We start from the raw sequence: 115,343 nt of genomic DNA on the forward strand, positions 1-115,343 counted from the left end.
CCCCCGGTACGTACCGGGGGAGGGCACCGCTCGTCGACGGCGTCGGCGATCAGGCGTGGGCCTTCTCGTAGGCGTCGCGGATGTTGCCCGGCACACGACCGCGCTCACTCACGTCGTAGCCGTTCTCCTTGGCCCAGGCGCGAATCTTGGCGGTGTCGCCCGAGGCGGCACCGCCCTTGACCACCTGGCGAACACCGCGACGGGCGGCGACCCGGCCACCGGTCTTGCGGCCGGCGTCGACGTAGGCCGTCAGCGCCGCGCGAAGCTGCTCTGCGTGCGTGGCGCTCAGGTCGATCTCGTAGGAGACACCGTCGAGCGCGAACGTCACCGTCTCATCGGCCTTGCCGCCGTCGAGGTCGTCAACGAGAAGAATCTGGACCTTCTGTGCCACCAGGATTCCCTTTCATCGGGAGGGTTCACAACGAGCTCAAGAAAAGGAAACCGCTTTCTGCGGGAAAATACAAACCCACGGGCGCGGAACCCCGTCGAGTCGGCAATACGTTACCGGGTTTGTGGTCACGACTTCACCGCACACCACACCGCCGCGGGCAAGAAGCGTCAAGGGGTTCGCCGACACCGGTCGCGCGATCTCCGCCACACTCGTCCGGTCTACGCGGATCGAGATCACTGCCAGAGATGGAGCAGCATCCGCGTGTTGCCAAGGGTGTTGGGTTTGACGCGTTCCAGATCCAGAAACTCGGCCACGCCCTCGTCGTACGAACGCATCAGTTCACTGTAGACATCGCCGTCGATCGGTGTCTCCTCGATCTCGACGAAGCCGTGCTTCGCGAAGAAGTCGACCTCGAAGGTCAAGCAGAATATCCGTCGAACACCCAGCCAACGCGCGGTCTCCAGAAGTTTGCTGAGCAAGAGGTGGCCCACACCGTGTCCGGTACACGCCGGATCCACCGCGAGAGTGCGCACCTCGGCGAGGTCTTCCCACATCACGTGCAGGGCCCCGCAGGCGACCACCTCGCTGTCGTCGTCCCTCTCGGCGACCCAAAACTCCTGCACGTCTTCGAAGAGGGTGACCGTGGGTTTGTCGAGAAGGATGCGTAGCCCCACGTACCCATCCACAAGACGCCGAATGGCCCGCACATCGGACGTTCTGGCACGTCGGATCGTCACTTCCATGGGCTGACGCTATCGCGATCACGATAGGCGTCGCCGCTCCGCCCGGTTTACCACCGATCCGCCCCGGTGCCGGCGGAAACACCCGGATGGACACGCGAAGGCCCGGGCGAGGTTTCCCACCGCCCGGGCCACACGTTCTTCATACATGCGGTGCCGAGATCCGGTGCCCGGATCCGGCGCCGACAACATCCGACGCGACATCCGGAGCCGATAGCCCCGGCTTCCGAACCGTGCCCTTGTGGAGTGATCAGGCCGGATATGGACGGATTTCCCCGGCCATTACCGTGTCCGGGAATCGGCCACGCGCGTGCTCGCACAGGACGCCTCGGCGTCGTCGGTACAGGCGTTGCGGATCACCGGCTTGGCACCGGGCGCGCTGACGAAACTCGATCTCGCGATCATCTCGGATCCGGCCGCGCCTTCCGACACGGTGAGCACGAGAATCAGCGAGACCTCGGTACCGGGCTTGATCCGGCCGGTCTTCCACACTCCGGTGGCGCTGTCGAATTCACCCTGCGAGGGCTTGGATTCGACCGGTTTCGCGCCCGCCGGCAACGCGTTGCGCACGATCGCCGACTTCGCCTCGGCGCCGCCGCCGTTTCGCACGGTCACCGTGTGGGTGAGCCGGTCGCCGGGCTTGGCCTGTGCCGGGTCGGCCACGCGGCGCAGTTCCAGCTTCGGCGGCGCGGGGGTGGCGGCGGCCGTACCGACCGTGGCCGGGTCCGCGCCCACCACGACGGCCGCCCCGACCGCGACCGCCACGAGGGCACGTCCCGCTCGGGTTTTCGCTCGCATCATGTCGGCCCACTTTCCGTTCCACCGCGCGGAGGTCCGCTTTTCTTACGTAGATCATTAATACGATTACGCAGAGTTGCGCCCCGAAGACGCTGCGGATTGCGCCGAACGAATTAACAAGGCCTCCGATCAGCCCAGGGAAGTGCCGAAGATCGCGCGAATCGGCTCACGGCAGCGCGACTCGCAGCGCGTCGCGCAACACCTCGATCTGTTCGGGCGTCATGCCCTCGACGAAGTGCACCAGGGCGCCGGCTCGACCACCGCCGAAGATCCAGTCGTCGCGCATCAACTCGGCGGTATGGGCGTCGCGCGAGTACACCGCTTCGTAGAGATAGGCCCGACCGACCAACTCGCGGCGCAGCAGTCCCTTGCGGAACAGTTTGTCGAGCACGGTCATCACCGTCGTATAGGCGGGCTCACGATCGGGCAGCAGCGCCTCCTGCACCTCGCGTACCGACGCGGGGCTGTTGCGCCGCCAGATCCGGAGCATCACCTGGGCTTCGAGTTCGCCTAGTCGATTCATGTCCCGCCCTTCGGGAAACCTCGTCGGGCCGTGAACTGCGTCACGCCTGCCGCGATGTCTCCTATGCGGCGTCGTAGGGGGAACCTCGTCCGAGTTCGCCCGATTTCAAACCGGGGCCTTCGGTCCGGCGGATCGGAGCCGGGCGCGGGTGCGGGTTTTGCTACTACGCGGTGACGTAGTGTCCACTCCGTTACGACTTGGTGGATATGCGGGGGATTGTTACCACTGGTGTCGGCCCCGTCGTCGACACCCCGAGGTATTCGTGCCGCACTCCCCCGCCACCCCGCCCACCGAAGTCCCCGCCACGCCTGTCGACCGCCGCACCCGGTTGCGCGGCGCGCGTCCGGGTCGGGCGGTCGTCGTGGTCTCCGGCCTCGCGCTACTGGCCGTGGCGGTCACCGCCGGCGTCCAGGGCACGGGGGCGGACTCGACCGGGAAGCGGGCGGCCGACGCGGCGAGCGCGGATCCGGAGACGGCGCGACGGCTCGCCGATCGTGGCGCGGACGTCGCGGCCCGCTCCGAGGAGCGCTCGACGCTCGGCGCGGCCGGGTCGGCGGAGGCGGCCCGCCAGGCCCGCGAGACGCGCGAGGCGGAGCAGGCGGCCGCCGAGGCCGAGCAGGCCCGGGAAGTCGAGCGCGCGACACAGGCGGCGCAGGCCGAGCGAGAGGCGCAGGCCGAGCGGGATGCCGCGGCGCGGGCGGACGCGGAGCGGGCCGCCTCGGGGTGGGTCCTGCCGACCTCGGACTACACGCTGACCGGCCGCTTCGGCAACAGCGGCGCACGCTGGGCGCACACGCACACCGGCCTGGACTTCGCCGCCTCCTCGGGCACCCCGATCCGCGCCGCCGCGGCCGGGACCATAACCTCCGCCGGCCCGGCCGGCGCCTTCGGCAACCGCATCGTGCTCACCCACCCCGACGGCACCCGGACCTGGTATTGCCACCAGTCGCGGTTCGCCAAGACCTCCGGCTCGGTGGCCGCGGGCGAGGTGATCGGCTACGTGGGCACGACCGGCAACTCGACCGGCCCGCACCTGCACTTCGAGGTGCACCCCGACGGCGGCGCGGCCGTGGACCCGAACACGTGGCTGACCGGCCGGGGCGTCAAGCCCTGACCGGACGACGGGCGCGGCGGGTCGGCCGCCGCGCTCAGCGCCCCGGGGCCAGCGAGTCCAACCAGTCCCACCAGCCGCCGTCGGCGATCAGCGCGGCGAGTTTGGCGTAGCCCACCGCGTCGCAGTGCGCGCCGTCGCCGTACGCCTCGATGCCGGCCCACCACTGCGGGTCCTCGCGCAGCGCGCGCTGTATCGGCACGAACGGGATGCCCCGCGCGGCGCAGGTCTTGGCGTAGGCGTCCTCCAGCGCGAGCGCGGCCTCGCCGTGGTCCCGCTCGCCGGGCACGGGCGGCGCGCCGACCACCAGGCAGGTCCAGCGGGCGCCGGTCGCGGTGTCCAGTATCGCGTCGAGGTTGGCGACGCTGTCGGCGTGGGCGACCCGGCGGCGGCCGTTCTCGATCCGCACGTCGTTGACGCCGAACGCGAAGACCATGCCGGTGCCGTCGGCGTGCCGCATCCTCGGTACGGCCTCGCCGTACCAGCGCTCGGCGACGTCGGCCGAGGTCTCGTACCGCACGCCCAGGTTGTACGCGGTCACCTGCCGGCCCCGGCGACGGGACTCGGCCGCGAGGCGGCCGACCCATCCGCCGCCGGAGAGGTCGCCGACACCTTGTACGAACGAGTCACCGGCGACGCAGATCCGGAGATCGGGGGCTGCTGCTTCCATGCGGCCGACCCTATGCGTACGAACGGGTGACGCGCCCGGAAATGCGACAGGAGCCCCCTCGGGGGCGACGGACCGTCACCGCCGAGGGCGCTCGCACCGAGTCGATCAGTCGGTGGTCGGCTTCACCAGCGGGAACAGGATCGTCTCGCGGATGCCGCGACCGGTGAAGGCCATGATCATCCGGTCGATGCCCATGCCCACGCCGCCGCTCGGCGGCATCGCGAACTCCAGCGCGCGCAGGAAGTCCTCGTCGATCCGCATGGCCTCGACATCGCCGCCCGCGGCGAGCAGCGACTGCTCGGTGAGCCGCCGGCGCTGCTCGACCGGGTCGACCAACTCGGAGTAGCCGGTACCCAGTTCCATGCCGAAGCCGATCAGGTCCCACTTCTCCGCGACGCCGGCGACACTGCGGTGCTGGCGAGTCAGCGGCGATGTCTCGATCGGGTAGTCGCGAACGAAGGTCGGCTCGATCAGGGTGTGCTCGACCAGCGCCTCGAAGATCTCCTGGACGAGCTTGCCCTGGCCCCAGGACTTGTCGTATTCGATCTCGCGGGCGTCGGCGAGCTTGCGCACGGCCTCGATCGGCGTCTCGGGGGTGACCTCCTCGCCGAGCGCCTCGGAGACCGAGCCGTAGACGGTGATCTCGCGCCAGTCGCCGGAGATGTCCACCTCGCGGTCGCCGTAGCGGAAGATCTGCGAGCCGAACACGTCCTGCGCGACGTGCTGGTAGACCTCGCGGGTGAGGGTGGCCACCGTGTTGTAGTCGCCGTACGCCTCGTACGCCTCGAGCATGGTGAACTCGGGGTTGTGCGTCGAGTCCGCGCCCTCGTTGCGGAAGTTGCGGTTGATCTCGAAGACCTTCTCGGCGCCGCCGACGACCAGGCGCTTGAGGTACAACTCCGGCGCGATGCGCAGGTACAGGTCCATGTCGTACGCGTTGATGTGGGTCACGAACGGGCGCGCGGTGGCGCCGCCGTGCACCGGCTGCAACATCGGCGTCTCGACTTCCAGGAAGTCCCTGGCGTCGAACCACTCGCGAATGGCGCGCACGATCCGGCTGCGGGTGCGCAGGATCGCCCGCGACTCGTCGTTGACGATCAGGTCGACGTAGCGCTGGCGGACCCGGGCCTCGGGGTCGGTCAGGCCCTTGTGCTTGTCCGGCAGCGGACGCAGGCACTTGGACGTGATCGCCCAGGAGTCGACCATGATCGACAACTCGCCGCGCCGGGAGGTGATCACCTGGCCCTCGACGCCGACGTGGTCGCCCAGGTCGACGTCGCTCTTCCAGGCGGCCAGCGACTCGGCGCCGACGCCGTCCAGCGAGACCATCACCTGGATGTCGCCATCGCCGTCGCGCAGCGTGGCGAAGCACAGCTTGCCGCCGGTGCGGTACAGCACGACCCGGCCGGTGACGCCGACCCGACGCCCGGTCTCCACATCGGCTTCGAGACCGTCGAACTCCGCACGCAGCGCGCCCACCGTGGTGGTGCGGGGGAAGCCGACCGGGTACGGGTCGGTCCCCTCCGCCCGAAGCCGGTCGAGCTTGTCGCGGCGAACCCGCATCTGCTCGGGAAGGTCGTCGATCTGCGGCTGCGCTGCGCTCTGCTCGGTCACGGGACAAGGCTACCGACCAGCCGTCCGACCCTCGAACCGGTTCTCCCCGGTCAGGGCGAGCCGCCCCCGGCGCCCCGACCGAAGGCCCGGCCGTCACTCGGCGGGTGGGCTGGGCGATCCGGCGGCGCCGGCGCGGGACGCCCGGTGGCGCCGGTATCCGACGAAGCCGATGGCCGCGACCGCGAGAGCGGCCACGGCCCAGCGGGCGGCCAGTGCCGCGGTCGACAGGCCGCCGGAGGTGGAGGTGGCGCCGGTTTCGGGGATTGTCGGCGGCGGGTCGGCCTCGTCACTCCGCATCGGCTCGGGTGTCCCGAGGGTCGGGGGAGTCCCGGGGGCCGCGGGGAAGGCGATGTGCACGAAGTGGCCCGGCGTCGTCCCCGTCCCCGTGATGCTCACCTGCACGCTGCCGCCCGAGCCGGGTTGCGCCATTGCCTGCATGCGGTAATCGACACTCTCGCCCGCGGCCAGATCCGCGATCACCCGACATGTGTAGGCACGCGGGCCCGGGCTCTGCGGTTGGCAGAGCTTGCTGCCCGCCGCCCCGATGTTCGGAGGCAGGTTCACGCTCACGTCGAGGAGGTGCCCGTACGCCGGACCCGGGCTCACATTCCGCACCCGGACGGAAAAGTCGACGTAGGTCGCCGAAGAGCCCATGCCGACGGGGTGGGTGTCCACGACGACGCCGTCGGACAGCGCGAAGTCGGCCCGGACGGAGCGAATGTCCATCCGCTCGTTCCACTTGGGGTCGTAGAGGTCGCCGAAGGGGCGGTAGAGAGCGCCGTCGAGCCTGTCGACCTCGGTGAAGACGAGCGCGGGTCCGTCGCCACGACGGGCTCGACCGTGCCGAGCCAGCCAATCGTCGAGGTTTCGCCGCTCGAAGTTCCGCACCTCGACGGTGAAGTGCGAGGCGACGACGTCTTGCTCGACGCCGAGGCCGACGCGACTCGTCGGCCGATATGTGGTCTGGGCGCTGAAGGGTCCGGTGGCCACACACAGGGCCTCGGGTGGTTCCCCGCCGTCGGCGGACGAGTAGTAGCAGTTGCCGAACCGCTCGCGAAAGTCGACGCCCGGTCCCGTTCGCATGTGCACGACGAGGTCCCCGACGGCCTGGTCGTCCTTGTTGCGGAACATGGGTGCGGCATCGACCGTTCCGTCGGCCTGCACCGGCACGGGATTCTTCAGCCCGTAGACGTTGGGCGGTGCGGTGTCCTTCGACACCGTGAACTCGGTTTTCGCTACGAGGACTCGCCCGTCGCCGGCCACGACCGTCAGGCCGAATCGCTCCTCGGGAGCCCGCGGCCCGTTGCGGGTACCGACGCGCATCGGCGGCAGTTCGCGGTAGCCGTCGACCGTGCCGACGGGGCAGTCGAGGAGGCCCTCCTCTTCCCTGCCGCATGCCGGCAGGCCCACGCGGTAGTCGGTCATGCGTGTGGTGTCGATCAGGATCCGCACGTCCTCGACGGCGCCGCCGGAGGAGGTCAGCCACAGGTCGAACCCGGAGGTCGGCGCCGCCTCGTTCACCACGACATCGTTGATCGTGATGTGGGAGGACACGAAACCGAGGGTCAGGGTCGGTCCGGCGGCGCGCGCCGGGGGCACCGCGGCACCGGCACCGAGCAGCACGAACGCGGCGACGATCACCACGAGGGCTCGCGCACGGGACAGGCAGGTGTGGAGCACGACGATCCCCCAGGCTCGACCGGACGAGGTGAGCGTACGACCCCACGATCGACGAGGTCCTGTGGCCGGTCGCGACCCGCACCACCGTACGCCCCACCCGAAGTCCTTCCGGCCCGACGGCCGTTGGCACTCGAAGGGCGGGGCCGCAGCCGGCGACCCCGCCCTCGCTCGGTGTTCGCTCAGGCCGCGAGGCCCGCGTTACGACGCCGCCGGACGACGAGGAACGCGCCGCCGCCGAGCGCGAACAGCGCGACGGCGCCGCCGATGATCAGCGTCGTGGACGACGAGTCGGAGCCGGTGTTCGCAAGCTCCGTGCCATTGCCGCCGCCGGTCGCGGCCGAACCACCGGAGGTGGCGCCCTCCTTGGCGGTGAAGACCATGTCCACGAGCGGAACCGCGCCCGCGACGGTGTGGATGCCGCCCTTCGCGTCGGTCAGGCCCTTGGCGAGCTTGACCTTGAAGGTGAACTCGCGGGTCGTGCCGACCTTCCACGGCTCGCCCTCGGGGAGTTCGCAGCCGTAGATGTCCGCGCCGGCCGCCTTCAGGGGAGCCAGTGAGTCGTCGATCGCGGCCAACGAGCCGTGCGAGCACTCCTTGGGCACGCCCGAGACCTGGACGCCCTTGGGGAACGCGATACCGGCGGCCCTACCGGGACCGCCGGTGCGGAACGAGTTGAGCACGGCCGGTCCGTCGTTCTTCACCACGACCCGGACCGGGACCTCCAGGTCGGGGTCGGCCACGACGGAGATCGGTGGCGTGCTGGTCGTACTCTGCGGCTGGTTCTCCTCCGGCATCACGTCGAACGAACCCGAAGCGTCGCGCTTGTTCGGTGCCTTCGTCGGCGTCGCGGTGAGCTTCAGCGGGCTGCCCGTACCCGGCGACCATCGGATCTCGGGGTCGTTCAGCTGCTTCTCGACCTCGGTGGTCCGGGCGAATTCGTAGTACGCCTGGGCGCCGTAGATGGGGAAGTCCGGTGTCACCCGGTACGGGTATGCCTCCGCCAAGCGGAACGACTCACCGGCCTTGATCGGCCCCTTGAAGTCACAGACGACCACGCTGACGGTGCCGCGCTGCACGCCGTAGCGGCAGTTCTCGTACTTCTTCGCGGGCTCCAGCCCGTACTGGGTACGAGCGATCAGCGAAACGTCGGTGAGCGTGCGATCCCGCACGTTCTCGAACCCCATGGGCACCGAGAACGTGGCGCCGGGCTTTCGCGTACTGGGCGCGTCCTTGTCCAGCACGGCGAAGTCCACGGCATCCCGGTGGACCACGTCGATCTGTTTGCGGTCCGTGACGTCGCTGTAGCGGTCCCTCGCCGCGACTTCGAACATTTCGTGCGAGACCCGCGGATCCGTGACGATCGACGTCACCTTCACCGCGATTTTGGTCTGTCCCACGGGCAGGCTGTCCCACCGGCACATGAACGAATCCCGCGGCCCGGGTTGGCACGGTGCGGGCAACTCGAACTTCAGCGACTTCACGGTCGTCGCGTGGGAGGCGAACTCGGCCCAGACATCGGACAGATGCGTCACGTTCGGCTGGTTCGACTTCAGGTCGAGAGTCACCGTGATGACGGTCGAGGCACCGAGTTCCAGGTCGACCGAATCGGGAGCCGAGATGGTGACCCCCTTGAAGCGGGTGTCCGCAACGGCGGGAGCGGTCACCGATGCCCCGACCAAGGCCACGGCTGCGGCAGCGAACATCGCGGCTTTTCGGGCAGGCGAAACCTGTACCGACAGCAAAAGGATCCCCCCAAGGATCAGCAAAAGGTTGCGTCAGCCTACGGGTCGGTTGGTCGATTGGGCAGGTGATCGAAGATCACGAAACGATCTCGCCACGTTTGAATTCAGCCGGTGCCGGTCTGGAGGATTTCCGGGGTGGGGAGTTGTCCGAGGATGCGGCCCTGGCGGCGATGGGGGATCACCTGGGAGAGGGTTTCCGTCGGCCGGACGTCGACGGCCGGCGGCGTTGTCGGTGCGTCTTCGAGAGTGGATTCCGGTGTGGGTGCTTCGTGTTCGAGAGTCGAGGCTTCGGACCCGTGGGCTCCGGGTTCCCGGACCTCGGGGGCCCGAGTCTCGGGCTCGTGCGCCTCGGGGCCCACGGCTTTCGGCTCGGAGTGCTCCGATCGGGTGGCCTCCGAGGCAGTGGGCTCGGTTGCCTCGGGCTCGACGACTTCCGGCTCCGGCACCGCGGGGTCGGCGGGCCGGGTTGCCTCGGGCTCGACGGCGGCCGGCTCGGGCGGGGCAGGTGCGTGCGCTTCGGTCTCGCGCGTCGTGGGTTGCGCCGGCGCGGGGGGCGGGGTGGGTCGAGCGGTGCCGGCCGTCGAACGCGACGGCGGCGGAGCGGCTGTCGCGCGGCCCGGGATGAGGATGTCCAGCGGGTCCGGGCGGGTGGCGCGGTCGGCTTCGGCGGCGGCTCGGCGGTGGGCGCGGGCGGTGAGGCGTTGTTCGAGGGCGGCCTCGGCCAGACGCGTACACCGGCGCAACAGGGCCGCGCGGCTCGCCCGTTCGCGGGGGCCGCAGGGGAGGTCGACGATCGTGCGCAGCGCGGCCAGGTCCTCGGCCGACGGCACGTGCGCGACCTCCTCCACCGCGTTGCGCAGGCAGGACAGGAACGTGGCCGCGCTCCCCGGCAACGCGGCGCGATAGCGGCGCAGTTCGGCCGTCATGAAGGCGCGCAGCCGCTCCCGCTCGTCGTGCGCCTCGCCGATCGCCCGGCCCAGCAACCAGAAGTCGACCGAGTCGCGCCCGCCGCGCAGCGCGACGGTCAGCGCCCGACGCAGCACCCGCACCTCGTGCGCGCTGAAGGCCATCCCCTGGTCACCATGTGGCGTCGGCATACCACGCACTGTATGCGGCGAGCCGGACAATCCTGCTTATTTCATGCTTGTGTTTTTCCGACTTGGACGGCGAATCCGGGCCCGGGCCGCGCTCAGACCGCCGCGTTGCGCTCGTACACCATCCGCAGCCCGATCAGGGTCAGCCACGGCTCGTGCACGTCGATCACCGACGCCTCGCCCAGGACCAGCGTGGCGAGCCCGCCGGTGGCCACCACCGTGACCGCGTCCGGGTCGTCCGGGGACAACTCGGCCGCCATGCGCTTGACCACGCCGTCCACCTGGCCGGCGAAGCCGTACAGGATGCCGGCCTGCATGGCCTCGACCGTGCTCTTGCCGATCACGCTGCGCGGGCGCATCAGTTCGATCTTGCGCAACTGCGCGCCGCGCGCGCCCAGCGCGTCCACCGAGATCTCGATGCCGGGAGCGATCGCGCCGCCGACGTACTCGCCCTTGGTGCTGACCGCGTCGAACGTGGTCGCGGTGCCGAAGTCGACCACCACGCACGGGCCGCCGTACAACTTGACCGCCGCGAGCGCGTTGATGATCCGGTCGGTACCGACCTCCTTGGGGTTGTCCATCAGGACCGGCACGCCGGTCTTGACCCCGGGTTCGACCACGACCGTGGGAATGTCGCCGTAGTAGCGCCGCACCATGTCCCGCATCTCGTGCAGCACGGACGGCACGGTGGAGCAGATCGCGATGCCGTCGATGCCCTCGGCACCGATCAGCGGATGCTGGCCGAGCAGGCCCGCGAGGACGACCGCGAGTTCGTCGGCGGTCCGCCGGGCCTCGGTCGAGATGCGCCAGTGCTCGACGATCTCGTCACCGTCGAACAGGCCGAGCACGGTATGCGAGTTACCGACGTCGATGGTGAGCAACATCGTGGGCGTCCTTGGTGTTCTGGCTCGGGCCGTGGGGGACGGAGCGCGGCTTCGGAAGGATGGGGAGCGGGGACGGCTGATCCGGTGAACGGTACCGGTCGCTCAGGCGCGCAGATCCACACCGATGTCCAGGATCGGGGCGGAGTGGGTCAGCGCGCCGATCGAGAGGTAGTCCACACCGGTCTCGGCGACCTCGCGGGCGGTCTCCAGGGTGAGCCCGCCACTGGCCTCGAGTCGGGCCCGGCCCGCGACCAGGGCCACCGCCTCGCGCATCTGTCGGGTGCTCATGTTGTCCAGGAGGATCAGGTCGGCACCCGCGTCCAGGACCGGCGGGATCTGCTCGAGGTGGTCCACCTCGACCTCGACGGGAAGGTCCGGGAACGCCGCCCGCACGGCCTTGAACGCCTCCCCGACCCCGCCCGCGGCGACGACGTGGTTGTCCTTGACCATCGCCGCGTCGGACAGCGACATGCGGTGGTTGACCCCGCCGCCGCAGCGCACCGCGTACTTCTCCAACGCGCGCAGACCAGGCGTGGTCTTGCGGGTGTCCCGGATCGCGGCGCCGGTGCCGTCGACCGCGTCCACCCACGCGCGGGTGACGGTGGCCACCCCGGACAGCCGGGAGAGCAGGTTCAGCGCCACCCGCTCCGCGGTGAGCAGCGCGCGGGTGCCCGTCTCGGCGCCGAACAGCACCGTGCCGGGCGCCACCGCGGCGCCGTCGCGGACGTGCCGGGTGACCACGAGGTCGGCGCCGCAGACGAGTTCGAGGACCGCCTCGGCGACCGGCAGGCCCGCGACCACACCCGCGGCGCGGGCGGTGAAGTCGGCGTGCCCGCGCGCGGTTTCCGCGATGGTGGCCACCGAGGTGACATCCACGCCGCCGTTCAGGTCCTCCGCGACGGCGGCGGCCACGAGCGCGGCGACGGCGAGCGGGTCGAGCCCGGCCTCGGCCAGGCGCGCGGTGAGGTCGGCGGACAGCTGGTCGGTGCTCACTCGGTGGACTCCTTCGGTTCGTGGGCCTGATAGGCGACCCGCAGCTCGCCGTCGCGCAGTGTCGTGACCAGATTGCCGCGCCATGCCGTGTCGTCGGGGTCGGGGTGGTCCTCGCGCCAGTGGCAGCCGCGCGTCTCCTCGCGTAGCCGCGCGGCACGAGTGAGCGCGCTCGCGACCAGGTGCAGGTTGGTGGTCTCCCACGTCGACGTGCACGGATCGTCGCTGGTACGCGCCGCGAGGCCGGTCAGCGCGGCCTCGGTCGCGGCCAGCCCGGCCGCGTTGCGCAACACCCCGGCGCCCGAGGTCATCGCGCGTTGCAGCGGCAGGCTCACCGCCTCGCCCAGCAGCCCCGCGGGTGCGCTCGGGGCGACCGGATCGGCGAACGGCGGCAGCTCCCGGGCCAGGTCGGCGGCGATGCGCTCGGCGAAGACCAGGCCCTCCAGGAGCGAGTTGGAGGCGAGCCGGTTGGCGCCGTGCACGCCGGTGCAGGCCACCTCCCCGCAGGCGTACAACCCCGGCACGCTCGTACGGCCGTGCAGGTCGGTGCGGACCCCTCCACTCGCGTGGTGCGCGGCGGGAGCGACCGGGATCGGCTCGGTCACCGGGTCGATCCCGTGCGCCAGGCACGCGGCCAGGATGGTCGGGAAGCGGTGCTTCCACATCTGCGCGCCGAAGTGCCGGCCGTCCAGGTACATGTGCTCGGCGCCGGTCTCGGCCATCCGACGCATGATGCCCTTGGCCACGACGTCGCGCGGGGCGAGTTCGCCGAGCGGATGGCGATCGGTCATGAACCGTACGCCCGCCGCGTCCACGAGGTGCGCGCCCTCGCCGCGGACCGCTTCGGAGACCAGCGGCTGCTGTCCCTCGGCGTCCGGGCCCAACCACAACACGGTGGGGTGGAACTGCACGAACTCCAGGTCGGTGACCTCGGCCCCGGCGCGCAGCGCGAGCGCGACCCCGTCACCGGTGGACACCGAGGGGTTGGTGGTGGACGAGAACACCTGGCCCATGCCGCCGGTGGCGAGCACGACGGCCCGACCCACCGCGGCGCCGACCCCGTCGCGCGCGCCCTCGTCCATCACGTGCAGCGTGACCCCGGCGGCCCGCCCGCTCTCGTCCTTCAACAGGTCGAGCACGAGCGCGTTCTCGATCACCTCGATGTCGGGCAGGGCGTGCACCGCGGCGACCAGCGCGCGCGATATCTCCGCCCCTGTCGCGTCGCCGCCCGCGTGCACGATGCGGTTGCGCAGGTGGCCGCCCTCGCGGGTGAGCAGCACGTCGCCGTCGGGGCCCCGGTCGAACTCGGCGCCGGTGTCGATCAGTCGGCGCACCGCGTCGGGGCCCTCGGTGACCAGTACCCGGACCGCGTCCTCCAGGCACAACCCGGCGCCGGCCACGAGCGTGTCGCGCAGGTGCTGTTCGGGGCTGTCGCCCTCGTCGAGCGCGGCCGCGATCCCGCCCTGCGCCCAGCGGGTGGAGCCCTCGTCGAGCCGGCCCTTGGTCACCAACAACACCCGGCCGGCCCGCCGGGCCCGCAGCGCGACGGTCAGGCCGGCCACGCCGGAGCCGACCACGATGACGTCGGCCCGTACGGTCCAGCCGGGATCGGGCGCGGCCAGGCGCATGGGTTGTGCGGGCGCGTTCACGACGCGGTCCGGGCGGGGGCCACGCGGTCGCCGCGCACGGTCTCCCCGCCGGGCAGCGCCTCGGCCGGGTCGTGCCCGGTGCCGGTGATCGTGTTGGCCGCGTCGACGAACACCACGCGCGGCTTCATCGCCCGCGCCTCGGCGTCGGTGACCTGCGCGTACGCGATGATGATCACCAGGTCGCCGGTGTGCACCAGCCGTGCCGCGGCGCCGTTGATGCCGATCACGCCGGTGCCGCGCGGGCCCGCGATCGTGTACGTCTCCAGGCGGGCGCCGTTGTCGATGTCGACCACGTGCACCAGTTCGCCGGGCAGGATGTCGGCGGCTTCGAGCAGATCCTCGTCGATGGTGATGGATCCGACGTAGTGGAGGTCCGCCTGCGTGATCGTCGCGCGGTGGATCTTGGACTTGAACATCGTGCGCATCATGACCGGGGGACTCCCGTGATCGTCAGGCGGGCGTTGTCGATAAGGCGGGTGGTGCCGACGCGGGCCGCCAGCGCCAGGATCGCCGGGCCGGCGTGGTCCGCGGCCACCGGGGTGAAGTCGTCGGGATCGACCAACTCCACGTAGTCGGGCTCGAGTACGGCCCGCAACACCCCCTCGGCCGCGGCCCGCACCGCCGCCGCGCCGTCGGCGGCGCGCCCGGCGCCCGCGTCGAGCGCACGCCCGAGGGAGAGCGCGATCTCCCGCTCGGACGCGGAGAGATAGCGGTTGCGGCTGGACCGGGCCAGCCCGTCGGGTTCGCGGACGGTGGGCACGCCCACGATCTCGACGGGGAAGTTCAGATCGCGCACCATACGCCGGATCAGCGCCAGTTGCTGGGCGTCCTTCTCGCCGAAGAAGGCGACCTTCGGGTCGGTCAGGTGCAGCAGCTTGGCCACCACGGTGAGCATGCCGTCGAAGTGGCCGGGGCGGGAGGCGCCTTCGAGGACTGAGCCGGTGGGTCCGGCGGTGATCCGCACCTGCGGCTCGCCGCCCGGGTACACCTCGTCCACCGAGGGCGCGAACACCACGTCGGCGCCCGCCCGCGCGCTCACCGCCAGGTCGACGTCCAGGGTGCGCGGGTAGCGGTCCAGGTCCTCCCCCGCGCCGAACTGGAGCGGGTTGACGAACACGGTGACCACCACGTGTCCGGCCGGGCCGACGAACGCGCGCGCGGCGTGGATCAGCGCGGCGTGCCCCTCGTGCAGCGCGCCCATCGTCATCACCACCGCGCGCAGCCCGTGCGGGCGGGTGTCCTCGGCGAGTTCGGCCGCGGTCCGGGCCAGTCGCACATCGGTCACGGTCGGCCTCCCTCGGCCAGTACACCGAGCAGCGCCTCGGCCGCCTCGGCCTTGAGCAGCCCGGCGTTGAGCGCGCGGTCCGCGGTCAGTCGGGCCATCGCCACGTAGGCGGCCAGCGCCTCGGGCGAGACCCGACGCAGCTCGGCCACGTGCGCGGCCACCGTGCCCGCGTCGCCGCGCGCGACCGGACCGGTCAGCGCGTGGTCACCGGCGCGCAGCGCGTTGTCCAGGGCGGCGCCGAGCAGCGGCCCGAGCATCCGGCCCGGGGCCCGCACGCCGGCCGCGCCGAGCAGTTCGATCGACTGCGCGACCAGGGTGACCAGGTGGTTCGCGCCGTTGGCCAGGGCCACGTGGTAGAGCGCGCGGTCCTGCTCCTCGATCCACTCGGGCTCGCCGCCCATCTCCACCACCAGCGCCTCGGCGACCGGTCGCAGCACCTCGGGCGAGGTGACCCCGAAGGAGCAGCCGGCCAGCCGTTCCAGGTCGACGGTGCTGCCGGTGAAGGTCATCACGGGGTGCAGCGCGAGCGGCAGCGCGCCGGCGCGGGTGGCCGGCTCCAGGACCGCGACGCCGTAGCGCCCGGAGGCGTGCACCAAGAGTTGGCCTGCCTTGATCGCCCCGGTCTCGGCCAGACCGTGCACCAGGGCTTCCAGCGCGTCGTCGGGCACGGTCAGCAGGGTCAGGTCGGAGGCCGCGATGACCTCCTGCGGGGTGACCAGCGGGACACCCGGGAGCAGTTCCTCGGCGCGGCGCCGGGACGCCTCGGAGACGCCGGAGGCCGCCACCACCGAGTGCCCGGCGAGGGCCAGGGCGGCGGCGAGGGTCGGGCCGACGCGGCCGGTGCCCACCACGCCCACGCGCAGCCGCGCGGGGCGGTCGGCGGGGTCGGGCGAGCGGCCGTGCGGATACGGGCGTGCGGTGATGTCGTTGTTCACGCGAGCGAGCCTTCCGTTCCAGTCCGCGGCGGGTACCGGACGAGTACTGGCCCGATCAGGGTACTCACGCGCCGGGCGGGCCGGTCCCCGGGATGGTCGGCGGGTGGGCCGGCCGCGGACTCGGCGCCGACCACCGGTAGCGGGAGGCGCCGGCCACGTAGGAGGCCCGCAGGGCGACCTTGCGGCGGATCAGCTCCGGTCCGCGCATGCCGATCGCGCCGATCGCGGTGAGCACGAGGCCGGTCAGCAACATCGTGCCGGTGACCACTCGGGCGACCCGCACGCTGCGCGGACCGCCCTGGGTCTGCAGCGAGTAGGCGGACGGGCTCGCTCCGTCGCCTTTGGGCGCGGATTCCACCGGCGCGACGGCGCTACTGCGCTCGGGTGACGGGGCGGGAGTCGGGCCGGCGTCCAGGGCCCCGGCCGCCGCGACGATCCCGACCGCGGCGACCGCGAGCGCACAGCGGCGTCCCGCGCGTATGACCAGTTGACGGCTGCCCATGGGAAGCCTCCCGGAGACCGGTGCCGATGAAACCGAGTACGAGCCAGTGCGGGCCGGGTACGAGGATTCGGCCCTCTTCGCCTTCCCCGAGTCGATCGTCTATGTGTCCCCTTTCGACCGGTGTCGCATGCCTGTCACGCTCCGGGAAACCGGAAAAAGCGCATGCGGAGGCCCCGGGCGGGCCCGGCCGCCCGGGGTCACCCGCGGTCGTGGTTCGCTACCCCAGCCGCACCGGCAGCCGGGTGAGCGCGTTGTTGAGGTTGGAGCACAACCGCTCGGGCTCGCCGGTCCGCTCGATCACGGGATGCGCCGCGAGCAGCTCCTCGAAGAACACCCGGCCCTCCAGTCGGGCGATGTGCACGCCCAGGCAGAAGTGCTCGGCGAAACCGAAGGACAGGTGCGGATTGGGCCTGCGGGTGATGTCGAAGCGCTGCGGGTCGGCGAAGACCTCCTCGTCGCGGTTGGCCGAGGTGTAGTACATCGCCACCTTCTCGCCCGCCCGGATCCGTACACCGCGCAGTTCGGTGTCCCGGGTGGCGGTGCGGCGGAAGTAGTGCAGCGGGTTGGCCCAGCGCAGGATCTCCTCCACCGCGCCCGGCACCAGCGCCCGATCCGCGCGCAGCGCGGCGAGCTGGTCGGGGTGGGCGAGCAGCGCGTCCAGCCCGGCGGAGAGCATCGTCTTGGTGGTGTCGTTGCCCGCGGTCACCAACTGCACGAAGAACCGGCCGAAGTCGAGGTCGGTCATCATCCGGCCGCCGAACTCGGACTCCAGGATCAGCGACGTGATGTCCGCGCGCGGCTCCTCGATCCGGCGCCGCGCCGCGAAGCCCATCGCGTAGCGGGCCATCTCGATCGCCGCCGTGCCGCCCTCGCCCGCCGTGTTGCGTTCGGCGAGCGCGTGGATGTGGTCCCAGTCCGCGGCCGGCAGGCCCATCAGCTCGCCGATCACCTGGGTCGGCAGCCCGGAGGTGACGTCGTGCACGAACTCGACCTCGCCGCCGCCCACCCGGGTCAGGATCTCCCGGCAGATGGCCCGGATCCGGCCCTCCATGCCGCCGACGACCCGCGCGGTGAAGGACTTGACCAGCGGCTTGCGGTAGGCCCGGTGCCGCGGCGGATCCATCGAGAGCAGTGTGCCGCGCAGCGCCTCCAGGCGGTCCGGTTCGAGGTCCTCGACGAGGATCCCGCCGGCCTCGGCGGAGAAGATCTCGGGGTGCTGCGAGACGTACTCGACGTCGGCGTGCCGCAGCACCGCCCAGTAGCCCGGCTGCCCCGGGATGTCCTGCCAGTACACCGGCCGGGTCCGGCGCAACTCGGCGAACAGCGTGTGCGGCGGGCCGTCCACGTACCGCTCGGGGCGGTACAGGTCCGGTTCGGCCCGCTCGGCGGTGGCGGTCATCGTGCCCCCTCGCAACCTCGACTCGCGGACATCCTCAACCCACCAGCACGTTCGGCCGGCCGAAACCCTGCGCCTCGCACAGCGCGCGGTAGGCCCGCAGGGTGCCGGGACCGTCGGTCACCGAGGTGACGTTCCCGTCCGCGTCCACATTGAGATTGGCGCCGTACATCTGAAACCAGACCCGGGTGTCCGGCTCCACGCAGGTGAGCGTGTGCACCGAACCGGCGGGCTCGTACAGGAACGAGCCGGCCCGGTTGACGTAGTCGTACTCGGCGTACTTCCACGCCCCCGAGGTGGTGTAGCCGTACACGGGTCCGGTGTGCCGGTGCGTCTCGACCGCGAAGCCGGGCTGGAAGACGTTCTCCACGATCCACAGGCCCTCCTCCTCCTTGACGCACAACACCTTGAGCTTGTTGCCGCCGCCGATGTCGACGAACGGCAGGTCGTCGGCACCGAGGTGGACGGCGGGGCGGCCGGGTGCGCTGGTGGTCATGCGATCTCCTTGGTCATGGCGGGTCCCCCGGGACGGGCGCCGCGTCCGCGGCGGCGCGACAGCATGTCTGTAACGGTGTAACAGCATGCCTCGAACGGCGCCGAGTTTCGAGGGCCGCGCAGGATGGGCAACACCATCGATCGCACGCGTACGCGCGGGGACACGTGCGGCGACGGGCGCAGGGGACGGGTACAGGGGATGGGGAGCGCAGATGGGACAGCTCGACGGACGAGTCGCCGTGGTCACCGGCGGCGCCGACGGGATCGGCCGCGCGTGTTGTGAGCGCTTCGCCGAGGAGGGCGCCGACATCGTGGTCGCGGACGTGCGCGACGAGGCCGCGATGGACACCATCGAGGCGGTCGAGAAACGCGGCCGGCGGGCCACCTACATGCACACCGACCCGAGCAGTCCGACCGACACCGGGACGGTGATGCAGCACGCGATCGACACGTTCGGCGCGATCGACGTGCTGGTCACCGCGGCGGGCATCACCACGGCCGACCACGTCGGCGGCCGGCGCCGGCGGGCCGCCCCGGTCGAGTCGGACCCGATCAGGCGGTTCACCGACAGTCCGCTCGCCGAGTGGCAGCGGGTACTGGACGTGAACCTGACCGGCACGCTCCTCGCGGTCCAGGCAGCCGCCCGCTGGATGGTCGCCCAGGGCCGGCGCGGCTCGATCATCACCGTCGCCTCGATCGCCGCGCGCCACCCCGAGACCGGCGGGCCGGGCTACGCGGTGTCCAAGGCGGGCGTGTGGATGCTGACCAAGCAGGCCGCCCTCGCGCTCGGCCCGGCCGGGATCCGGGTCAACGCGATCGGCCCGGGTTTCATCGAGACCAACATGACCGCGGTCCTGCGCGGCGTGCCGGAGCTGGAGCAGCGGCTGCTCGGCAGCGTGCCGCTGGGCCGAATGGGCACCGCGCGCGAGGTGGCCAACGCGGCGCTGTTCCTGGCGAGCGACCAGTCGTCCTACTTCACCGGCGAGATGTTGCACCCGGACGGCGGCTTCTACACCGACTGACCCGGCCGAGCCGGCCGAGGCGACCGGGCGCGCGGGCCGGGCGGTCGGCCCGGGACGCTACCGGCCGCGGGCCTTGACCAGGCCGGTCTCGTACGCCAGCACCACGACCTGGACCCGGTCGCGCAGCCCGAGCTTCATCAGGATCCGACCGACGTGCGTCTTGATGGTGGCCTCGGACAGGAACAGCCGCTGCGCGATCTCCGCGTTGGACAGGCCCTGGGCGACCAGCATCATCACCTCCAGCTCGCGCTCGGTCAGCGCGTCCACCACGTCCGGGCGGGGCTCGTGGTCGCTGGGCAGGATCGGCGCGAACCGGTCGAGCAGGCGCTTGGTCGTGCTCGGCGCCACCACCGCGTCGCCCGAGGCCACCGCCCGGATGCCGGACAGCAGCTCCGGCGGCGGCACGTCCTTGAGCAGGAAGCCGCTCGCCCCGGCCTTGAGCGCGGCGAACGCGTACTCGTCGAGGTCGAAGGTGGTCAGCATGAGCACCTTGGGCCGCACCCGGCCCTCGGGCAGCACCAGGGCGTTCTCCCCGCCGTCCGCGCAGATCCGTCGACACGCCTCGACGCCGTCCATGCGCGGCATCCGCACGTCCATCAGGACCACGTCGACGTCCACGTGCCGCAGCTTGTCGAGCGCCTCGACACCGTCGCCGGCCTCGGCCACCACACTCATGTCCGGCTGCGCCTGCAACACCATGGTGAAGCCGGTCCGCAACAATTCCTGGTCGTCTACCAGCATCACCTTGATGCTCACTGGGCTCCTTGAAGAGTCGTTCGGGACGGGCCTGTGGCGGCGGACGCGGAATCGGGCCGGCCGGCGTAGGGCAGCATCGCACTGACCGACCACCCGCCGCCGACGGTGGGGCCGGTCCGCAACCGGCCGCCCAGCATCGCGACCCGCTCGCGCATGCCGACCAGGCCGTGCCCCATCCCGTCGCCCGGCGCCGCCGCGCCCCGCCCGTCGTCGCTGATCTCCATCTCCAGGCCGGCCTCCCCGTAGCCGACACCGACCTTCGCGGTGACGTCGGGGCCGCCGTGCTTGCGGCTGTTGGTCAGCGCCTCCTGGACGATCCGGTACGCGGTCAGCGCCACGCTCTGCGGCAATTCGACCGGCACGCCCGCGACCGTGAGCTCCACGTTCAGGCCGGTGGTGCGCACCTGCTCGACCAGTTCGTCGAGTTGTTCGACGCCGGGCTGCGGCACGTACGCCTCGGTCTCGCTCTGCGAGCGCAGCACGCCCAGGAGGCGGCGCATCTCGGCCAGCGCCTCGCGTCCGGTCGCCGCGATCGTGCCCAGCGCCTCGCGGGCCCGATCCGGCGCCGCGTCGATCGCGTACGCCGCGCCGTCGGCCTGCACCACCATCACCGACACGTTGTGCGCCACCACGTCGTGCAACTCGCGGGCGATCCGGGCCCGCTCGGCCGCGGCGGCGATCTGCGCCTGCTGGTCGCGCTCGAACTCGAGCCGGGTGGCCCGCTCCTCCAACTCGGCGTAGAACGCCCGACGGGTGCGCATCGAATCGCCCAGCACCCACGCGATGGCGAGCAGGACCACGGTGAACGTCAGGCCGAAGAGGTTGGCCTTGAACGAGGATTCGGCCGAGGAGGGGAACCGGGCGAGCAGTACGGCCGGCCCGATCAGGGTCATCGCCAGGCCGGCCCGGGAGAGCCAGCGCGGGCCCGATTTGGCGGCGGTGTACAACGACACGAGCATCGCGTAGTTGGCGGCGGTGATCGTGTTGTCCCAGACCAGCTGCATCAACCCGCCGACCACGACCAGCGCGGTGGCGGTGAACGGGCGCACCCGGTGCAGCATCATGCCCAGGCTGAGCAGCGTGGTCAGGAGCAACCACCACCATGTGGGGGCGTCCGAGCCCGACCCGTCGGAGAAGACCTGAAGCACACCGAGGCCGAAGACCGGAATCGTGCACACCGAGTCGACCCACAGGGGGTGTGCTCGCAGCCACGCGTAGATTCGTTGCACACTTCGACGCTACGTGGGCCCCGCCCGACGCGCGTCCACCGGCTTACCGAATCACGCCTCCGCCACAAGTCGCACCCCGCGCCGGGCGCGTCTCGCTCCGGATGCCGGCCGGATCGGCTCAGACACCGTCCGCGGGTCGTACCGGCAGCAGCGCGCGCACCTGCCAACCGCCGCCGGGCGCGGGCCCGGTCTCCAGTCGGCCGCCGAACATCGCGACCCGCTCGCCCATTCCGACCAGGCCGTGCCCCATCCCGTCGCCCGGCGCCGCAGCGCCGCGCCCGTCGTCGCCGACGTCCAACTCGACGTCATCGCCCAGGTAGCGCAGCCGCACCAGCGCCTTGACGTTCGGGCCGCCGTGTTTGCGGGTGTTGGTCAGCGCCTCCTGGACGATCCGGTACACGGTCAGCGCCACGCCCTGGGACAGCTCGACCGGCACCCCCTGCACGGTCAGGTCGACCGGGAGGCCGGCGCTGCGGACCCGGTCGAGGAGGTCCTCCAGCTGTTCGACGCCCGGTTGCGGGACGTAGGTGTCGGTCTCGGCCTGCGAGCGCAGCACGCCGAGCAGGCGACGCATTTCGGCCAGCGCCTCGCGCCCGGTCGAGGAGATCGTGCCCAGCGCCTCGCGGGTCAGCTCGGGCGCGTTGTCGAGCGCGTATGCGGCGCCGTCGGCCTGGACGACCATCACCGACACGTTGTGCGCCACCACGTCGTGCAGTTCGCGCGCGATCCGGGCCCGCTCGCCGGCCGCCGCGATCTGCGCCTGCTGGTCCCGCTCGCGCTCCAGCCGATCGGCCCGGTCCTCCAGCTCGACGTAGTAGGCCCGCCGGGTGCGCATCGAGTCGCCCAGCACCCAGCCGATCACGAACGGGCCCATCAGCAGCAGCGTGAAGAAGACCACCCCGGTGGCCCCGACATCCGGGTTGTCCCACCAGCGCAGCACCGCCGCGATCGGCGCGAGCACGGCGGCGACCAGCGCCGTGCGCGAGACCCAGCGCGGGCTGTACGCGGCCGCGCTGTAGGCGATCGCGGGCATCGCCAGTGCCTCCAGGCCCGGCGCCACGTCGTCGAAGAGCTGGAAGATCCCGATCACGAGGGTCGCCACCAGCGCGAGGGTGGGATTGCGCCGGCGGATCAGCAACACCAGCGACATCGCGGCGAGCGCGACCAGGTGCGGCACGTCGGGCGGACCGGGTTGATCGATGATCACCTCGAACGCGCCGAACATGAGCAGCAGCAGCGCCCACGCCCCGTCGACGAGCAGGGGGCGGCCGCGGAGCCAGGCGTACAGGTGATGCACACAGGCAGGGTAGACGGGCACACACGTTCGCCCACACACCGGACGGATCGCCACGGACCCGACCTCGATCACACGGCAGCGTCGGCGGGCCGGTACCGTCGGGTGCGATGGAACGATGGCTGACCTGGCAGGAAGCCACCCGTCGGGCGCTGTACGGAGCAGAGGGCTTCTACCGCCGGGCCGAGGGGCCGGCCGGGCATTTCCGCACCTCGGTACACGCCTCCCCGCTGTTCGCCCGGGCGCTGGCGGACCTCGCGGCGGCCTCGGGCCTGGACACCGTGGTGGACGTGGGCGCGGGGCGCGGCGAGTTGTTGATCGCGCTGTGCCGGATCGCGCCGCATCTGGAGTCGGTCGGCGTCGACGTCGCCGACCGCCCCGAGGTGTTGCCGCCGTCGATCGGGTGGGGGCCGGAGATCCCGGGCGGCCGGAATGTGCTGCTGGTCGCCAACGAGTGGTTGGACAACATCCCCGTCGACGTGGTCGAGGTGGACGCGCGCGGGGTGGTGCGGGTGGTCGAGGTGGACGTGCGCACCGGTCACGAGCGGCTCGGCGCGCCGGTCGGCGGCGAGGACGCGCGCTGGCTGGAGCGGTGGTGGCCGCTGGGGGACGCGCGGCCGGGGCGGCGGGCGGAGATCGGCGCGCCCCGGGACGCGGCGTGGGCGCGGGCGGTCGGGCGGCTGGAGCGGGGGGTCGCGGTCGCGATCGACTACGGGCACGTGGGCGGGGGGCGACCGCCGTACGGGTCGCTCGCGGGGTATCGGCAGGGCCGCCAGGTGCCGCCGGTGCCGGACGGCACGTGCGACGTGACGTGCCATGTGGCGATGGACGCGGTGGCGGCGGCGGGCGAGGCCGCGGGGGCGGGCGGCACGGTCCTGACCACCCAGCGACACGCGCTGCGCGCACTGGGCGTAACCGGGCAACGCCCACCCTACGCACTCGCCCGCACCGACCCGACCGCGTACCTGTCCGCCCTCCGCGACGCGGGCGAAGCCGGCGAACTCACCGCCCGAGGCGGCCTCGGCGACTTCCACTGGCTGACCCAGACAGCACAATTCAGCCCGGCCAGCGTTTGAGGCCGCCCCAACCCAACCGACGCATGAGCCGGGACCGACCGCACAAGCCCACCCCGGCCCGGCCGGCGCTTGAGGCCCGCGTATGGGCGCACCCCATCCAGCCCGGCCGGCGTTTGAGGCCGCCCCAACCCAACCGACGCATGAGCCGGGACCGACCGCACAAGCCCACCCCCACCCGGCCTCGCCCGAGGCCGCGCGGCGTGTGGGCCGGGTGTGGGGCCGGCCCCACGCCGTGGGGGTCAGCTCGCGCCGAGTGCGCCCGCTGCGCGGAGTTCGGCGATCTTGGCCTCGTCGTACCCGAGCAGGTCCGCGAGGACGGCCGCGCTGTGCTCGCCCACCGTCGGCGCCCGCTCCGGCACGGGAAGCGTCTCGCCGACGAACTTGATCGGCGACGGCAACTGCTCGCAGCCGAGCCGATCCTGGCCGATCCACGGGAACCGGTGCCGGAACTGCGGGTCCTCGGCGATCGTCTGCGGCGTGTTCACCGGCGCGATCGGCGTGTTCGCCTCGTTGCCGAACTCGATCCACTCGCGCGCGGTCCGCGTGGCGAAGATGTCCCGCAGAATGCCCCGCAGTTCGACGTTGCCGACCGCGTGGTCCGCGTACTTCGATCCGGGCCAGCGCTCGAACAGGTCGGCCCGGTCCACCGCCTCGCAGAAGTTCTTCCACAACGACTGCTCGGACGCCATGAACAGCACGTGCCGGTCGTCCTTCGTCGCGTAGATCTGGTACCGGACGCCCTTCTCCATGCCACCGGTGCCGGGCGCCCGCCGGGCGTAGCCGTCCGACTTGTTCCCCGTCACCTCGGACTCGGGCCGCTCGTACGCCTTCCAGGTCTCGCTGCGCAGCCAGTCCATCGACGCGGCGGCGTCCGACTGGGCGATGTCGATCATGCCGCCCTCACCGGTGGCCCGGGCCCGGATGATGCCCGCGAGCACGCCGAGCGCGCCGAACATCGGACCGGCGTGGATGCCGATCGAGGCGTGCTCGGGCAGGTACGGGAAGCCGTCCTCGTCGATCGCGGGCTTGACCACCCCCGCCCAGGTGTCGTAGGCCACACCGTGGCTGGGCATGTCCCGGTACGGACCGGTGGCGCCGTAGCCGGAGATCGTGCAGAAGACGATCCTCGGGTTGATCTTCCGTAGGTCCTCGAAGCCGATCCCGCGGCGCGCCAGCCCGCCCGGCCGCATCGCCTCGATCACCGCGTCGGCGTCCTTGACCAGGGCCTTGAAGGTCTCGATCGCCTCCGGCTTGCGCAGGTCCAGCACCAGCGACTTCTTGCCGCGGTTGACGTGGAGGTGCATCAGCGAGGTGCCCTCCACGATCGGCCACGTCATGTCGCGGATGTAGTCCCCCTGCGGCGGTTCGATCTTGATCACCTCGGCGCCGAGGTCCACCAGCGACGAGGTGATCGCGGCCGGTCCCAGCATCGAACATTCGATGATGCGAACCCCCGCGAGCGGGGCCCCACCCTTCGACTCGACCTGACTCATCGCTGCCTCCCTGCGAATATGACGATGCGTCAGATATTAACCGGCGCCCTCGCCGAGGGAAGAGGCGGAACCTGACGAGCTGTCAGATGCCCCCTGGATCCAGCGTTCCGTGCCCGCTCCACGACGCCCGGTACGCGAGCGTTCGGCCTGTTCCGCGACGATCGTGTCCGCCTCCACCGCGTCCCGTCGGGCCACCCGCACGTGTACCGGGCCCGGGGTCGAGTCGAGGTGCACCGTGGCCAGGCCCAACCGGCGCTCCCACGGCCCCTGGGTGCGTCGTACGCTCTGCACCTTCGCGTGCGGGATCACGTCGAGGATCCGGTGGAAGCGCCCGCTGCGCGCGACGAACACCTCGGCGTCCGCGCCGTAGGCGTAGGCCGACCAGCCCACCGGGTCGTGCCAGCGGGCCCGGCGCGGAGCCGGGATCAGCTCGATCGCATCGATGTCCACACCCGGCAGGATCTGTCCGAGCAGCCCGTGGGCGACCGCGCGCGGCGCCACCGGCAGCAGGATCGTCTCCTTGGCGTCCGTGTCCCTGCCGCCGTAGCCGGCCACGTTGATCTCGACCCGGACCCAGCCGGGCAACCGCCACAACCACGGCTGCACGATCCGCACCGCCTGGACCCGACCGGGCGGCACGGTCTGATGCCGCTGTTCCAGCAGCCCGTGCCGCAACCGCAACCCGTCCGGCGAGCGCGCCACGGTGAAGTCGAAGTTGCGGATCACCCGGCCCGCGGTGAACTGCCACGCGGCCAGGAACAACGGCAACGTCCCGAACACGAAGGCGAGTTCGTGCAGCACGAAGGCCAACACCAGGATCGCCACGCTCGGCGCCAACGCGGCCCACGTGCCCACCGACAGCAGTACCGAGCCGACCACCGCCGACAGCGGCACCGCCACCAGCGGCTGCTCGGGCGCCTCCCCCACGTCCGGCCGCACCCCGGCGGCACGCGCGAGCAGTTCGGCCCGCAACCGCTGCGCGTCGGCCTCGCCCAGGTAGGACAGACTCGCCTCGGCCTTGTCCCCGCCCGCCACCTGCAACTGCAACTCCGCCAGCCCGAACAGCCGGGCCACCAGCGGACGCACCACGTCGACCGCCTGGAGCCGGGACAGGCGCACGTGCCGGGTCCGGCGGAACACCATCCCGGAATCGATCCGCAGGTCGTCGCCCTCGATCCGGAACGTGGTGAACCACCACGACAGATAGCCGTAGGCGAACGCGAGCGGCACCAGCACGCCGAGCCCGATGATCAGCCGACCCGGGGTCGCCCAACCGGAGTTGACGTTGTGCACCACCACGCCGAGGCAGGCCGCGATGACCACCCAGCCGCGCGCGGGCGGGGTCAGCGGGTGCAGCCGACGCGGCTCGACCGTCGGCGCGCCCGACCCATCGCCCGGCTGCTCGACCGGCTGCTCGACCGACGGCTCCACCGGTCGCTCGTCGCCGGTCACAGCCCCGCCGATCGGGCCTCGCCCAGCGCCGCGAGCCGGTCACGCAAGCGCGCGGCCTCGGCGGGCGGCAGGCCCCGCACCCGTGCGTCGGAGGAGGCCGACGCGGTGTGCAGGGTCACCGTGGCGATCCCGAAGTGCCGCTCCAGCGGACCCGCCGCGACGTCCACGAACTGCATCCGCCCGTACGGCACCACCACCAGCCTGCGCAGCAGCACACCGTGTTCGATCAGGAGGTCGTCGGCCCGCTCCGCGTAGCGCCACGAACGCTGGTTGCGCCGGATCAGCGGGAGCGCCCAGGCCCCGAAGCCGGCCACCCCCACCACGAACACCGCGCCCGCCCACCACACGACCAGCCACCCGAGCAGGCCGCCGCCGAGTATCGCGAACAGGATGCACACGCCGAACAGCAGCGCCCGGCGCATCCGGTACAGCTGTTCCGAAACGGAACGCCAGTCGAGGTCGGGGGGCGCCAGGGCGTCGTCGGCCGGTTTCATAGGGGCAACCTTCCCAGCTGGGCACACAAGGGTGCGAAGGAGGCCGTGACTACTGGCAGACTCAGGGTCCATGACCGCCAGGACCGTGGGCGTGGGTATCGGCGCCGACCAGCTCGACACGACCGACATGGTGCTCAACATCGGGCCCCAGCACCCCTCCACGCACGGCGTGCTGAGGTTGCGACTCGTGCTCGACGGCGAGCGGATCGTCTCCGCCGAGCCGATCGTCGGCTACATGCACCGGGGCGCGGAGAAGTTGTTCGAGGTCCGCGACTACCGGCAGATCGTGATGCTCGCCAACCGGCACGACTGGTTGAGCGCGTTCGCGAACGAGCTGGGCGTGGTGCTGGCGGTGGAGCGCATGCTCGGCATGGAGGTGCCGCAGCGCGCGGTGTGGGCGCGGACCCTGCTCGCCGAGCTGAACCGGGTGCTCAACCACCTGATGTTCCTCGGCTCGTATCCGCTGGAGCTGGGCGCGATCACCCCGATCTTCCACGCGTTCCGCGAGCGCGAGGAGATCCAGGCGGTGATGGAGGAGATCTCCGGCGGTCGTATGCACTTCATGTTCAACCGGGTCGGCGGCCTCAAGGAGGACCTGCCGGCGGGCTGGACCGGGCGGGTGCGGCACGCGGTGGCGACGGTGCGCACCCGGCTGGCCCGGCTCGACGACCTGGTCTCCGACAACGAGATCTTCCGCGCCCGCACCCGGGGCGTGGGCGTACTGACGCCTGCCGTGGTGGCGGCGTACGGGGTCAGCGGGCCGATCGCGCGCGCCTCGGGGGTCGACTTCGACCTGCGCCGGGACGAGCCGTACCTGGCCTATGGCGAGCTGAGCGACGTACTGCGCGTGGTCACCCGCGAAGAGGGCGACTGCCTGGCCCGCTTCGAATGCCTGCTGGAGCAGGTACACGTGAGCCTGGACCTCGCCGACGCGTGTTGCGACCGGCTCGACGGCCTCCCGCAGGGGCCGGTGAACCTGCGGCTGCCGAAGGTGCTCAAGGCGCCCGAGGGCCATACGTACGCGTGGACCGAGAACCCGCTCGGCCTGAACGGCTACTACCTGGTGTCCCGGGGCGAGAAGACCCCGTGGCGGCTCAAGCTGCGCTCGGCGTCGTACAACAACGTGCAGGTGCTCGGCGAGGTGCTGCCGGGCTGCCTGATCGCGGACATGGTGGCGATCCTGGGCTCGCTGTTCTTCGTCGTCGGCGACATCGACAAGTAGGCGGACCCGCCGGGGTCCGCCCACAGCCGTCTAGGCGTGCTTGCGGATGTCGATGCGGGGGATTTCCTCGGTGTCGTCGTGCGCGGTGAGGTCCACCGGGAGCGGCTTGCGCCGCGCGGCGCCGGTGGGGGTCCGGCCGGGCTCGGCGGGGGCGAAGCGCACACCCTGGCCGCGGTGTACCGGCGCGGGCTGTGCTGCCGGGGCCTCGGCCTCGGCGTGCACCGGGTCGGCGATCCGGTCGGCCTCGATGTCGTCGGTCTCGGGCGCGACGTCGGCCGGCTCGACCGGGTCCACAGGCGGGCGGCCGGCGATGAGCGCGTCGTAGCGCGCGTCGGAGCCGAACAGTTCGTCGGTGAGGAAGCCGGTGGCCTCCGGCTCGGCCAGGGGCGCACGCGGCGCGAAGAAGTCGAACCGACCGGACGCACCGGCGCCGGCCACCCGACGGGTCACCTCGAGCACCTTGTCCCGCACCATCCGGGTCACCTCGGCGGTCTCGGCGGCGAGGGGCACGCTCGTGGGGCTTTCGACGCCTGGTGCGTCCGCGGCTTCGGTCGCGGCGGGTACATCCGCGGGGCTCCCGGTGGCCGGGACGTCGGCCGGCGCCTCGGCGGCCCGCTCTTCCGCGACGGGCGCAGCCGCCTCGGGCGTGGTCCCGGCGCCGGCGGGCTGCTCGGCGACGCGAACGGCCTCGGTGTACCGGGTCAGTTCGGTGGGCGGCGCGATCGGCGCCGCAGGCCGCACGGCCGCAACGGCCGGCACGGTCTCGGCTCCAGGCACGGTCGCGGCCACGGGCGTCGGCGCGGCCGCAGGCCCGGATTCGGCATCAACCGTCGCCGCGGGCACGGGAGTCGCGTTGGTCACGGCCGCGATCGCAGGCTCGGGCACACCCGCCTTCCCGGACCCGGGCGCCGACGCCGCCGTGGGCGCGGCCGTCGACCCGGTCGCGGGCGCGGACTCGGACACGGCGCCCGCCCGAGGCCCGGCACCCGCCTCCGGCATCGCCCGCGCGCCCGCCACAGGCGCGACGCGCCGCTCGTCGCCCCGCACCGCCTCGTTCGCGGCCGCCGCGACCGCGGCCGCCGGCGCGACCGGAGGCCGTACGCCCGGCCGCGCACCCGGGCCGAACATCGAGGCGGCGTAGGCCCGCACCAGGTCCGGCGAGGACACCGGAGGCCGCCGCACGGACGGCACGATGGACGGCGCCGTGGGCCGGGCCCCACCACCGCGGCGGTCCAGCAGATCGAGCACGGCCGAGGCCCGCGCGAACAGATCGGGGGTCAACTGCTGCGGACGCGAGGTCAGATGCTCGGCGGCCACGTCCAGAACCAGCCCGTGTTCCTCGGCCCGCTCGACGGCCAGCCGCAGTTCCTCGGCCATGCGCTCGCGCTCGCGACGCCGCGCGATGCTCTCCTCGGCCAGGCGCCGCTGGTGCGCGGTGCTCCCGCGAACCACCCAAGCGACCGCGCCGACGGCGGACGACACACCGAGCAGCACGGCGATTCGAAGGGTGTTCGCACCCCCCGCGACAACCGCCAGCACAACGGCGACCAGCGCCGGTGCGCATATGGCGGCAAGCAGGGATATGCGTGTGGCGGTCGAGACCGAGCGATGGCGTCCACGGGGCATATGGAGACGTTAGCGCGCACACGGTGTTCGGCTCGGTGCGGGGGCTGTCGTCCGCGCGTGTCGTTTTCCGCCTTCGCTACCCGCAACTGCGCTCGAAACGGCCCGGAACGCCGGCCGGCCATATGCAACTCCGGCCGGCGTCGGGGTATTTGCCGGTGACGAGGTTTTACCGAAAAATCAGATCAGGTTCTTCGACTTCAGGTATGCCTTCGCCACATCGGCCGGCTTCTTGCGGTCCTCGTCGACCTGCTTGTTCAGCGCGGTCAGGTCCTCGGTGGTGAGCACCGGGGCGAGCTTGTTCACCAGCGGCAGAATCTTGTCCGCCTTGCCCGAGTTGACCACCGGAAGCACGTTGTCGGCGTTTTGCAGCTTCTTGTCGTCGGTGAGCACGACGAGGCCGAACTGGTCCAGGGTGGCGTCGGTGGACGTGGTCAGGACCAGCTGGTCGCTGCCGTTCTTGACCGCCTGCTTGGCGGCGGTGGTACCGACGCCGAGCGGGTCCACACCCGAGACCTTGATGCCGTACGTCTTCTCCAGGCCCGGTGCGCAGAACGGCCGCGTCTTGCACTCCTCGCCCGCCGCGATCTTCACGTCGACACCGGCCTTGCCGAGGTCCGACAGCGTCTTGAGGTTGTACTTCGCGGCGAAGTCCTTGGTCACCGCGAACGCGTTCTGGTCCACCGCCTGCGAGGGTTCGCCACTCTTGAGTCCGGCCGGACCCGCGAGCGTGTTCAACGCGGCGACGGTGGCCGTCACATCGGGCGAGGCGACCGGAGCCGCGTCGGGGCCGTTCTTCTTGCGGTTCAGGAATTCCGCCATGGTCGCCGCGTATTCCGGCACGACCGCGATCTTGCCCTTCTCCAGCTCGGGTTCGTAGAGCTCACGGTTCTTCACCGTCTTGATGCTCGCCTTCACCCCGCCCTTGTCGAGCAGCTGTTTGTACATCTGCGCCAGGATCTCGGACTCGGTGAAGCCGGCCGAACCGACCGTCGTCTTGTCGTCGTCCGAGGACGAACACCCCGTCGCGCCCACCAGGAAGACCAGCGAGAGTCCCGCCGCCACACCGACCGTCATACCCGTTCCACCACGCCGCTTCGGCATGCGATGCACCGCCCTTTCCGTTCTCACGAGGTCACACCGCCACGCGGTGTCCGGGCCGTGAACCGCTGCACGAGCGCGAACAGGCCCTCCACCACCAAAGCCAACGCGGCCACGAGGAAGGCCCCCGCGACTACTTGACCGTTGTCCTGCAGGTCGAAACCGGCCGTGACGATGCGCCCGAGACCGCCCCCCGCGACCAGTGCCGCGAGTGTTGCCGTGGCAACAACCTGAACGGCACACGTACGAATTCCCGTCATGATCAACGGAAGCGCGAGCGGGAGCTCGACGCGCAGCAACATCTGACCGCCGGTCATACCCATGCCGCGCGAGGCCTCGACCACGTCCCGGTCCACTCCGCGCATGCCGACGTAGGCGTTGGTGAGCACCGGCGGGATCGCGAACAGCACCAGCGCGATGATCGTCGCGGTGTCGCCCATGCCGATCGGACTGAGCCCGAGCAGCACCAGCACCGCGAACGTGGGGATGGCCCGGCCGATATTGGAGATGTTGATCGCGAGCGCGCCGCCCCGGCCCAGATGACCCAGCCACAGCGCGATCGGCAACGCGATGGCGACCGAGATGAGCACGCACACCACGGTCAGCAGGACGTGTTCGGTGAGCCGGTTCCACACCCCGCTCTCGCCGCTCCAGTTCGCGCCGTCGGCCAACCAGTCCCAGGCGTCTCCCAGTACGGTCACGCCGCCGCCCCCGCTCGTGTGTCGACCTCGGCGGCCGGCGCGGACACGAGCGGCAACCGCCGCTTGCGGCCGTTCGCCCGCTCCCACGGCGTCAACAACCGCTGTACGCCCAGCAACAGCAGGTCCGCCACGATCGCCAGCGCCACGCACAACACCGACGCGGTGAGCACCTGCGCCCTGAACAACGTGTCGATGCCCGAGTAGATGAGATTGCCGAGGCCGCCCGAGCCGACGATCGCGCCGACCGTGGTGAGCGCGACCGTGGACACCGTGGCGACCCGCACGCCCGCCATGATCGCGGGCAGCGCGAGCGGCAGTTCGACCTGGAAGAGCAGTCGTCCCGGCCCGTAGCCCATCCCCTTCGCCGCCTCGACCACATCGGGCGGCACCGCCCGCAGGCCGGCCAGCATGTTCCGGACCAGGATGGTCAGCGAGTACAGCACCAGACCGATGATCACGGTGGTCTCGGTCAACCCGGTGAACGGCTGCAGGATCGCGAACATCGCCAGCGAGGGGATCGTGTACAGGATCGTGGTGGAGCCGAGCAGCACGCTGCCCGCCGGGCGCCACCGCCGGGCCGCGAGCGCCATCGGGAACGCGATGAGCACGCCGATCGCCACCGAGACGACGGTCAGATAGATGTGTTCGCGCAACGCCGCGGTGATTTCCCCGGAGTACTCGTCGAAGTACTTCCCGCAGATCCACGAGTTGCGCTTCAGGCAGTCACCGGAGGCCACAATCACGGGCGAACAGTACCCAGGGGGTCGGACACGCATGCCCGTGACGGCGGACACACCCGGTGTGCGGGCAGGGGCACCCGGGTACGTTGCCTCCCCTGGGGGGTCGGGAAACACTCGGGTCTCCGGACACCTGCCACGACCGCCTGCCATGCCCCGGAGGGCCCCCATGATCCGGCTGGACCGCGTCACCAAGCGGTACCCCGACGGCACCGACGCGGTGGCGGACCTGTCCCTGGACGTCGCCACGGGCGAGCTGGTCACCCTGGTCGGCCCGTCCGGCTGCGGCAAGACCACCACGATGAAGATGGTCAACCGGCTGATCGAGCCCACGTCCGGGCGGATCTTCCTGGACGACGAGGACATCACCCGGGCCGACCCGGTCAAGCTGCGCCGACGGATGGGCTATGTGATCCAGTCCGGCGGCCTGTTCCCGCACCGCACCGTGCTGGAGAACACCGTCACCGTGCCGAGCCTGCTGGGCTGGGACCGCAAGAAGGCCAAGGCGCGCGGCGTCGAACTCCTGGAGCTGGTCGGCCTGGACCCGGCGAAACTCGGCGACCGCTACCCGCACCAGCTCTCCGGCGGTCAGCGCCAGCGGGTCGGCGTGGCCCGCGCACTCGCGGCCGACCCGCCGGTGTTGCTGATGGACGAGCCGTTCGGCGCGGTGGACCCGGTGGTGCGCGAGCACCTGCAGACCGAGTTCCTGCGCCTGCAACAGGAGTTGCGCAAAACGATCCTGTTCGTCACCCACGACATCGAGGAGGCGGTGCGGCTCGGCGATCGTATGGCGGTGTTCTCGATGGGCGGTCGCATCGAGCAGTTCGACACGCCCTCCAGCGTGCTCGGCGCACCCGCCAACGACTACGTCGCCGATTTCGTCGGCGCCGACCGCGGGCTCAAGCGGCTGTCGGTGACCGAGATCACCCCCGACGACCTCGAACTGCCGCCCATCGTGCGCCTGGACGACCCGATGCCCGAGGCGCTGGCGAAGCTGCGCGCGGCCGGCTCGCGCTGGGCGGTGGTGCTCGACGACGCGGGCGATCTGCACGGCTGGGTGGACGACCGGGTGGCCACCGGCACGGTGCGCGACCGGGCCCGGCGGATGGAGGCGTGGGTGCCCGTGAACGCCTCGCTCAAGCAGGCGTTCGGCGAGATGTTGCAGCACGACGCCGGCTGGATCGCCGTGGTGGACGGCGACCGGTTCGTGGGGGTGCTGACCCCGGCGCGGCTGCACGAGGCGCTGCGGCGGTCGATCGGCGCGGAGGAGCGGGACATCCCGCCGGCCGAGGTCGTCCTGGACACCATCGAGGGGTGAGCGGGGCGGGCCGCCCGTACCGCCTACCGGATGGTGGGTACCGGCCCCCGATTCACTTGTCCTCGGGATCCTCGGGCACGCGCAGTATGCGCTCCAGGAACAGGCACCCGCCGACCAGGAGCACGCCCGCGCCCACCGCGAACGCGCACCGCTGGGCCTGTGCGGAGCGCTCGGAGACCTCCAGGAAGTGCGAGAGGTAGAGCGCGTAGCCGCCGTACAGACCGACCACCAGGGCGCCGACGAGCGAGCCCGCCTTGGCGAAGACCACCGCGCGCGCGGCGACCAGCGGGTCCACCGCGCGCGCGTTCGGGCGCCGCTCGCGCTGCGCCCGCAGCCGCGAGCGCAGGGACAACGCCGTGGCCAGCGCGACCGCGGCCAGGCACAGCAGCACGATGGGCGCCAGGATCGGGACCACGGGCGGTGTCCCGCGCGAGTCCCACAGGTCGATTCCGGCATACGCGATGCCGCCCGCCCCCAGCGCGAGGGCGAGCAGGACGAGCGGGCGCGTGGGTTTCATCGGTCTGCGGTCAGCTCCAGATCGTCACGGCGGTGCACGCCGGCCGGGCCCACCCGCGCGAGCAGGTCGGCGATCGGACCGTGGCCCGGCAGCTCCGCCTCGGGGTCGATGTCGTGCCAGGGCGCGAGCACGAACGAACGCTCGTGCGCGCGCGGATGCGGCAGGGTCAGCCGCGGGTCGTCCCGCGTCACGTGCTCGAACCAGATCACGTCCACGTCGAGCGTGCGCGGTCCCCAGCGCTCGACCCGGACCCGCTGGAACGCCTCCTCGATCGAGTTGGCGCGCTCCAGGATCAGATCCGGGGTGAGCAGCGTGCGCACCTCGACCACGGCGTTGAAGTAGGTGCCCTGCTCGGGGCCGCCCACCGGGTCGGTCTCGTAGACCGGGGACACCCGCAGCAGGGTCACCCCGGGGGTGTCGGCGATCTCGTCGACCGCGCCCTGCAGGGTTTCGAGCCGGTTGCCCAGGTTGCTGCCGAGCGCGAGCACGACCCGGCTCCAGGACAGCTGCGCGCGCTGCGCGGTGGTCTCGGCGGGGCGCTCGGGGGCCGGCTCGCGCGGGGTCCGGGCGGCGGAGGGGTCGGTCATCGGTCGCGCCCCCGCACGATGGTCACGGTCACGTCGTCGAACGGGACGGTGATCGGGGCGTCGGGCTTGTGCACGGTCACTTCCACCTCCTGCACCAGCGGCCGGGCCAGGCACACGTCGGCGATCCGCTGGGCCAGCGTCTCGATCAGGTCCACCGCGTCGCCCTGGACCACGCCGACCACGTCCTCGGCGACCTCGCCGTAGTGGACCGTGAGGGTGAGGTCGTCGGCCCGCGCGGCCGGCCGGGTGTCCAGCCCCAGCACGACGTCGACCACGAACGTCTGGCCCTCTTCGCGTTCCTTCGCGAACACTCCATGATTGCCGCGGGCCTTCAGCCCCCGCAGCGAGACGCGGTCCAGCATCAGTCGCCTCCTCGGCGCGTATCCCATCACTGCGCACCCCGAACGGTCGGTCGCCCTTCCGGTCGAGGGGCGGTCGCGCCGACGGCCGGACCACCTCTGTGCGGTACGAATGTACCCAGCGGTCCCGACAGGTTCCGTCGTCCGGGTGCCTCGAACGCACCCGAACGACACCTCGAAGCGGTCGGGATCGGTCAGATCTCCTCTTCGGCGTCGACCTCCGCCATCACCGGGGACGCGTGGTGCAGCCACAACCGCCAGCCCGCGGGGGTGCGCCGGAAGACGTTGGTGACCACCGCGCGGCCCCCGGCGAAACCCGTCTCGTCGCCGCCGTCCTCCTCGGCCATCCCGGTCAGCATGTTGGCCGTGCAGGACAACACCGCGACCTCGCCGGCCAGCTTGACCTCGACGTCGGTCAGGAAGAACTGCACGTAGGCGGTATTGGCCATGATCAGCGCGTAGGAGCGCAGGATCTCCGCGCGTCCGTGCAGCGCGGGCCAGCCCGGATGCACACAGGTCACGCTCGGCGCGTCGGCGCCGTCGGCCCAGATCGCGCCGAGGGCGTCGATGTCGCCCTCCTCGACGGCCGTCCACAGCGCGAGGTTGACCTCGCGTACCGCGTCCGCCTCGGGCGACGTCTGGTCGTCGATCGGGTTCATCGGGCCTCCTGCCAGGCAGCCGCCACCTTGACCGCGTCGAGCGAAGCGGGCACCTCGTGCACACGGACGGCCCACGCGCCCGCGGCGGCGGCCAGCGCGGAGACCGCGGCCGTCGCGTCGTCGCGCCCGCGGGGCGGGCGCAGTGTGCCGTCCTCGGCGGCGAGCAGCCGGCCCAGGAAGGTCTTGCGGGACGCGGCCACCAACAGCGGACGACCGAGGTCGTGCAGCGCGTCCAGGTGGGCGAGCAGTGGCCAGTTGTGTTCGGCCGTCTTGGCGAAGCCCAGGCCGGGGTCGAGCACGATCGCGTCGGGGTGGACCCCGGCCGAGACCACCTTGTCCATACGCTCCGCGAGTTCGGCGCGCACCTCGGCGACCACGTCGGAGTAGTCCGCCCGCTCCTGCATCCCGCGCGAGTGGCCGCGCCAGTGCATGACCACGACGGGCACTTCGCTCTCGGCCACGTAGGCGGCCATCGCCGGATCCGCGAGCCCGCCGCTGACGTCGTTGACCAGCCGGGCGCCGGCCGCCACCGCCGCGCTCGCCACCTCGACCCGGGTGGTGTCCACGCTGACCACCGCGCCGGCCGCGGCCAACTCGCGCACCACCGGCACGACCCGCCGCAGTTCCTCGTCGGCGTCCACCCGACCGGCCCCCGGGCGGGTCGACTCGCCGCCCACGTCGATCAGGTCGGCCCCCTGCTCGATCAGCGTGAGCCCGCGCGTGATCGCGGCCTTCGCGTCGAACCAGAGACCGCCGTCGGAGAACGAATCGGGGGTCACATTGACCACACCCATGACCGCGCACCGGCCGAACTCGGGCAGGCCGCGCACCCTCGGCGGGCGGTCGGGAGCCCGATGGCGCGGGCCGGTCGTCGCTGTCATGGGGAACAGAGTAGGGGGGGGGGGGGGGCGGGCCCCGCCGACCCCCCCCCCACCGGGCCCCGCGGGGGTTAGGACGCCCCCCGCGCGCCCCCCGGGGGGGGGGGGGGGGTGGGTTTGTTCGCTTTCATGCGGTGGGGGGGGCCGGGCCCCCCCCCCCCCCCCCCCCCGACTACTGCGTCGCGACTTGTTATCGGCACCTCGTCGGCTCGCGACCGGGTGTCCTCGGATCGCTACCGGCTCAGGATCAGGCTCATCGCCTCGGCGCGGGTGGCCGCGTTCAACAACTGGCCGCGTACGGCCGAGGTGAGCGTGCGCGCACCCGGCTTGCGTATGCCGCGCATGGTCATGCACAGGTGCTCGCACTCGACCACCACGATCACCCCGCGCGGGCGCAGGATGTTCACCAGCGCGTCGGCGATCTGCGTGGTCAGCCGCTCCTGCACCTGCGGCCGCTTGGCGTAGACGTCGACCAGGCGGGCCAGCTTGGACAGGCCGGTGATCTGGCCGTCCTCCGACGGGATGTAGCCCACGTGGGCGACGCCGTGGAAGGTGACCAGGTGGTGCTCGCAGGTGCTGTAGACCTCGATGTCCTTGACCAGGACCAGCTCGTCGTGGCCGAGGTCGAAGGTCGTGGTGAGCACGTCCTCCGGCTCCTGCCGGAGTCCCGCAAAGATCTCCCGGTACGACCTGGCCACCCGCGCCGGGGTGTCCTTGAGGCCCTCGCGGTCGGGGTTCTCCCCGACCGCGAGCAGCAGCTCCCGAACCGCGCGCTCGGCGCGATCCTGGTCGAACTCACCCACGGCGGGACGGCCGTCGAAGGTGACCGGGTCGATCGTCACGTTCAGTTCTCCGGAGAATCGGACGGCGGCTCGGGGTGCGCTACCGCCCCACCGGACCCCGTCGTGGTGCCCGTCGCAGAGGTCGCGCCGCCGTTGAGAATCCCATTGTCGCTGCCGCCGCCGGAGAGCGTGAGCTCGCGGGGCGTCATCACGGGGGGCCGGCTGGACGGCTGACGCCGACTGGAGCCGGTCCACGCCGGGCGGGCCGGACGCTTGGTGACCGGTGCGAAGATCTCGGCGACCTGGGCCTTGTCCAGGGTCTCCTTCTCCAACAGCTCCAGCACCAGGTTGTCCAGCACGTCGCGGTTCTCGACGAGGATCTCCCACGCTTCATTGTGGGCGGTCTCGATGAACCGCTTGACCTCTTCGTCGACGATAGCCGCGACCTCTTCGGAGTAGTCGCGCTGGTGACCCATTTCACGACCCAGGAAGGGCTCGGCACCGTCGTTGCCGAACTTGATCGCGCCCAGCCGCTCGGTCATGCCGTACTGGGTCACCATCGAGCGGGCCAGGCCGGTGGCCTTCTCGATGTCGTCCGAGGCGCCGGTGGTCGGGTCGTGGAAGACCAACTCCTCCGCCGCGCGCCCGCCCAGCATGTAGGCGAGCTGGTCGAGCATCTCGTTGCGGGTGGTGGAGTACTTGTCCTCTTCCGGCAGGACCATGGTGTAGCCGAGCGCCCGGCCCCGGGACAGGATGGTGATCTTGTGCACCGGGTCGGTGTTCGGCAGCGCGTGGGCCACCAGGGCGTGGCCGCCCTCGTGGTACGCGGTGATCTTCTTTTCCTTGTCGCTCATGATCCGGGTGCGCTTCTGCGGCCCGGCCACGACCCGGTCGATCGCCTCGTCCATCGCCAACGCGTCGATCAGCTTGGCGTCGGAGCGGGCGGTGAGCAGCGCCGCCTCGTTGAGCACGTTGGCCAGGTCGGCACCCGTGAAGCCGGGGGTGCGCCGGGCGACGGCCTTGAGGTCGATGTCGTCGGTGACCGGCTTGCCCTTGGCGTGCACCTTGAGGATGTCCCAGCGGCCCTGCATGTCGGGGCGGTCGACCGCGATCTGCCGGTCGAAGCGGCCCGGGCGCAGCAGCGCGGGGTCCAGGATGTCGGGCCGGTTGGTCGCGGCGATCAGGATCACGCCGCCCTTGACGTCGAAGCCGTCCATCTCGACGAGCAGCTGGTTGAGCGTCTGCTCGCGTTCGTCGTGGCCGCCGCCCATGCCCGCGCCGCGGTGTCGGCCGACCGCGTCGATCTCGTCGACGAAGACGATCGCCGGCGCGTTGGCCTTGGCCTGCTCGAAGAGGTCGCGCACCCGGGAGGCACCGACACCGACGAACATCTCGACGAAGTCGGAACCGGAGATCGAGTAGAAGGGCACGCCCGCCTCACCCGCGACCGCGCGGGCGAGCAGGGTCTTGCCGGTTCCGGGCGGGCCGTAGAGCAGCACGCCCTTGGGGATCTTCGCGCCGACCGCCTGGAACTTGGCGGGCTCCTGAAGGAACTCCTTGATCTCGTGCAGTTCCTCGACCGCCTCGTCGGCACCCGCCACGTCGGCGAAGGTCGTCTTCGGCGTGTCCTTGGAGATCAGCTTGGCCTTGGACTTCCCGAAGTTCATCACTCGGGAGCCGCCGCCCTGCATCTGATTCATCAGGAACAGGAAGACCACGACGATGAGCACGAACGGCAGCAGGGAGAACAGGATGCTGACGATCGTGCTCTGCTTGCTGAGCTTGACCGTGTACGAGTCCTGGATCTTGCCCTGCTCGTACTTCGACTGGAGCAGGCGCTGGATCTCCACGCCCTGCTCGTCGATGTAGGAGGTCTTGATCTTGTTGTGCTTGTCGATCTTCACCCCGGGGATCAGGGTGAGCTCGAGTGACTGATCGTTGCCGCCGATGAGCTTGGCTGACTTGACCTGGTCGTTCTGGATCGCCTGGATCGCCTTGCCGGTGTCGACACCCTTGAAGCCGCTCGAAGAGGAGACGAGCTGCATCAGGAGGATCACAGCAATGACGGCCAGCGCGATCCACATGACCGGCCCGCGGAAATAGCGCTTGACGTCCATCGATGCGGGGCAGCAGACGCCCCGTCCCTCCTGCCGACTTTTGACCCGGGCGCCTCATGGCCCCCGGGTACGTTGCCTGTCCGGTATCGCCCGGCACGGTCGCCCGTGCTGATCGGATGTCGTTGCGTTAGACGGTACACCGGGCGTCCGCACGCCAACGCGCCGCGCGTTCACTCGCGATGCGCGCCTTCGTGGATCGACCCCCGACGCACCCTCCAACGAGGGGAAACGTTCCCCTTGTTCCCGGATGCTGCAACCGGATGTCGATCGCGCAAACCCGAAGTCGTGATCCGAGTGCCCGAGCGGGTCAGGTCGGCTTCGAACCGCCGTATACGTGCTCGGCCAGTGTGCCCACGAACGGCAGATTGCGGTAGCGCTCGGCGTAGTCGAGGCCGTAGCCGACCACGAACTCGTTGGGGATGTCGAAGCCCACGTACTTGACCGGGATGTCGACCTTGGCCGCCTCCGGCTTGCGGAAGAACGCGCACACCTCCAGCGAGGCGGGGCCACGCGAGGTGAGGTTGGCGAGCATCCACGACAGGGTCAGACCCGAGTCGATGATGTCCTCGACGACCAGGACGTGCCGACCGGCGATGTCCGCGTCGAGGTCCTTGAGGATGCGCACGACGCCGGAGGACTTGGTGCCGGAGCCGTAGGAGGACACCGCCATCCAGTCCATCTTGACCGGCGAGTGCACCGCCCGGGCGAGGTCGGCCATCACCATGACGGCGCCCTTGAGCACGCCCACGAGGAGCAGGTCCTGGCCCCGGTAGTCCTCGTCGATCCGTTCGGCGAGCTCGACGAGCTTCGCCTCGATCTCCTCCTGCGTGACGAGGACCCTTTCGAGGTCGGCGCCCATGTCCTTCTCGTCCACCACATGCCTTACTACGAAGTTGTCGACAGAGCCCCGCGAGCACCGGTCAGGATTGAGCCGGCCGGTGAAAGAGAAGCCTGCCACACCGTCTGCGTATCTCGACGCCCCCGGGCAGGTGGATGGGGCCCTGGCCGTGCCACGAGATGACCAGCTTCTCCACCGCCTCCACGTGGCGCGCGAACAACGCGCCGGACGGGCTGCCCGCGACGACCGCGGTGCGGCGCAACACGCGGCGGCGCACCGCGGCGGGCAGTTCGGCCAGGCCGGCCACCTCCAGTTCGCCGTCGTCGTGGGTGACGTCGGCCTGGGCCCGGTCCGCCCACTGGTCCAGCGCCTCCGCGTCGTCGCGGAACAGCCGCGCGGTGCGGGCCAGCGCCTCGGACACGCCGGGGCCGAGCGCCTTCTCCAGGACCGGCAACACCTCGTGCCGCACCCGCGCCCGGGTGTAGGCGGGGTCGGCGTTGTGCGGGTCCTCCCAGGGCAGCAGGTCCTGTGCGACGCAGGCCTGCCGGGTGATGTCGCGGCCCAGGTCCAGGAACGGGCGCTGGTAGTGGCCGGTCAGCGGCGGCATGCCCGCGAGGGAGCGGGCGCCGGAGCCCCGGGCCAGCCCGAGCAGGACGGTCTCGGCCTGGTCCTCCAGGGTGTGTCCGAGCAGGACGAGGGCGGCGCCGTGGGTGCGGGCGGCGGTGTCCAGGGCGGTGTATCGGGCCAGGCGCGCGGCGCCCTCGGGGCCACCCCGGGTGCCGACCGTGACGCCGAGCGCCTCGACCGGTGTCAGGCCCAGCTCGCCCAGCCGGGCGACCAGGTCCACGGCGCGACGGGTCGAGCCCGCCTGCAGGCCGTGGTCGACGGTGATGGCACCGGCCCGCAGCCCCGCGCGCGGGGCCTCGAACGCGGTGGCCGCTGCGAGCGCCAACGAGTCCGCGCCACCGCTGCACGCGACCAGGACGAGAGCGTCCGGTTTCAGGTCGCGCAGGGTATTGCGGACGGCCAGCCTGGTGGCGGCCACGGCGGGATGGGGTCCCACGGCTCGACGACACCTCCTTGCACGTCCGGTTCGGCCGGTCAGCGGAGGTCGCGACCTCCGCGAGATGTGCCGAAGAGAATTGGTTTGCCCACGCTACGTCACCCGAAGCGGCTCGGGCCGCAGACACCGCCGGATGTCGCCCGGATGAGGACACGGGCGGGCCGGCAATCGGCCGGACGGCACCCGGCGGGCCGCCCGGAGGCGGTCCCGGCCGGCCGCCGGGACCGTCCGGTCGGGCGCCCGGATCACTCCGCGTCGGCCGGTCCCTCGGCTCCGGCCTCGTCGACCGTGCCCGCCCGGCCGTGCACCCGGTCCACCCAGGAGCCCGGGTCGGCCACCTCGGCCTTGGTGGGCAGGGTGTTCGGCGACGTCCACACGCGGTTGAAGCCCTCCATGCCGACCCGGCCGACGACCTCGCGCACGAACCGCTCGCCGTCGCGGTACTGGCGCAGCTTCGCGTCCATCCCGAGCAGCTTGCGCAGTGCCAGGTCGAACCGCCCGGTGCCCTGCGCGCGGCGCTCGGCGAACTTCTCCCGGATCTCCGTGACGGTGGGGATGACCTGCGGTCCGACCCCGTCCATCACGAAGTCGGCGTGCCCCTCCAGGAGCGACATCACCGCGGTGATCCGGCCCAGGATCTCGCGCTGCTCGGGCGTCTGGACCAGTTCGACCAGCGAGGCGCCCTCGCCCTCGCTTTCGCCGGTGCCCCCGCCGCGGCGCGCGCCGGCGAACGTGGAGACCGCCTCGCGCAACCGGCCGAGCACGGCGGACGGATCCACCTCGGTCTGTCCGAGGAAGCCGTGGATCTCCTGTTCCAGGTGGTCGCGCAGCCACGGTACGGCGGTGAACTGGGTGCGGTGGGTCTCCTCGTGCAGGCACACCCACAACCGGAAGTCGTGCGGATCCACGCCCAGTTCGCGCTCGACCTGGACGATGTTCGGGGCGACCAGGAGCAGTCGGCCGGGGCCGCGTCCGGTCGCGCCAGGGCTCTGCGGGGCGAATGTCTCGTACTGGCCGAGCACGCGCGAGGCCAGGAACGCGAGCAGGGTGCCCAGTTCCAGGCCGGTCACCTTGCCGCCGACCGCCCCCAGGGCGGCGCCGCCGGGCATCGTCTCGCGGCGCTCCTCCACCTTGTCCAGGAGCGGGCGCAGCACGTGCCGGAAGCCCTGCACGTTGGCGCGGGCCCAGCCGGGTCGGTCCACCACCAGGACCGGGGTGTCGTTGTCGCCGGCGTCGAGTCCGGTGAAGGCCCGTACGTGCTCCTCGGACGTCTTGGCGTGTGCGCGCAATTCCGCGACCACGGCCCGTGCCTCGTCCCGCCCGACGTCGGGGCCCGGCCGCACGAGCCGGTTCGCCGTCGCCACGGCCAGGTCCCAATCGATCATGTCCGCACCGTTGCCGCTCGTCATACGGCCACGTTACGTGCTCGAAGCGGCCCCGAAAGGGGATCAGGGGTCCGCGTTCGGATCGGGTTCCGGTTTTGCCGGCCGATGGACCGGCGCGCCGGCGGGACGAACGCGGGTCAGCCGGCGGTGCCGCAACCGCAGTCGGCCAGCGCGGCGGCCATCCGGTCGATCGCGGCGCGGGCCGGATCGGGGTCGCCGGTGAAGCGGTCGGCCAGTATCGCGAAGGCGAGGAGTCGGCCGTCCCGGTCGCGTACCAGGCCGGACAGCGTACTGACCCCGGTCAGCGAGCCGGTCTTGGCCCGGACCACGCCGGCCGCGTCGGCGGCGCCGCTGTTCGGCCCGTACCGGTCGGTCAGCGTGCCGGTGAAGCCCGCGATCGGCAGGCCGGTCAGCGCCCGGCGCAATTCGGGGTGGGCGGCGGACGCGGCGGTCGAGAGGGTCTGCACGAGGGTCTGCGGGGTGAGCCGGTTCTCCTTGTCCAGGCCGCTGCCGTCCTTGAGGTTGGAGGCGCCGTAGGTCACCCCCAGGCCCTCCAGGACCTGCCGGGCCGCGGCGGTGCCGCCCTGGAAGCTCGCGGGCTGCCCCTTGGCGATCGCGACCTGCCGCAGCAGCGCCTCGGCCAGGTCGTTGTCGCTGACGGTGAGCATCTGCTCGACGATCACGGACAGCGGCGGGGACTGTACGGAGGCGAGTTCGGGCGCGCCGCCGCCGGGCGCGGTGCCGGGGGTCGGCGCGCCGTCGACCGTGACGCCCGCGGTCTTGAGCATCGTGGCGAACTTCTTCGCCGCGTCGATGCCCGGGGAGGGCACCCGGTTGCTCTCCTTGCCGACCACGGTCGGGTCCACCCGGCCCTCGTCGACCATCAGCGACACCACGGGGGCGATGTTCTCGTTGACGCCGATCGCGTGCAGCGCGGGGCCGGTGTAGAGCGAGGTGTCGTATTGGAGCTTGACCTGCGTGGTCCCGCTCGCCTTGAGCGCCGCCGCGGTCGCCGCCGCCAGGTCGGAGAGGCGGGCGGGCTGGTAGCCGTTGTACTGCCGACCGTCGAGCGCGGTCAGCGTGGGATCGCCGCCGCCGACCAGGACGATCGTGCCGGGCGTGGGACCGGGCACCACGCGGGTGGCGATCCGGTGGTCGGGGCCGGGCGCGGTGAGCGCGGCCACCGCCGTAGTGATCTTGGTGGTGGACGCGGGCGTCGCCGCGCGATCCTGGTTGGCGCCGTACAGCGGGCGTCCGGTCAGCGCGTCGACGACGGCGACCGCGGGCGGCGCGCCGAGCGCGCTCGTGCGGCCCAGCGGTTCGAGCACGGCCCGGATGCCGGCCTCGGTCGGGGTCGCTCCGGCCGGGTCCCCGGACACCGGCACGAGCACGGGCGGCGCGGCCGTCGCGGCGACCCGACGGGTGCCGTCGTCGGCCCGGGCGCTCAGGCGCTCGCCCTTCCACGATCCGTGGACGAGGGTCACGAGCACGGCCAGCAGCACGGCCGCCAACGCCGCGGCGATCGCTTTGCTCCTCATGCCGGGCACGCGAGACCATCCCCTTCCGCCGGACCACCGGCCATGCGAGACACTGAGTGCAGATCAGGTTCTGTCCGGGACCTGTGCCGGGTTCGGCCTCGCGGACAGAACGACCCTAACGGTCCCGGCAACGGTCCCGGCGCAGCACATGGAGGAGCCTTGGAGTTCGACGTCACCATCGAGATCCCCCGGGGATCGCGCAACAAGTACGAGGTGGACCACGAAACCGGTCGCATCCGGCTCGACCGCATGTTGTTCACCTCGACGCGCTACCCGGCGGACTACGGCTTCATCGAGGACACCCTCGGTGAGGACGGTGACCCGCTGGACGCGCTGGTGCTGCTGGACGAGCCGACCTTCCCGGGCGTCCAGGTGCGCTGCCGCGCCATCGGCATGTTCCGGATGACGGACGAGGCCGGCGGCGACGACAAGGTCCTGTGCGTTCCGGCCACGGACCCGCGCGTGGAGCACCTGCGTGACATCCACCACGTCTCGGAGTTCGACCGCCTGGAGATCCAGCACTTCTTCGAGGTCTACAAGGACCTGGAGCCGGGCAAGTCGGTCGAGGGCGCGAACTGGGTCGGCCGCGACGACGCCGAGGCCGAGGTCGAGGCCTCGCGCAAGCGGCTCACCGAGCAGGGTCACCACTGACCCGGTAGCGCGATCCGGACGAACGCCGATCGGCGGCAGCCACCCCTGGGGGTGCTGCCGCCGATCGGCGTCCGTGCTTTTCGCGCCCGTGTTTCGCGGAGGGATCCGCGCGTGGGTGGTCAGGACGGGCGGGCGTAGTAGTCCGGGGTGCCCATGTAGAACAGGTTGCTGATCTTGACCACGTCGCCGGTGCGCGGCGCGTGGATCATCTTGCCGCCGCCCAGGTACATCGCGACGTGATGGATGTCGGAGGCGCTCTTGGTCTCGGTCCAGAAGACCAGGTCCCCCGGGCGCAGGTTCTTGTACGACACGGGCGTGCTCTCGAAGTACTGGGTGGCGGCGAAGTGGGCCATCCTCACGCCCGCCCGGCGCCAGGCCTGCATGACCAGGCCGGAGCAGTCGAAGCCGCTCGGGCCCTCGCCGCCCCAGACGTAGGGCTTGCCGAGTTGGGCCTTCGCGTAGGCGATCGCGGCGGTCGCGCCGGCGGGGTCGGGCGCGGCCTTGTCACCGGAGCGGTCGGGCTTGCTCGCGGCCACGGGGTCGACCCGTTCGACGGACTTGTCGGCGGGCTCCGCGGGCTTGGCGGCGGTGCTCGGCTTCGCGGGTCGGGCCGCCTCCTGCTCGCGGGTCGCCTCCTGCTCGGGGGCAGCCTCCTGCCCGCGCGCCACTTCCTGCTCGGGGGCCGCGTCGGCCGGGCGCGCCTGTTCCGCGCGTTGGTCGGCCTCCTCCTTCTCCTGGCGCGCCTGTTCGCGGGCCGCGTCGGCCTCGGCCCGGGCCCGGGCCTCCTCCTCGGCGCGTCGTTGCGCCTCGGCGGCCCGGCCGTCGCGGCGCTGCGTCTCCAGGTCGATCGAGGTCTGCTTCAGCGTGGCCAACTCGGCCAGCAGCGCGGTGTGTCGGGCGGTGATCTCGTGGACTCGGCTCTGCCGAGCGGCGAGTTCGGCCTCGACGCGGTCCTTGGCCGCGCGTACCGCCTCGGCCGCCCGGCCGGCCGCCTCCGCGCCGTGTTCGGCGTCGGTCTTGGCGACCGCGGCGTCGTGCACGGCGGCGGTGCCGCGCCGGAGTGTGTCGTCGCTGTCCTGGGAGATCCGCCGCAGGCTCTCCATCCGGGAGACCAGGTCGCCGGGCGAATCGGCGCCGAGCATCGCCTGGAAGACCCCGAGCCCCGCGCCGCCGCCCATCCGGTAGGTCTGCGCAGCCAGTCGGCCGAGTTCGTCCCGGGCCCGGGTCAGGCGGGCGTCGGCGGTACGCAGGTACACGTCGGCGGCGGCGGCCCGGTCCTGGGCCTGCTGCCGCAGCACCACGGCGCCGTTGTACTCCTCGACCGCGGCGTCGGCGCGGATGTCGAGCCGGGCCAGGTCGCCCGCCTCGCGATCGAGTTCGGCCTCGATCCGGCCGACGTCGTCGACCTTGCCGGCGACCGCGTCGTGGGCCCGGCGCACCTGTTCGGCATCGGGGTAGCCGGCGCCGCCGGGGTCGTCGGCGAGCGCTCCGGGCGTGAGCGTGAGGACGAGGACGGCGGCGAGTCCGGCGGGGATTGCGGTGCGGATGAACGAGCGCCGAGGCATGCGGTCTCCCTCCAAGCGGCGGGCACCGAGGGGAACCGGGGGTTCCGATTCCGGACAGGTCTCCTCACGCTAGCCATCCGTGGTCACAGTCGCACCATAAGCTACGTATTTCCCGCTAATGGGCTTATCGCCCAGGAGTCGACTCGAACACCGGTACGCACTCGCGTCACATCCGTGGCCGATCGGGCGCCCGATCGGCCACGGATGTCGAGTCAGCCGACCGTCTCCAGCGTCCACGCGCAGACCGTCCCCGACTCCGCGTCGGCGGTCAGCCAGATGCCGTCGGAGCGCACCACGAGCCATTCGCGCGGCGCGTCCTCGGGATACTCGATCTCCGCGACGGCACGCAGGTCCGGCACCGAGAACAGCACGTGCCGCTCCCCCGAGGAGGCCGCGAGCACGAGGTCGCGGCGCAGGAAGCCGGCGTAGATGTCGAAGACCTCGTCCGGGTCGGGGAAGACCTGCTCGCTCGGTCGGGCCGCTATCACCGCGCCGTCCGGGAAGCGCACCAGCGACAGCGGACCGGCCTCGATCGGCGTGGTCAGCATCATCAGCCCCGACGCGTGGATGTCGGTGAGCACGCGGCTCTCCCCCGGCGGCACCTCGGCGACCTCCTCCGCATCGGCCGAGGCGAGGACGAAGATCCGGTACGCCTCGTCCGCGTGCGACGCGGCCAGGCCCAGATGTACGCCGTCCGGGTGCGGGATCAACTCGGAGCCGACGGTGGCGGGAGCCACCGGCCGGATCACGCGCGGCGCGCCGTCCGCGGCGTCGAGCAGCACGCACCGGTCGCCCTCGGCGGTGCGGACCACCGCCCAGATCCCGGCCGCGGTGACCGCGCTCGACCCGGCCTCCTCGGCCTGCCAGGGCACGTGCGGGTGGGACCACACCTCGGTGCCGTCGGTGTCGAGCACCACCACTCGATCGGGTGTCGAGGCGACGAAGCGGGCCAGGTCGGGGGTGACCGAGTGGCCCCCCTTCCAGTCCCCGGGCAGCCGGATCTCGCGGACCACCGCCAACGAGTCGTCGAGCACGACGAGGGAACCGTCCACGCCGTGGGCGAGCCAGGCCGCCGCCCCCGGGATGCGGTCGAGACTCCACAGGGACGGCAGGGTCGCCCGGGCCAGAAGTTGAGCACGCATGGCGTGCACTCTATTGGCGCCCGACACCCGTATGGCTCAGTGGCGACAACCGTCCTACGCGTCCCGCCGGTCGTCGCCCGCCCGGTGCCGGCCCCGGCCCGCGGCCGGCTCCACCGGCGCGGCCGTCGCGGTCGGCTCGGCCGCGGCCCGCGTGCGCGACGTCGAGCGGGCGCGCAGGAGTTCGATCGCCACCGGGATCACCGAGATCAGCACGATGGCGATCAGGATCAGCTCGATGTGCTCGCGAACGAAGTCGACCTGGCCCAGCGAGTAGCCGAGCACGGTGACCCCGCACGCCCACAGGAAGCCGCCGACGACGTTGTAGACGACGAAGGTGCGGTACTTCATCCGGGCCACACCCGCGACGATCGGGGTGAAGGTGCGCACGATCGGGACGAACCGGGCCAGCACGATCGAGCGCGGGCCGTACCTGTCGAAGAACTCGTGCGCCTTCTCCACGTTCTCCCGCTTGAAGAAGCGCGAGTTCGGCCGATTGAACAGCGACGGCCCCACCTTGCGGCCGAACAGGAACCCGACCTGGTCGCCGACCACCGCCGCGGTCCAAAGGAGCAGGCACACCAGCCACAGCGGCTGCGAGAACTTGCCGTCGGAGACCAGCAGGCCGGTGGTGAACAGCAGCGAATCGCCCGGGAGGAAGAAGCCGATGAGCAGGCCCGACTCGGCGAAGACGATCACCAGGATGCCGATCAGGCCGAACGTGGAGATCAGCTTGTCGGGGTCCAGGAACGAGGGACCCAGGGCGATGGTTTGCACGGCACGTGCCTCCCGGAGCGGGCGATGGCGGACAGCGGAAGCCCCCCGACCAGGTCATGGTTGGGCAAAGAGATTTCCTTCCGAAGGTAACGTCCGCACCGGGGGGCCGGTTCCCGGGGACCCGCGTCGAACCGCGACTCAGATCCGCTCGGGCCGGGTCAGCGCGACCAGCGCACCGTCCTCCTCCAGGGTCAACTCGACCGCCAGCGAGCGCAGTTCGCCGAGTCGGGCCAGGTGCGAGCCGCCGCACGGGACGTGCGCGTCACCGTCGGGCAGCCCGCAGTGCCACACCCGACGCGCGGTCAGCGCCGGGGCGGGCACCTCGATCCGGACCCCGGCGTCGGTCTTCAGCCACTCGCCGAGCAGCGCCTCCACCTCGTCGCGGATCCCGGGCAGGTCCTCGGCCAGCGTGTCCGCGGTGAAGCCCTTCTTCCGCAGCGACTTGCCGATCCGGTAGTCGTCCCGACTGCCGGCCTCGGTCAACCGGGACCGGGTGATCGCGAGGTTGTCGAAGTCCGGACGGCCGAGGCTGTCGGTGCGCACCTCCTTGCGCCAGCGCGGCGCGAGCACCGCGTTCAGCGCGAACGCCAGCAGGTGGCACGCGGTGTGCGCGGCGCTCAGCGCGGCCCGGCGCTCGGCGTCGACCACGAGTTCGGCCGCGGCGCCGACCAGGTCGGCCGGGTCGCCCGGGGCCGGGTCCACCACGTGCAGCGCCAGCCAGGCCCAGTCCTCGTCGCCGCGCCGCACCGGGATCGCCTCGCCGACCGCGAACGTCCCATCCGGGCCGACCCCACCGGTCAGGCAGTCCACCACCGGAAGTTCCGCGCCCGCCACCCGGATCACCCCCGTGTCCGCGGGCTGGTCCGGCCAGGTGTGGTCGAGCGGATGGAACGGCGTACGCCCGACCACCAGGGCCGTGCGACCGTCCGGCAGCACGGGCGCCGCCAGGATCGGCGCCTCGCCGGTGGTGGCACCGGCCGGGAAGGTCACCTCGGTGGAAGTCGTGGGGAGGGCCATGCGCGTCCTAACCTCGATTCGATCCGGTCGCCATCGTGCGGGAGCGGCGATGGCGCCGTGCGGTCCATTCGATCATGGACAATCCTCCTCACACGGAAATCACGAGCAGGGACGGGCTGTGCAGCACCAGGGCTGGATCTCGACCACCGCTCGGCTGGCGGGCGACGCCGAGGCCGGGCCCCACGGCGTCGGCTGGATGCTCGTCGCGTTCATCTTCACCTTCGCGGTGACCAGGCTGATCACCCGGCTGATCCGGGCGGGCAAGGGCCCGTTCCGGAACATGGTGGTGGGCAAGGTGCACGTGCACCACCAGGTCTACGGGATTTTCCTGATGCTGATCGCGGGCGCGCTCGAGTTCTCCTACGAACCGGGCGGCGCGCTGCGGCAGGTGCTCGCCGGGTTGTTCGGGATGGGCGCCGCACTGACCCTGGACGAGTTCGCGCTGCTCGTACACCTGGACGACGTGTACTGGGCCGCGGACGGGCGCAAGTCGGTGGACGCCGTACTGATCACCGCCGCGATGGGCGTGCTGCTGTTCGTCGGGGCCAACCCGCTCGGCCTGGGCGACGGGGACAGCAAGCCGGTGGCCGCGGTGATCGTGGTGTTCAACCTGGCCTTCGCGTTGTGCGCGCTGGCCAAGGGGAAGGTGGCCACCGGGCTGATCGGCGTGTTCGTCCCGTTCGTGGCGATGGTGTCGGCGATCCGGATCGCCAAGCCCGAGTCGCCGTGGGCGCGTTGGCGCTACAAGGAGGGCCCGGGGCGGACCTCGTCGCACGCGGACACCAAGCTGGCCCGCTCGCTGCGCCGGTTCCCGCCCGACCGGCGCACGTGGTGGGACCACACGAAGGACTTCGTGGCGGGCGCGCCGCACCGATGACCGACGGCGATCGGCGGGTGGCGGGCGGCCCGGGGTGGGCCGCGCCGCCGACCGGCGCCCGCTACAGGTTCGGCAGCACCTCGTTCTCGAACAGGCGCAGGCTCTCCCAGGCCAACTCCGGCGGGATGCCGCCCATCATCGGGTGCAGGATCGCGAACGCCGCGTCGCCCTGGGCCTTCAGCTCGGCCACCAGGGTCTGCGGGGTGATCACCCGGTACTGCCCGCCCGCCCGCAGCGCGTCGGCGTCGGTGACGCTCGCGTAGCCGCCCACCCCGGCGGTGCCCGCCCTGGCCATCGTCTCGCCGTAGGCGTTGACCTCGTGCAGCGCGTGCGGCGCGATCCGGTCCCAGTCCCGGTCGGGGTCGTTCGAGAGGTGGAAGAAGCCGGTGTCGCCGCCGAAGTACGGGCCCGGGTCCTCCTCGCCGAGCGTGACCTTCTCGTCCCGGTAGAACTCCCAGATGTCCGGGTTGGACGGCATGAACCCGTCGGCGATCCGCGCGGCCCGGCGGGCGGCGGCCTCGACACTGCCGCCGAGGATGATCGGCGGACCGCCCTTTTGGAACGGCGCGGGGGTCACCCGCACGGTCCGGCCGCGGAACTCGAACTCCTCCCCCGTCCACGCCTTGCGCAACGTCTCGACGGTCTCCACGGTGCGCTTGACCCGCTCGCGCATCGGCACGTCGTACATCGCGAACTCGGTGTCCACGTAGCCGTTGGTGAGCACCACGTTCACCCGACCCTGGCTGAGCAGGTCGAGCACCGCCAGTTCCTCGGCCAGGTGCAGCGGGTCGTGCAGCGGCGCGGGGATCGCGGCGATGGTGACGCCCATGTTCCGGCTGCGCGCGGTGATCGCGGCGGCGAACTGGAGTGGGGCGGGCAGGTATCCGTCGGCGAAGCCGTGGTGCTCGGACAGCGTGACCATGAAGAATCCGCGCTCGTCGGCCCACTCGACCATGTCGAGTGCCGCTGCGTAGCGCTCTCCCATGGTCGTCCCGGCGAAGGCCGGATTCCGGAAGTCGAAACGCAGCGCGAACACAGCCATGCCGTACTCCTGTCCCCGGCGCCACCGGGGGTGGGCGACACCGCACTGTCTGATGGCGCGTCAGATTAGTGGCCGGGGTCGAGGAGAACCAGGGTCGGCGACCGGTCATCGCTCAGTCGTCGCTCAGTCGTCGCTCAGGGCCCGGTCGAGCAGGACCCGAAGGGTCCTTCGGTCGGCGTCCGGCAGCCCGGACAGCGGCGGGTCCACGGCGAGGCCGGCGAACAGGCGGGCACGCAGTTCGGCGCCTTCCGGGGTGAGCGCGATCAGCTTCGCCCGGCGGTCGTTCGGGTGCGGCCGGCGCTCGACCAGGCCGCGCTCGACCAGCCGGTCCACCACGAAGGTCACGTTCGGTGGCTCGCAGCACATCCGGCGGCCCAGCTCGCGCATGCCCAGCGGCTCGGCGAGTTCGTGCACCGCGTTGGCCTGGGACGCGGTCAGCCCGATCGCTCCCGCACAGGCCGCGAAGTGCGCGTCGAGGCGGGCGGTGGCCGCGTAGAGCAGCGCGGTCAGTCCGGGCGGCTCGCCCTCCGGCGTGGTCATGGCCACACTCTAGCCGAACTTCGTTACAACTCGAATGATTCGAGGTGTAACGTCTGCCGCGAGCTGACAGATCGTCAGCCCCTTGGTCGCCCTTGGAGGAGCCCGCCCATGCCCGCGATTCTGGCCGGTCGGATGGCCCTGGTCACCGGTGGCAGCGGCGGCATCGGCGCCGCCTGTGCGGCTCGTCTGCTGGCGGACGGCTGCTCGGTGACGCTCGCCGCCCGCCGGGCCGACGCGCTCGCCGCCACCGCCGAACGGCTGCGCGCGGGGGCGCCGGCCGGTACCGAGGTGCGGCACGTCGCGGTCGACGCCTGCACCACCGACGGCGTCCGCGAGGCGGTCCGCGCGGCGGGTCCCGCGCTCGCCGTCTGCGTGGCCACGGTGGGCGGCGGGAGCACCGCGCCGATCCTGGCCATGGACGACGACGCGTTCCTGGCCGACCTGCACCGCAACACGCACAGCGCGTTCCTGGCGATCAAGTACGCGGCGCCGGTGATCGCCGCGCGCGGTGGTGGCGCGATCGTCTGCGTGTCCTCCACCGCGGCTCGGCTGACCATGCCGTTCCTGAGCGGCTACGCGGCCGGGAAGGCGGGCCTGGAGGCGCTGGTCCGGGCCGCCGCCGACGAGTTGGGCCCGGCCGGCGTCCGGGTCAACGCGGTCCGCCCCGGGCTGGTGCGCTCGCGCGAGGACGCGCGGATCTTCGCGGACGAGGAGATGATCGGCCGCTTCCTGGCCAACAAGCCGCTGGGCCGCACCGGGTTGCCCGAGGACATCGCCGAGGCGGTCCGCCACCTCGCCGGCCCCGAGTCGTCCTGGACCACCGGGCAGAGCCTGGCCGTGGACGGCGGCAACGAGCTGCGCCGCGCGCCCTCCTTCGAGAAGTACGCCCGCGCCGCGCTCGGCGACGCGGTGATCGACGCGGCGCTCGCGGGCCGCGATCCGTACGCCCCGCCGACGCCGGCACCCGTACCGACTCGACCGACGCACCCGCCGCGGCCGATCCGCCCGCCCCGCCCGGTCGCGGAACCGGGTCCCGGCCCCGATCCCGGCCCGGGCGCCGGTCACCCCCTCGCCTCCGACACCGACACCGCGCCCGACACCGACACCGACACCGATTCGACGGAGCATCCGGATGAGCACTGACGTGCAACTTTCCATCGGCCTGCCCAACTTCGGCAGCTGGCCGGCCGGCGACTGGCGCGGCTTCACCGACGTCGGTCGCGCGGCCGACGACGCGGGGATCGACCGCATCGTGCTGGTGGACCACGTGGTGATGGGCCCGAACACACAGAACTACTCCTGGGGCCGCTTCCCCACCCCGCCCGAGGCGGACTGGCCCGAACCGCTCACCCTGCTCGCCGCGATCGCCGCCGTCACCTCGCGGGTGCGCCTCGCCACCGGCATCCTCGTCGCCCCGCTGCGCGGCGCCGCCCTGCTCGCCAAGACCGCCGCGACGCTGGACCAACTCTCCGGCGGGCGGCTGGAGCTGGGCGTGGCCACGGGGTGGCAGCGCGAGGAGTACGACGCCGCCGGGATCGACTGGGACAACCGCGGTCGGCTGCTCACCGACACCCTCGCGGCCTGCAAGGAGCTGTGGACGAACCTGCCCGCGTCGTTCGTGTCCGAGACGGTGAACTTCACCGACGCCTACTGTGCGCCGCGGCCGGTCCAGCCCGGCGGGGTGCCGCTGTGGATCGGCGGCACGCTGAACACCCGCAACCTGGCGCGGATCGTGCGCAGCGGCGACGGCTGGATCCCGATCATGGGCCTGTCCACGGCCGACATGGCCCGCGACGTGGCACGGATCCGGACCGCCCTCGCCGACGCCGGCCGCGACCCGGGCGCACTGCGGGTGCAGGGCCCGCTGCCGCTGGTCAAGGACGACGCGGGCCGATTCGACCTGACCCGCACGATGGCCGGCGCGGCCGAGGTGATCGCCGCCGGGGCCACCGCCGTGCATCTGCCGATCCAGGTGTTCTGCGCCGGGCCCGAGGGAGCGCCCGCCTTTTTCGCCGAGGCCAGGAAGGCGTTCGACAAGGTGGTGTCGGGCGTTTGACCGAGCCCGAGTCGGGCTTGTCACCTGGGGCTTTACCCCTGCTTGGTTAAAGTTTCAGGTTTGCGGAACGTCGTCGGGGGGAGGGTCGTTCCCCTGGACAACGGCGCGATACGGCGTCTTTGTCCAACCGGGAGGGCCCTCCATGTCCGACGTCACGCTGCCCACCGGCGCCAACGCGCCCCTGACCGGCGACCGCGCCGAGGTCTCGATCGGGTGGGCCTCGGCCGACGTCGTGGACGTGTCCGCCGTGCTGCTGACCGACGCGCACAAGGTGCGTACCGACGAGGACCTGGTGTTCTTCAATAATCCCGTCGGCGGCGACGGAGCGGTGCGCACCACGGCGGGACCCTCGGGAACCACGCACGTCGCGGTGGAACTCGCCAAGCTGCCGCCCGAGATCACCAAGGTGGTGGTCGTGGTCAGCGCGGACGCGGACCGGCCCGGGGCCACCCTCGGCCAGGTGCCCGGCCTGAGTGCGCTCACCACCTCCGGCGACGCGCGGATCACCTACCCGGCCGGCGCGTTCGAGGGCGGCGAGACGGTCGCGGTGCTGGTCGAGCTGTACCGGCGCGGCGACGCGTGGAAGGTGCGCGCGGTGGGTCAGGGCTACGCGAGCGGACTGGCCGGGCTCGCCACGGACTTCGGCATCTCGGTGGAGGACGAGCCGGAGCCGGAGCCGACTCCCGCCGCGCCGGTGCACGCCCTGGTCAAGGAGCCCGCCGCCGCACCCGCGCCGGCCGCGCCCGCGCCGATCTCGATGGCCAAGGAGCCGCTGGGCCGGGTCGATCTGGCCAAGGGCGGCCGGGCGACGATCAGCATGGACAAGGACGACCGCTCGGTCACCGTCACCGCGTCCCTGGTCTGGGACGGCGGCAACGACGCCCGCCGCAAGTCCGGCGCCGACCTGGACCTGTACGCGCTCTACGTGCCCCGGTCGAAGCTGGGCGCGCTGAACAAGGGCGACAGCGACGGGGTGATCTACTACCGCGACCTGGGCAGCCTGAACTCCGCGCCCTACATCAAGCTGGACGGCGACTCGCGCGTACCCGGCCGCGAGACGGTCCGGATCACCCGGCCCGACCAGCAGGGCTATGTGCTGATCTGCGCCTACAGCGCGGTCGAGAACGGCTTCGGCAGCTTCAAGTCGTACGGCGCGCACGCCGAGGTCACCGACGGCCAGGGCTCGACGGTGAACGTGCCGCTGTTCAACAACAAGCGGGCGGTGTTCTGGGTGGCGATCGCGCTGGTCGACTTCACCGACCCCGAGGGCGTCTCGATCCAGCACGTGGAGAAGTACTCGAAGCTGATGCAGGAGCGGCGCCCGATGCTCTACCCCGACGGCACGTTCGAGATGGGCGCGGGTCCGGCGGAGTTCAAGACGGTGCGTGCCCCGCGCGAGCGCTGAGCACGGGTCTGCCGGATCCCCGGGGTCGGGACCGCTCGGTCGTGCCGGCCGAGCGGCCCCGAACGCCGGGGCGGGTGGATCCGCGGCCTACTTGGCCGAGCGGTAGACGATCACCTTGTCGCCGACCCGGGTCTCGTCGAAGAGCCGCTGCACCAGGCCCTTGTCCCGGACGTTGACGCAGCCGTGCGAGGCGCCGTTGTAGCCGTTGGCGGCGAAGTCGGCCGAGTAGTGCACGGCCTGGCCGCCGGAGAAGAACATCGCGAACGGCATCGGCGTGTGGTAGATCGTCGAAACGTGGTCGCGGCTCTTGAAGTTGATGCTGAACGCGCCCTCGCGGGTCGGCGTCTCGGCCGAGCCGAAGCGCACGGCGGTCGAATACTGCACCTTGCCGTCGATCACCCAGGTGAGCCGGTCGGTGCGCTTGTCGATGCAGATCGCCCGACCGGTCAGACACCGCTCGTCCAGCCCGGCCTGCGCGGCCGGCGGCTTGGGCTTGGTCGTCGGCGGCTTGCTCGTGGTCGGCGGCTTGGTGGTCGGCGGCTTGCTCGTGGCCGGCTTCGCGGACGTCGCGGGAGCCGTCGGCGACGCGCTGGTCGGGGCGCTGCTGCTCGGCGCGGCCGACGTGGCGGGTGGCGTACTCTCCGCACTCGGCGTGACGGGCGCGGAGGAGACGGTGGTGGGCAGGTTCGACTGCGAGCCCGCCTTGGCCGTCGAATCACTCGACGAGCCGGAGTTGCAGGCCGACAGGGCCAGGACCGCGGTCACGGCGACCGCGAGGGATATACGTGTCTTCTTCATCGAGTGGTGGCCTCTCCCGACCCAAACCAAAATGTGGTGTTCCCCGAGTCGTGCACCCTTGTAGACGCCAATGGGGCCCGAGAGGTTGCGTCCCTAGTTTGACCCATTCGGGTGGATGTTAAGCCGGACGTGTTCGGCCGTGACCTGTTCGGGATCGATCGATCGCAGATCCGTGGCCCAGGCGTCGAGCGCGGCGCCGCCGACCCCGTCGGCCAACGCCGCGCCGATGCCCAGGCAGCGCATCCCGGCCGCCGCGGCCGCGCGCACACCGCTCTCCGCGTCCTCGACGACCAGGCAGCGGTGCGGTGGTACGCCCAGCAGATCGGCCGCGCGCAGATAGCCCTCGGGAGCCGGTTTGCCCTCGGTGACGTCCTCCGCCGTGATCATGTACACCGGTTCCGGCAACTCCGCCGCACGCAGGCGCCCCCGCGCGACCCGGCGCGTGCCGGAGGTGACGATCGCCCAGCGTGCCGAGGGCAGCGCGGCGAGCAGGCCGGCGGCGCCGGGGATCGGCACGATGCCGGTGAAGTCGCGTTCCTCGCGTTCGACGATCCACGCGGCCTCGGTCTCGGCGTCCAGGGCGGGGGCGACCACGCGCACGAGGTCGATGTCCCGGCGACCGTACGAGGCGGCGACCGCGACGTCGGGATCGACGCCGCGGCCGGCGGCCCAGGCGCGCAGGATGCGTTCGATCAGGGGGTGGGAGTCCACCAGCACACCGTCGAGATCGAACAGGATCGCGTCGCAGTCGAGCGTCGTGCCGTCGTTCGCCATGCGATCAGGCTGTCAGGCGCGGCAGCGGCGCGTCGAGGAATTCGCGGCGGGTGATCGCGGGTGCGGGCGCCGTGTGGTCGTGGGCTCGGGCGCTTCGTGATCATGCGCGCCTTCGTTTCATGATCATATTGCACCGGCTCGTCACCCACATAGCGCAGATATCGATCGAAAGCGATCGTCGGCTGGCGCGGGAAAACGGCCTTCGTTGCCTAACCGTCACGTTTGCGTCGTTCGCCACCGGCTAGGGGGCTACTACGGCCCGGACGAGCTCACCCCAGGCGGCACTCATGTACTTGGTCCTAGCTCTGCTTGCACCGATCGTGATGTTCCTGTTGATACCCGGACTCGCCTGGCTCGAGGACCGCCTGCTCGGGCCGCTGACCTCGTCCGTGCCACCGCATCCGCCGTCGACCGCACGGCCCGCGATCGAACCGGCCGCCGCCGCGCCGACCCCGCTCCCGGTCCCGGCACCGCTCGGGCGCTCGGCCGAGCGGCGACCGACCGATCACCACACGGTGCGCTCGGGGCGCGGCCGGCACGCCCGTCGACACGAGTCGGTACTCGGCTATCGCCACCACATCGGGCGCCGACGCCCGCCCCGTGCCCCGGCCTTCCGCTGACGTCCCGGTCCACCATCGGCCGGTACCTCCCGCCCCGGAGTCGACCCTGACCGAGTCCGCCGCGCCGCCGCCGGTGCGCATCGAATCCGTCCCGCCCGAGTTGGGCTCGCCCCTGGACGCGGCCCCGCTGTCCACCCGTTCCGACATCTGGCACGTGCTCGGCAGCGATGCCGACGCGGTGCTCAAGCTGGCCACGCCGGACGGCACGGGGCCGGCCAATCCGCGCTACTGGGCCCGGGAGGTCGAGGCGTACGAAAGCGGTCTGGCGGCGGGCGTCTACGCCGCGCACGGGTTGACCGCGCCCCGGACGCTGCGGGTGGATCGGCGGGGCGACGGGTCGGTGGCGTTGTGGCTGGAGTTCGTCCGGGGTGTGGCCGGGACCGAGTGGGATCCCGCCCGATGGGCCGACTTCGCCCACCGCCTCGGCGCCGCGCAGGCCGCGACCGGACCGCTCGGGCCGTCCTGGTTGTTCGAACGTCCGTCCCCCGTCGGGCCGCTGGCGACCCGGCTCGCCGAACTCCCGTACCTGCTGTGCCACCTCGACCTGCGGCCGGGCAACCTGATCGCGCGGGACGAGGACGTGGTGCTGCTCGACTGGTCGCACGCGGGCTACGGGCTGCCGGGCGAGGACCTGGCCGGATTGATCCTCGCGCACGTCGCCGAGCCGAGGGTGGCCGAGGCACTGGACGCCGCGCTGCCCGCCGAGTACGCCCGAGGCGCGGGACTCGCCGAGGCGGACATCCGGGTCGCGATCGCCGCGACGTCGCCGACCAAGTACGGGCGCGGCGCGAACGAGGCGACTCGGCGGCTGCTGCGCGCGTGGGCGGAGGACGCGGCGACCCGGTGAGGTTCGGCCCGGTCGCCCTACCGACGCTTCGCGCGGATCGCCCAGACCAAAAGCGCCACGCTCGCCGGGGCCGCGACGCCGGCGGGCACCGGTCCCCGCCGCGCCCCCATCGCGGCGGCGGCCGACCGCGTGCAGCGCAGCGGATCGGGGGTGTGCTCGAAGAGCGGGTCGGGCGCGGGGCGCCCGGGGGCTCGGCTCGGGGCGGTCATCGATGCGTGCTCCCCTGCACGCTCCGGGTCGTGCGCATGCCGCCGGGCACCGCGACCGGGACCGTCTCCCCGATCCTGCCGGGGGCGCAGTCCCGGCAGGACCGAGGACACGGTCTCGGCGTGCGACGGCCTCGATCCCCGATCGGTGTCTCGGACCCGAGGCTAGAAAGAACCAAGCCGAGAGTCACGAATCATCACCCGGATGCCTCACCCGGCGTGTCCGACCGCTCGGACCCGCCACCGAGCGTTGTCGCGACCGTCGGCGACGAACCACCAGGCAACGTGCGGTCTTGCCCGAACCACGTCATCGCTAAAGAGGGTCGTCGAATTCTTTCATACCGAATGGCGGGCGGTCAGCACAATCGGAGGGTGTAAACAATGTCGGATTTTTCGACAGAATCGAATGGGAGGTCCGGAAGATTTTCGGCGACGAGTGTGAGATCAAGCGGCATCATACCTATCCGAATTTTCACGCCCAGGCGATTCCCACGGGGTATCGATCGGCTACGAGTTCTCGCTTATGGGAATCCCTGATTTCCATGGGAAGACTGTGTGATCTGGATGGCGACTCCGCGAAAGCCCTCATGCCGCATTTCATGGATACCCCGGACACTCTTGTACATGCCGATGACGTCGAAAGTGGCGCCCTTCATGTGAGTAGCGGTGCAGAGTGACCTGCGGCGTCGTCAACGGAATTCACCTTCGAGATTGAACGCACCGGCGCCCGTACGTATTGACGGCCCTGATGGCACCGAGCGAGGGAGGGAGGGCCGTCGAATTCTATGGTGTCCATTCGAGCGGGGACCGGGTTGCCGGCAATGCCGTCACGGATCGACGAAAGGCATATCGTCGACGTACGCCGCCATGGTCGTGACCGCTTCGTAGATGAACAGAAGAACGATGGGAAAGACGTCGAGCCTGTCCGCAGCCCCGGAAGCGAGCGGTCGATGGCCTGAAGCGACCGGGAGTACGGCGACCGCCGCACCGTCCCGGGGGATTCGGGCCGATCAGCCTTGCGTCACCGCCACCGGGTTCGTCCGCAGTACCTTCCAGGTCGGCAGCAGCGTCGCCGCGAAGGTCAGCACCGCCGCCGTGCCGACCACGGCCGCGTAGATCCGGATCGAGCCCATGGGCAACCACGAGTCGGTCAACGACAGGCTGAACGGGACCACCGCCGCGGCCGCCGCCGCGGTGCCCAGGATCACCCCGATCAGCGTGGTCAGCGTCGCCTCGACCGCGGACATCCGCATGATCTGGCCGCGGGTCGCGCCGCTCAGGCGTTGCAGCCCGAACTCGCGCCGGCGGTTGTGCGTGGCCAGGATCAGCGAGTTGACCAGGGACAACGCGGTGTACAGGGTCAGCATGCCGATGATCAGATAGTTGATCCACGCCTGGGTCTTCGACTCCTCGGCGTGCGTTTCGAGCAGCGCGTCGCGCGAGGCCGCCCGCAGCCCCGGGTGCTCCTTGGCCCAGACGCCCAGCGACGCGACCAGCCGGTCGGGATCGGTGCCCTCGGCCGCGCGGACCAGGATCTGCGCGGGCAGCCCGTCCGTGGTGTGCGGCGCGAGCAGGGACACCGGCAGCAGCATGGTGTCGTAGCCGGGCCGGCTTTCGAACAGCGCGACCACCCGCACATCCGCCGAGGCGCCGTCGCCGAGCCGCAACCGGATCGTGTCGCCGAGCCCGCGATGGATCGACCGGGCCAGCGCCTTCGGCAACGCCACCGTGTCGCCGCGCAGTTCGGCCAGCGAGCCGGCGGAGGCCGTCACCCCGACGGTCGCCGGGCCCGTGTCCACGTCGACGCCCTGCATCGGCACCCCGTGCCTGCTGTCCGGCGCGACACGCGGGTTCTCCACGAAACCCGCGCTCGTGGTGTACGCGCTCGCGCTCGCCACGCCCGGGATCGCCCGCACCCGCTCGACCAGGCCCGGGTCCACGCCGCCCACGGCGGCGGTCACCACCGCGTCGGCCCGCAGGCTTTCCGTGTACACCCGCTCGGCCTGCCCGGTCGTGGTGGTCTGGAGGTACAACTCGCCGGTGCTGATCGCGACCGCCAGCATGATCGGGGTGACCACCGCGGCCGTGCGGATCGAGGTGACCCGCGCGCCGAGCATCGCGATCCGGCCGGACCGCCCGGTCAGCGCGCCCAGCGGGCGGTACAGGAGCCAGGTGAGTAGCCTGGTCAGCCCTGGGGCGAGCAGGCCCAGGCCGATCGCCGCGCAGATCACCGCCGGGCCGGCGGTGCTCGCCGCCATCGGACCCTCCAGGACGTTCACCGTGACCAGGCCCAACGCGGTGGCGCCGGCCAGCGCGATCAGCGCGAGCACGAGCCGGAACCAGTTGAGCCGGCGTCGCTGGAAGGCGGATTCGGCCAGTGCCTCGGTCGGCTTGGCGGTCACCGCGCGCCAGGCGCCGACGAACCCGCCGACCAGCGCGGTCAGCAGCACCGCGCCGGCCGCGGCCACCGCCGGGATCCAGCCCTGCTCGAACTCCACCGTCTCGGCGACCATGCCCGAGGCGACCAGTCGATCGAAGAGCACCCGCCCGGCCGCCGGGCCGGTGAACCAGGCGACGCCCGCCGCGAGCACGGTGACCATAAGCGTCTCGCCGAGCAACATCCGGCGCAGTTGGCGCGGGGTGGCGCCGATCGCCCGCATCAGCGCGAACTCGCGCCGACGCTGCTGTACGGACAGCCCGATCGTGCCGGCCACCACGAACACCGCGACCGCGACGGCCAGACCGCCGAACACCGCGGACAGCGAGATCAGGTCGGACTTGTTCGCCAAAATCTCGGGATGCTCGACCGCGCCGCGATCGTCCCCGGCCAGGATCCGGATCCGATCGTCGCGCACCGCGCGGGAGACCGCCTTGCGCAGCGCGCCGAGGTCGGTGCCCGGCGCGGCCACGATCGCGATGTCCGCGACGGCGCCGGCGGGCGCGGACAGCCGGTCTGCCTCGGCCGCGGCGAAGAACATCGTGGCCTGCGGCACCGTGCGCGCGGGTCGGGCGATCCCGCTGACCCGGTAGGCGCGCGCCTCGCCGTGCGCGGCGATCCGGACCCGGTCGCCCACGTCGACCGCCGCGCGGCGGGCGAGCGTGGTGTCCAGGACCACCTCGTCCGGCCCGGTCGGCGCGACACCCCCGGCCAGGGTGTACGGCGTCAGTTGGGCGGACTCCCACGCGTGGCCCTGTGCCTTGCGATTGCCGTCGGGACCGATCAGCGCGGTGCCGAAGGTACGCTCGCCGACCACTGCCCGCACCCCGGCGACGCCGCGCACCCGCTCCACCATGCCCGCGTCCAACGGGACGCGCTCACCCAGCGCGTAGTCCCGCTCCCGGTCGCCGTCGCCGTCGCGCGGGCCGGTGTAGGTGGGGTCGCCGATCACCGCCAGCGAGGCCCGCTCCAGGCGTTGCGGCGGGGCGTTGTTGCGAACGCCCGTCTCGAGCAGGCCGCCGCAGGCCATCACGACGGTGGCGCCGAAGCACAGCGCGACGAAGGTCGCCACGAAGCCGCCCGCCCGAAAACGCAGCGTGCGCAGCGCGAGTCCCCACATCAGCGCACCTGGCCCGACGACCGGTTCGGGCCGGCCTCGAAGGCGCCCAGGTGGGTCATGCGGTCCGCGATCGTGTCCACGGTCGGCGCGGCCAGCCGGCCGGCGATCCGGCCGTCGGCGAGGAAGACCACGTGGTCGGCGTAGGACGCGGCGACCGGGTCGTGGGTGACCATGACGATGGTCTGGTCGTCGACGTGTACCGATTCCCGGAGCAGCCCGAGCACCTCGGCCGCGGTCCGGGTGTCCAGCGCGCCGGTCGGCTCGTCCGCGAACAGCACGGCGGGCCGGATCGCCAACGCACGGGCGATGGCGACCCGTTGCTGCTGGCCGCCGGACAACTCGTGCGGGCGGTGTCGGGCCCGGTCGGTGAGGCCGACCCGCGCGATCACCTCGGTGATGTGGCGCCGGTCCGCCCGCTTGCCGGCGAAGCGCAGCGGCAGGGTGACGTTCTGCTCCACGGTGAGCGTGGGCAGCAGGTTGAACGCCTGGAAGACGAAGCCGATCCGTTCCCGGCGCAGCTTGGTCAGCGCGTTCTCGTTCAGATCGGCGAGATCCCGACCGGCCACGGTGACCGCGCCCGAGGTCGGCCGGTCCAGGCCGGCCGCGCAGTGCAGGAAGGTGCTCTTGCCCGAGCCGGACGGCCCCATCACGGCGGTGAACGAGCCGGGTGTGAAGGCGATCGAGACCCCGTCGAGGGCGGCGACCGAGGCGGAGCCCTTCCCGTAGACCCTGCGGACCGCGTCGAGCCGAACCGCCGGTTCCCCGGCGTCGGCATGCCCGGCTCCGCTCGTGTCCCACTCCCGCTCGCGTGTCGGTTGCCCGCCCACGATGACCCTCCAGGCGTTCGGCCGCTCCCCGTGGGCGGCGTCGAACCCACGCTAGAAGCGCCCGCGGTACCCGCCCATGGGGCCGGCCGGCCACTTGGGGTGGGGGTAGACCCCCCACCGGGCGATCGGCCCTCCGGGACGGGCGACCTGCGCACACCGCGGCTCGAACTCCCGCGTTTCTAGGCCGAAGTGTGTACGCCGTTTCGTCCCGAGGGAGGGCGTGTCGACGCGGGACGCGGCCCTAGCCTCGTAGGCGTATCCGCAGGTCGAGTGAAGGAGACGGACCGTGGCCAAGGCGCGCGGCTCGATGGTGGCCGGCTTGGTCACCGCCCTGGTGGGCGCGGGCCTGAAACTGTTCGCCGACGATGTGCACCCGCCCGTGTTCGAACCCGGGAAGCTCGGCATGGTGCTGCTGATCCTCGGGATCGCCGAACTGCTGTACGGGATCTACCGATCGACCCAGGGCGACCGGAAGACGTGAGCCGCCCGGGCGCGCGGCCGACGACGCTGCGCGACCAGGGCCAGGAAACCGGCGCCGAGCACGGCCGAGCCCAGGAACACGACGAGCAGCACCCGGCCGCCCGATCCGGTCCCGGCCGCGCGCGGCCGGCTGGCGGCGTCGGCCGGGGTCGCGCGGAGCTGGTCCACGACGCGGCTCGCGGCGGTTTCGCGTACCCGGGTGGCGGCCGGTGCCACCTCGACCCGCACGTTCGCGGTGGCCTGCCGCCCGAACCGGTCGCTCACCGTGTAGCGGAAGTCGTCCCGGCCGACGAAGCCCGGCCCCGGGGTGTAGCGCAGCACGGCGTCCGTCCCGGTCGTGTCCTCGGCCTGGAAGACCAGACCGTGTTCGGGGTTGGTGTGCGAGAGCACGACGAGCCCGTCGCCGGTGTCGTCGGCCAGGACCGCGATGTTCACCGACTGCCCGGCGCGGGTGCCCACCACGTCGGCGAAGGCACGCGGCCCCGGCAGCCCGGGCGGCGCCGGCGGCACGGACGGCGGGATCGGCCGGGAACCCGCGGCTGGCCGGGGATCGGCGCCGGGCCGGGAATCCGCACCGGGCCGTGGGTCCGCCACCGGCTGGGGGTCCGCCACCGGCCGCACCCGATCGGTGGGCACGTCGGCCCGCGCGCTCGCCGGCCCGAACAGCACGACACAGCAGGCGAATACCGCGGCGCCCGCACGGCGCACTCGGGTGGGGGACGCGGACGCGGTGGGCACGGGTACCTCCGGCACTGGCGATCCCGCCGGCCGAAGCCGGCACGATCTCGGGTCGAACGCCCCGATCCTGGTCCCCCGAGCGCCCCGCCCCACCTCGCGGCACGCCCCCCACCCGAAGCTTCACCCGCACGCGTTGCGCGGAGGACGGCCCCGCGAGCCGACTCGATCACACGTGCCAGAGCTGGTGCGTTTGCCCGGGACGGACAGACACCAGGGAGTGGCATTGCACAAAACGAGAGCGCCGTTATATACCCATGTGCGGCGCGTCGTGTTAACGGCCCCTCACCACAGTCCGAGCCCGACAACGGGCCGACAAACCATACGGCGTCAAGGCGACCGGAGCAGGATGGAGCAACTCAGGCCACCCGGCGGGTCATCCCTCCGCCGTGATGCGCCCGTCCGCGTCCCTCAGCCTGCCCCAGCGGTGCAGTTCGTCGATGTCGGAGTCCAGGAAGCCCCGGATGTCCCGGCCCATGCGTCGCCAGCCGAACAACTCACATGCGTGCCGAACCAGTTCCTCTCGCGACATACCAGGGCATTCGGCAGCCAGTTCATAAAGGGCGCGTTGCCGTTCGACTGAGGCGATGTGCACAGCCTTGCGCGGGAGGCACCCGTCCTGTGGAAAGCGCGCGTTCGGTGCCTGCCTACCGGCCAGGTCCAGAAAGTCGCCAGCGACCGCGACCTGTCCCGTACGGACGAGAGCACGCACCACTTCCCGTACATTGTCGCGGATCCTGTTGCCTGCCCGAGCCACACCCCATGCCTCTCGAGCGCGTTGCACCAACAGTTCCTCATGGATGGGCCCCTCGATCTCGATCACCCGTTTCAGCACGATACGCAGCTCGGGACGAGCTTCCGGAGTGTGTAGTTCGTGCGATGAAGAGACGCTCGCCTCCCATGTTTTGTACGGAGAGCTCCATGGGCGGTCGGACTCGGTCTCGACCGGAACACGCTCGTGCTGGGTAGGCACCATCATCCTCGGCGGTGACGTCTCGGTTCCTCGAGCTTCGGACGGGATCGACTCATCGGAGGACCTGTCGGGCATTCCGGCGTTCGTGACGCGCTCCCCCTCATCGCGCAGGACGGTCATGGCCGCACCCGCCGCCGCGAAATCCGACGTCGGCTCCCGCCACACCGCCGACTCCACCGCTTCACGCAACCTCAGTTCGGCGGCCGCGCGTCCGCGATACCAGTCGGTGCCCCAGATGCGATGGAGCCGCCAACCCAGCCCCGCGAGTACCTCCTCCCGCAATCGATCGCGATCACGAGCCGTCCTCGACGAGTGATACATCGCCCCGTCGCACTCGATGCCCAGCGCGTAGGCGCCGGGAAGCTTCGGGTGACGGACACCGATGTCGATGCGGTACCCGGCAACGCCGACCTGTGGCTGCACGTGATAGCCCCAGTCGCGTAGTACTCGGAGAACGGACTCCTCGAACGGACTGTCGGGTTCGGCGTCGACGTACATGACGTCCTGCGCCAGGACCGCGGGCCCGTTCGCGGCGTACTCCAGATATCGCTTGAGGTGCTGAACGCTCTGATTCGCGCCGTCCGCCAGATCACCGGCCCGGAAGGATGCGACGACCTCCATGCGACAGCGGGCCCGGGTCACCGCGACATTAAGTCGACGCCAACCACCCTCCTTGTTCACGGGCCCGAAGTTCGTACCGAGCCGACCGTGCTCGTCGGGGCCGTACCCGATCGACATGATCATGACGTCGCGCTCATCACCCTGGACCGATTCAAGGTTCTTGACGAAGAACCCGTCGAGCCGGTCCTCGGTGAAGCAGTGATCCAGGTCGGGACGCCGCAGCCGGGCCTGCCGAACGGACTGATCGATGGCCGATGCCTGGGCCTGGGAGAGCGCGACGACCCCCAAGGTGCGATCGGGTCGGGTATCGAAGTGGTGGATGACGCGCTGGGCGACGAAGTCCGCTTCCGTACGGTTGTCCCGCCGACCACCCCGGTCGTACACACCGGACGCGTGAAAGAACTCGACACCGATGTCGTTGCCGTGCTCCACCGCTCCCGGAAAGGTCACCATGGAGTTGCCATAGAAGGATCTGTTGCTGAAGGTGATCAGATCCTCGTGACGGCTGCGGTAGTGCCAGCGCAGGGACAACTCGCGTAGGGCACCCGCCTTGCAGGCGTGCAGAAGTGATTCGAAGCTGTCGGGAACGTCATCGTCGTACTGGTCGGAATCGTCCTCCACCGCCGCATCGAAGAAGGTCGTGGGCGGCAATTGCTTCTCGTCGCCCGCCACGATCAGCGAATTCGCCCTATATATGCAGTTGATGGCGTCGGCAGGGCGAACCTGTGATGCCTCGTCGAAGATCACGACATCGAAATGATGATCCGCCGGCAGCAATTGACTCACCGTCAAAGGGCTCATCATGAAACACGGCTTGATCAGCCGGACAACCTCGCGGGTCCGGCTCAGCAGTTCACGCACCGGGAGATGGCGCCGCTTCAGCTCCGCTTGTCGCTTGATCAACAAGGCGGCACCTCCGGTGTGCCGGCGCGGTCGGCGCTTGTTGCACGCCTCGATCACAGCTCCACTCGCGGCGGCGACGAGGCGGCGATCGGCTTCCCGGAAATCCATTACCCGCGCGTCCAGGTCCGCAGAACGAGTGATAGCGAGCCGGGAATCACTGGCAAGGACATCGTCGGCCCAGCACTTCAGAACTGCCTGCTCCACGACGGCGGGCAACTGCTCGGACGGGACGTGTCGCTCCACGGCACGCGGGACGAGGACATCGACACCGTAACGCGCCAGAACATCCATCCCGGCGCGATATGCCTGCCACTCCTCCGGTCCGTGTGCATCCGCCAGAAGCTCGTCCAGGACCTGCCGAGCCTGCTCGAAAGTGCCCAACAGGGCAGAGGACAATCCGACCCGGCGATGCTCCACGAAAACATCCAGCAGCGCGATCGAGGATTCCGACCAGTGATCGGCGCGACGCGTCGCCACATCACACCAGGCCGCCAGCAGACCGCGAATGTCACGAGCGATCAGCCCTGGTTGTGGGTCCGGGTCGGAGCAGGCACCCAGTAGGGAAACCAGTGCCTCTCTGTTGCCGGTACCTCGGACGAGTTCCGCTATGCGGTCCGCCCTGGAGAGCGCCAAGTGGAGAGTCGGCAGCGCATCCTCGTTATGGGGTAAACAGTCGCCCAGAGCCTCGGCGTGGTGTGACATCAATCGAGCAACCTCGGCAGCAGTGTGCTGCCAGGCCAGGGCATCGCTCAGGCGCCGGGGCAGCACCTTGTCCCAGATACCGGCACGGGTAAGCGCGACAACCGCCGCCCGATCCTCGCGATATCGTCCGGACAGCCGCCCGAACACTCCTCGGTGGCGTTCGGAGAATCGCTCGATCAGGCCCGGCAACTCTTCAGCGTGGAGAACCTGTTCGCCGAAGATGTCCTCCGCCGCGGCACGGGCGGCTGCGCAAGCGGCGAGGGCGAACTGCAACTCGCGAGCCGCTTGATGTGCTTCCCGGAGTCCGTCGGCGTCGAACCATCGTTCGGGCGGCCGCACCGACGCGGAGGCCAGATCGGAGAGCTCCAGTAATACGAACGCCGCCTCAACGCTCTCCGGCTTGGGTAGTCCGAAGAGCTCGGCCAACCGGGCAAGACCGCTGGAGAGGTCGTCCCATAGGGTGCTGCCGACCGAGTCGGCCGCAGACGGGTCCCGTCGAGGCGGCCCCGCTTCCAACGTCGCCACGGCTTTGCGTACCTCACGCACGGTGCGCGGTTCGGGGATCGTGGCCTCGAACGGGCGACGTTCGACAACCGTGCGCAGGTCCGCGAGCGCGTCGATTGCCTCGGCAAGACGGGTGGCGGGCGCGGAGTCCTTCTTCAGCCCGTGCCAGACGAAAGCCTCGCGGTCGGCGGCCGGGCGCCAGGCTCTGCTCACGGCGCCGGCCGCTTCAAGGAGCGACTGAAGCTGCCCGGCGCCGAATCGCCGGACCGTGTCGGTGTTTGTCCCGCCCAGTGTGAGTTGCGGAGTACCCGCCTGTTCCAGGAGGACCAGACGACCCAACACATCGTGGAGGGAACGACCGAGCGGCTCACGGATCTGATTCATCGCTGCGGCGTAGGCCGACAGTTCCTCACGCAGTCGCCGGGCCCGATCAAGCTCGTGCTCGGCCGCGCCGGTAATCCGCACCTCGGTGGTCAGCACCCGTTCGAGTTCCGTCGCCACGGCCTTTTTACCGGTATCGCCGCTGTGCAAGGCCATCACGAAGTCCCCGAGGCCGACGCCTCGAAGCCGGTTCCGCACAACGTCGAGCGCTGCGGCCTTCTCGCTGACGAACAGCACCGTACGCCCCGCATGCATGAGCGTGGCGATCATGTTGGTGATCGTCTGGCTCTTGCCCGTGCCGGGCGGACCACTCATGACGAAGGAACGGCCGTCAAGCGCGGCAGCGATGCATTGCCGCTGTGAGGAGTCCGCGTCGAGCACGAGCGGCGTCTGCTCGGGCATCCGCATCTCATCGATCCGGTCGATCTCGGGTGGGTCGAAGCCGATCACATCATCGGGCAACCCCGCGTCGGGTCCGAGACCGATGGCGCGCACCAGCGGATGAGCCAAAATACGGTCTCTGTTCTGTTGCAGGTCCTGGTACATGGCCTCCTTGTGGGAGGCGAAGAGGCCCAGCACCACACGTTCGTCGACCGACCAGCCTTCCTGCGACCGTACGACCTCCCGGGCCGCCGACAAGACCGACTCGGGATCCATTGCGTCGCGGTCCGCCACGGGGCTCCAGTCAACGCCCAGGTGTTCCAGCTTGACCGCGAGTGCAGGATTGTGAATCGCGTCCTGGCCCTCCGCCGGGTACAGGCGCGTCCGCCTCTGGTCGTCCCGGCGAAGCTCCACCGGTACCAACAGCACAGGAGCGGAACTCGTCTTTTCGGCGCCTTCCTCCCGCCAGTCCAGCATCCCGATACCCAGCCACAGCACCCACAGGCCGTAGTCGTTGTACATCTGGCCGGACTTCTGTCGCAGTTCGTAAAGCGATGCGTCCAGACCAGCCTGTGTGTTCTTCTGCGTCACCAGGCCGACGGCACGATCGGTACCGCCGATCGCGGCGGGGTCGTCGTATGTGTAATACGTCTCGCCGTCGACCAGGGTGTCCTGTGTGCTCGCACCGTCGATGACAGGCTCGTCGCCCTCGACCGAGGCGAACGACCATCCGCGGGCCAGGCCGGCCTGTACGGCGAAGGCATCCGGCACCCTGATTTCCAGGGTGGCGATCCTCGTGTGACAAAAGTTCAGCAGGCGATTCCGCCCCCCGAGGTCGAGCAGGGAACTGTGCCAGGTACTCAGAACGGTCTTCAACCGATCGAGACCGGGGTCCCTGCCGCTCGCGGAGCCACCGCTGCCGTACCGCAGGGCTCCGGACATAGGCGAATCGGGCACGGGGACATACCTCCGGAACGGAAACGCTCAGGAGGCGACACACCTCGGCCCCCCAGCCGGGGTAAGTATTCAGCGTCGGCGGCCGGAGGCACCAGTGTCGGTCCGACTCTCCTGTCTTCCGTCGACCGCACGAGCCCCGGATGCCGGTCAGGGGCCGGCCACCGTCGGGCGGTCGGCGGCCGTTACCAAGGCGGCGAAGGACAAGGGACTGCGGGGCGGTTCGGCGGTTTCGATCGGGCGTGGGCCGAGGCCGTCCAGGGCCACGTCGAGGTGGTGGTGCAGGAGGGTGTCGTCGGCGTCGAGCCGGGCCAGGCCGCCGGGCAGCGGGCGGGAGAGCCGGATCGAGAGCAGGACCAGGTCGCCCATGCCGACGTCCGGGCGCAGCGTGCCCGCCGCGTGGGCGGCGTCGATCAGGGCCTCGACGGCGTGCACGGTGGCGGTCCGTACCCGCACCAACTCCGCGTCCACGACCAGCCCTTCGAGCAGCACCGGGATGACCGCGCCCATCCGCAGGTCGGCGGCGGCGTGGACGAAGCGACGCAGCGCCGCGTACGCGTCGTCGTCGACGCTCGCCGCCTCGTGCGCGGCCGTCTCCAGTCGGCCCAGGAGGTCCCCGGTGAGGTCGCGGACCAGCGACTCCCGGTCGGGGTAGCGCCGGTAGAGCGTGGCGGGGCCGACCCCGGCGCGGCGCACGATCAGGTCCAGCGGCGCGTCCGGTCCACGCTCCAGGAAGACGTCGCGCGCCGCGTCGAGGATCCGTCGTCTGCTGCGTGCCGCGTCCGCCCGCATGGCGCACCGTCCTGGACTGTCGAAAGCTAATCGGAGACTTTATCTCCGCCTATGTTATCGGGTTTGAAACCGGGGAGAGGGGCCGTATGCGGGCCCGCGCCGCGCCGGCCCCGCGGATCCCATGCGGATCCGGATTGGCCATTGCCGTCCGAAACGGATTCGTTTGGGCACGCCACGCCCGCGGCGACGGCCAAAAAATAGGTTCAACGTCAACTTCCCCTTGCCGTCATGTACTTGCCGAATCCCCTTTAGGCTTCGGCCAACAAACCGGGTCACGACCGATCCGTGGGGGGATCGCCCGTCGGGCCCTTTGAGATGATGAGAGTAGGTATGACACCTTCAAGTGAACGGACGCACTGCGCCGCACAGGGAGGGCGCCGACTGCGATCGGCGTTACGCGCGCCCCGCTCCATAGGGGGCCTCGCGGCACTCGCCGTCGGATTCGGCGGTTTGGCACTGGCGGCGTCGCCGGCGTATCCGGCGACGGAGGACGGCTCCGTGACCGTCCGCGTCGTGCGGGCCGTGGACACCACCGGGGTATGGAGTCCCGCCCTGGAACCGGGCATGGGCGGCGTCACGGTGACGCTCACCAACGACGACGGCGCCAAGGTCACCGGGGTGACGGCCGCCGACGGCACGGTCAAGCTGGCGCCCGGCACGGCCCGGACGCCTTCGGGCAAGTATCGGATTCAGGTGGTGAATCCGAAGCCGGGTGTGCTGTTCCCGGCGTTCGCGTCGCGGAAGGGCTTGGGCGGCGGGCCGAACGAGCTGAGCAGCAACGAGGAGTTCGTCGACCTCGGCAACGGCAAGGATGTGGCGTACACGACGGGGCTGTGGAGCCCCGGCGACTATTGCCAGAAGAACGCGCCGCTGGCCACCGCTTGCCAGCCCGCGACGAACGAGCCGACGTCCGCACGGACATTGGTGACGTTCCCGTACAACGCGCGCGGCACGAACACCAACGTGACGGACCTGTCCACGAACGCCGCGACGGGCAACCTGTACGGCATCGGCTGGAGCAAGCCCGGGAAGCGGCTGTTCAGTTCGGCGCTGGCCAAGCGCGACACGGTGTACGGCCCCGGCGGCGCCGGCGGCATCTACGTCACCGACGTCGCCACGAAGAAGACGTCGCTGTTCACCACCGTCCCGGACGCCGGCACCTCGGCGCACGGCGTGGGCACCAGCGACAACGCCTTCCTCGCCGCCCCCGGCAAGGAGGGCCTGGGCGACCTGGAGGTTTCCGACGACGGCCGCGACCTGTTCGTGGTCAACCTCGAAAACCGCAAGCTGTACCGCTACGACGCCACTTCGGCGACCGCGACGGCGCCGGTGGCCTCGTACGCCATCCCGGACCCGGGCTGCCCGGCGCCGGGCGACTGGCGGCCGTTCGGCCTGGGACTGCAGGACGGCGTCGGATACGTCGGCGGCGTCTGCTCGGGCGAGTCGACCGGGAAGCTCTCGGACATGCGCGCCGTGGTCCTGGCCTTCGACCCGGCGTCGGGCACCTTCGGCAAGCAGGTGCTGAACCAGCCGCTGGACTACCCGCGCAAGGCCACGCTCGGCGGGGCCTGCCCGGGGGCCGCCTGGTTCCCGTGGACGGACACGTTCCCGGCGCAGCAGAACGGGCAGACGTGCGCCGGCGCCATGGCCAACCCCGAACCCGAGTTGGCCGACATCGCGTTCGAGACCGACGGCTCGATGCTGCTGGCCTTCCGGGACCGGTTCACCGACCGGACGACGGCGTACGCCCGACCCGGGGAGCCGACGACCGCCATCGCGATGGTGGCCGGCGGCGACCTGAACAAGGCGTGCCTGTCCGAGGGCAAGTACGTCATGGACACGAACCTCGGCTGTGGCAAGACGCCGCGGGGCACCAGGTTCTTCGACGTGAACACCATGGGCGGCGGCCACCCGAACGCCGCCTACGCCGGCCTCGCGCTGTCGAAGGTGGAGGAGTTCGTCGCGACCGCCGGTGTCGACCCCATCGACACGCCGTGGAGCGCCGGCACGATGTTCACCAAGCGCGACGGGACGCGGCAGCCCGCCGCGGGCCTGCGCTTGAACACCGAGGGCAACGCCTCCTTCGGCAAGGGCGCCTCGATGGGCGACCTGGAAGTGCTCTGCGACCAGGCACCGCTGCAGATCGGCAACCGGGTCTGGTACGACCCCGAGCGCAAGGGTGTCCAGGGCCCGAGCCAGCGTCCGGTGGAGGGCGCGACCGTCAACCTGTACGACGAGTCGGGCAAGGTGGTCGGCACGGCCAAGACCAACAAGCGTGGTGAGTACTACTTCGACGACTCGAACGTGACCGGCGGTCTGAAGCCGAAGACCAAGTACACGATCCGGATCGACAACCCGGCCGACTACGCGCCGAACGGGCCGCTGTACCAGTGGGTGCCGACCACCGAGGGTGTCGGCGACAACCGCTTCGTGGACTCCAAGGGCAAGGTCCCGACCGGCGGGCGTTATCCGGAACGGGCGTTGACGACCGGCGGACCGGGCGAGAACGACCACACGTACGACTTCGGATTCCGCCAACAGGAGGGCGCGGTGCGCCTGGTCAAACACGACCAGGACGGCAAGGCGCTGGCCGGGGCGAAGTTCGAGTTGTGGCGGGAGACGAACGGGACCGACGGCTTGCAGTCCGACGGAACCACTCCCGATACGAAGGTCGGCGAGCCCTGTACGACCGGGACGGACGGCGTCTGCAAGCGCGACGTGCTGCCCGGGACGTACTTCTGGAAGGAGATCAGCCCTCCCGAGGGTTACGCCCCTCCGGAGAAGCCGGTGCTCGGCCCGCTCGTGCTGAACGCGCAGAACCTGGACGCCGGAGTCGAGGTGACGGCGGTCAACAAGCTCCTGCCGCCGACCACGCCTCCGCCGACGACGAGCGCGCCGACGACATCCGCTCCGTCCACGTCGGGCGGAAACCACGGTGGTTCGTCGGGGCCGCTGGCTCGGACCGGTCTGGGCGGGAACCTGCCACTGGTCTTCGGCGTCTCGGCGGCGATGATCGCGCTGGGCGGCGGGGCGCTGGTGTTGTTCCGTAGGCGCGGAGCGCGGCAGCAGTAACTCCGGGGTCGGCGGGCGGCGTTCGATACCGGGCGCCGATCGCTCGGCCGGCGGCCGACTGCCGAAAGAGATGGAGCGGGCGGGTCCGCGGACCGATGGGTCCGCGGGCCCGCCCGTGTGTTGATCGACGTGAGAGAAGGCATCCGCATGGCCCGGAAGAAGACCGGCGACCGCGCGCCGCGTCGGCGGCGGCTCTGGATCACGGCCCTGGTGGCCGTCGCACTGTGCGGAAGCACCGCCGGCGGGCTGGCCGTGCACCGGGCGCTCTCCGACGACGGCGACTCGGACCGGGCGGTGACCATCGACGAGGCGGGCCGCCTGGCGCTGTCGCGGCTGACGCTGTATCAGGCCAGTCCGGTCGCGGTGACGCTCACCGCCGCCGAAGGGGGCGGTGTCACGATCCGGGTCGAGGGGGTCGTGGACTACCGCAACCACCGGGCCGTGGGCGGCTATCAGGTCACCGGAGCCGCCGGACCACTCGACCGCGGCCTGATCGTGTGGGACGGCGCCGGGCTGGGACTGGCGCCGGTGCCGGCGGGCGTCGACGGCCCGCCGTGGCAGCAGGCCGAGCACATCCCCCGTTCCGGCTGGTCGTCGCGGGCCTTCACCGCGGACCCCCTGGACTCCGGGCTGCGGCTGCTGATCCAACTCGGCGCGGACCGGCCCGACAACCCGATGCTGCTCGCCCAGTCGGGGGCCCGCCGGCTGGGCCGCGACCGCATCCAGGGCCGGACCTACGACAGGTTCTCCGGGCCGCGTGCCCAGGACGCCGCGCGCGGCGGGGCGTCCACCGGCGAGTTGTCGCCGCTGACCTACTGGGTCGACGGTGACGGCGGCCTGCGCCGGGTGACGATGCGCATGCCGGGTCTGGGCACCCCGACGACCGTCGAGGTCGGCGGGCGCGACGACAGGGTACGCATGCCCGAGGCGCCGTGGATCGCGGGCTGACCCCGCCGCGTCGACGGCGGCGGGGTGCTCAGCGCGGTAGCGGCATCGCGGCGGCGTCGGTCGGCAGGGCGTAGCGCTCGGGGTCGACCGCCCCGGGCAGGTCCGTCGCCGGCCGGCCGGGCACCGTCGGGTCGGGCATCGAGGGCTGCGCGGGCGGGGCGGGCACGGCGTGGAACGCGACGCCGGGCGGCGGTTGCACGGCGACGGCCCGACCCGCCGGGACGGCCCGGCGCGGGGTGACGCCGCACCCGGCGAGATCCTCCAGGCCGCTCGGGCTCTGCTTCGCGGGCGAGTTGCCGGTGAAGCAGTTGCCGGGGTCAACCGAGGCCGTCACCAGGTCGGCGCCGTTGTCCGTGACGCGGTTGCCCTCGACGCGGTTGCCGACGGCCGGATGCCCCGCCGGGTCGGTCACGAGGACCCCGGCCGAGCGGTTGCCCCGGATGAGGTTGCGCGCGACGCGGTTCTCCTGGCCGCCTCCGATCCCGATGCCGATCCCGAAGCCTCCGTCGGCCTGTTCGGGCGTGTCCGACGCGTTGTTGTCGGTGATCACGTTGCCGGCGATCACCGCGCCGTGCTGCGGCGCGAGCGCCTCCAGGTCGTTGGAGTTCACGGTGACTCCGACGCGGTTGCCGACGACGCGGTTGCCGAGCACCGACAGGCCCTCCGAGGCGTTGGTGATCTCGATGCCGACCGCGTTGCGCTCCACCGTGTTGGCGCGTACCAGCGTGTCGCACGGCTTGCACTGGCCGACGTAGATGCCGGAATCGGCCTGCCCGGACGCGTAGGAGTCCTCGATGACACCACCACGCGCGTCGAAGGCGTAGATGCCGTAGAGCCCGTTGTTGTACGCCGTCACGTGACCGGCCCGGAAACCCTGGAGCATCGGGAAGCGGGCGGTGTCCAGCGGGTTGTACGCCGAGCCGCCGGCGCCCCGCCCCTGCAGTCGCTCGTCGGTGACCCCGGTGAACAGGACGCCGTTGGCGAGGTAGCCGCGGACCGTGAGGTTCTCCACCACGGAGCCCGCACCGGTGACGGTGATGCCGTTGGCGAGCCGCACACCGCCGTCGAAGACCACGGCGTTGCGATCCGTACCGCGCAACACCAGGCGCGGCACGGCGACCCGCACACTCTCCCGGTACACGCCGGGGCCGACCAGCACCGTGTCGCCCTCACGCGCGACGTCCACCGCCTTCTGCACCGTGCGGAAGTCCTGCGGCACCCGCAGCACGTTCCCGGCGGGATGCTTCCCGGCGGACGGTTCGGCGTCCGTCGACGACGAGCAGGCCGCGACCGTCGGCGCGAGACAAACGAGCGCCAGCGACAGGTGGCGCAGCATCGTCGTCCGCGCCCGAAAGACGACAGGTCGGGACGTCCATGGATGTAACGAGCGTTGCGGAGGCAGGAGTTGCATGACAGGTGTTCTATCGTCTGCAATGTCGCCCATGCATACCGACCCGGAAAGTCGACAGGGGCAGGCGCGACCTGCCACATCCGGTTTGGGACGCAGAGCCCTGCTCGCGACCGGAGCGGCACTGGCCGCGGCGGTCGGCGCGGCGGCGGAACCGAAGGCGAGCCGACCGCAGCGCCGCGACACCGCGTCCGACACCCCGCCGGCCGCCGCGATCCCCTTCCACGGCCTGCGCCAAGCCGGTGTGACGGGGCCGCAGTTACCCGCGACCCACATACTGTCCTTCGACGTCCCGCCGACGAGCGCCGGCGCGGACCGCGAGACGCTGCGCAACGTCCTCACCGCACTGACCCACACCCTGTCCGGCGCGGCCGCCGGCACACTGCCCGACCCGCGCCTGCACACCGGAGAGCCGACCCGCCTCGGCTGCGTCGTCGGCGTCGGCCCCGCCCTCGCGACCCGCCTCGCCCTGAACGTGCCCGCCGAACTGGCCGACCTGCCCGCCTTCCCCGGCGACCGCCTGGACCCGGCCCGCAGCAACGGCGACATACTGCTCCAACTCTGCGCCGCCGACCGCTGGACGCTCACCATCGTCGCCGAACTGGCCACCGCCGCCGCGCAGTCCGCCGGCGCCGTCCCCCGCTGGACCCAATCCGGCTTCCTGCCCCACACCCCACCGGGCATCACCCCGCGCAACCTCTTCGGCCTCAAGGACGGCACCGCCAACCCCGACGACCCGACCGCCGGGCGCTGGGTCTGGGGCCCACGGGGAGCCCACGAGCACGCGACCACCCTGGTGTTCCGCAAAATCCACATGGACGTAGCCGGCTTCGCGGCCGTCCCGCAGGACCACCAGAACAAGATGATCGGCCGCCGAGCCACCGACGGCGTCCCGTTGACCGGCACCACCGAACACGACGACCCGGACATCTACGCCAAGCACCCGGACGGCTCCTACGTCATCCCGGTCACGGCCCACGTCCGCCTCACCAGCCCCCGCCTCGACGCCGGCGCCCGCATGCTCCGCCGCAGCTACAACTACGACGACGCCCCCACCGACAGGGGCCTCCTGTTCTGCGCCTACATGCGCGACCCAGGCCTATTCACCCGAGTCCAATCCCGCCTGTCGGCCCGAGACGCCCTGAACCCGTTCCTCGAACACCGAGCCTCCGCGGTCGCCTACATCCTCCCGGGCACCCCTCCAGGCGAACCCCTCGGAAGCCGCCTCTGACCCCGGGAAAAAACAACAAGGCCCAGGTCAGAAACCTACTGACCTGGGCCTTTGGGGAGCCGCCTAAGGGAGTCGAACCCTTGACCTACGCATTACGAGTGCGTCGCTCTAGCCGACTGAGCTAAGGCGGCTTGTCTTTCCACCTTGTGGTGGCGACAGGGAATGAGTGTACACACCCGTCGGGGTGGTCGACACGCGCGTTTGGCGGGGGTCAGTGGCAGGTCTTGCCCTTGGGCGGGACGGTGGCCTGGGTGAGGTAGTCGACGACCGTGCGGTCGACGCAGTCGCTGCCTCGGCCGAAGGCGGTGTGGCCGTCGCCGTCGTAGGTCAGGAGGTTGCCGGAGGCCAGTTGGCCGGCCAGGGACTGGGCCCAGGAGTACGGCGTGGCCGGGTCGCGGGTGGTGCCGACGACCAGGATCGGGGCGGCGCCCTCGGCGCGGATCGGGTGCGGTCGGCCGCTCGGCGGGACCGGCCAGGACGCGCAGGCCAGGCCCGCCCAGGCGAGATTGCGGCCGAAGGTCGGCGACGCCGCCACGTACTCCGGCAGGTCGCGCTCGACGTCCTCCCGGGTCGTCGCCGCCGGCGGGGCGTCCAGGCAGTTCACCGCCGCGTTGGCGGACATCAGGTTGCTGTACCGGCCGTCCGCGCCCCGCTCGTAGTACTGGTCGTTGAGGTCGAGCAGCCGCTGTCCGTCCCCGCGCAGCGCCGCGTCGAGCGCGCGCCGCAGGTCCGGCCACTGCTCCTTGGAGTAGAGCGGCGACAGGATGCCCGTGGTCGCGATCGACTCGGTGACCCGGCGGGTCGCGTCGCCCGGGAGGGGGCGCGCGTCGAGCTGTTGCAGCAGGCCGCGGATCTTGGCCAGCCCGGCCTCCCGGGTCGCGCCGAGGGAGCACGAGCCGCCGCCGACGCAGTCGTCCAGGAACGCCGCCAGCGCGGTCTCGAAGCCGCCGCCCTGCACCTTGTTGGCGACCATCGCCGACTGGCTCGGGTCCATCGCGCCGTCCAGCACGAGGCGGCCGACCCGTTTGGGGTACAGCTCGGCGTAGGTCGCGCCGAGGAAGGTGCCGTAGGACGCGCCCAGGTAGTACAGCTTGGGGTCGCCGAGCGCGGCCCGCAGCAGATCCAGGTCACGGGCCGCGTCGACCGTGCTCACATGGCCGAGCAGGTCCCCCGAGCGGTCCGCACAGGCCCGGCCGTACGCCTTCTCCCCGTCGATCCACGCCTGCTCCTCCGCGGGGGTGTCCGGTGTCGCGTCGAGCTGGGTGAAGGCGTCCATCCCGTTGTCGGCCAGGCAGCCGATCGCGGTGCTGCGGCCGACGCCGCGCGGATCGAAGCCGACGATGTCGAACCGTTTGCGCAGCTCGGCCGGGTACCGGGCGGCCGCGTACTGCGCGAAGTCCAGTCCGGAGCCGCCCGGACCGCCCGGGTTGAGTACCAGCGAGCCGATGCGGTTCGCCCCGGTCGCCGGCTTGCGCGTCACCGCGATCCGGATCTTCGGCCCGTCCGGCTTGGCATGATCCAGCGGCACCTGGAGCGTGCCGCACTGCAACCCGCCGGTACACGGGGTCCAGCCGATCGGCTCCACCGCCGCGGTAGGCGGCGCCGACTCGGTGCCGCCGCCCGAGTCACCGGTCGCCGGCGCCGTGGCGGTGTCCGCGACCCGATCCGGCGACTTCGACGACGAACCCGACGAGCACCCCGCCACCAGGAGCAGACCGACCGCCGCGGCGGCGACCCTCGCGCACGAACCCCGCATCATGCGACCGCTCCTCCAATAGCCCAGCCCGACCGTGCACCTCTGGGGAGGGTAACCACGCGGGCCGGCGATACTCCCCAACGACCCGACGACCGACGCCCGACGACCGATCGACCCATCGCCCATCGACCCGACCGCCGTCACCCCTCAGCTACACCGCTTCCCCTTCGGCGGCATGGTCCCCCGCAGCAGGAACCCCTCGACCGCCCCGTCCACACACGGGCTGTTGCCCCCGTACGCCGTATGCCCCTCACCCTCGAAGGTCAACAGCGTCGCGTTGGCCAACTGCCCCGCCAGCTTCTCCGCCGAGGCGTACGGCGTAGCCGGGTCCCCCGTCGTGCCCACCACCAGGATCGGCGCGCTCCCCTGCGCCCGGATGGCGTGCGGCTTGGCCGGCGACCTGAACGGCCAGTTCTCGCAGTTCTCCCCGGTCAGGTCCTCCGCGGTCACATCGCGCGACAGCAGCGGCGCCTCGGCCTTGAGCCGGTCCAGCGCCGCCTGCACCTGCGCCGGCGTCGGCGCCTCTCCCGCGCCGTCCGCGCAGCCGATCGCCACGAACGCGTCGGCGCTGTTGTCGTAGTGCCCCTGCTCGTCCCGACCGTTGTAGTTGTCGGCGTAGAACAGCAGGGCGTCCGGCGACCCGTGCACGATCGCGTCGGCGAGCGCGTCGCGCAGGTACTTCCACTCGGTGTCCTTGTCGCCGTACAGCAGGCTGACCACGCCCGTCCAGCCCAGGCTGGAGGTCAACGTCCGGCCGCCCCGGCCGGCGGCCAGCGGGTGCTGCTGGAGGCCGTCCAGGAAGTCGGCGGCCTTGCGCGGCGCGGTCTTCGGGTCGGCGCCGAGCGCGCAGCCCGGGCGCCCCGCGCAGTCCTCGGCGAACCGGCGCAGCGAACGGTCGAAGCCGACCTGCTGTTCGATCGCCCGGCTCAGGTTGTCCGCGGCCGGGTCGACCGCGCCGTCCAGGACCAGCCGGCCGGTGCGGGTCGGGAAACGTTCGGCGTAGGTGGCGCCGAGGTAGGTGCCGTAGGAGAAGCCGATGTAGTTGAGCTTCTCGTCGCCCAGCGCCGCGCGCAGGACGTCCATGTCGCGGGCCGCGTTGTCGGTGCCCACGAAGGGCAGCAGTTCGCCGGATCGGCTCTGGCACTCGGCCGCGTAGGCCCGCTCCCGCTCCTTGGCCCGGGCCTCGGCGCGGACCGGATCCTCGGGCAGGTCCTCGGCCACGTACGCGTCGCGCTCGGCATCGGTCATGCACTTCACCGGCGCGCTGCGGTCGACCCCGCGCGGATCGAAGCCGATCAGGTCGTAGACGTCCTGGACCGGCTTGCCGATGGTGCTCTCGGACATCCACCACGCCGCCGTCACCCCGGAACCGCCCGGGCCGCCCGGGTTGATCAGCAGCGAGCCGAGCCGCTGCCCGGGCTTGGCCGCGCTCTTGCGGGTGACCGCGATGTCGATCGTGCGGCCGGTCGGCCGGCTGTAGTCCAGCGGCACGGTGAAGGTCGCGCAGCGAAACGCCTTGGCCTGGCTGCGCTCGTCGTCGTCCTCGCTCTCGCAGGACTTCCAGGTGGGCCGCTGGGTGTAGAAGCGGGCCAGCGCCGGGTTGGGGTCACCGGGCGTGGCCGGTGCCTTGGCGGCGCCCGAGGCGGGGCTCGACGCACTGGTGTGACCACCGCCCGCGGCGTCGCCGAGGTCGGACGCGACGGAACAGCTCGCAACGGTCGCGACGGCGAGCACGACCGGGATCGCACGGCCGAGGAGCCCCACTCGGGGTATTCGTTTCACCCGTACTGCCTACCATCCGCCGCACCCCGACGCACGAACGGGACCCGGTGCACCGGGGCCGCGACACTTTCGCCGCGCCCCGCGTACCGAGCCCCGCCGCGCGCCGTCACGCGGCCGGGTTCCGGGTGTTGCGGCCGAGGAAGGTGAGCGCCTCGGGCAACTGGCGCGTGATGTCGGTGGAGGCGCCGCCCGCGCCCGCGACCACCTTGACCGTGGTGGGAGCCTTCGCCTTCGCGGCGAACTCGGTGCCGGTGGTGCCCGAGTGGCCGGACAACATGATCGTCACGTCGGGTCGCGCGTCGAGCAGGCGAACCGGGTCGTTCGCCGTCTTGGCCGCCGAATCACCGCCCCACAGCGCGGACTTGAGCGTGGTCCGGCCGGACAGGCTGACCGCGCTCGCGTAGTACTGCGGGTATTGCAGGGCGTACTTGACCGCGCACAGCCCGCCCGAGCCGTCCCCGATCAGCGCCCAGGACGCGCGGTCGGCGCTCGCGCGGTAGGTGGCCAGCACCGCCTCGCGCACGTCCTCGTTGTGGAAGGTGGCCATCTTCGGCCCCTTCGGGATGTCGCTGCACTCGGTGTCCTTGGCCGTGGTCAGGCTGGCTTCCGCGTCCTGCTTCGAGTAGGGCATCAGTTCGGGCGCGACGACGATGTACGGCGGGACGGTGCCGGACTCGATGCCCGCGGCGAGCTTGCCCAGGAACGCCGACGAGTCGTCCGTGAAGCTGTTGGACTCGACGCCCGGCAGCGACGACTGGGCGACCAGGACGGGGTAGTTGCGGCCCTGGTTGGCGGGGGTGTCGTAGCCCGGCGGCAGCCAGACCCACACGTCGGCGGTGACCGCGGACTGCCGGCCCGTGACGGTCATCCGGTTGAGCGTGCCACCGGACTTGGTGCCGACCTTGGTGAACTTCTGCGGTGCGGCCTTGGGTTGGCCCGAGGTCGCCACCGGTTCCGCCGACGGGTCGACCCCGGTGGCGGCGACGTTCTGCGCGTCGTCGTGGGACATGTTGCGGTAGGCGAAGGTACCGCCGACCCCGGCGGCGATCACCGCGAAGGCGAGCAGACCCACGCCCACCGGCGAGCGCACCCCGCGCCGTCGGCGCCGCGGCGCCGCGTCGGTCGGGGCGGCTTCGGTTTCGGTTTCGGCCGGTCGTACCGGCTCGTGCCGGGCCAACGCGGCGGGCGCCGAGGAGGCGAGCCCGACCGGCGCGAACGGCAGTGGCGCATCGGCCCGTCGCGGCATCGCCCCGGCCGCCTCGGCGTCCCGCCCGACCGAGGTCGAAACGACCGCCGACCCCGACGCGACCGCCGGCGCCGAGCCGACTTCCCGAACAGGGTCCCGAACGGGCTCGACCTCCCGCGCCGGCGCCATCGCCCGCTCCCGCACCGACACGTGTGGCACGACCGGCGGCAACTCGGCGGGCCGGGGCCCGGGTTCGCCCTCCGGACCGGCGATCGAAACGGCGTCACGGCTCTTGCGCGCCCTCAGCACGAGAACGACAACCGCCCCGAGGGTCACCGCGATCAGCAGACCTTTGAGCGTCCTGGTCACGGAACGCAACCCCGCACCGTCCTTCCGAGCCTCACCCGTCACAATGTTCCCGCGGTTCCCGCATGTTCCCGGGAACTCTCCCACGATGACGTCAGGGTGGGGGTTTCGGGTTCCGTCCACCGAACACCTCCGCTCCAAGGAGTGAAGCGGCGTTCATCCCGGGTCGGTACGGCCTCAGCCGGTCCGCAGCGTCAGCACCATCGCCTCGACCGCGAGCAGCGGCGCGACGTTGGCGTCGATCGCCCGCCGGCAGGCCAGGATCGCCTCGATCCGCCGCAGCGTCGCCTCCGGCGTGGACGTACGGGCCACCGTGTCCAGGTCCGCCCGCAACACGTCGTTGGCCAACGGGACCGCGGCGCGCAGCTGCAGCGCCAGCACATCCCGATAGAAGCCGGTCAGGTCCACCAACGCGCGGTCCAGGCAGTCGCGTTGGGTACGGGTGGCGCGCTTCTTCTGCTTGTTCTCCAACTCCTTCATCACGCCCGCCGTACCGCTGGGCATACGACCGCCGCCGACCGCGCCGAGCGCGGCCCGCAGATCCTCGGTCTCGCGCCCGTCCAGATCCGCCGCGACCTGCTTCGCGTCCTCCGCCGCCGCGTCCACCAGACGTTGTGCGGCGGCCATCGCCAGGCCGATGTCGCCGACCACCATCGGGATCCGCAGCACATCGGCGCGCCGCCCCCGGGCCTGCTCGTCGAGCGCCAGCCGGCGAGCGCTCTTGATGTCGCCACCGGACGCCGCCGCGGCGAACGCGGCCATCGCCGGGTCGATCCCGTCCCGGCGCATCAGCAGATCGGCCACCGCCCCGGCGGGCGGGGTACGCAGCGCCACATGGCGACACCGCGAGCGGATCGTGGGCAGCGCGTCCTCCAGGGACGGCGCGCACAGCAGCCACACGGTGCGGTCGGCGGGCTCCTCGATCGCCTTGAGCAGGACGTTGCCCGCGCCCTCGGTGAGCCGCCCCGCGTCCTCCAGGACGATCACCTGCCAGCGCCCGCCCGCCGGCGTCATCGCCGCGCGGCGCACCAGGTCGCGGGTCTCCTTGACGCCGATCGAGAGCAGTTCGGTGGCGACCACGTCGACGTCGGCGTGCGTACCGGTGAGCGCGGTGTGGCAGCCGTCGCAGTGTCCGCAGCCCGGTTCGGCGCCGAGCGCCAGATCGGGACTGACGCACTGCAACGCCGCCGCGAACGCGCGCGCGGCGGTCGCCGTACCCACCCCGGGCGGGCCGGTGAACAACCACGCGTGGGTCATCCCGCCGACGCCCTCGCCCGCGAGCACCGCCCGGGCCGCGCCGGCCGCGGTGCGCAGCTGCTCGGCGACCCGATCCTGCCCGACGAGGTCGTCCCAGACGGTCACGCGCTCTTGTCTCCTCGTTCCGGTGTGCCCGATACGACCGTACCGGGGCGCCGTGACAATCGACGCCACGTCACCCCGGTACCGGTCGTCCGCGACACCCGGCGGGATCCGGGGTCAGGACTCGACAGATCGAACCTGCGGGTCGAACTTCCAGGTCGGACCTGTAGGTCGAACCGGTAGGTCACGACCCGTGGGTCGGGTCACCCGACCCACGTGCCGGACCGGGTGTCAGGACTTGTTCCGACGCCAACGTCGCTTGCGTCCCGCCTCCTGCGCCGAGTCCGCGGCGGACGAGCCCTCTGCGTCGTCGCCCTCGGCCTCGGCCGCGTCGTCCTCGGCCTTCCAGGGCCCCAGCAGATCGTCGGCCAGCGACTGATTCCCGGCGGCCGGCGGCGCCAGTACCGGCAGCGCGTGCGTCTCGTCCAGGCTCACCTGCGGGATCTCCCGGGTGTCCTCGGCCGCCTCGCGCAACCGGATCTGCCGCAACTCGGTGGTGTCGGCGTCGTCCGACGACACCTTCGGGATGCCGTGCACGGGGGTGTCCGCGAGGGCGGGGTCGGGGCGCCTGATGCCGTGCACCGGCGTCTCGACCATGTCCGTGTCGGGCACCGGGCCCGCCTCCGCCGCGAGCGCGGCGGCCTCCTGCGCGGCCCGCGTCCGCGCCGACGCGGCGGCCTCCGCGGCCCGGGACGCCTCCCGTTCGGCCCGACGGCGATCCGCCTCGGCACGGCGCAGGGCGTCCTCCGCCCGGCGGCGCTCCTCGGCGTGCCGCCGCTCGTCGGCCACCCGCACGGCCTCCTCGGCGCGCATGCGCTCGACCTCGCGGGCCGCCTCGGCCTCCAGCCGTTCGCGCTCCTCCTCGGCCGCCCGCTGCCGCTCCAGGGCGGCCTCGCGCTCCTCCTCGGCACTGGCCCGCGCCTGCTCGGCCTGCAGTGCCGAAGCCTCCTCCAGCCGGCGGCGCTGCTCGTCCCGGCGCTCGGCCTCCTCCTCGGCGCGCACCCTGGCCTCCTCGGCCCGGGCCTTGGCCTCCTCGGCGAGCCGCTGCTGCTCCTCGGCCCGTCGTTCGGCCTCCAGCGCCAGCCGGCGTCGCTCCGACTCGGCGTGCAGCCGGGCCTCCTCCGCCGCCTCGGCCGCGGCGCGGGCCCGCTCGTCGGCCTCGGCCGCGATCCGGCGGGCCTGCTCCTCGGCGTACCGCTGCTCCTCCTCGGCGAGCCGGGCCGACTCCTCGTCCAGCCGGGCCTGTTCGGCCTGCCGCTGGCGCTCCTCGCTCTCCGCCCGCAGTCGGGCGATCAGCGCGGCCTTCTCCGCGTCCCGGGCGGCCTGCTCGGCCTTGCGCCGGGCGTCCTCCTCGCGCATCCGCTTGGCCAGTTCCAGCGCCTGGCGCTTCTCCTGCTCGGAGAGCGGGAGTTCGCGGTCGAGCCGGTGCCGGATCGGCGTGGTGACCGCGTCCGGCTCCTGGTCGGCGTCCACCACCAGGTAGCGGTCCGGGTCGTGTGCGGCCAGGTCCAGGAACGCGTGCCGCACCCGCAGGTGGAACTCGCTCGACTCGGACTCGATCCGGTCGGGCGCCTCGGTGAAGCGCGCGTGTCCGACCGCCGGGTCCAGGTCGAGCAGGATGGTCAGGTCGGGCAGCAGCCCGTCGGTGGCCCAGCGCGAGACCCGGCCGATCTCGCGCGCGCCCAGCGAACGCCCGGCGCCCTGGTAGGCGATCGAGGAGTCGATGTAGCGGTCGCTGATCACGATCGCGCCGCGCCGCAGGGCGGGCAGGATCACGGTCTGCACGTGCTCGGCCCGGTCCGCCGCGTACAGCAGCGCCTCGGTGCGCGGGTCGACCGGCTCGCCGTCCAGGTCGAGCAACATCGCCCGCAGCCGCTTGCCGACCTCGGTCGCGCCGGGCTCGCGGGTGACCACCACCTCGTGGCCCTTGGCCCGTATCCAGGCCGCGATCGCGTTGGCCTGGGTCGACTTGCCCGCTCCCTCGCCGCCCTCCAGGGCGATGAAGAAGCCGGTGGCGCCGGCCGGTCGGCCGGTGATGTGGTCCTCGTTGCGGGTCGCCGCGGCCAGGTCGCGCAGGATCGGCACGCCGCGCCGGTCGTCCACGCTCAGCAGCGCGATCCAGCCCAGGATCACCACGAGCACGCCGGTGCCGCCCAGGACCAACGCGGCGCCGCTGTAGTCGAAGGTGAACCGGTCCGCGACCACCCACGAGCGCACGCCCACGTAGCCCGCGGCGATCGGCCCGGCCACCAGCGCCACGAACAGCACGACACGCACGATCAGTTGGGCGAACGCGAAGGCCCGGGCCCGCATGTCCTCGCCGAAGTCGAGGCCGTACATGGTGTATCCGGTGACCCAGGCGACGCCCGCGAACACCCCGAGCACGGCGGCGAGCACCGCGGCCATCACCACGTTGGCGACCGCGCCCAGGATCAGCAGGGTCAGCCCGGCGCACATGACGGCCATGCCGTACAGCCGCCGCCGGCTGAACGCCGGCACCACCCTCGGGCCCCACAACATGCCCGCGCTGACACCCGCGATGAGCATCAGGAACACCGTGCCGTACCCCGCGTTGCCCGCGTGCAGCCCGACTACGAGCAGCGGCGCGGTGGACACCAGCGCGCCGCCCGCCAGGAACAGCGCGACCATCCCGACGATCAGACCGCGCGCGGTCCGGCCGTGGCCGAACACCCGGCGTCCGTCGGCGAGCACCTTGAACGGATTGGGTCGCCGGGTGCTGACCGAGCGCCCGCGCGTGGGCATCCGGATCAGGAACGCGAAGACCGCGGCGAGCAGGAAGACCGCGCCCGCGAGGTAGAAGGCAAGGTTCGAGGGGTGCTCGACGAACATCGACACGTCGTGCGAGAACGCGGTGCCGACCAGCGCGCCGAGGATGAACAACAGCGCCGCCGCCGGGGCCGCGCCGTAGGAGGTCACGAGGTTGAACTGATTGGCGGTGCCCAGCCGTTGCCGGGGCACCAGGTTCGGCACGGTGGCGTCCCGCGCGGGCCCGGCGAGCGCGCCGATCACGGCGACCGCCGCGGTCGCGCCCCAGATCCACCACAGCCGGTCCACGAACGGCACGGACACGAGCACCAGGGCCCGGACCACGTCGCACGTGACCAGCGTCCAGCGCCGATCGAGATGGTCCACGATCGCGCCCGCCACCGAGGCGGTCAGCGCGGCCGGCACCATCCGCAGCGCGAACACCACGGCGACCGCCGTGGCGTGCTCGCGGTAGTCGCCCTCGACCGTCCACAGCGCGGCCGAGGTCAGCGCGAGGAGCGCGAGCCAGTCACCGAGCGCGGAGGCCGCGACCGCGAACCAAAAGCGCCGGAACGGGCGGATGCTCAGCACGCCCCCGACGCTCTCCGTCGGTTCGACCTGACGGGGCGGTATCGCCGAATCCGGCGCTTGCTGCTCCGCGTTCGTCATACGGAGAACCCTAACGTCGTCATCTGACGGGAAACGGCAACCTGGACCGGATCCCCGTGTTCCGGCGGCGGGACCGTAGCACAGGGCCCGCGGTCGTCGCCGCAACCGACCGGGGCGACGCCGGATCCCGCCGGCGCCGCCCGATCGATGCGTACCAGGAACGTCCCCACCGGGACATCCCTACCTCGGTCCTACCGCGTCACGCCTTGTCGGCGGCGTTGTTCGCGCCGGCGTTCGCGGTCGCCTTCGCGGCGGTGGCCTTGGTGGTCTTGCCGTCGGCCGCGGACTTCTTCGCGGCCGTCTTCTTCGCGGCGGTCTTCGTCGCCGTCGCCTTCTTCGCGGGCGCCTTCTTGGCCGCCGCCTTCTTCGCCGTCTTCTTCGCCGGACCCTTGGCCCGCTTCTCCGCGAGCAGCTCGTAGCCGCGCTCGGGGGTGATCGTGTCGACCGCGTCGCCCGCGCGCAGCGTGGCGTTGGTCTCGCCGTCGGTCACGTACGGGCCGAACCGGCCGTCCTTGACCGTGACCGCCTTGCCGCTGACCGGGTCGGAGCCCAGCTCCTTGAGCGGCGGCTTGGCCGCGGCCCGACCACGCGCCTTGGGCTGGGCGTAGATCGCCAGCGCCTCCTCGAGGGTCACCGTGAACAGCTGGTCCTCGGTCTCCAGGGAGCGCGAGTCGGTGTCCATCTTGAGGTAGGGGCCGTAGCGGCCGTTCTGCGCGGTGATCTCGGTCCCGGTCTCCGGGTGCTTGCCGACCACCCGCGGCAGCGTGAACAGCCGCAGCGCGTCGTCGAGGGTCACCGTGTCCAACGACATCGACTTGAACAACGACGCGGTGCGCGGCTTGGGACCGTTCTTCGCGGCGGTCTTCTTGGCGGTCTTCTTCGCCGGCTTGCCGTCCGCGGCCGGGGCGGGCGCGGCGGGGGCCTCGGGCTCCGGCAGCACCTCGGTCACGTACGGGCCGTAGCGCCCGTCCTTGGCCACGATCATGTGGCCGCTGACCGGGTCGACGCCCAGCTCGTGGTCGCCGCTGGGCTTGTCGAGCAGTTCCTCGGCCTTGGCCACGGTCAGCTCGTCCGGCGGCAGGTCGTCGGGTACGTCGGCACGTCGGTCGCCGCGCTCGACGTAGGGGCCGTAGCGGCCCACGCGCAGCACGATGCCCTCGCCGACCGGGAACGAGTTGACCTCGCGGGCGTCGATCGAGCTGAGGTCGGTGACCAGGGCCTTGAGGCCGCCGAGGTGGTCCTCGTCGGGCCGGCTCTCGTCGCCGAAGTAGAACCTGCGCAGCCACGGCACGGCCTCGGTCTCGCCGCGGGCGATCCGGTCGAGGTCGTCCTCCATCTTCGCGGTGAAGTCGTAGTCGACCAGCGTGGCGAAGTGGCCCTCCAGCAGCCCGACCACCGCGAACGCCAGGAAGGACGGCACCAGCGCGGTGCCCTTCTTGAACGTGTAGCCGCGGTCGAGGATGGTGCCGACGATCGAGGCGAAGGTCGACGGGCGACCGATCTCCCGGTCCTCCAGCTCCTTGATCAGCGACGCCTCGGTGTAGCGGGCCGGCGGCTTGGTCGCGTGGCCCTCCGGGGTGAGCTGATCGGCGCTGAGCGCGTCGCCCTCGGTGACCATCGGCAACCGGCGCTCGCGGTCGTCCAGCTCCGCGTCCGGGTCGTCGGAGCCCTCGACGTAGGCCTTGAGGAAGCCGTGGAAGGTGATGATCTTGCCGCTCGCGGTGAACTCCGCGTCGCGCCCGGGCAGGTCCGCGCCCTGGGCGACGGCGCCGATGCGCACGGTGACCGACTGGCCGATCGCGTCCTTCATCTGCGACGCGACGGTGCGCATCCAGATCAGCTCGTACAGCCGGAACTCGTCGCCGGACAGACCGGTCTCGGCCGGGGTGCGGAAGCTCTCGCCCGAGGGACGGATCGCCTCGTGCGCCTCCTGCGCGTTCTTGACCTTGCCGGCGTACACCCGGGGCGCGTCCGGCAGGTATTCGGCGCCGTACAGGTCCCGCACCTGCGCCCGGGCGGCCGTGACGGCCGTGTCGGAGAGCGTGGTGGAGTCGGTACGCATGTACGTGATGTGGCCGTTCTCGTACAACTTCTGCGCGACCTGCATGGTGCGCTTCGCGCCGTAGCCGAGCTTGCGCGAGGCCTCCTGCTGGAGCGTGGTGGTGCGGAACGGCGCGTACGGGGAGCGGCGGTAGGGCTTGCGCTCGACGGCGCGCACCGAGAACGCGGCGGATTCGAGCGCGGCGCTCAGCGCCCGGGCGCCGGCCTCCTCCAGTTGGAGCACGCCGGCGTTCTTGAGCTTGCCGTCGGGGCCGAAGTCGCGGCCCGAGGCGACCCGCTTGCCGTCGAGCGAGACCAGGCGCGCGTTCATCGTGCTCGGGTCGGTCGGGTCGCCGGGGCGGCCGGTGCCGAACACGCCGAGCAGGTCCCAGTAGGACGCCGAGGTGAACGCGCGGCGCTCCCGCTCGCGCTCGACCACCAGACGGGTGGCCACCGACTGCACGCGGCCGGCCGACAGGCGCGGGCCGACCTTCTTCCACAGGACCGGCGAGACCTCGTAGCCGTAGAGGCGGTCCAGGATGCGCCGGGTCTCCTGCGCGTCGACCAGGCGCTGGTTGAGCTCGCGAGGGTTGCTCACCGCGGTGCGGATGGCGTCCTTGGTGATCTCGTGGAACACCATGCGGTGCACCGGCACCTTGGGCCGCAGGACCTCCAGCAGGTGCCAGGCGATGGCCTCGCCCTCGCGGTCCTCGTCGGTCGCGAGGAAGAGTTCGTCGGCGTCCTTGAGAAGCTTCTTGAGCTTGGCGACCTGAGCCTTCTTGTCCGCGTTGACCACGTAGATCGGCTCGAAGTCGGCGTCGACGTCGACACCCAGGCGGGCCCACGGCTTGCCGGCGTACTCGGCCGGCACCTCGGCGGCGCCGTTGGGCAGGTCGCGGATGTGTCCCACGCTCGCCTCGACCACGTAACCGGGGCCGAGATAGCCCTTGATCGTTTTCGCCTTGGCCGGGGACTCGACAATGACGAGTCTCAGGCCGTCGCGCGCGGTCTCGCTGCTCGGGGACACCTTCGCTTCTCTCTCCATCGTCGTCGGCTGCGGCCGTGCCCGATCGGACAAGGCCGTACTGCGGCTTCGTATTCACATTGCGGTCGACCTGTGGCGGAGCGTGACCGGCGGTCGGCCCCGCGTGTCAAACCGGCGCTGCTCGGCTTGCGTCGCAGAGTCGTCCCGGCGCGGCTGTCCGTCCGGACGGTCCCCCCGGATCCGGCGATTACTCCGACGGCCGGGTCCCACGCCCCTCGAACGGTAACGCGCGCATCGCGGTTCCCGCCTCCCGACCCCGTTGGTTCGCGGCCGAGCGTGGTTCGCGGCCGAGTCGGGAGCCGCCGCCTCCATACAACACATTTTCTTGGCAACGGCAAGGAGCATCCGGTGGGGACAACACCTGCGACTGTACAGGCGTGTCGGCCCGGATCACGGTGCACCGGGCCAAGCCGCGCTCAGTCGGCGGTGTGCGACTGCGCCGACGGAGCGTCGCCGGCCTCGGGAAAGAGCAGGAATCCGTCGGCCACCAGACCGCGCAGTTCGCCGGGCACCGCGTCGCGCAGCGCGGCCGGGTCCTCCTCCAGCAACTGGGCGATCGCGTCCACGATGACGCCGGCCGGAAGCCGCCCGTCGCTGGCCCCGGCCAGGGCCGCGCCGACCGTGTCCACCCGATCCGCCCGGCACATCCCGCGCCGCTGACGCAGCACCACGCTCTCCGGGTCCTCCGCGCCGGGCGCGCCGGTCTGCTCCTGGACCACGTGGTCCGCAAGCCGGAAGGCGATGTCGAGCAGCCCGTCGTCGTCCGTCCGGGCGAGCCGGTCCTGCCGGTCGAACCAGGCGTGCACCTCCGCGCCGAGCGGTTGTTCGATCGCGTGCGGCCAGTCCTCGATGTGCACCGTCGGCGTGTCGGCGCCCGACGCGCGCAGCGTGATCCAGCCGAATCCGATCCCCTCCACGCCGTCGCGCTCGAACGCCGCCAGCCACGCGTCGTACCGCTGCGCGTACGCCTCGCCGCGGTGGTCGCCCGAGTCGCGCAACCACAGCTCGGCGTACTGCGCCGGGTCCTGGACGTCGCGCTGGACCACCCACGCGTCGCACCCGGTCGGCGCCAGCCAGGCGGCCAGCCGGTCCTGCCAGTCCTGCCCGCGCAGGTGCTGCCAGTTGGCCAGCAGCTGGCAGTAGCCGCCGTCGGCGAGGTGGCGCGGCGCCTGCGCGACCAGCAGCCGGCACACCTCGTCGCCGGGCAGGCCCGCGTCGCGGTAGGTGTACCGCTCACCCACCGGGGTGATCACGAACGGCGGGTTGGACACGATCAGGTCGAACCGCTCGCCCTCGACCGGCTCGAACAGGCTGCCCTCGGCAAGGCCCACGTTGCCCACCCCGGACAGCGCCATGGTCAGCCGGGTCAGGTCGAGCGCCCGCTTGTTCACGTCGGTGGCCAGCACCGACTCGGCGTGGCGCGACGCGTGCAGGGCCTGGACGCCGCACCCGGTGCCCAGGTCGAGCGCACGGCCCACCGGCTCGCGCACGGTGATCCCGGCGAGCGTGGTGGACGCGCCGCCGATGCCGAGCACGTGGTCGGCGCGCACCGGGCCGTTGACCCCGCCGATGCCCGCGCCGAGGTCCGACACGACCCACCAGTCGGTGTCCGCCTCGCCGTAGGGCCGGATGTCCACCAGCGGCCGCACCGCGTCGCCGTCCCGCGCCAACAGGCCCCCGGCGAGCGCCTCCTCGAGCGGCAGGGCGCGCCGCACGTGCGCCTCGGGCGCCGAGGTCTGGAGCAGGAACATCCGGATCAGCACCGCGAGCGGGCTCGCCGCGTCGGCCCGCAGCGCGCGCAGCGCGGGCACGGTCTCACCGCGCGACAGCGCCGCGTACGCCTGCGGGCCGAGCGCGTCGAGGCAGCCGTCGACGGTGTAGTCGGCCGCGATCAGGGCCTCGCGAAGGCGGGCCACCTGTGAGGTGTCGTTCATCGTCACGCGCACCATCCTGCCCGCTGCCGGTCGGCCGGAACGTCAGCCGGTCGCCGGCGGCGCGCTCGTGGTGCCGCTCGGGGGCGGCGACGAGGAGCCCGTGCCGGCGCTCGACGGCGGCGGGCTGCTCGGCGCGGTGGATCCGGACGGGGCGGTCGAACTCGGCGCCGTGGACCCCTTCGGCGTGCCGCTCGGGGACGCGCCGGCGGTGGGCGCGGAGGTCGCCGGCGCGGTCGGGATCACATCGGCCTTGCCCGCCGCGCAGCCCGGCACCGACGCGAGCGCCTTGCCCGCCTCGCCGCGGTGCAGCTTGTTCAGCGCGGTGTTGGAGGACGCCCGCAGCGCGTCGATCTCCGGTCCCAGCGAGCGCAGCCCGTCGGCGAACACGTTCTGCTGGTCGGTCGCCAGGCCCTCGATGCGGTGCTGGATCCCGGTCCAGCCCTTGGCCGCGTTGCGCAGTTCGTCGACCACGGACATGCGCAGCGTGGCGCCGTCGGGCACCGCCGGTATGGACGCCTTGTCGATCGCCTCGGCCAGCGCGTTGTCCGCGTCCGCGAGCCGGGACACGTCCACCGCGAGCCGGGTGCGCAGGGTCGTGGGCGGCTCGTTGGGGACCACCTTGTCCACGTCGGCGAGCGCCGCCCGGGCCTCGTCGATGCGCGCGGTGACCTCCGTCGCGCAGACCTTGGCGGCCCACGCCTTCAGGTCGGCCTGCTTCTTCTTGTCCTCGTCGCTCTTGCCGTCGCCGCCGCCGCACGCGGTCAGGGCCGACGCCAGGACCAGCGCGGAGACCACCAGGAACTTCCTCGACACGCTTCCACCTTCGTTCGGACTTCCCTCGGAGCCGGACGCAGACTCGCACAGCGTGAAGGTGTCCGGTCAAACCGCGGGCCCGAACGCGGCACGGGCGCGGTCCCGGTTTCTCCGGTTCCGCGCCCGTACGTACCTCGGATCGGGGGATCAGGCCGCCGCCTTGGTCGGCTGCTCCTCACGGTCGCCGTCGCCGACGACCACCGACTTGCGTTTGCTGTACCAGACCGCGCCCACGATCACCACGACCGAGAAGGCCGCCGCGAGGGCCCGCAAAGCGCCGTTCTCGTCCGCGCCGATGCTCAGTTTGACCACCGCCGGCGCGATCAGCAGCGACACCAGGTTCATCACCTTGAGCAGCGGGTTGATCGCCGGTCCGGCGGTGTCCTTGAACGGGTCGCCGACCGTGTCGCCGATGATCGTGGCCTCGTGCGCGGCCGAGCCCTTGCCGCCGTAGCTGCCGTCCTCGACCATCTTCTTGGCGTTGTCCCAGGCCCCGCCGGAGTTGGCCAGGAACACCGCCATCAGGGTGCCGGTGCCGATCGCCCCGGCGAGGAACGCGGCCAGCGGCCCGATGCCCAGGGTGAAGCCGACCGCGATCGGGGCCATCACCGCGAGCAGTCCGGGCGTGGCCAATTCGCGCAGCGAGTCGCGGGTGCAGATGTCGACCACCCGGCCGTACTCGGGCAACTCGCTGCCGTCCATGATCCCGGGTCGGGTGCGGAACTGGTTGCGCACCTCGAAGACCACCGCGCCCGCCGCGCGGGAGACCGCGTTGATCGCCAGGCCGCTGAACAGGAACACCACGGCCGCGCCCAGGATCAGCCCGACCAGGTTGTTCGGCTGGGTGATGTCGGTGGCGAACGAGAGCGAGGTGAGCTTGGACGCCTCCTTCAGTCCGCCCGCCTCGTCCACGGCCGTGCTCACCGCGTCCCGGTAGGACCCGTACAGCGCGGTCGCCGCGAGCACGGCGGTCGCGATGGCGATGCCCTTGGTGATCGCCTTGGTGGTGTTGCCGACCGCGTCGAGTTCGGTGAGCACCTGCGCGCCCTCGCCCTCGACGTCGCCGGACATCTCCGCGATGCCCTGGGCGTTGTCGGAGACCGGCCCGAAGGTGTCCATGGCCACGATCACCCCGACCGTGGTCAACAAACCGGTGCCCGCCAGCGCCACCGCGAACAGCGCGAGCATGACGATGCCGGCGCCGAGCAGATACGCGCCGAGCACCGCGACCGAGATCAGCACCGCCGCGTACACCGCCGACTCCAGGCCGAGCGCGATGCCGGAGAGGATCACGGTGGCCGGACCGGTCAGCGAGGTCTTGGTGACGTCGCGCACCGGTCGCCTGCTGGTCTCGGTGAAGTAGCCGGTCAACTGCTGGATGACCGCGGCGAGCACGATCCCGATCAGCACCGCCACCAGCGCGAACACGCGCGGGTCGGCGTCGTGCGCCAGGATCTCCTGGTCGGTCAGTCCGTCCAGGTCCGAGAACTTGCTCGGCAGGTACAGGAACGCGGCGCCCGCGACCAGGACGAGCGAGATGACCGCCGAGACGAAGAAGCCCCGGTTGATCGCGCTCATCCCGCTGCGGTCGCCCGCGCGGGGCGCGACCGTGTAGATGCCCACCACGGCGGTCAGCACCCCGATGGCGGGCACGATCAGCGGGAAGACCAGGCCCGCGTCGCCGAACGCCGCCTTGCCCAGGATCAGCGCGGCGACCAGGGTGACCGCGTACGACTCGAACAGGTCGGCGGCCATGCCCGCGCAGTCGCCCACGTTGTCCCCGACGTTGTCGGCGATCGTCGCGGCGTTGCGCGGGTCGTCCTCGGGGATGCCCTGCTCGACCTTGCCGACCAGGTCGGCGCCGACGTCGGCGGCCTTGGTGAAGATGCCACCGCCGACCCGCATGAACATCGCGAGCAGCGCGGCGCCGAAGCCGAAGCCCTCCAGCACCTTGGGCGCGTTCTCCCGGTACAGGATGACCACGAGCGCGGCGCCGAACAGGCCCAGGCCGACGGTGAACATGCCGGCGACGCCGCCGGTGCGGAAGGCGATCCGCATCGCGGTGTCCCGGCCGCCGGCGCCGGCTCGGGCGGCCGCGGCCACGCGCACGTTGCTGCGCACCGCGAGCCACATGCCGACGTACCCGGTGACCGCCGAGAAGACCGCGCCCACCAGGAAGAACAGCGAGCGGCCGATCCGCTGGTTCCAGTCGTCGGCCGGCAACAGCATGAGCAGGAAGAAGACACCCGCCGCGAACACGGCGAGGGTGCGGAACTGCCGGGTGAGGTAGGCCGCGGCGCCTTCCTGGATCGCGCCGGCGATCCGGCGCATGGAATCGGTGCCCTCGTCGGCGCCGAGCACTTGACGCACGAGTCCGGCGGCGACGCCCAGGGCACCGAGGGCGATCACCGCGACGATCACGACATAGGTGAGATTGCCGCCGGACACGGACACGTCCGAGGCGAGTTGGAGTTCGGAGGGGTGGATCCCGGACATTCGTCCTCCTTGGCTAGGAGCACTTTCAGATCGGGACTTCTCAATGCGAAAGGAGTGTATGCAAATGATCAAGATCAGACCATGGGAATCGCCATGATCGGATCAAATTACCGATGAAATCCGGGCGCGATTCCCAAAATCGGCGTATCGATCCGGAATCAGGTTTTACGACCCGGAAATCGGGATACACGGGAACGCCGAAAATCGCCCCCGGGTGTCCCGGAGGCGATGCGGTGGAGCGAAGTGGCGTGGTGAGGCGGGGCGGGGCCGGACGGCGCCCCGGGTCAGCCCACGGTCTCGGCGGACTTGGCGCCGGAGGGCCACGACATGCGGATCACGCCGCCCTCGGCGCCGGCCCGCACGTCGAGATCGTCGACGAGGCCGAGGATCACGGCCAGGCCCATCTCGTTCTCGATCACATCGAGGCCGGAGCCGTTCGCGGCCAGGTCGGGCACCAGCCCGGCCCCCTCCGCGACGCCCGCCTCGGTCAACGCCGGCTGCGGTACGCCGTCGTTGACCTCGATACAGAAGCGGCCGTCACCGTCGTCCAGGGTGACCGTGACCGGGCGGTCGTCGTCCGCCCGGCTCCGGTGCATCCCGACGGCTCGGGAACACGCCTCGCCGACGGCGAGGCGCACCTCGTCGAGCACCGTCTCAGCAACCCCCGCTCGCCGCGCCACGGCGGCGGCGACGAGCCGCGCCGTGCGGACGTGTTCGGGCAGCGCGCTGAAGCGCAGCTCGACGATGGCCATGGTTCGTTCCCCCAGCCGTGCGTGCACCCGCCCGGATCCGCGCGGGTGCGATGTGCGTCCGGTCAGGACGTACGGTCGGTCAGTCGGACGCCTCGATGGCCGTGGCCACCGACGGATGAATCGGGAAGACCTTGGTCAGGCCGGTGATGCGGAAGATCTTCAGGATGCGCTCCTGAGTGCACACCAGCTGCAGCGACCCTTCGTGGGCACGCACCCGCTTCAGGCCGCCCACCAGCACACCGAGCCCGGTCGAGTCCAGGAAGTCGACTGCTTCCATGTCGACGATCAGGTGGAACTGGCCTTCGTTGACGAGTTCCACCAGTTGCTCGCGCAGCTTGGGTGCGGTGTATACATCGATCTCGCCGCCCACCTCGACGATCGTACGACCGCCCTCGGTTCGGGTCGACAGGGACAAGTCCACGGATCCTCCAGCACCTTGCTCTTGAGCGGTCGCCCCCCATGGATCGGCAGCCGCCAAGGCATTCAACCACTTATGGGCACTAGGGGACGATGAATCCCGCGACATTGGATGTAACACTGGTGCCCGATGCAGCCCAGTACACGCCCCCCGGAAGGTCTTCTCGGCCGCCTTATGGCGGGTCGGGATCGACCCGAACGAGTGACGCACGTCCGGCGCATACCCGCTCGCGAAGGCGTCACCTCGGCCTGGCCCGACTGGGTTCGGCCGGAGGTGGGCGACGCGTTTCGCGGCGCGGGTATCGAACTGCCGTGGGAACATCAGGCCCGCGCCGCCTCTGTTGCGGCATCGGGCCGCTCGGTCGTGATCGCCACCGGCACCGCCTCGGGCAAGTCCCTCGCCTATCTGTTGCCGGTTCTCACGACCCTGGTCGAGGGCGCGGGCGCGCCCAGCGGGCGCGGTGCGACCGCACTCTACCTCTCTCCGACGAAGGCGCTGGCCTCGGATCAGGCGCGCGCCGTCGAGGAGTTGCGCGCCGCGTACCCCGCGCTCGGGTGTGTCCGCACCGCCACGTACGACGGTGACACCCCGGTGGAGATCCGCCAGTGGGTGCGCGCGCACGCGTCGTACGTCCTGACGAATCCCGATATGGTGCACCGCGCGCTGTTGCCCGGGCACCGCTCGTGGGGCGCCTTCCTGCGCACGCTGCGCTACGTGGTGATCGACGAATGCCACACCTATCGCGGTGTTTTCGGCTCGCATGTGGCCCAATTGATCCGTCGTCTGCGTCGGGTGTGTCGCCGGTACGGATCGGACCCGGTGTTCATCCTGGCGTCGGCCACGGTGTCCGATCCGGCCGTCGCGGCCGAGCGGTTGATCGGCGCGCCGGTGGTCGCGGTGACCGAGGACGGCTCGCCGCACGGCGAACTGGTGTTCGCCCTGTGGGAGCCGCCGCTGACCGGCCACGAGGGTGAACACGGCGCGCCCGTAAGGCGTACCGCGACCGCCGAGACCGCCGATCTGCTCACCGACCTGGTGCTCGACGGGGTGCGCACGGTGGCGTTCGTGCGCTCGCGGCGCGGCGCGGAGGTGGTCCGGGTGATCGCCCGGGACCACCTGGCCCGGGTGGACGAGGGGTTGGCCGACCGGGTGGCCACCTATCGCGCGGGCTACCTGCCCCAGGAGCGGCGGGCGATCGAGCGGGCGCTGCACGACGGCAGCCTGCTGGGGGTGGCCGCGACCACCGCGCTCGAATTGGGCGTGGACATCTCCGGGCTGGACGCGGTGCTGATCGCGGGCTATCCCGGCACCCGGGCCTCGCTGTGGCAGCAGGCCGGGCGCGCGGGAAGGGCCGGGCGGGAGGCGCTGGCGGTGCTGGTGGCGCGGGACGATCCGCTGGACACGTTCCTGGTGCACCATCCCGAGGCGCTGTTCGATCGGCCGGTCGAGGCGACGGTGCTCGATCCGGACAACCCGTACGTGCTGGCCCCGCACCTGTGCGCGGCCGCGGCCGAGTTCGCGCTGACCGACGAGGACCTGGAGCTGTTCGGGCCGGTGGCCGCCGAGTTGTTGCCGGGTCTGGAACGGCGTGGGCTGCTGCGCAGGCGGTCCACCGGCTGGTACTGGACCAGCCGGGAGCGGGCCACCGACCTGACCGACATCCGCGGCGCGGGCGGGCCGGCGGTGCGGGTGGTGGAGCAGGACACGGGCCGCATCCTGGGCACGGTCGACGCGCCCGCCGCGCACTCGGCGGTGCACCCCGGCGCGGTGCACCTGCACCAGGGCGACACCTACCTGGTCCGCGAGCTCGACCTCGGCGAGGGTGTGGCGCTGGTGCGGCCGGCGAATCCGGACTGGACCACCAGCGCGCGCGAGGTCACCGAGATCCGGATCCTGGAGACGACGCGCAGCCGGGAGTGGGGCGCGGCCCGCCTGCACTTCGGCTCGGTCGAGGTCACCGGCCGGGTGGTCTCCTTCCAGCGCAAGCGGATCGTCACCGGCGAGGTGCTGGGCGAGCACAAGCTGGACCTGCCCGAGCGCAGCCTGCGCACGCGCGCCGTGTGGTGGACGGTGACGCCCGAACAGGTCGCCGAGGCGGGCATCGACCCGACCGACCTGCCCGGCGCCGCACACGCCGCCGAGCACGCCTCGATCGGCCTGCTGCCGCTGTTCGCCACCTGCGACCGCTGGGACATCGGCGGGGTCTCCACGTCACTGCACCCGGACACCCGCCTGCCGACCGTCTTCGTCTACGACGGCCACCCCGGCGGCGCCGGCTTCGCGGAACGCGCCTACGTCACCGCCGACACCTGGCTCACCGCGACGAGGGAGGCCATCGCCTCCTGCGAATGCGACCACGGCTGCCCCAGCTGCATCCAGTCACCCAAATGCGGCAACGGCAACCAGCCGTTGAACAAGCCGGCCTCAATCGCCCTACTGGACGCGCTCCTACGGGAGGCGAAGGGGGCGGGCAACCCGAAGGGGTAGCAAAAGCCGGAAGGCAGGAGCACGGGACGATCCAGGCAGTTCGGGCGGGGGCGGCCCGGGGTGCCCCAGGGGTGCGGGACACACCGGCCGGGCAACACGCACCGGCAGGTCGGGCAGGGCCAGGCGGGTGAGGTGCCGGGCAGGGCCGGTCGGCTGAGTGGGTGGGTGGGCGCGCCGGGCAGGACTGGCCGGGCCGAGCGATCACGCCGGGCGGACAGGGGTGGACGGGTCGGACGAACAGGCGAGCCGGTTGGGGCCGGGCGGGCGTCGGCCTGGCCAGGCGGGTGGGCGGGGTCGGGCAGGGTCAGGCGGGTGGGGCGGGCAGGCCGACCGGCCGGGCGGGGTCGGTTTGTGCCATGTGGGGTCCGGCACGGTTGGGCCGGCCCCGGGGTGCCTGGGTGGGTGGGGGCTTTTGGGTGGGTGGGTGATGGTCAGGGGCCGCTTGGGGATCCGGTGGGGGTGGTGTGGGGGTGGCCGGCCCCGCTCGGGCGGTGGCTTGGGCTGTGCCGATTCGGGTGGGGGCCGATACGCGGACCTCGGCGAAGCCGTTGGTGAGCCGGCAGCTCGTCAGGTCCGTGTGCTGGGCTCGGGCCACTCGGCGAGCCAGGGCGCAGGCCTCGTCGGGGCCGGTCCCGGCGACGGATCGGGCCGCGGCGGCCAGCGCGGCCAGGTCGGCGGCGGCACCGGCCCGGTGTCGGGCCGCGACCGCTCCGGCGAACGCGAAGACGAACGCCGCCGCGCACATCGGGACCAGCGCGAACGCAAGCACCCACAGGGTGGCCGAGCCCTCCTGGCCCGACCGGCCTCCGCTCACGGCGGCGCCTCCGCCTCGACGGCCGCCACCGCCGTATGTTCCACGTGGAACGTGACCCCGGCCCAGGCCGCACCCGGCACACCGACCTCGGCGGTCACCCGGAAGCGCACCAGGCCGTCCCCACCGGACACCCCCGTCCGCGCACCGGCCGGCCCGGCGGCCGCGGCCCGCGCCACCGCGACCTCGGTCGGCTCGCCCCGCGCCAGCGCCCGCGCCCCGGCCTGCGCCGCGTCCACACAGCGGATCTGCGCGGTGGCGGCCCCGATCCCGGCCGTCAGCACGGCGGTCAACACCACCAGGACCGGCAACACCACGGCGGTCTCCGCGGTCACGAATCCGTCCGCCCCGCGAAGCCCCCGCCCCGCACGAGCCTCAGAACGAGACATCGAGTGCCTTGGTGATCACCCGGGCGAGCGCCGCGGCGACTCCCGGACTGGTCACGATCTTGAACAACACCGCGCCGAACGCCACCGCGGCGACCGTGCCGACCGCGTATTCCGCGGTGGTCATCCCGGTGTCGACGCGCAGCCACGACCACACCCGACGTGTGCTCGGAATCGACATGCGCATGAGTCCCCCCTCATCGATACGGATCCACATGAAACCTGCATGAAACGCCCATAAAAATGTGCACTTCGGATACATCCGCCGACTCACCCCGCCCGCAACAGCGACGTGCCCAGTCCGATCACGATCGGGACCACCCCGACCAGCAGGAAGGCGGGCAGAAAGCACAATCCGAGTGGAACGGTGGCGCGCACCCCCACCCGGCGCGCGGCCGAGGTCGCGGCCCGGCGCTGCTCGGCCCGTTGCTCGTCGGCCATCCCGGCCACCAGGACCGCCGCCGGCACACCACCGGTCGCCGCCCGGGCCAACACCCGCCCCAGCGGCGCGAGCACGGGATCGTCGGTCAGCCCCAACCAGCACCGCCCGGGGTCGCCGCCGAGCCGCAACGAGGCCACGATCGGCCGGAGGCGGCCCGCCAGCGGCCCGCCGACCGCGTGCGCGACCGCCTCGGCCGCGTCCGCCGGTGTGCTGCCCGCCACCAGGCACGCCGCGAACAGGTCGGCCGCGGGCGGCAGATCGGCCCGCAGCCGATCCCGCAGGGCCCGTCCGGATCGCGACTCCAGGCCGGTCAGCCGCCGATCCAGGACGACCGCCACCACGAGCCCGCCCACACCCCCGAGCCAGCCGCCGAACAGCATGAACACCGCCACCCCGCCGAGCCCGGCCGCGGCCCGCCGACCGCGCGCCGGATCCCACCCCCGCGCCGGCGGCCGACGGAACTCCGGGCCCCGCCCGCGCACCGCGCCCGCCGCGCCGGCCGCCGCCGCGACGACCGCCACCAGCACCGCCGCGCTCATCCGGGCACCGGACCGGCTCGGGCCACCAGACGATCGGTCCACTCCAGACCGACCACCACCAGGGTCAGCCCCGCGCACAGGCACCCGATCCCGACCGGCGTACGCAACAGCACCTCCACCGGCCGCGCCCCCAGGGCGCCGCCCAGGAACAGGCCGAACACCGGCAGCCCGGCCAGGACCTGCGCGGTCGAGCGGGCCCCGGCGAGTTCGGCGATCACCTCCTCGTGCGCGTCCTCCTCGGCCCGCAGACCCGCCGCGATCCGCTGCAGGGCCGGTGCGAAACCGGCGCCTCGCCCGGTCGCGATCCGCCAGCAGGCGGCGATCCGACGCAGCCCGGCCGCCCCGGGCACGGCCGCCGCGCGATCCAGCGCGTCCGGCACGTCGCCACCCACCCGGGCGGTTCCGATCGCCTCGCCCACCACCGCCAGGATCGGCCCGTCCACGGCATGTGCCGCAGCGGCCAACGCCTGCGCCGGCGTGTGCCCGGCCCGCGACTCCCCCGCCAGCGCCGCACACAGCCGCACCACGCCGGAACGCACCGCCCCGGCATCCCGGTCGCGCCGGGCCCGATCCCGCCGCCGCCGCACCACCCAGGCCCCCGGCAAAGCCACCAGCACAGGCACCACCGACCCCAACCCCAAAGCCGCCAAGCCCCCCGCGGCCATCACCGCCGCAACCACCCGATGCCGCCCAACGACCCCCACCCAAGCCGCCCACCGTCCACCCGACCCGCCGCCCGAAACCCCCAACACCCCAGGCAACCGCCCAGGCCCCACCCGAGCCATCGACCACCACACCAACCCCCCAACCCCAACCGCCCCCACCACCACCAAAATCACCCACCCCACCCCCACTCAACGCCCGCCCCACCCCCGCACCCACGCACACCACCCCAACCAACCCACCCGCTCGACGCCCAACGCCCCCAACACCGAACCACCCACCCCAAACCGTCAAAAACCACGCCACCCCCACCCCCACCCGTCCGGCCCTTCGAAAACACCCACCGCAGGCGCCCCGAAGCCACCATCCGGACCGACGCACGCAACCAAATTCCAGCCCGCCCAGCGCTCAACGACACCCACCGCAAGCCCCCGAAAACCGCCACCCGAACCAGCGAACACAACCCCCTCCAGCCCGTCCGGCGCTTGAGGACACCCGAGTCGGGCCGACCCACCACCCCGAGGCCACCGCCCCCCGCGGCCGCCGTCACCCGCGCCACCACCCGGCCAGCAGCGCGGCCAATCTGCCGTGGCCCGGTCCCGGACGGCAGCCACCGGCGCGTTCGAAGCTCACCGCCGGGACCGGTCGCACCCAGCCCGCCGTGTCCCGTTCCAGGACATGGACCTCGGCCGCCCGCCGCAACCCATCGCGCTCGCGCACCACATGCACGACCAGATCGAGCGCCGCCGCCACCTGGCTGTGCACCGCGTCCCGGCCGAGCCCGGCCAGCGCCCCCAACGCCTCCAACCGCGCAGGCACATCGGCCGCCGAGTTCGCGTGCACCGTGCCGCAGCCGCCCTCGTGCCCGGTGTTCAGGGCCGCGAGCAGCTCCACCACCTCGGCCCCCCGCACCTCGCCGACCACGAGCCGGTCCGGCCGCATCCGCAGGGCCTGGCGGACCAGATCGCGCAGGGTCACCTCGCCCGCGCCCTCGACGTTGGCCGGCCGCGACTCCAGCCGCACCACATGTGGGTGACGCGGCGTCAGTTCGGCCGAGTCCTCGGCGAGCAGCAGCCGTTCGGCCGGGTGCGCACACCCCAGCAGCGCCCCGAGCAGCGTGGTCTTGCCCGAACCGGTGCCGCCCGAGACCAGGAACGCGGCCCGCGCCGAGACCACCGCACACAGCAGTTCGGCCGCGGCGGGCGACAAGGACCCGGCCCGCACCAGGTCGGCCACCCCGAGCGAGGTACGCCGAGGAACCCGCAACGACAGGCACGTCCCCCGCACCGCCACCGGCCGCAACACCGCGTGCAGCCGCACACCGTCGGCGAGCGTGGCGTCCACATACGGCGAGGCGTCGTCCAACCGCCGCCCGACCCCGCTCGCCAACCGCTGGGCCAACCGCCGCACCGCGGCGTCGTCGGCGAAGGTCACCGCCGTACGCTGCGGGCCCGCACCCCGATCGATCCACACCTCGTCGGGCGCGTTGACCAGCACATCGGTCACCTCGGGATCGCGCAGCAGCACGTCCAACGGCCCGGCCCCGGCGATCTCCGACCGCAGCGCCCGAACCAGGTCCGGCAGCGCCGCCTCGCCGAGCACCCGCCCCTCGGCCCGCAGGGCCGCGGCCACCGCCGCGGGCGTCGGCTCGTGCCCACCGGCGGCCAACCGCGCCCGCACCGCCTCGACCAACTCCGGATCCGGCGCCGGAGCGATCACCGGACCGGCCGCCGCGACCGGCACCGCGACGGGTCGCGGCGGCGGCGGCGCGGAGAAGACCCCGGTACCCCCGACCGGCGGCGCCGGCACCGGCCAAGGCGGCGGCTGCGGCACCCGGCCCGGCCGCACGCCCCTCGGCGGCATCGGCGGCGCGCCCGGCGGCGGAAACGGCGGCATCGGCGGCACCTCGCGCGCGCTCACGCCGCCTCCCGCGCCACGCCGGCCGGATTGCCCGCGAGGTAGTCCCGACAGAACCGGGCCAACGGCCCACGCGTGCGCAGCCCCGGCGGATCACCCCGCTCGGTGGCCGCCGCCAACCCCGCCTCCGGCCGCAACTCCCCCGCGAGTGGCAGCCCCAGACCCCGCGCGACCGCCTCGGAGGTCAGCCCCGACGAACTCGGCTGCCGCACCACCGCCCGCAGATCGCGCACCATCGAGCCCACCCGGCCCGCCACCTGCGCCGCCGCGGCCAACGCCCGCACCTCGGCCGGCACCACCAACAGCCCCGTGTCGCACAGTCGCAGCGCCTCCGCCGCCCCCGGGTCGGTATGCCGGGGCACGTCGAGCACCGCCACGTCGTGCCGTCTGCGCACCGCCCGCACCACCGAGCGGACCGTCTCCGGCGGGATCGCGGGCGGCCTGTCCCGGTCCCAGGACAACACCGTCAACCCGTGCAGGTGCGGCAGCGCGTCGGAGAGCGCGCCCCCGTCGATCCGCCCGCGCGCGCTCGCCAGGTCGGACCAGCGCAGCCCGCTCTCGTCCTCGCCGCCGAGCAGCACGTCGAGGCCGCCGCCCAGCGGGTCCACGTCCACCAGCGCGGTGGCCAGTCCGGTCCGCACCGCCGCCACCCCGAGCGCACAGGCCAGCGTGCTGGCCCCACTGCCGCCGCACCCACCCAGCACCGCGATGGTGTGCGCGTCGGGCCCGGTGCCCTCGGCGACATCGCCCAATCGATCCACGATCCAGTGCTCGGCGTCGGGCAGGAACACCACGTGATCCGCGCCGACGTCCATCGCCCGCCGCCACACGTCGCCGTCGTCCAGGTCGTCGCCGATGAGCACCACGTCCTCACGGCGCGGCAGCCCGCACCGGGCCAACCCACGCGTCACGTCGTCGCCGACGATCACCAGCGGCGCCCCCGGCCAGGCGGCCCGCGCCGCGCCCGCGTCCGGTTGCACCTCCGGCTCGATCCCGGCCACCGCGCACAGCCGCAGGAGTTCGTCGAGCAGGGCCGGATCGCCGGTCACCAGGAGCGGACGAGCCGGCCGAGGTGGGGAAAGCGCTGCCACGGAACCTCCAGGGGTCGGGGAGGTCCGGCCGCACCGGCCCTCCCGGGAACTGACCCCAACCGTCGCGGCGATCGCGCGCTCCGCCGAGCGGGTGGTTCCCACCTGTGGACAAGCCCGCGACTGTGGATTACGGATTCACTCGCGTGAGGGACACCCGAGCCATTCCGACACCACCCCCGGCCCAGGCCCCGACCACAAGCTCCGCGCCCCCACCCACCCCACGGCACGACCCCGGCCCCGACTCCGAAATCCCCACCCGATTCCGCACAACGACGCGCCACGCCGAACAACCGCCGACAATCACGGGAGAACCGACCCGCATCGGGGATTACCACCCCGGCGACCACCCGAACACAACCCCGCGCCACCCACATCGGGACGCGAAAAAGCCCCCCGGACAAGCGACGACCCCCGCCGGGGGGGAGAGCGGGGGTCGTCTCCGCGGCCGACTCGGGGGGGGGAGGAGTCGGACCGGGTTAGCACGGTCGCGAACGATCCGTGACTTCCAGGATGTACCCGAGGGGGTTCTCTAGCAAACCCACGACGCGGAGTTTACGCCGAATGGCTGCCCTTATCCTCGTGAACTGTGGAAACCCAGGCGCCGAAGCGGACAGCAGCCTTCTTCGACCTCGACAAGACCATCATCGCCAGGTCCAGTGCGCTGGCGTTCAGTAGATCCTTCTACCACGGCGGACTCATCAATCGCCGCTCCGTCCTCAAGAGCGCCTACGCCCAGTTCGTCTTCCTCGTCGGCGGCGCGGATCACGACCAGATGGAGCGCATGCGCGAATACCTGTCCGCGCTGTGTCGCGGCTGGGACGTGCAGCAGGTGCGCGAGATCGTCGCGGAGACCCTGCACGACATGATCGACCCGATCATCTACGACGAGGCCGCGTCGCTGATCGAGGAACACCACGCGGCCGGCCGCGACGTGGTCATCGTCAGCTCCTCCGGGGCCGAAGTGGTCGAGCCCATCGGCGACATGCTGGGCGCGGACCGCGTGGTGGCCACCCGGATGGTGGTCGAGGAGGGCCGCTACTCCGGCGAGATCGACTTCTACGCGTACGGGCCCAACAAGGCCGCGGCGGTCAAGGAGTTGGCCCGCACCGAGGGCTACGACCTCACCTCCTGCTACGCGTACAGCGATTCGATCACCGACCTGCCGATGCTCCTGGAGGTCGGCCACCCCTACGCGGTCAACCCGGATCGCGGCCTGCGTCGCGAGGCGACCGCCCGCGGGTGGCCCGTACTGGTCTTCAGCCGCCCCGTGGCGCTGCGCCAGCGGGTGCCCAGCCTCTCGGTACCCTCGCGCCCCGTGCTCGCCGCGACCGCGATCGGCGCGGGCGCCACCGCGGCAGGCTTCGTCTGGTACCTCGCCAGGAAGCGCCGCTGACCGCAAGGCGAGGCGCGCCGTCGGCGCCCGACGATCATCGACAGCGGAGCAAATCCGACAAAGGCCGAAAGTAAAGATCTTGGGTCAGGGGTTCCCCTCCTCTCGGCAACCCACTAGAAAAGGGACCAACGGCCCGTACGGCCCCCGCTCACCCGGGTGGCCGGGACGGATCGAGCACGACCGCCGGGAACCCACGTGCGACCGACCCTCGTAGGGGCCGAACGCGTCGGACAACCTGCATGTTCTTCCCCCCGTGGATGCGCATGCCGGGGCCGATCGTCATAACGGGTACACGCCTGATACCTCGGCGGGAGTGACAAAGCGGCGGCGTCCTCACGGGCGCCGCCGTCTCGTACGTCCGGACCCGAAACACCCCGCGGCAAGCCACACGAGCCGGGAGCCGGGCCGCGCCCACCGAGCCGCCCTCACCCCGAGCCGCACCGGCCGAAGCGACCCCGCCGGGCGTCAGATCCCGCGCATCACCGCTTCGCACACCGCGACGCTCTCGCGCGCACCCAACGTCATCGCCTCCGCGCAGTGCCGGATCCAGGTCGCCACACCCTCGGCCGTACCGCTCTCGTACGCCCGCAGCGCCTCCGCGTAGGCATCCACGCCCAGTTCCAGGTGGCCGACCTCCGGCACCGCCGCGCCCTTCGGGTCCAGGCCCCGGGTGATCAGCACGATCCGCTGCGCGGCGCGGGCGATCAGCCCATTGCCCCAGCCGAACGGGGCCAGGCTCAGGATCTCCCCATGGGTGACCGCGGCGACCACGATCGCGGGCGCGGCGGACGGCGCGAGCAGCAGCCGGGACAACCCGTCGAGGCGGGCCGCCACCTCGTCCGCCGGAAGTTGCCCGGCCGAGGACTCGTCGTCCCGACGCGGCCGGCCCAGCGCCTCGGCGGGTACCGCGTCGGCGGCGGCGACCACGTGCAGGCGGGCCAGCACCTGGAGCGGACTGTGCCCCCAGGTGCCGAGGAGCGTGCCGATCTCGGCGGACAGCCGCAACGCACCCGCGACCACCGCACCGCCGTCGTCGAGCGAGGACGAGTAGTCGGTCCGCCGGCGAATCTCCTCCAGCGACCAGTCGACGCCCTCCAGGGCGGCACTGGCCCGCGCGCCCCGGAGCGCGGATTCGGCGCTGATGTCCATGCTGCGGCGGCGCATCGTGCGGTGTCCGAGCAGCCGGTCCACCGCCGTGCGGGTGTCCTCGACGGACTCCGGCACGCCGGGCAGAAGCGCGAGGGCGGCGAGGGGATCGGTTGCGGTGCTCACCCGAGCGACCCTACGCCGGGCCGGGAACGGCCCGCGACACGGGCCCGCGCCGAGCCCGGCCGCGCCCGCATGCGGCCGACGGCCCCCCGGCCGGCACTTCGACTACTTTCCGACTTGACGTGATCACGGTCCGCAACGGATGATCCTATCGAAAACGATTGTCAAACTCATATATCAAGGGAGGGGCCGTGAAAATCGCCTTCGTCGGCAAGGGCGGCAGCGGCAAGACCACGCTCTCGTCGTTGTTCATCCGGCATCTGGTGGCCGCCGGCCGTCCGGTGGTCGCCGTGGACGCGGACATCAACCAGCACCTCGGTGCCGCGCTCGGCCTCGACGAGCAGGCCGCGGCGGCGATGCCCGCCATGGGCGCCCGCCTGCCCACGATCAAGGACTGGTTGCGCGGCGACAATCCGCGAATCGGCTCGACCGAGCAGATGGTCAAGACCACCCCGCCGGGCCGGGGTTCGCGGCTGATCCGACTCACCGAGGACAACCCGATCCACGCGGCGTGCGCGCGCGAGGTGCCCGGCCTGCCCGGACTGCGGCTGATGGCGACGGGGCCGTTCGCCGAGTCCGATCTCGGCGTCGCGTGCTACCACTCGAAGGTCGGCGCGGTGGAGCTGTACCTCAACCACCTCGTCGACGGCGCGGGCGAATATCTGGTGGTCGACATGACCGCCGGCTCGGACTCGTTCGCCTCCGGGCTGTTCACCCGGTTCGACCTGACCTTCCTGGTCGCCGAGCCGACCCGCAAGGGTGTCGGCGTCTACCGGCAATACCGCGACTACGCCCGCGACTGGGGCGTCGCGCTCGCGGTGGTCGGCAACAAGGTCCAGGGCCCCGACGACGTCGAGTTCCTGCGCGAGCACGTCGGCGACGACCTGCTCACCTGGACCGTGCAGTCCGACTACGTACGGGCCCTGGAGAAGGGCCACTCCCCCGACTTCGCCGACCTGGAACCGGCCAACCGGGCCGCGCTGGACGAGTTGGTGCACGCCGCCGACGCCGGATTCGAGCACCGCGACTGGGCGCGATACACCGCGCAGATGGTCGAGTTCCACCTGCGCAACGCACACGGCTGGGCCAACGCGAAGACCGGCGTCGACCTGGCCGAGCAGGTCGACTCGGCGTTCGTACTCGGCCCGCAGGCGATCTCCGCACCGGTCTGAAGCACCGACCCCGACGACGCGGGGCGGCCCGCCCACCAACGACGGACCGCCCCGCGTCCACTCCGTCCCGCTCAGTCCTCCGTCGGGGCCGACGGCAGCTGCGACGAGATCAGGTCCATCACCGACGAGTCGGTCAGCGTGGTGACGTCGCCGAGCGTGCGGTTCTCCGCCACGTCGCGCAGCAGGCGGCGCATGATCTTGCCGGAGCGGGTCTTGGGCAGCTCCGCCACCGGCAGGATCCGCTTGGGCTTGGCGATCGGGCCGAGCACCTTGCCGACGTGCTCGCGCAGTTCGGCGACCAGTTCGGCCGACTCCGAGGCACTGCCGCGCAGGATCACGAACGCCACGATCGCCTGACCGGTGGTCGCGTCGGCCGCGCCGACCACCGCCGACTCGGCGACCTTGGGGTGCGACACCAGGGCCGACTCGACCTCGGTGGTGGAGATGTTGTGGCCCGACACGAGCATCACGTCGTCGACCCGGCCGAGCAGCCAGATGTCGCCGTCGTCGTCCTTCTTCGCACCGTCGCCGGCGAAGTACAGGTCCTCGAAGCGCGACCAGTAGGTGTCCTTGAACCGCTGGTCGTCACCCCAGATGGTGCGCAGCATCGACGGCCACGGCCGGTCCAGGACCAGGTAGCCGCCACCACCGTTGCCGACCTCGGTCGCGGTGTCGTCGACGACCTTGGCCGAGATGCCCGGCAGCGCGCGCTGCGCGGAGCCCGGCTTGGTGGAGGTCACGCCCGGCAGCGGGCTGATCATGATCGCGCCGGTCTCGGTCTGCCACCAGGTGTCCACGATCGGGGTCTTGCCGGCGCCGATGTGCTCGCGGTACCAGATCCACGCCTCGGGGTTGATCGGCTCGCCGACGCTGCCCAGGATGCGCAGCGAGGACAGGTCGAACTTGGCGGGGATGTCGTCGCCCCACTTCATGCAGGTGCGGATCGCGGTGGGCGCGGTGTACAGGATGGTGACCCCGTACTTCGCCACGATCTCCCACCAGCGGCCCTGGTGCGGGGTGTCGGGCGTGCCCTCGTACATGACCTGGGTGGCGCCGTTGGAGAGCGGGCCGTAGGTGATGTAGGAGTGCCCGGTGACCCAGCCGATGTCGGCGGTGCACCAGTACACGTCGGTCTCGGGCTTGAGGTCGAAGACCGCGTGGTGTGTGTAGCTCGCCTGGGTCAGGTAGCCGCCGGAGGTGTGCAGGATGCCCTTGGGCTTACCGGTGGTGCCCGACGTGTACAGGATGAACAGCGGGTGCTCGGCGTCGAACGGCTGCGGCTCGTGCTCCTCCGACTGCGCGTCGACCAGGTCGTGCCACCAGATGTCGCGGCCCTCGGTCCACGCGACGTCGCCGCCGGTGCGCCGCACGACCAGCACGTTGCGCACGTCCGGGCAGGACGTCAGCGCCTCGTCGATGGCGGGCTTGAGCGCCGACGGCTTGCCGCGCCGGTAGCCGCCGTCGGCGGTGATCACGACCCGCGCGTCGTTGTCGGTGACACGTGACGAGACCGCGTCCGCGGAGAAGCCGCCGAAGACCACCGAGTGCGGGGCGCCGATGCGCGCGCACGCGAGCATCGAGATCACCGCCTCCGGGATCATCGGCAGGTAGATCGCCACCCGGTCGCCCGCCTCGACGCCCAGCGAGGTCAGCGCGTTGGCCGCCTTGGAGACCTCGCGCTTGAGGTCGGCGTAGGTGAGCGTGCGGGTGTCGCCCGGCTCGCCCTCGAAGTGGATCGCGACCCGGTCGCCGTGGCCCGCCTCGACGTGCCGGTCGACGCAGTTGTAGGCCACGTTCAGCTTGCCGTCGGCGAACCACTTCGCGAACGGGGGCGTCGACCAGTCCAGCGTCTCCTGCGGCTCGACCGCCCAGTCGAGCCGCCGGGCCTGCTCGGCCCAGAAGCCGAGCCGATCGGCCTCCGCCCGTTCGTACGCGTCGGCCTTGACGTTGGCGTCGGCCGCGAGCTCGGGCGGAGGTGCGAAGCGGCGCTCCTCGCGCAGCAGGTTCGACAGTGCCTCGCCGGCCTTGTCTCCCGTGTTCCGGTCTGCGTTGCTCACGCGTACTCCTCCGTGCGGCTGCGGTCTCTTCTCTGCCGTAGCTCATCAGGGACCGGCCCGAGCCGGCAAGAGGAGCGCGGAGATTGGTTTAGACCACTTCGATGCACAGCGGGCATCGTGGCCGACCGCGCGAGGTGCGGGCCGGCTATCCGGGATTGAGCGCCGGAAAAGTGTGATCTTCGGCGCTCGTCGGGACGACCTGCGCGAGTGCTCCGGACTCCGCCCGTTCCGCGTCCACCGGACCGAAGTCGCCGCGCACCGCGTCGTAGAGGTACATCCGCGCGGACGCGAGGTCGAAGTAGAGCCCGAACAACCGCAGTCGGCCCGTCGCCACCGCCTGCGCGACCACCGTGTGGTCGCGCAGGTTGTCCAGTTGCTGGACCACGTTGGTCAGGCACAACTGCTCCACCGGCGACACGGTATGACCGGTCACGGTCGGCGCGGGCTCGGCCGTGAAACGGGCCAGCGACGCGTCGCCGTGGCGCAGCCAGCGGTCCAGGTGCGGCGTGGCACCGGGACCCGATCCGGCGTCGGGCACCGTGCCGACCTTGTCGAGCAGCGCCTTCATCGCCCCGCACCCGGAGTGCCCGCACACGGTGATGCTGCGCACCCCGAGCACCGACACCGCGTACTCGATCGCCGCGCCCACCGACGCGTCGCCCGTGCCCGGCTCGACCCGGGCGGTGTCGCCGGGCGGCACCAGGTTGCCGACGTTGCGCACGGTGAACAGGTCGCCGGGACCGCTCGCGGTGATCAGGTTCGGCACGATCCGCGAGTCGGCGCAGGTGATGAACAGCTGCGCGGGCTTTTGTCCCTCCAGCGCGAGGCGTTCCAGGAACGGCTGGACCAGGGGCGCGGTGCGCCGGCGGAACTCGCGGGCACCGGCCACCAGGGCCTGGGACGCGGTGCCGTCCTCGCGCGGACACGCGCGCTGCCAGTGCCACCACGGCGCGAACCAGCGCGGTGACGGGGTCAGTCGGGACCGCCGAGGCCCCGGGGTGCCGCCGGCTGCCCGCTCGTAACAACCGTCGTGGATCTCCTCGATGTCCACCCGACCCCCACGCGCGAGGTAGCCGGCGCGCCACGAGTGCACGGTCTCGAACGCGGCCTGGTCGAGGTAGTCCACCGTCATGTCCACCACCACGTGCTCCCCGGGCGGCAGCTTGGCGAGCACGCGCGACAGTCGCGGCACCGACAGGAAGGTGAGCGAGCCGTGCACCTCCACGTGCAGCACCCCGTCGCCGGGGTAGACCCGCACGGTGCTGCGGCTGAGCCGGTACAGCGCGGTGCACACCGCGGCCACCACGCCCAGCAGCACACCCTGAAGCACCCCGGCCAGGATCACCCCCGCGATCGTCGCGGCGTACGCCGGGAATTCGCGGTGGCGGTGTACGTGCCGGATGTGCGCGAGGCTGACCATCTGGAGGCCGACCGCCATCACCAGCGCGGCCAGCACCGCGAGCGGGATGCGCTCGACGAGCGCGCCGAGCAGGGCCACGAACAGCATCACCCACACCCCGTGCAGGATCGTCGCGGCCCGGCTGACCGCGCCGGCCCGCACGTTGGTCACCGAGCGGATCGCCACACCGGTGACCGGGTAGCCGCCGATCGCGCCGGAGACCACGTTGCCCACGCCCTGGCCGATCAGTTCGCGATCGAGTCGGGCGCGCGGCCCGTCGTGCAGCCGGTCGACCGCCGCGGCCGAGAGCAGCGATTCCATCCCGGAGACCAGGGCCACGCTGACCACGCCGACCACGATCGCGCCCCACGCGCCCGACGCGGGCGGCACCGGGGTGGTGAACACGATCGAGGACAGGTCCACCCGCGCCACGTCCAGGTGCAGCACGCTCGCGCACGCGGTGGCCAGGGAGACCGCGACCAGCGGCGCCGGCACCCGCCGCAACGCCGCGCCGCGACCGGGCAGTCGGCCGAGCAGCGGCCAACCGAGCAGCAGGGCCAGGGTGATCACCCCGACGGCGACCGCGGGGGTGTGCAGGTCGGCGATCTGACGGGGCAGTTCGCGCAGGTTCTCCGAGGCCGACCGTTGCGGCGCGCCGCCCAGGACCACGTGCAGTTGGGCCAGCGCGATCACCACGCCGATGCCGGCCACGACGCCGTGTACGACGGCCGGCGACAGGGCGAGGGTGGCCCGGGCCACCCTGGCCACGCCGAGCAGGATCTGCAGCAGGCCGGCGCCGACGGTGACCAGGCAGGTCACCCGCCAGCCGTGGTTCTGTACGAGACCGGCCACGATCACCGTCAGGCCCGCGGTGGGGCCGCTCACCTGGAGCGGCGCGCCGCCGAGCAGGCCGACCACGATGCCGCCGACCACGGCCGAGATGATGCCGGCGCCGAGCGGGGCGCCGGCCGCGAGCGCGATGCCGAGGGAGAGCGGCACGGCGACCAGGAAAACCACCAGTGATGCGCCGAGATCGGCCCGCGCGGACGCGACCCTGGAAACCGGCGCGGGCGTGGTGGCATGGGCAACGGGCATGTCCGTGTCCTCCGGGGTCAGTCATGTCAGTCATGTCATGGCGGGCATGGCTGCCGCAGGGGTGGCGGCGCGCGAGTCGAAAGCAGAGCGTCCGGGCCGGATAGGCCAACATCACTCTAAGTGTTTATCTCGTGACAGTAAGGCTATCCTTTTCGAAACGTAAAATGTTCACCCATATGGGTGAAACAGATGTTTCGCACCAAGCACCTTCCGCACTGTGTGTGATGGCCCGTAATCTCCCCGGAGTGGGGGTGGTGCCGTGCAGGTGCTCACGCTGTTCGCGACCGGGCTCGGCGCGGGGTTCGCCGCGGGCGGCGCGTCCTGTGCGGCGGTCCAGGGCGGCCTTCTGGTCGGCGCGGTCCGCCCATGCGGGCCGACCGCGGCCACCGGGGCCTCCGATCATGCCGATCCCGCCGATCCCGCCGATCCCGCCGATCGCACGGGATCCGCCAAAACCGCCGAATCCGTCGAGGCCGCCCGGACCGCCGACTGCGCCGCGTCCCCCGTGCGCCGCCCGCTCCCCCGCGCGCTGGCCGCCTTCCTGGGCGCGAAGCTCGTCGCCCACGCCGTCCTGGGCGCGCTGCTCGGCCTGCTCGGCGGCGCCGTCCAACCGGCGCCGAGCACCCGGGCGGTCCTGATGCTCCTCGCCGCCGCGTTGATGGTGCTGTTCGGATTGGCCATGCTCGGCGTGCCCGGCGTGGGTCGGCTGTTGCCGCGCGGCGCGGCCCCCGGCGCCGGGCGCGGCCCGCTGCTCCTGGGCGGGGCAACCGTGTTCGTCCCGTGCGGGGTGACGCTGGGCGCCGAACTGGTCGCCGTCACCTCGCAGAACGCGCTCGGCGGCGCCGCGGTGCTGACCGGCTTCGTACTCGGCACCATCCCGCTGTTCACCGTCCTGGGTCTGCTCGTCGGCGCGTCGGGGCGAGTGCTGCGCGGGCGATTGACCGCCGCCCTGGGTGTGTTGGTGCTCGTGGTGGCCGCGTGGACGGTCGGCTCGGGGCTGCGTCTGGCCGGCTGGTGGACCCCGGCGGCCCGCGGCGCGGTCGACCACGCGGCGGCGAGCACGGGCCCCGACGGTGTTCAGCGGGTCACCGTCCGCGTGGCGAACGAGGGTTACCACCCGGCCCGCGCGCTGGCCCGGGCCGGCGTACCCACCGTCCTGGTGTTGCGCACCGACCACACCACCGGCTGCACCCGGGGCTTCGTGCTGCCCGCGCGCGACCGGCAGCAGGTCCTGCCGGTGACCGGCGAGACCACGATCGACCTGGGCATACCCCGGCCCGGGACGGTCGATTGGACCTGTGCGATGGGCATGTACGGCGGGCGGATCGAGTTCCGCGCCGACCCGTGACCGGAGGGTGACGCCGGATCGCTTCCGGGGGCCGACGCCCCGTACGGTGATGTGTCCGCGCTCACGCGTCCCGGACGATCCGATGGATCCCGGCCCGGGTACGCGGGGAAGCGGACCGGGGACGCACGCAACCGGGTGGCCCCGGCGTGCGTATGTATCGATAGGGAATACAGCCCGGTCCGGCATGTCCATGGGAAGAGGTGAACTGTGCGAACTGTCCGCGGCGCTGCGGTGCTCGTCGTTGTCGCAGTCCTGGCCGCTATCGGTTTCGTGGTTTTCGCAAAGGACGGGAAAGATTCCGGTAACTCCTCTGCAAAGAACCCTGGCAGCGGAAATCCGAGCGATCCGGGTAAGGAATCGGACAAACCG

96 protein-coding genes and 1 tRNA gene (1 of these 97 running past the window's edge) are annotated in these 115,343 nt (G+C 71.9%); 21 read left to right on the plus strand and 76 right to left on the minus strand.

What is annotated here, in order from left to right; genetic code table 11:
• Positions 1–49: 49 nt before the first annotated feature.
• The 4 genes from ACFRCG_RS19405 to ACFRCG_RS19420 form a co-directional block, all read right to left on the minus strand.
• Positions 50–391, minus strand: a complete 342-nt coding sequence (locus ACFRCG_RS19405) for an Lsr2 family protein (protein WP_078976589.1) — start codon at positions 389–391, stop codon at positions 50–52.
• Positions 392–624: 233 nt separating this feature from the next.
• Positions 625–1,134 (minus strand): amino-acid N-acetyltransferase, encoded by a 510-nt coding sequence (locus ACFRCG_RS19410; protein ID WP_380033033.1) that lies wholly within the window; start codon positions 1,132–1,134, stop codon positions 625–627.
• 279 nt (positions 1,135–1,413) lie between these two features.
• The gene (locus tag ACFRCG_RS19415) at positions 1,414–1,932 is read right to left on the minus strand and encodes a DUF11 domain-containing protein (RefSeq protein ID WP_380033034.1); all 519 of its coding nucleotides are present in this window, start codon (positions 1,930–1,932) and stop codon (positions 1,414–1,416) included.
• A gap of 163 nt (positions 1,933–2,095) precedes the next feature.
• Positions 2,096–2,452, minus strand: coding sequence for a BlaI/MecI/CopY family transcriptional regulator (locus ACFRCG_RS19420; RefSeq protein ID WP_380033036.1), 357 nt, complete (start codon positions 2,450–2,452; stop codon positions 2,096–2,098).
• A gap of 262 nt (positions 2,453–2,714) precedes the next feature.
• On the opposite strand from ACFRCG_RS19420, the gene ACFRCG_RS19425 reads away from it, so the two are divergent.
• Positions 2,715–3,566 (plus strand): M23 family metallopeptidase, encoded by an 852-nt coding sequence (locus ACFRCG_RS19425; protein ID WP_380033038.1) that lies wholly within the window; start codon positions 2,715–2,717, stop codon positions 3,564–3,566.
• A 34-nt stretch (positions 3,567–3,600) separates the two neighbouring features.
• Here ACFRCG_RS19425 and ACFRCG_RS19430 read toward each other — a convergent pair whose 3' ends face one another.
• The 14 genes from ACFRCG_RS19430 to ACFRCG_RS19495 all read right to left on the minus strand — a co-directional run bounded on the left by ACFRCG_RS19430 (position 3,601) and on the right by ACFRCG_RS19495 (position 18,500).
• Positions 3,601–4,233: a GDSL-type esterase/lipase family protein gene (locus tag ACFRCG_RS19430; RefSeq protein WP_380033040.1), complete on the minus strand. Its 633-nt coding sequence runs from the start codon at positions 4,231–4,233 to the stop codon at positions 3,601–3,603.
• 105 nt (positions 4,234–4,338) lie between these two features.
• A complete protein-coding gene (gene lysX, locus ACFRCG_RS19435; protein WP_379999059.1) occupies positions 4,339–5,847 on the minus strand; it encodes a bifunctional lysylphosphatidylglycerol synthetase/lysine--tRNA ligase LysX in 1,509 nt (502 codons plus the stop codon).
• Between the two features lie 93 nt (positions 5,848–5,940).
• Positions 5,941–7,527: a hypothetical protein gene (locus ACFRCG_RS19440; RefSeq protein WP_380033042.1), complete on the minus strand. Its 1,587-nt coding sequence runs from the start codon at positions 7,525–7,527 to the stop codon at positions 5,941–5,943.
• Between the two features lie 179 nt (positions 7,528–7,706).
• Complete coding sequence (locus tag ACFRCG_RS19445; protein ID WP_380033043.1) at positions 7,707–9,230, minus strand: LAETG motif-containing sortase-dependent surface protein; 1,524 nt, start codon at positions 9,228–9,230, stop codon at positions 7,707–7,709.
• 143 nt (positions 9,231–9,373) lie between these two features.
• Complete coding sequence (locus ACFRCG_RS19450) at positions 9,374–10,366, minus strand: hypothetical protein (protein WP_380033045.1); 993 nt, start codon at positions 10,364–10,366, stop codon at positions 9,374–9,376.
• 92 nt (positions 10,367–10,458) lie between these two features.
• Positions 10,459–11,247, minus strand: coding sequence for a type III pantothenate kinase (locus ACFRCG_RS19455; RefSeq protein ID WP_380033046.1), 789 nt, complete (start codon positions 11,245–11,247; stop codon positions 10,459–10,461).
• A gap of 102 nt (positions 11,248–11,349) precedes the next feature.
• Positions 11,350–12,240: a carboxylating nicotinate-nucleotide diphosphorylase gene (gene nadC, locus ACFRCG_RS19460; RefSeq protein ID WP_380033048.1), complete on the minus strand. Its 891-nt coding sequence runs from the start codon at positions 12,238–12,240 to the stop codon at positions 11,350–11,352.
• Positions 12,237–13,865: an L-aspartate oxidase gene (locus tag ACFRCG_RS19465; RefSeq protein WP_380033219.1), complete on the minus strand. Its 1,629-nt coding sequence runs from the start codon at positions 13,863–13,865 to the stop codon at positions 12,237–12,239. The genes nadC and ACFRCG_RS19465 overlap by 4 nt, the downstream gene beginning before the upstream one ends.
• Positions 13,866–13,882: 17 nt before the next feature.
• Entirely contained in the window at positions 13,883–14,314 is a 432-nt protein-coding gene (panD, locus tag ACFRCG_RS19470; protein WP_380033050.1) for an aspartate 1-decarboxylase, read from the minus strand.
• Positions 14,311–15,171, minus strand: coding sequence for a pantoate--beta-alanine ligase (panC, locus tag ACFRCG_RS19475; RefSeq protein WP_380033052.1), 861 nt, complete (start codon positions 15,169–15,171; stop codon positions 14,311–14,313). Before panC ends, panD begins: the two co-directional genes overlap by 4 nt.
• Entirely contained in the window at positions 15,168–16,106 is a 939-nt protein-coding gene (locus tag ACFRCG_RS19480) for a Rossmann-like and DUF2520 domain-containing protein (RefSeq protein WP_380033053.1), read from the minus strand. Before ACFRCG_RS19480 ends, panC begins: the two co-directional genes overlap by 4 nt.
• Before the next feature lie 64 nt (positions 16,107–16,170).
• Positions 16,171–16,608, minus strand: a complete 438-nt coding sequence (locus ACFRCG_RS19485; protein ID WP_380033055.1) for a hypothetical protein — start codon at positions 16,606–16,608, stop codon at positions 16,171–16,173.
• Positions 16,609–16,825: 217 nt separating this feature from the next.
• A complete protein-coding gene (locus ACFRCG_RS19490) occupies positions 16,826–18,007 on the minus strand; it encodes a cytochrome P450 (protein WP_380033057.1) in 1,182 nt (393 codons plus the stop codon).
• A 34-nt stretch (positions 18,008–18,041) separates the two neighbouring features.
• Positions 18,042–18,500 carry a 2,4'-dihydroxyacetophenone dioxygenase family protein gene (locus tag ACFRCG_RS19495; protein ID WP_380033059.1) on the minus strand — a complete coding sequence of 153 codons (459 nt, stop codon included), beginning with the start codon at positions 18,498–18,500 and terminating at the stop codon, positions 18,042–18,044.
• Positions 18,501–18,711: 211 nt separating this feature from the next.
• Here ACFRCG_RS19495 and ACFRCG_RS19500 point away from each other — a divergent pair, with 211 nt between their 5' ends.
• A complete protein-coding gene (locus ACFRCG_RS19500) occupies positions 18,712–19,521 on the plus strand; it encodes an SDR family NAD(P)-dependent oxidoreductase (protein WP_160161536.1) in 810 nt (269 codons plus the stop codon).
• 57 nt (positions 19,522–19,578) lie between these two features.
• On the opposite strand, the gene ACFRCG_RS19505 is transcribed toward ACFRCG_RS19500, so the two are convergent.
• From ACFRCG_RS19505 to ACFRCG_RS19515, 3 genes are all read right to left on the minus strand, one after another.
• Positions 19,579–20,277, minus strand: coding sequence for a response regulator transcription factor (locus ACFRCG_RS19505; RefSeq protein ID WP_078976573.1), 699 nt, complete (start codon positions 20,275–20,277; stop codon positions 19,579–19,581).
• Positions 20,274–21,506 (minus strand): sensor histidine kinase, encoded by a 1,233-nt coding sequence (locus ACFRCG_RS19510; RefSeq protein ID WP_380033061.1) that lies wholly within the window; start codon positions 21,504–21,506, stop codon positions 20,274–20,276. Before ACFRCG_RS19510 ends, ACFRCG_RS19505 begins: the two co-directional genes overlap by 4 nt.
• A 118-nt stretch (positions 21,507–21,624) precedes the next feature.
• On the minus strand, positions 21,625–22,803 hold the full coding sequence (locus ACFRCG_RS19515; RefSeq protein WP_380033063.1) for a sensor histidine kinase: 1,179 nt from the start codon (positions 22,801–22,803) through the stop codon (positions 21,625–21,627).
• A 107-nt stretch (positions 22,804–22,910) separates the two neighbouring features.
• Between ACFRCG_RS19515 and ACFRCG_RS19520 the strand changes: the two genes are divergently transcribed.
• Entirely contained in the window at positions 22,911–23,876 is a 966-nt protein-coding gene (locus tag ACFRCG_RS19520; protein WP_380033065.1) for an SAM-dependent methyltransferase, read from the plus strand.
• A gap of 239 nt (positions 23,877–24,115) precedes the next feature.
• Here the strand turns inward: ACFRCG_RS19520 and ACFRCG_RS19525 are convergent, their stop codons facing one another.
• Genes ACFRCG_RS19525 through ACFRCG_RS19535 form a run of 3 tightly spaced genes read right to left on the minus strand, consistent with a single transcriptional unit; the run spans position 24,116 to position 27,315 of the window.
• Positions 24,116–25,369, minus strand: coding sequence for a CaiB/BaiF CoA transferase family protein (locus ACFRCG_RS19525; RefSeq protein ID WP_379999026.1), 1,254 nt, complete (start codon positions 25,367–25,369; stop codon positions 24,116–24,118).
• Between the two features lie 36 nt (positions 25,370–25,405).
• Entirely contained in the window at positions 25,406–26,821 is a 1,416-nt protein-coding gene (locus tag ACFRCG_RS19530; protein WP_380033067.1) for a PH domain-containing protein, read from the minus strand.
• The gene (locus ACFRCG_RS19535; protein WP_101897100.1) at positions 26,818–27,315 is read right to left on the minus strand and encodes a PH domain-containing protein; all 498 of its coding nucleotides are present in this window, start codon (positions 27,313–27,315) and stop codon (positions 26,818–26,820) included. The genes ACFRCG_RS19530 and ACFRCG_RS19535 overlap by 4 nt, the downstream gene beginning before the upstream one ends.
• A gap of 70 nt (positions 27,316–27,385) precedes the next feature.
• Here ACFRCG_RS19535 and ACFRCG_RS19540 point away from each other — a divergent pair, with 70 nt between their 5' ends.
• Entirely contained in the window at positions 27,386–28,537 is a 1,152-nt protein-coding gene (locus ACFRCG_RS19540; RefSeq protein WP_380033069.1) for an NADH-quinone oxidoreductase subunit D, read from the plus strand.
• A gap of 30 nt (positions 28,538–28,567) precedes the next feature.
• Here the strand turns inward: ACFRCG_RS19540 and ACFRCG_RS19545 are convergent, their stop codons facing one another.
• The 4 genes from ACFRCG_RS19545 to ACFRCG_RS19560 all read right to left on the minus strand — a co-directional run bounded on the left by ACFRCG_RS19545 (position 28,568) and on the right by ACFRCG_RS19560 (position 32,699).
• Positions 28,568–30,031, minus strand: a complete 1,464-nt coding sequence (locus tag ACFRCG_RS19545) for a hypothetical protein (protein WP_380033071.1) — start codon at positions 30,029–30,031, stop codon at positions 28,568–28,570.
• A gap of 309 nt (positions 30,032–30,340) precedes the next feature.
• Positions 30,341–31,237 carry an ABC transporter substrate-binding protein gene (locus ACFRCG_RS19550; RefSeq protein ID WP_379999015.1) on the minus strand — a complete coding sequence of 299 codons (897 nt, stop codon included), beginning with the start codon at positions 31,235–31,237 and terminating at the stop codon, positions 30,341–30,343.
• A 50-nt stretch (positions 31,238–31,287) separates the two neighbouring features.
• Positions 31,288–31,962, minus strand: a complete 675-nt coding sequence (locus ACFRCG_RS19555) for an ABC transporter permease (protein ID WP_379999013.1) — start codon at positions 31,960–31,962, stop codon at positions 31,288–31,290.
• Positions 31,959–32,699 (minus strand): ABC transporter permease, encoded by a 741-nt coding sequence (locus ACFRCG_RS19560; RefSeq protein WP_380033220.1) that lies wholly within the window; start codon positions 32,697–32,699, stop codon positions 31,959–31,961. Before ACFRCG_RS19560 ends, ACFRCG_RS19555 begins: the two co-directional genes overlap by 4 nt.
• A 169-nt stretch (positions 32,700–32,868) precedes the next feature.
• Here ACFRCG_RS19560 and ACFRCG_RS19565 point away from each other — a divergent pair, with 169 nt between their 5' ends.
• Positions 32,869–34,017, plus strand: a complete 1,149-nt coding sequence (locus ACFRCG_RS19565) for an ABC transporter ATP-binding protein (RefSeq protein ID WP_380033073.1) — start codon at positions 32,869–32,871, stop codon at positions 34,015–34,017.
• A gap of 52 nt (positions 34,018–34,069) precedes the next feature.
• Here ACFRCG_RS19565 and ACFRCG_RS19570 read toward each other — a convergent pair whose 3' ends face one another.
• The 11 genes from ACFRCG_RS19570 to dacB all read right to left on the minus strand — a co-directional run bounded on the left by ACFRCG_RS19570 (position 34,070) and on the right by dacB (position 44,740).
• Positions 34,070–34,534 carry a DUF3180 domain-containing protein gene (locus ACFRCG_RS19570; protein WP_380033075.1) on the minus strand — a complete coding sequence of 155 codons (465 nt, stop codon included), beginning with the start codon at positions 34,532–34,534 and terminating at the stop codon, positions 34,070–34,072.
• Positions 34,531–35,121, minus strand: coding sequence for a 2-amino-4-hydroxy-6-hydroxymethyldihydropteridine diphosphokinase (gene folK / locus ACFRCG_RS19575; protein ID WP_380033077.1), 591 nt, complete (start codon positions 35,119–35,121; stop codon positions 34,531–34,533). The genes ACFRCG_RS19570 and folK overlap by 4 nt, the downstream gene beginning before the upstream one ends.
• Positions 35,118–35,480: a dihydroneopterin aldolase gene (gene folB / locus ACFRCG_RS19580; protein ID WP_380033222.1), complete on the minus strand. Its 363-nt coding sequence runs from the start codon at positions 35,478–35,480 to the stop codon at positions 35,118–35,120. Before folB ends, folK begins: the two co-directional genes overlap by 4 nt.
• A gap of 194 nt (positions 35,481–35,674) precedes the next feature.
• Positions 35,675–36,139 (minus strand): nuclear transport factor 2 family protein, encoded by a 465-nt coding sequence (locus tag ACFRCG_RS19585; RefSeq protein ID WP_078976561.1) that lies wholly within the window; start codon positions 36,137–36,139, stop codon positions 35,675–35,677.
• Positions 36,136–37,020, minus strand: a complete 885-nt coding sequence (folP, locus tag ACFRCG_RS19590; RefSeq protein WP_380033079.1) for a dihydropteroate synthase — start codon at positions 37,018–37,020, stop codon at positions 36,136–36,138. The genes ACFRCG_RS19585 and folP overlap by 4 nt, the downstream gene beginning before the upstream one ends.
• Before the next feature lie 230 nt (positions 37,021–37,250).
• On the minus strand, positions 37,251–37,859 hold the full coding sequence (gene folE, locus ACFRCG_RS19595) for a GTP cyclohydrolase I FolE (RefSeq protein ID WP_078976559.1): 609 nt from the start codon (positions 37,857–37,859) through the stop codon (positions 37,251–37,253).
• A gap of 2 nt (positions 37,860–37,861) precedes the next feature.
• Positions 37,862–39,916: an ATP-dependent zinc metalloprotease FtsH gene (ftsH, locus tag ACFRCG_RS19600; RefSeq protein ID WP_379999004.1), complete on the minus strand. Its 2,055-nt coding sequence runs from the start codon at positions 39,914–39,916 to the stop codon at positions 37,862–37,864.
• A 307-nt stretch (positions 39,917–40,223) separates the two neighbouring features.
• Entirely contained in the window at positions 40,224–40,790 is a 567-nt protein-coding gene (gene hpt / locus ACFRCG_RS19605) for a hypoxanthine phosphoribosyltransferase (protein WP_078979398.1), read from the minus strand.
• 46 nt (positions 40,791–40,836) lie between these two features.
• Entirely contained in the window at positions 40,837–41,817 is a 981-nt protein-coding gene (tilS, locus tag ACFRCG_RS19610) for a tRNA lysidine(34) synthetase TilS (protein WP_380033081.1), read from the minus strand.
• A 245-nt stretch (positions 41,818–42,062) separates the two neighbouring features.
• Positions 42,063–43,226, minus strand: a complete 1,164-nt coding sequence (locus ACFRCG_RS19615; RefSeq protein WP_380033083.1) for a zinc-dependent metalloprotease — start codon at positions 43,224–43,226, stop codon at positions 42,063–42,065.
• A gap of 113 nt (positions 43,227–43,339) precedes the next feature.
• Entirely contained in the window at positions 43,340–44,740 is a 1,401-nt protein-coding gene (dacB, locus tag ACFRCG_RS19620; RefSeq protein WP_380033085.1) for a D-alanyl-D-alanine carboxypeptidase/D-alanyl-D-alanine-endopeptidase, read from the minus strand.
• Positions 44,741–44,899: 159 nt separating this feature from the next.
• On the opposite strand from dacB, the gene ACFRCG_RS19625 reads away from it, so the two are divergent.
• Positions 44,900–45,391, plus strand: a complete 492-nt coding sequence (locus ACFRCG_RS19625) for an inorganic diphosphatase (RefSeq protein ID WP_078976554.1) — start codon at positions 44,900–44,902, stop codon at positions 45,389–45,391.
• 119 nt (positions 45,392–45,510) lie between these two features.
• Here the strand turns inward: ACFRCG_RS19625 and ACFRCG_RS19630 are convergent, their stop codons facing one another.
• The 4 genes from ACFRCG_RS19630 to ACFRCG_RS19645 form a co-directional block, all read right to left on the minus strand.
• Positions 45,511–46,956 (minus strand): NlpC/P60 family protein, encoded by a 1,446-nt coding sequence (locus tag ACFRCG_RS19630; protein WP_380033087.1) that lies wholly within the window; start codon positions 46,954–46,956, stop codon positions 45,511–45,513.
• Between the two features lie 212 nt (positions 46,957–47,168).
• Positions 47,169–48,098 carry a hypothetical protein gene (locus ACFRCG_RS19635; protein WP_380033089.1) on the minus strand — a complete coding sequence of 310 codons (930 nt, stop codon included), beginning with the start codon at positions 48,096–48,098 and terminating at the stop codon, positions 47,169–47,171.
• A 54-nt stretch (positions 48,099–48,152) separates the two neighbouring features.
• On the minus strand, positions 48,153–48,872 hold the full coding sequence (locus ACFRCG_RS19640) for a DedA family protein (protein ID WP_380033092.1): 720 nt from the start codon (positions 48,870–48,872) through the stop codon (positions 48,153–48,155).
• A gap of 138 nt (positions 48,873–49,010) precedes the next feature.
• Positions 49,011–49,889, minus strand: coding sequence for a metal-dependent hydrolase (locus ACFRCG_RS19645; RefSeq protein ID WP_379998990.1), 879 nt, complete (start codon positions 49,887–49,889; stop codon positions 49,011–49,013).
• 118 nt (positions 49,890–50,007) lie between these two features.
• Here ACFRCG_RS19645 and ACFRCG_RS19650 point away from each other — a divergent pair, with 118 nt between their 5' ends.
• Complete coding sequence (locus tag ACFRCG_RS19650) at positions 50,008–50,766, plus strand: hypothetical protein (RefSeq protein ID WP_380033094.1); 759 nt, start codon at positions 50,008–50,010, stop codon at positions 50,764–50,766.
• A gap of 61 nt (positions 50,767–50,827) precedes the next feature.
• Here the strand turns inward: ACFRCG_RS19650 and ACFRCG_RS19655 are convergent, their stop codons facing one another.
• Together ACFRCG_RS19655 and ACFRCG_RS19660 are read right to left on the minus strand one after the other, a co-directional pair.
• Positions 50,828–51,808: an LLM class flavin-dependent oxidoreductase gene (locus ACFRCG_RS19655; RefSeq protein ID WP_380033096.1), complete on the minus strand. Its 981-nt coding sequence runs from the start codon at positions 51,806–51,808 to the stop codon at positions 50,828–50,830.
• 123 nt (positions 51,809–51,931) lie between these two features.
• Positions 51,932–52,348, minus strand: a complete 417-nt coding sequence (locus ACFRCG_RS19660; RefSeq protein ID WP_380033097.1) for a MarR family winged helix-turn-helix transcriptional regulator — start codon at positions 52,346–52,348, stop codon at positions 51,932–51,934.
• 108 nt (positions 52,349–52,456) lie between these two features.
• Between ACFRCG_RS19660 and ACFRCG_RS19665 the strand changes: the two genes are divergently transcribed.
• The 3 genes from ACFRCG_RS19665 to ACFRCG_RS19675 all read left to right on the plus strand — a co-directional run bounded on the left by ACFRCG_RS19665 (position 52,457) and on the right by ACFRCG_RS19675 (position 55,809).
• Entirely contained in the window at positions 52,457–53,491 is a 1,035-nt protein-coding gene (locus ACFRCG_RS19665) for an SDR family NAD(P)-dependent oxidoreductase (RefSeq protein ID WP_380033099.1), read from the plus strand.
• Positions 53,481–54,404, plus strand: a complete 924-nt coding sequence (locus tag ACFRCG_RS19670) for a TIGR03619 family F420-dependent LLM class oxidoreductase (protein WP_380033101.1) — start codon at positions 53,481–53,483, stop codon at positions 54,402–54,404. The genes ACFRCG_RS19665 and ACFRCG_RS19670 overlap by 11 nt, the downstream gene beginning before the upstream one ends.
• Before the next feature lie 142 nt (positions 54,405–54,546).
• Positions 54,547–55,809, plus strand: coding sequence for a TerD family protein (locus tag ACFRCG_RS19675; protein ID WP_380033103.1), 1,263 nt, complete (start codon positions 54,547–54,549; stop codon positions 55,807–55,809).
• An 87-nt stretch (positions 55,810–55,896) separates the two neighbouring features.
• On the opposite strand, the gene ACFRCG_RS19680 is transcribed toward ACFRCG_RS19675, so the two are convergent.
• Positions 55,897–56,607, minus strand: a complete 711-nt coding sequence (locus ACFRCG_RS19680; protein ID WP_380033105.1) for a L,D-transpeptidase — start codon at positions 56,605–56,607, stop codon at positions 55,897–55,899.
• Between the two features lie 93 nt (positions 56,608–56,700).
• Entirely contained in the window at positions 56,701–57,381 is a 681-nt protein-coding gene (locus ACFRCG_RS19685) for an HAD-IA family hydrolase (RefSeq protein WP_380033106.1), read from the minus strand.
• A gap of 320 nt (positions 57,382–57,701) precedes the next feature.
• Between ACFRCG_RS19685 and ACFRCG_RS19690 the strand changes: the two genes are divergently transcribed.
• The gene (locus tag ACFRCG_RS19690) at positions 57,702–58,001 is read left to right on the plus strand and encodes a hypothetical protein (protein ID WP_380033108.1); all 300 of its coding nucleotides are present in this window, start codon (positions 57,702–57,704) and stop codon (positions 57,999–58,001) included.
• A 73-nt stretch (positions 58,002–58,074) separates the two neighbouring features.
• Positions 58,075–58,848, plus strand: a complete 774-nt coding sequence (locus ACFRCG_RS19695; RefSeq protein WP_380033110.1) for a phosphotransferase — start codon at positions 58,075–58,077, stop codon at positions 58,846–58,848.
• 17 nt (positions 58,849–58,865) lie between these two features.
• Here ACFRCG_RS19695 and ACFRCG_RS19700 read toward each other — a convergent pair whose 3' ends face one another.
• The 3 genes from ACFRCG_RS19700 to ACFRCG_RS19710 all read right to left on the minus strand — a co-directional run bounded on the left by ACFRCG_RS19700 (position 58,866) and on the right by ACFRCG_RS19710 (position 63,438).
• Positions 58,866–59,057 carry a hypothetical protein gene (locus ACFRCG_RS19700; protein WP_380033111.1) on the minus strand — a complete coding sequence of 64 codons (192 nt, stop codon included), beginning with the start codon at positions 59,055–59,057 and terminating at the stop codon, positions 58,866–58,868.
• 1,007 nt (positions 59,058–60,064) lie between these two features.
• Positions 60,065–62,611 (minus strand): FtsX-like permease family protein, encoded by a 2,547-nt coding sequence (locus tag ACFRCG_RS19705; RefSeq protein WP_380033113.1) that lies wholly within the window; start codon positions 62,609–62,611, stop codon positions 60,065–60,067.
• Positions 62,611–63,438: an ABC transporter ATP-binding protein gene (locus tag ACFRCG_RS19710; protein WP_380033115.1), complete on the minus strand. Its 828-nt coding sequence runs from the start codon at positions 63,436–63,438 to the stop codon at positions 62,611–62,613. Before ACFRCG_RS19710 ends, ACFRCG_RS19705 begins: the two co-directional genes overlap by 1 nt.
• 286 nt (positions 63,439–63,724) lie before the next feature.
• Between ACFRCG_RS19710 and ACFRCG_RS19715 the strand changes: the two genes are divergently transcribed.
• A complete protein-coding gene (locus tag ACFRCG_RS19715) occupies positions 63,725–63,919 on the plus strand; it encodes a DUF5708 family protein (RefSeq protein ID WP_380033117.1) in 195 nt (64 codons plus the stop codon).
• Here the strand turns inward: ACFRCG_RS19715 and ACFRCG_RS19720 are convergent.
• From ACFRCG_RS19720 to ACFRCG_RS19730, 3 genes are all read right to left on the minus strand, one after another.
• Complete coding sequence (locus tag ACFRCG_RS19720; protein WP_380033118.1) at positions 63,886–64,656, minus strand: Ig-like domain-containing protein; 771 nt, start codon at positions 64,654–64,656, stop codon at positions 63,886–63,888. The two genes, ACFRCG_RS19715 and ACFRCG_RS19720, sit on opposite strands and share 34 nt — an antisense overlap.
• A 373-nt stretch (positions 64,657–65,029) precedes the next feature.
• The gene (locus ACFRCG_RS19725; RefSeq protein WP_380033120.1) at positions 65,030–70,060 is read right to left on the minus strand and encodes a DUF3320 domain-containing protein; all 5,031 of its coding nucleotides are present in this window, start codon (positions 70,058–70,060) and stop codon (positions 65,030–65,032) included.
• Positions 70,061–70,222: 162 nt separating this feature from the next.
• Complete coding sequence (locus ACFRCG_RS19730; RefSeq protein ID WP_380033122.1) at positions 70,223–70,864, minus strand: TetR/AcrR family transcriptional regulator; 642 nt, start codon at positions 70,862–70,864, stop codon at positions 70,223–70,225.
• Between the two features lie 498 nt (positions 70,865–71,362).
• On the opposite strand from ACFRCG_RS19730, the gene ACFRCG_RS19735 reads away from it, so the two are divergent.
• Positions 71,363–73,936 carry an SdrD B-like domain-containing protein gene (locus ACFRCG_RS19735; RefSeq protein WP_380033124.1) on the plus strand — a complete coding sequence of 858 codons (2,574 nt, stop codon included), beginning with the start codon at positions 71,363–71,365 and terminating at the stop codon, positions 73,934–73,936.
• A gap of 147 nt (positions 73,937–74,083) precedes the next feature.
• Positions 74,084–74,884: a hypothetical protein gene (locus ACFRCG_RS19740; RefSeq protein WP_380033125.1), complete on the plus strand. Its 801-nt coding sequence runs from the start codon at positions 74,084–74,086 to the stop codon at positions 74,882–74,884.
• A 28-nt stretch (positions 74,885–74,912) separates the two neighbouring features.
• Here the strand turns inward: ACFRCG_RS19740 and ACFRCG_RS19745 are convergent, their stop codons facing one another.
• On the minus strand, positions 74,913–76,295 hold the full coding sequence (locus tag ACFRCG_RS19745) for a right-handed parallel beta-helix repeat-containing protein (protein ID WP_380033127.1): 1,383 nt from the start codon (positions 76,293–76,295) through the stop codon (positions 74,913–74,915).
• A gap of 85 nt (positions 76,296–76,380) precedes the next feature.
• On the opposite strand from ACFRCG_RS19745, the gene ACFRCG_RS19750 reads away from it, so the two are divergent.
• Positions 76,381–77,523 carry a Dyp-type peroxidase gene (locus ACFRCG_RS19750; protein ID WP_380033129.1) on the plus strand — a complete coding sequence of 381 codons (1,143 nt, stop codon included), beginning with the start codon at positions 76,381–76,383 and terminating at the stop codon, positions 77,521–77,523.
• A gap of 57 nt (positions 77,524–77,580) precedes the next feature.
• Here the strand turns inward: ACFRCG_RS19750 and ACFRCG_RS19755 are convergent.
• From ACFRCG_RS19755 to ACFRCG_RS19810, 12 genes are all read right to left on the minus strand, one after another.
• A tRNA-Thr gene (locus tag ACFRCG_RS19755) sits at positions 77,581–77,654 on the minus strand.
• A gap of 80 nt (positions 77,655–77,734) precedes the next feature.
• Positions 77,735–79,282: an alpha/beta hydrolase gene (locus ACFRCG_RS19760; RefSeq protein WP_380033131.1), complete on the minus strand. Its 1,548-nt coding sequence runs from the start codon at positions 79,280–79,282 to the stop codon at positions 77,735–77,737.
• 144 nt (positions 79,283–79,426) lie between these two features.
• Entirely contained in the window at positions 79,427–81,061 is a 1,635-nt protein-coding gene (locus ACFRCG_RS19765) for an alpha/beta hydrolase (protein ID WP_380033133.1), read from the minus strand.
• 106 nt (positions 81,062–81,167) lie between these two features.
• Entirely contained in the window at positions 81,168–82,616 is a 1,449-nt protein-coding gene (locus ACFRCG_RS19770) for an alpha/beta hydrolase-fold protein (RefSeq protein ID WP_380033135.1), read from the minus strand.
• 174 nt (positions 82,617–82,790) lie between these two features.
• The gene (locus tag ACFRCG_RS19775; RefSeq protein ID WP_380033137.1) at positions 82,791–83,975 is read right to left on the minus strand and encodes a DNA polymerase III subunit delta'; all 1,185 of its coding nucleotides are present in this window, start codon (positions 83,973–83,975) and stop codon (positions 82,791–82,793) included.
• Positions 83,976–84,203: 228 nt separating this feature from the next.
• Entirely contained in the window at positions 84,204–87,407 is a 3,204-nt protein-coding gene (gene tmk, locus ACFRCG_RS19780) for a dTMP kinase (RefSeq protein ID WP_380033138.1), read from the minus strand.
• Positions 87,408–87,606: 199 nt separating this feature from the next.
• On the minus strand, positions 87,607–90,474 hold the full coding sequence (gene topA, locus ACFRCG_RS19785; RefSeq protein WP_380033140.1) for a type I DNA topoisomerase: 2,868 nt from the start codon (positions 90,472–90,474) through the stop codon (positions 87,607–87,609).
• Positions 90,475–90,908: 434 nt separating this feature from the next.
• The gene (locus ACFRCG_RS19790) at positions 90,909–92,441 is read right to left on the minus strand and encodes a methyltransferase (RefSeq protein WP_380033142.1); all 1,533 of its coding nucleotides are present in this window, start codon (positions 92,439–92,441) and stop codon (positions 90,909–90,911) included.
• Between the two features lie 27 nt (positions 92,442–92,468).
• A complete protein-coding gene (locus tag ACFRCG_RS19795) occupies positions 92,469–93,239 on the minus strand; it encodes a hypothetical protein (protein WP_380033144.1) in 771 nt (256 codons plus the stop codon).
• Between the two features lie 147 nt (positions 93,240–93,386).
• Entirely contained in the window at positions 93,387–95,735 is a 2,349-nt protein-coding gene (locus tag ACFRCG_RS19800) for a sodium-translocating pyrophosphatase (RefSeq protein ID WP_380033146.1), read from the minus strand.
• A 284-nt stretch (positions 95,736–96,019) separates the two neighbouring features.
• The gene (locus ACFRCG_RS19805) at positions 96,020–96,487 is read right to left on the minus strand and encodes an ATP-binding protein (RefSeq protein WP_380033148.1); all 468 of its coding nucleotides are present in this window, start codon (positions 96,485–96,487) and stop codon (positions 96,020–96,022) included.
• Between the two features lie 79 nt (positions 96,488–96,566).
• Positions 96,567–96,908 (minus strand): STAS domain-containing protein, encoded by a 342-nt coding sequence (locus tag ACFRCG_RS19810; protein WP_078976516.1) that lies wholly within the window; start codon positions 96,906–96,908, stop codon positions 96,567–96,569.
• A 126-nt stretch (positions 96,909–97,034) separates the two neighbouring features.
• On the opposite strand from ACFRCG_RS19810, the gene ACFRCG_RS19815 reads away from it, so the two are divergent.
• Positions 97,035–99,392: a DEAD/DEAH box helicase gene (locus ACFRCG_RS19815; protein ID WP_380033150.1), complete on the plus strand. Its 2,358-nt coding sequence runs from the start codon at positions 97,035–97,037 to the stop codon at positions 99,390–99,392.
• A gap of 304 nt (positions 99,393–99,696) precedes the next feature.
• Here the strand turns inward: ACFRCG_RS19815 and ACFRCG_RS19820 are convergent, their stop codons facing one another.
• From ACFRCG_RS19820 to ssd, 7 genes are all read right to left on the minus strand, one after another.
• On the minus strand, positions 99,697–100,206 hold the full coding sequence (locus ACFRCG_RS19820; protein WP_380033152.1) for an Rv3654c family TadE-like protein: 510 nt from the start codon (positions 100,204–100,206) through the stop codon (positions 99,697–99,699).
• Positions 100,203–100,538 (minus strand): TadE family type IV pilus minor pilin, encoded by a 336-nt coding sequence (locus ACFRCG_RS19825; RefSeq protein WP_380033154.1) that lies wholly within the window; start codon positions 100,536–100,538, stop codon positions 100,203–100,205. The genes ACFRCG_RS19820 and ACFRCG_RS19825 overlap by 4 nt, the downstream gene beginning before the upstream one ends.
• A gap of 40 nt (positions 100,539–100,578) precedes the next feature.
• Positions 100,579–100,776, minus strand: a complete 198-nt coding sequence (locus ACFRCG_RS19830) for a DUF4244 domain-containing protein (RefSeq protein ID WP_380033156.1) — start codon at positions 100,774–100,776, stop codon at positions 100,579–100,581.
• A gap of 83 nt (positions 100,777–100,859) precedes the next feature.
• Positions 100,860–101,570 carry a type II secretion system F family protein gene (locus ACFRCG_RS19835; RefSeq protein WP_380033158.1) on the minus strand — a complete coding sequence of 237 codons (711 nt, stop codon included), beginning with the start codon at positions 101,568–101,570 and terminating at the stop codon, positions 100,860–100,862.
• Positions 101,567–102,196: a type II secretion system F family protein gene (locus ACFRCG_RS19840; RefSeq protein WP_380033160.1), complete on the minus strand. Its 630-nt coding sequence runs from the start codon at positions 102,194–102,196 to the stop codon at positions 101,567–101,569. The genes ACFRCG_RS19835 and ACFRCG_RS19840 overlap by 4 nt, the downstream gene beginning before the upstream one ends.
• Before the next feature lie 583 nt (positions 102,197–102,779).
• Positions 102,780–104,153 carry a TadA family conjugal transfer-associated ATPase gene (locus ACFRCG_RS19845; protein WP_380033162.1) on the minus strand — a complete coding sequence of 458 codons (1,374 nt, stop codon included), beginning with the start codon at positions 104,151–104,153 and terminating at the stop codon, positions 102,780–102,782.
• Positions 104,150–105,241, minus strand: coding sequence for a septum site-determining protein Ssd (ssd, locus tag ACFRCG_RS19850; protein WP_380033164.1), 1,092 nt, complete (start codon positions 105,239–105,241; stop codon positions 104,150–104,152). Before ssd ends, ACFRCG_RS19845 begins: the two co-directional genes overlap by 4 nt.
• Positions 105,242–105,827: 586 nt before the next feature.
• Between ssd and ACFRCG_RS19855 the strand changes: the two genes are divergently transcribed.
• Positions 105,828–106,634, plus strand: a complete 807-nt coding sequence (locus ACFRCG_RS19855; protein WP_380033166.1) for an HAD family hydrolase — start codon at positions 105,828–105,830, stop codon at positions 106,632–106,634.
• A 465-nt stretch (positions 106,635–107,099) separates the two neighbouring features.
• Here ACFRCG_RS19855 and ACFRCG_RS19860 read toward each other — a convergent pair whose 3' ends face one another.
• Positions 107,100–107,906, minus strand: a complete 807-nt coding sequence (locus ACFRCG_RS19860; RefSeq protein ID WP_126639193.1) for an oxidoreductase — start codon at positions 107,904–107,906, stop codon at positions 107,100–107,102.
• Positions 107,907–108,094: 188 nt separating this feature from the next.
• Here ACFRCG_RS19860 and ACFRCG_RS19865 point away from each other — a divergent pair, with 188 nt between their 5' ends.
• A complete protein-coding gene (locus ACFRCG_RS19865; RefSeq protein WP_380033168.1) occupies positions 108,095–109,075 on the plus strand; it encodes an ATP-binding protein in 981 nt (326 codons plus the stop codon).
• A 71-nt stretch (positions 109,076–109,146) separates the two neighbouring features.
• Here the strand turns inward: ACFRCG_RS19865 and acs are convergent, their stop codons facing one another.
• A complete protein-coding gene (gene acs, locus ACFRCG_RS19870; protein ID WP_380033170.1) occupies positions 109,147–111,132 on the minus strand; it encodes an acetate--CoA ligase in 1,986 nt (661 codons plus the stop codon).
• 145 nt (positions 111,133–111,277) lie between these two features.
• The gene (locus ACFRCG_RS19875) at positions 111,278–113,626 is read right to left on the minus strand and encodes a SulP family inorganic anion transporter (RefSeq protein WP_380033172.1); all 2,349 of its coding nucleotides are present in this window, start codon (positions 113,624–113,626) and stop codon (positions 111,278–111,280) included.
• A gap of 259 nt (positions 113,627–113,885) precedes the next feature.
• Here ACFRCG_RS19875 and ACFRCG_RS19880 point away from each other — a divergent pair, with 259 nt between their 5' ends.
• Together ACFRCG_RS19880 and ACFRCG_RS19885 are read left to right on the plus strand one after the other, a co-directional pair.
• Complete coding sequence (locus ACFRCG_RS19880; RefSeq protein ID WP_380033174.1) at positions 113,886–114,974, plus strand: sulfite exporter TauE/SafE family protein; 1,089 nt, start codon at positions 113,886–113,888, stop codon at positions 114,972–114,974.
• A 207-nt stretch (positions 114,975–115,181) separates the two neighbouring features.
• Positions 115,182–115,343 carry the start of a hypothetical protein gene (locus ACFRCG_RS19885; protein ID WP_380033176.1) on the plus strand. Its footprint extends 1,173 nt past the window's final position, so 162 of the gene's 1,335 nt are visible here — the first part of the coding sequence; its start codon is at positions 115,182–115,184; its stop codon lies beyond the right edge, outside the window.

Origin of the sequence: Embleya sp. NPDC056575 (genome assembly GCF_042793325.1) — a bacterium.
Taxonomy (GTDB): domain Bacteria; phylum Actinomycetota; class Actinomycetes; order Streptomycetales; family Streptomycetaceae; genus Embleya.

Coding starts and splice junctions, on each gene's coding strand:
- ACFRCG_RS19410 (WP_380033033.1), bottom strand. CDS start 1,134: ATGGAAGTGACGATCCGACGTGCCAGAACGTCCGATGTGCGGGCCATT.
- ACFRCG_RS19415 (WP_380033034.1), bottom strand. CDS start 1,932: ATGATGCGAGCGAAAACCCGAGCGGGACGTGCCCTCGTGGCGGTCGCG.
- ACFRCG_RS19420 (WP_380033036.1), bottom strand. CDS start 2,452: ATGAATCGACTAGGCGAACTCGAAGCCCAGGTGATGCTCCGGATCTGG.
- ACFRCG_RS19430 (WP_380033040.1), bottom strand. CDS start 4,233: ATGGAAGCAGCAGCCCCCGATCTCCGGATCTGCGTCGCCGGTGACTCG.
- ACFRCG_RS19445 (WP_380033043.1), bottom strand. CDS start 9,230: ATGTTCGCTGCCGCAGCCGTGGCCTTGGTCGGGGCATCGGTGACCGCT.
- ACFRCG_RS19450 (WP_380033045.1), bottom strand. CDS start 10,366: ATGCCGACGCCACATGGTGACCAGGGGATGGCCTTCAGCGCGCACGAG.
- ACFRCG_RS19455 (WP_380033046.1), bottom strand. CDS start 11,247: ATGTTGCTCACCATCGACGTCGGTAACTCGCATACCGTGCTCGGCCTG.
- ACFRCG_RS19465 (WP_380033219.1), bottom strand. CDS start 13,865: ATGCGCCTGGCCGCGCCCGATCCCGGCTGGACCGTACGGGCCGACGTC.
- panD (WP_380033050.1), bottom strand. CDS start 14,314: ATGATGCGCACGATGTTCAAGTCCAAGATCCACCGCGCGACGATCACG.
- ACFRCG_RS19485 (WP_380033055.1), bottom strand. CDS start 16,608: ATGGGCAGCCGTCAACTGGTCATACGCGCGGGACGCCGCTGTGCGCTC.
- ACFRCG_RS19490 (WP_380033057.1), bottom strand. CDS start 18,007: ATGACCGCCACCGCCGAGCGGGCCGAACCGGACCTGTACCGCCCCGAG.
- ACFRCG_RS19495 (WP_380033059.1), bottom strand. CDS start 18,500: ATGACCACCAGCGCACCCGGCCGCCCCGCCGTCCACCTCGGTGCCGAC.
- ACFRCG_RS19500 (WP_160161536.1), top strand. CDS start 18,712: ATGGGACAGCTCGACGGACGAGTCGCCGTGGTCACCGGCGGCGCCGAC.
- ACFRCG_RS19520 (WP_380033065.1), top strand. CDS start 22,911: ATGGAACGATGGCTGACCTGGCAGGAAGCCACCCGTCGGGCGCTGTAC.
- ACFRCG_RS19525 (WP_379999026.1), bottom strand. CDS start 25,369: ATGAGTCAGGTCGAGTCGAAGGGTGGGGCCCCGCTCGCGGGGGTTCGC.
- ACFRCG_RS19535 (WP_101897100.1), bottom strand. CDS start 27,315: ATGAAACCGGCCGACGACGCCCTGGCGCCCCCCGACCTCGACTGGCGT.
- ACFRCG_RS19540 (WP_380033069.1), top strand. CDS start 27,386: ATGACCGCCAGGACCGTGGGCGTGGGTATCGGCGCCGACCAGCTCGAC.
- ACFRCG_RS19550 (WP_379999015.1), bottom strand. CDS start 31,237: ATGACGGTCGGTGTGGCGGCGGGACTCTCGCTGGTCTTCCTGGTGGGC.
- ACFRCG_RS19565 (WP_380033073.1), top strand. CDS start 32,869: ATGATCCGGCTGGACCGCGTCACCAAGCGGTACCCCGACGGCACCGAC.
- ACFRCG_RS19570 (WP_380033075.1), bottom strand. CDS start 34,534: ATGAAACCCACGCGCCCGCTCGTCCTGCTCGCCCTCGCGCTGGGGGCG.
- folK (WP_380033077.1), bottom strand. CDS start 35,121: ATGACCGACCCCTCCGCCGCCCGGACCCCGCGCGAGCCGGCCCCCGAG.
- ACFRCG_RS19585 (WP_078976561.1), bottom strand. CDS start 36,139: ATGAACCCGATCGACGACCAGACGTCGCCCGAGGCGGACGCGGTACGC.
- folP (WP_380033079.1), bottom strand. CDS start 37,020: ATGACAGCGACGACCGGCCCGCGCCATCGGGCTCCCGACCGCCCGCCG.
- ftsH (WP_379999004.1), bottom strand. CDS start 39,916: ATGGACGTCAAGCGCTATTTCCGCGGGCCGGTCATGTGGATCGCGCTG.
- ACFRCG_RS19615 (WP_380033083.1), bottom strand. CDS start 43,226: ATGACGAGCGGCAACGGTGCGGACATGATCGATTGGGACCTGGCCGTG.
- dacB (WP_380033085.1), bottom strand. CDS start 44,740: ATGAGGAGCAAAGCGATCGCCGCGGCGTTGGCGGCCGTGCTGCTGGCC.
- ACFRCG_RS19630 (WP_380033087.1), bottom strand. CDS start 46,956: ATGCCTCGGCGCTCGTTCATCCGCACCGCAATCCCCGCCGGACTCGCC.
- ACFRCG_RS19635 (WP_380033089.1), bottom strand. CDS start 48,098: ATGCGTGCTCAACTTCTGGCCCGGGCGACCCTGCCGTCCCTGTGGAGT.
- ACFRCG_RS19645 (WP_379998990.1), bottom strand. CDS start 49,889: ATGGCCCTCCCCACGACTTCCACCGAGGTGACCTTCCCGGCCGGTGCC.
- ACFRCG_RS19655 (WP_380033096.1), bottom strand. CDS start 51,808: ATGGCTGTGTTCGCGCTGCGTTTCGACTTCCGGAATCCGGCCTTCGCC.
- ACFRCG_RS19660 (WP_380033097.1), bottom strand. CDS start 52,348: ATGACCACGCCGGAGGGCGAGCCGCCCGGACTGACCGCGCTGCTCTAC.
- ACFRCG_RS19665 (WP_380033099.1), top strand. CDS start 52,457: ATGCCCGCGATTCTGGCCGGTCGGATGGCCCTGGTCACCGGTGGCAGC.
- ACFRCG_RS19670 (WP_380033101.1), top strand. CDS start 53,481: ATGAGCACTGACGTGCAACTTTCCATCGGCCTGCCCAACTTCGGCAGC.
- ACFRCG_RS19675 (WP_380033103.1), top strand. CDS start 54,547: ATGTCCGACGTCACGCTGCCCACCGGCGCCAACGCGCCCCTGACCGGC.
- ACFRCG_RS19680 (WP_380033105.1), bottom strand. CDS start 56,607: ATGAAGAAGACACGTATATCCCTCGCGGTCGCCGTGACCGCGGTCCTG.
- ACFRCG_RS19685 (WP_380033106.1), bottom strand. CDS start 57,381: ATGGCGAACGACGGCACGACGCTCGACTGCGACGCGATCCTGTTCGAT.
- ACFRCG_RS19700 (WP_380033111.1), bottom strand. CDS start 59,057: ATGACCGCCCCGAGCCGAGCCCCCGGGCGCCCCGCGCCCGACCCGCTC.
- ACFRCG_RS19705 (WP_380033113.1), bottom strand. CDS start 62,611: ATGTGGGGACTCGCGCTGCGCACGCTGCGTTTTCGGGCGGGCGGCTTC.
- ACFRCG_RS19725 (WP_380033120.1), bottom strand. CDS start 70,060: ATGTCCGGAGCCCTGCGGTACGGCAGCGGTGGCTCCGCGAGCGGCAGG.
- ACFRCG_RS19730 (WP_380033122.1), bottom strand. CDS start 70,864: ATGCGGGCGGACGCGGCACGCAGCAGACGACGGATCCTCGACGCGGCG.
- ACFRCG_RS19740 (WP_380033125.1), top strand. CDS start 74,084: ATGGCCCGGAAGAAGACCGGCGACCGCGCGCCGCGTCGGCGGCGGCTC.
- ACFRCG_RS19745 (WP_380033127.1), bottom strand. CDS start 76,295: ATGCAACTCCTGCCTCCGCAACGCTCGTTACATCCATGGACGTCCCGA.
- ACFRCG_RS19760 (WP_380033131.1), bottom strand. CDS start 79,282: ATGATGCGGGGTTCGTGCGCGAGGGTCGCCGCCGCGGCGGTCGGTCTG.
- tmk (WP_380033138.1), bottom strand. CDS start 87,407: ATGACGAACGCGGAGCAGCAAGCGCCGGATTCGGCGATACCGCCCCGT.
- ACFRCG_RS19790 (WP_380033142.1), bottom strand. CDS start 92,441: ATGGTGCGCGTGACGATGAACGACACCTCACAGGTGGCCCGCCTTCGC.
- ACFRCG_RS19800 (WP_380033146.1), bottom strand. CDS start 95,735: ATGTCCGGGATCCACCCCTCCGAACTCCAACTCGCCTCGGACGTGTCC.
- ACFRCG_RS19805 (WP_380033148.1), bottom strand. CDS start 96,487: ATGGCCATCGTCGAGCTGCGCTTCAGCGCGCTGCCCGAACACGTCCGC.
- ACFRCG_RS19815 (WP_380033150.1), top strand. CDS start 97,035: ATGCAGCCCAGTACACGCCCCCCGGAAGGTCTTCTCGGCCGCCTTATG.
- ACFRCG_RS19830 (WP_380033156.1), bottom strand. CDS start 100,776: ATGCGCATGTCGATTCCGAGCACACGTCGGGTGTGGTCGTGGCTGCGC.
- ACFRCG_RS19835 (WP_380033158.1), bottom strand. CDS start 101,570: ATGAGCGCGGCGGTGCTGGTGGCGGTCGTCGCGGCGGCGGCCGGCGCG.
- ACFRCG_RS19875 (WP_380033172.1), bottom strand. CDS start 113,626: ATGCCCGTTGCCCATGCCACCACGCCCGCGCCGGTTTCCAGGGTCGCG.